Raw genomic sequence first — 112,541 nt, 5'->3', positions numbered from 1 at the left:
CAGTCCTCCAGCACCCAAGCGAGCCGTCCTGCCTGCACATGGGCCTCGACCAAGGGCTTGGGCAGGTAGGCCAGGCCGAAGCCCTGCAACGCGGCATCGAGCATCTGGTAGGAGTTGTTGAACACTAACTGGCCGGCCACCTTCACTTCGATGCTTTGCCCGTCTTTTTGCAGTTCCCACGCCATCAGGGTGTCTTTGGTGGGCAATCGCAAGTTGATGCAATTGTGCAAGGTCAGGTCATGGGGCGTTCGCGGGGCGGGGCGTTCCTGGAGGTAGCGCGGCGCCCCGACGATTGCCAGGGTCTCATCCGGTGCGATGCGCACGGCGATCATGTCCTTTTCCACTTGATCGCCCAGGCGGATGCCGATGTCAAAGCGCTCGGCGACGATATTCGACAGGCCATAATCGTTGATCAGCTCGACATGCAACTCGGGGTGTTCACGCAGCAAGCCTTGCAGTTTTGGCCAGACATACTGGTTCGCGGAATAGTCGGTGGCGGTAATGCGCACCGTGCCCACCGGCTTTTCCCGCAGTTCGGCGACAGCCTGCAGCTCGGCTTCGATTTCTTCCAGCTTAGGGGCGACGGAGTCCAGCAGGCGCTGGCCCGCCTCGGTGGTGGCCACGCTGCGGGTGGTGCGGGTGAGCAGCAGCATGCCAAGCTGGTTTTCCAGCGCTGTCACGGTCCTGCTCAGCGAAGACTGGGAAACCCCCAGTTGTGCCGCAGCCTTGGTGAAGCTGCGTTCACGCGCCACCGTCAGCAGCGCCACCAGGTGGTTAAGATCGGGAGCGGCCATTAATCCACCTGTGCATGAGTGTATCCCTATTTTGCCATCTAGTGCCTTGGCCTCCAACCCACTAAATTGCCGGTGAGGGTATTCAATAGGTGCGACTCACGTGCCCAGCCCCGTACGCAAACGAGTGAATTCAATGACCACGTCAAGCCAGACCATCATCCGCAGTGGCACCAAACCCTCGATCAAGGGGCCGGAAACCTGGTTCACCGGCTCGGTGCGTATCGACAACGCTTTCCAATTGGAGGCGCCGGGCCAGGCAACCGGCGCCATCGTCACCTTCGAACCTGGCGCCCGGACCTTTTGGCATGCGCACCCCCAGGGGCAAGTGTTGGTGGTGCTCACGGGGGTGGGTTGGACCCAATGCGAAGACGGTCCGCGAACTGAAATTCGCGCCGGCGACGTCGTTACGTGCGCCTGCGGCAAACGCCATTGGCACGGCGCGGCCGCCACCACGGCGATGTCGCACTTGGCGGTGACCGAAACCATCGACGGCAAGAACACCGACTGGATGGAACCTGTGACCCAAGAGCAATACTTGGGCGGCCCGCTGGTTACCGAGTGACAGGGGTGGCTACCGCGTCATGGATTGATGAGTGATTGATGATTATTCGTTGAGTCTAATTCAGTAATGCCTACCCGCATCGGCGGTAGAATTGGTAACTGACACTCATCAACGCCCCACCGGCAAGGAACCCTCATGCAGCTCAGCCGCGCGAACCTGGCCGACTTCGTCTATTTCCTGGCGATCGCCCGCCACCAGAGTTTCAGCCGTGCCGGGCAGGAAGTGGGGATCAGCGCCTCCGCCCTGAGCCATGCCATCAAAGGGCTGGAAACGCGGATTGGGGTGCGCCTGCTCAACCGCACCACACGCAGTGTCACGATGACGGCCGCAGGTGAAGAGCTGTGCAAGGTGATCAGCGGCCCGATGCAAAAAATGGATCAGGCGGTGGACCTCCTCAACCGCTTTCGCGACGAGCCGACGGGCCGTATCCGTTTGAATATGCTCAGCGACGCGGCTGACCTGCTGTTGGGCCCCGTGTTACCGGTGTTCAATGATCGCTACCCCGAGATCCAGATCGACCTGACCGCCACCAACCTGATCGTCGATGTGATCGGCGCCGGGCATGATGCCGGGATCCGCTACGGCGGTACCGTACCCGAAGACATGATCGCCCAGCGCCTGTCGCCAGACATTCGTTGGGTGGTCGCAGGCAGCACCGAGTATCTGCAACGCTTTGGCACCCCCCGGCATCCCAGCGACCTGCTCAAGCATCGCTGCCTGCGCATCCGCCTGGGCAACGGTAGCCTGTACGATTGGGAGTTCGAGAAAAACGGCGAGGCGTTGGCGATCGACGTGCCAGGGATGATTACCATCGATGAAACCCGCGCCGGCCTGTCGCTGGTGCGTCACGGCGCGGGGTTGATGTATGCGCCGCAGCCTGCCATGGCGCCGTTGCTTGAGCGTGGCGATGTGGTCACCGTACTGGATGACTGGGCAAGCGTGGCGCCTGGGTTTCACCTGTACTACTCCAGCCATCGCCAGTTGCCCATGGGGCTGCGCTTGTTGATCGACCTGATCCGCGAACTGCAGCCATTGGGGCCGATGGACCACGTGCCGATTATGCCGGCCTGAACAGACGCCCCCGACGCTTGGCTTTCGTAGAAAACCAACCTGTCGCAGTGAGCCTGACTCATCAATCCTTTCGCACGCGCTCCTCGACCCGTGCAGAGCGCGTTTGCCCAAGCATTCATGAGTGCTGCTCATGAGGCTATGTGAATTTCACCTACTTATCGCTTGTATAGGTTATCGATACATTACTAGAGGCCCCTTCCAACGTAGACCACGGCAAAGGTGAAACCTGATGACCGAGAACCAGCCACCAGACACGGCGCAAGGCCTGACACCCGCCGTGGAGGCAGGCGTTGCGCCTTCACGCCGGCACTTTCTAAAGTGTGGCGTTTCGGGGATCGCCGCCGCCACCGTGGCCACCTGGCTTCCGGCAAGCGCGGTGGCGGCCCAGGCACCTGCGCCGGTGATCGAAGACAAGGGTGCCCCCAAGGCGGGCGAGCGACGTATGCAACTGACGGTCAATGGCCAATTGCATACCCTCAACGTGCCGGCCAACGCGATACTCCTGGACGTGTTGCGAGATCGCCTGCAGTTGACGGGTACCAAGAAGGGCTGCGACCACGGTCAGTGCGGTGCCTGCACGCTGCTGGTCAACGGCGTGGCAATCAATTCCTGCCTGTCGATCGCCCTGCAGCATGAGGGTGACGAGATCACCACGATCGAAGGCCTCTCCCATGGCGACGACCTTCACCCCCTCCAAGAGGCCTTCTGGAACCACGACGCCTACCAATGCGGCTACTGCACGTCGGGCCAGATAATGAGCGCACTGGCTATTTTGAATGATCCCAACGTCGGCACCGATGACGCCAGTGTCAAGGAAGCCATGAGTGGCAATATTTGCCGCTGCGGTGCGTACAAGAACATCCTCGCGGCGATTCAGTCGGCACGGGGCAACATGGGAGGGGCCGCCTGATGCGTACGTTCGACTATGCCCGCGTACAATCGCCCGCTCAAGCCGTCGGCAGCCACGGCGCGCCGGGCCAGCCGGCCTACCTGGCCGGCGGCACGACGTTGCTCGACCTGGTAAAGCTGGACGTCATGCAACCTGACCGCCTGGTGGACATCAATCACCTGGCCTTAAAGCAGGTGGAGCCGTTAGCGGATGGCCGGGTGCGCATCGGGGCGCTGGTCAGCAACACTGACCTGGCACGCCACCCACTGATTCGCCAACACTACGCGGTGCTGTCCCAAGCCATCCTGGCAGGCGCCTCGACCCAGCTGCGCAATAAGGCTACGACCGGTGGCAATATCATGCAGCGCGTGCGCTGCAACTACTTTCGCGATGGCGTTTCACCGTGCAACAAGCGCCAGCCGGGCTCGGGCTGCGCCGCCATTGGCGGGCACAACCGCAGCGTCCATGCCGTGTTGGGCACCAGCGAGCATTGCATCGCCACACACCCGTCCGACATGTGCGTGGCGATGCTCGCCATCGGCGCCCAGGTGACGGTGCAGGGCCCGCAGGGGATTGGCGAGATCCCTTTCGCCGATTTTCACCTGCTGCCCGGCAACACCCCTTGGCTTGAGCATGCCCTCAAGCCTCATGAGCTCATTACTCACGTCACCTTGGATGCGCCGCTGGCCAATAGCCGTTCGGCCTATTTGAAGCTGCGTGACCGCGACTCGTATCAATTCGCCCTGGCGTCGAGTGCCGTGATCGTGGTGATGGACGGCCAGCGCGTGAAGGATGCGCGGGTTGCCATGGGCGGCGTGGGTACCAAGCCTTGGCGAGCCCTGGAAGCGGAGCGTGCCTTGATCGGCCAGCAAGCCGGCATCGAGCTGTTTACCCAGGCCGGGGAGCGCGCGATGCAAGGCGCCCGCGCATACGAGCACAACGCGTTCAAGATCCCGCTCGGCCAACAGGTCGTGACTCGCAACCTTCGTGATCTGACAGCCTAGGAGTGAAAGCGGATGAGCCCCCCTATTATCGGTACGCCTACCCGACGCATTGACGGCCGGCTGAAAGTCACCGGCGCGGCGCGTTATGCCGCTGACCATCCGCTGCCGGACCTGGCGTATGCCTATGGGGTCTACAGCACGATCGCCAATGGCCGCATCGTCGCTATCGATGACCGGCAAGCGCGCGCCATGCCCGGTGTCGTTGCGGTGCTGCACCATGGCAACTTTCCCGACCTGCACCGCACGCCGGACGTGGCCATGACCTTCAAAGACATCCTCAGTGCTGCCAAGGTGGATGAACGCAGGTTGCCGTTTGAAGACGACGTGGTCTCTTACCCAGGCCAATTCGTTGCACTGGTGGTCGCCGATACGTTCGAGCAGGCCCGCGCTGCCGCGCTGTTCGTCCACGTTGAATACGCCCAGGCCCCGGCCATCAAAAGCCTTGCTCAGGCCTTGCGGGAAAACGGCGAGCGTGAAGGGGGGCGCGGGCACAGTCGAGGGGATCCTGAGGCAGCGTGGCAAACAGCCGCGACGACGCTGGACCAGACTTACACCACGCCGGTCGAAACCCATAGCCCGATGGAAATGCACGCCACCACCGCCTATTGGCGAGACGGCAAGCTGTTCGTCTACGAAGGCACCCAGGGCGTGGTCAACCACCGCAACGTATTGGCCAATGTCTTCGACCTGCCGCCCGACCGGGTTGAAGTGCATGCACCCTTCATAGGTTCCGGCTTTGGCAGCAAGCTGTGGCCCTGGCCTCATTCGATAGCCGCCTGCGCGGCGGCCAAGGTGGTGAAGCGCCCCGTGCAACTGATGCTGCCCCGCGCGCAGATGTTTACCACGGCAGGGCATCGCCCGGAAACCTTGCAGCGCATTCGCCTGGCCACCGATGGCGACGGCAAGTTGGTGTCGATCAGGCACGAGTCATTCAATAGCACCTCCACCACCGATGCCTACACCGAAGCGTGCGGCGGGGTTACCCGTAGCCTTTACTCGTGCGCTAACGTGTTGGTGAACCACAAGAACAGCCCGCTCAACCGCGGTACACCCACCTCGATGCGTGCGCCGGGCGCCGCGCCCGGGCTGTTTGCACTGGAGTCGGCCATCGACGAACTGGCGTTGCTGCGCGGCGTTGACCCCTTGGCGTTTCGCAAGATGAACCTGGCCACGCGCGACGAAAGCCTGAACCTTGAATGGTCGAGCAATCACCTGCCCGAAGCCATCGACACGGCCGCCGAACGTTTCGGCTGGCAGGGGCGCAACGCGCAGGTGGGCTCGATGCGTGACGGTGATGAGTTGATTGGCTACGGCATGGGCGCCTGCAACTGGGAGGCTTACCAGGTGCCGACCGACGCACGAGTGATCATTCGCGCCGATGGCAGCGCGTTGGTGCAGTGCGGCCAGCAAGACATCGGCACGGGGACTTACACCGTGGTTGCCCAGGCGGTTGCCCAACTGACGGGCCTGGCGTTCGAGCGCATCGAGGTTGAACTGGGGAGCTCTACGTTCCCGCCCGGCGCCTTGGCCGGTGGTTCCTGGGCCACGGCCAGTATCTTGCCCGCTATTGCCGGTGCGACCCGCGCCGCGCTGACCAAGCTGCGTGAATACGCGGTGATGAGCGGGGGGCTTTTCCCCGGGCACGATGCCCAACGCCTTAGCGTCGACGCTGGCCACCTCATTGCTGGGGACCAGCGGGCAAGTTTCGCCGAAGTACTGCGCCATCAACGCATCGCGCGCGCCGAGGGCACCTTCCAGAGCGAGGCCAAGGGTGGTGATTTTTCTTATCGCTCGTTCGGCGCGCACTTTGTCGAGGTGCGCTGGGATCCGGGCATCTCACGCCTGCGCGTCGCTCGGGTGGTCAGCGCCATCGATGTGGGCAAGGTGGTCAACCCGTTGGCGGCGCGCAACCAGGTCGAAGGGGCGATCGTCATGGGGCTGGGCATGGCGCTGTTCGAGGCCTCGCAGAATGACCCCCACAGCGGGTTGCCGGTTAACAACAACTACGCCGAATACGTGGTGCCCGTGCATGCCGATTTGCCCGATATAGACGTGACCTTGCTCGACTACCCGGACTACAACCTCAGTGAGTTCGGTGCGCGCGGCATAGGCGAGATCGGCGTGACGGGCCTGGCAGCGGCGGTCGCCAATGCGGTTTACCACGCCACCGGTAAACGCGTTCGCAGCTTGCCCATCACCAAGGAAAAGCTGATGGCGGTGTAACGGTTGATGCCGCGCTGCAGTGTGTGCGCCCAACAGAGCATCGAGGCTCTCTTGGGCGCGATCTCTATCAACCTTGCTCGCGTGCAGCAAACACCTCTTTGAGCACGGGCACGGCGGACATCGCCTTCGGCCAGCCCACGTAAAACGCCAGATGGGTGACTACCTCGGCGGCCTGCGCTTGGGTCAGGCCATTGTCCATTGCCCGGTTGAGGTGGAAGGGCAGTTGCGCCGCCTGGCCTTGGGCGATCAGCGCGGCCACCGTCACCAGGCTGCGGTCGCGGGCGCTGAGGTTGCTTTGCCGCCAAAGGTCACCAAACAACAGGTCATTGGTGTAACGGGCCAGCTGCGGTGCGACGCCGCCCACGCCCGCCTCGACGGCGGCCCGGCGTTTGGCTTCACTGTCAGGGTCAAGTGTCAGCGCGGCGCCCGCCGGTGGCGAAATGTGCTCGGCCGGGATATTTCGTTCGCTGAAGACCTGCTTGGCGACACCCGCTGCAGACATCGCGTTTGGCCAGCCAGAGTAAAACGCCAGGTGGGTGATCAGTGCGCTGATTTCGCTGGGCTTGAGGCCATTGTCGAGCCCCAGTTTGAGGTGGCCCGTGAGTTGCGCGATCTGGCCGCTGGCGATCAGCGCGGCCACGGTGATCAGGCTGCGATCACGCGGCACCAGTGCTTCACGTTTCCACACCTCGCCAAACAGCAGTTCGGTGGTGTACTGGTACAGCTGCGGGGTCGCATCCAGCACGTCCGGCGAGGGCGTGGGATCGGGGCGCGGCTGGGCTTGATCGGCATCCACGACGGCGGAGAACAGCAGGGTGGCGAAGGTGGTGGCAGTGAGTAGTTTCATCGAACGCTCCTCATAGGCTTTTGAAGTGCCCACGGGCATGAATTCAAGCCCGTGAGCCGTGCGGTGCAGTCGGTGATCAGGCGCCTTCGGGCGCCGGCAGCGTGCTCATGTCGATCACGAAGCGGTAGCGCACATCGGCGCGCTCCATGCGTTCGAAGGCTTCGTTGATTTGGTCCATGCGGATCATTTCGCAGTCCGGCAGGATGTTTTTCTCGGCGCACAGGTCGAGCATTTCCTGTGTTTCGCGGATCCCGCCAATGGGCGAGCCGGCGATTCGGCGACGGCCGAGTATCATCGGCACGGTGTTCTGTTCTTCCATGGGGCCGACCTGGCCGACCATCACCAGGGTCGCATCGACGTCCAGCAGCGACACGTAGCCATCCAGCTGGTGCTTGACCGGCACGGTATCGATGATCAGATCAAAACTGGACGCCGCAGCCTTCATCGCTTCTGGGTCGTTGGACGGCAGCAAGCGCGCGGCACCCAGGGCCAGGGCGTCCGCTTCCTTGTCACGGCTGCGGCTGATCACGGTCACTTCGGCGCCCATGCCCACGGCAAGCTTTACCGCCATGTGCCCGAGGCCGCCCAGGCCGATCACGCCGACCCGGCTGCCCGCCGCCACGTTCCAGGTGCGCAGGGGTGAATAGGTGGTGATGCCGGCGCACAACAGCGGTGCAACCTTGGCCAGGTCCAGGCTTTGGGGCACGCGCAAGGCGAACTCCTCACGCACCACCAAGTGTTTGGAGTAGCCGCCGAAGGTGTTTTCGCCGCTGACGCGATCCTTGCCGTTGTAGGTATTGGTGTTGCCTTCGCGGCACAGCTGTTCTTCGCCCTTGCGGCATTGGTCGCAGCGCATGCACGCATCCACCATGCAGCCCACGGCCACGGCGTCGCCAATGCGGTACTGGGTCACGTCAGGCCCGACGGCCGTCACTCGCCCGACGATCTCGTGCCCAGGCATGGCCGGGTAGACCGTCCAGCCCCAATCGTTGCGGGCGGTGTGCAGGTCGGAGTGGCAGACACCGCAATACAGCACCTCCATGGCGATGTCATTGGCGCGCAGCGCGCGGCGATCGAAGCGCAGCGGGGCCAATGGGCTTTGCGGGGTCTTGGCGGCGTAACCGATGGTCTTCATTGCTTACCTCGAAATTTAGAGCCGGTGGTTGATCGGTTCATGGTAAGCAACCGAGCCCCATTGATTAATAGCCATAACCTGAATGCAGCCATGAGCAACGCTCAGGAGTGGCGTGCCGGTGGCAAAACCGAGTTGACGTTTGTACATGGTTCGTCTGGTTCGCAAAGTTGTTGATGACAGTTACACTCTAAATTCTTGTGCTAGCTTCAACAATTAGCGCTTTATTTCATGGGTAGTTGAGGGGTATTCACTAATGATTCGTGCCGGCCTGCCTGAGTTGACTGCTTTCGTGGCCATTGCCGAGCAGCGCAGTTTCAGCGGTGCGGCGAGGTTGCTGGGGGTTTCGCCTTCGGCGCTCAGCCATTCCATGCGCGGCCTGGAAGCGCGCTTGGAGTTACGCCTGTTCAATCGCACCACGCGCTCAGTGGCGCTGACCGAGGCCGGAGAGCAGTTGTTCTTGCGGGTGCAGCCGCTGCTGGGCGATCTGGAATGCGCGGTCAACGATGTTACCTCCGAGCGCAACACGCCCTCCGGCTCGATCCGCCTGAGTGCCTCGGAGTCATCGTTCAAACCGTTGATTCAGCACGTCATGCCAGGGTTCTTGCAGGAGAACCCGCAAATCCACATCGAGTGCATCGCCGATAGCCGCCTGGTTGATATCGTCGCCGATGGGTTCGACGCCGGCATCCGCCTGTTTGACGACGTACCTCGCGACATGATCGCCATTCGCTTCGGCCCCGACGTGCGCTTTGCGGCGGTGGCATCGCCCGCGTACCTGAACCGCCACCCCGCGCCCCAAGCGCCCCATGACCTCAAGGCGCACCGCTGCATTCGGTTTCGCTTCGCCAGCGGCACGCTGTTCCGCTGGGACCTGAGCCACCTGGGCCGCACGGCGAGTATCGATGTGGACGGGCCGATGACGATGGACAACCTCAACTTGATGGCCGAGGCCGCGCTGGCGGGCATCGGGATCGCCTGGCTGCCCGAGTATCAGGTCCTGGAGCATCTGCAAGCCGGGCGCCTGGTGCATCTGCTGCCTGACTGGGGCCCGTACTACCCCGGTGCTTGCCTTTACTACCCGGCCAACCGCCACCCACCCATTGCGTTGCGCATGTTCGCCGAGGCGGTGCGCGAGTGGGCGCGTCAGCAAGCCTAGAGAGCGTCGTCACCGTACCAATATTGGGCGGTGACACCGCCGTCCATGAGAAAGTCACTGCCAGTGATGAAGGTACCTTCAGGCCCCATCAGCAACGCGGCGACCGCAGCCACTTCGTCGGGCGTGCCACCGCGCTTGGCTGCACAGCCCTCGATCATTTTCCGGTAGCCATCGCCGCGCGGCCCGTTGAGTTCATCCCTGGCCAGCGGCGTGAAGATGATGCCCGGGCTGATGGTATTCACCCGCGCCCCGCGTTTACCCCAGCGCACGGCTTGGGCGGCAACGCGCAACGAGTTGCCGCGCTTGGACATCTGGTAGGCATTGAGCGGGTCGGTCACCTGGTCTGGTTGCAGCATGGGCAGTGCCATCAGCTCGTCCACGGGTGTCAACGCCAAGGCCCTGTTCTGTACCTGGGACAGGGCAGGCAGGCGGTGCCCGGATTGCGAGGCGATGACGATGGCCGAGCCACCTTTGGCAATCACCTCGCCGAACTGCTCAAGCACCAGCGCGGTGCCATACAGGTCGACGGCAAGGATGGTGGCGGGCGAGGCCTGGGAGGGCGACACGCCGGCTGCGTGAATGACGCCGGTGATGTCACCCAGCGCGCAGGCTTTGGCCACCAGGGCCTGAACAGAGTCGCGCGAAGAAACATCCACCACGGTCGTGGTCACCTCAAACCCTGCATCGCCGAGCATTTTTGCAGCGGCGTCTGCGGTTTCCTGGCGCAGGTCTGCCAGCACCACGTGTTTGCCCGCGCTGACACGGCGGGCGATGGCCTGGCCAATGGAGCCGGCACCTATCACTACGGTTACATCGGTCATATCGTGTTCCTTTGAAGTGCCTGGGATCGGCACGATCCAAGGCTTTTGAGCCAGCAACCACGCCAGCGCGACCTGGGCAAGCGTGGCCGCTTTGCGCTCGGCGACGCGTTTGATGACTTCGACCAGCGCGGCGTTGGCCTTGCGCGCCTCTTGGGTGAACCTGGGTACGGCATTGCGAAAGTCGGTGGAATCAAACGTGGTGTTTGCGTCGATTTTTCCGGTCAGGGAGCCCGCGCAGAACAGCGAATACTCGCTCTGCAAAGCCGTTACGTTCTGCACTGCGGGAGCCCGGCGAATGGTCTGGACGCCTGCTTCAGACAGCCCGAAGTGGCCGACCTTGCCTTCGCCAAATAAGCTTGATCATGTCATGGGTGTCGGCTGCCGGGGCATAGGCTGCGCCCATGCCAATGCGGCCAAGGCCCAACGTGGAAACCTGGAGTTCATTGCCTAGCAGGCAAGTTTTCATAGCGTCGGGCCTGATTTGAAAGGGGATGGACAAGCCAGCGTGACCGGCAATTTACCGAGCGGCAGGGATTGCGACTAGCGGGTTAACCAGGGACGGGCTTGTGAGTTGGATTCATCAATTGTGAATGTGGGAGCGAGCTTGCGCATTTGCTGCAAGGCGCCGTGGGTTGCGGGGGCTTTGGCCACCCCTGCACCCGAGAGCTGCACGGCGACTAAGCGCAACCCCAATTAGACGATAGCGCTTGGACTCAACCTGTACCTTCGATTCGTACTTGACTGGACTGTACAGTACAGTACAGTCTAGTTTGGCTCTCTACTTTACGGAGACCCACCATGACTGCTTCCAGCCCAACCCGTGATGCCCTGTTCGAGCAAGGCTGCGCCACCTTCGACTCATCGCTCGCTATCAGCGCCCAACAGTTCGTCACCCATGTCGAGGCCCTGGCGCCTGGCTTTGGCCGCCTGATCGTCGAAATGGAATTCGGTGATATCTACAGCCGCCCAGGCCTGGACCTGAAGACGCGAGAGTTGGTCATCATTGCTTCCTGTGCGGCACTGGGCAGCACGGGCTTTGGTGCGGTAAAAATGCACGTACCTGCTGCGCTTCGCCATGGCGCCACACGCGCTGAAATCGTCGAAAGCCTGGTGCAGGTCGCCATGGCCGCAGGCCTGCCGACATCCCTGGGTGCCCTGCAGGCCGCGAAAGAAGCCTTCGATGAGCTCGACGCTGCCCAAGCGGCGCAGTGAGTCGCCACCATGACAGCTTCGATTGCCATGGCAGACGTGAAACGGGGCACGCTAACGCTGTTTGCCGTGGCGTGCGGTGTGATGGTGGCCAATATTTACCTGTGCCAGCCGCTACTGGCCGAGCTTGCACGAGCGCTGGGGGTCAGTGCCGATCGTGCCGCTCTGGTCGCCGTGGCCACGCAGGTGGGCTACACGCTGGGCATCCTCTTCGTGGTCCCGCTGGCCGATAGCAGCGACCCGGTAAAGCTGGTGCGCTGGATGATGAGCTTGACCATCGTTGGCTTGCTCGGGGCCTGTGTGGCGCCCAATTTGGCTGCACTGATGGTGGCCAGCGTCTGCATCGCCGCGACGTGCGTGGTTGCTCAGGTGCTGATCCCGCTGGCCACCACGCTGGCGGGCCCCCAGTACCGCGGGCGAATTGTCAGCAAGCTCAGTACCGGGCTGATCATGGGCATCCTGTTGTCCAGGACCTTCTCTGGCCTGTCGGCCCAATACCTGGGGTCGTGGCGTGTGCCGTTTGCGCTGGAGGCTTTGCTGGTGGCGGCACTGCTGTGGGTGCTACCGCGCTACCTGCCCAAGCGGCCGGCAGGGAAGGGCATTGGCTACTGGCCGTTGCTCAAGTCGCTGCCGCCGTTGCTACGACACCGTGAGCTGCAGGTGTCGATGATGCTCAGTTTCTGCACCTTCGCAGGGTTCTCGGCCATCTGGGCAACGTTGGCGTTTCACCTGTCGAGCTCGGCGTTTCATCTGGGCCCCGCGGCAGCAGGCCTGTTTGGGCTGTGGGGCGCGCCCGGTGCACTGTTGGCGCCCTATGCGGGCAGGCTGGTAGACCGCCGGGGAGCCGATGCGGTGAACCTGGTGTCGCTGCTGGCGCTGATAGTGTGCTTCGGGCTAGCCCTGAGCCTGGGGGCGACCTCGCTGATCGCGTTGGTGATCGCCATCAACCTGCTGGATTTTGGTCAGCAAAGCGGCCAGGTGGCCAATCAGGCCCGCCTGTTCGGGCTCAGTGCGCAGATTCGTGGCCGCCTCAACACGCTCTACATGGTGGTCACATTCGCCGGCGGTGCCACGGGCGCGTTCATCGGCGCCAAGCTCTGGACGCTGGCGGGATGGGCCGGGGTCTGTTGGTTTCTGGCGTGGGTGGTCGGCATTGCGGCACTGATTCTGACGATATCGCACCTCACACAGCGGGACAGTAAAGCCGAATCGGCCCGCTGATCTTAGTTGGCCGCAAGCAGGATCAACAGCGCCTGAATCTTGCTCATCGCCGGCAACAGGTCCGTGGCGATCCGCTGCGCTTTGGGCGTAGGGGCCACACCACGGGCCTTGCGAATGAACAGCGGGTCATCGAAGCATTTGCGCAGGCGCACCAGCGATGCACTGACCGCCGGTTGGCCTAGTGCCAGATGCCGCGCTGCCCGCGAAATACTCATCTCCCGATAGATCACCAGAAAGACAATCATCAGGTTCAAGTCGACGCGGGCGAAGTGTTGCTCGTCAATGGTCACGATGGGGCCTCACAGTGCATATTTGTTGAAGAAACTGTTGAAGTGAATCTTCGTCACCGTACGGCTGGTCAACAGTTCGATAAACGACTTCAGCGACGGGTCCTCAAAGTGCATCTCCATGGCGCGGCGGCTTGTCCAGTGGCTGGACACCACCCATACATTCACGTCCAGGCAGCAGCGCGCTACCAGGTAATTGAGGCAGCCCTGCACCGGGCCAATCGCCTTGACGATGTCCAGCAACTGTTGGCCCAGCACCTCGATATGCCCGTGGGCGGCGCGGATATGCAGCGTGTTGATGGCTTCTATAAACATGGGTTACTCCCTCGCTTGGGGCAAAAGTAAGACGGCCGTCCATGGCTCCATTCAGCTTATGGGTCTTTTTTTGCCAGCAAAGGCTGTTGCCAGCCACCGCCCAAGGCCTTGTACAACTGCACCTGGCTGTTGAGTTGTTGAAGGTGATCGGTCAGCAACTGCTGGCGCGCGGTCAGCAACTGGCGCTGGGCATCGAGCAAGGTCAGGTAGTTGTCGACACCCTCCTCATAACGCTGCTTGGCCATGTCGAAGTACTCCTGGTCTGACTGCACCAGGTCGCGCTGGGATTGCAACTGGCCCTGGTAGGTACCGAGCGCCGCCAGCCCGTCGCTGACCTCGCGAAAGCCCGTCTGGATAGCTTTCTCGTAGCGGGCCACACCGATGTCTTTCTGCAGCTTGGCGTAGTCCAGGTTTGCCCGCAGGTGCCCGCCATTGAAGATCGGCAGGCTGATTTGAGGGGCGAAGCTCCAGTTGCCCGAGCCCCCATTGAACAGCCCACTCAGTTGGCTGCTGGCGGTGCCGGCGCTGGCCGTCAGGCTGATGCTGGGGAAGAACGCGGCGCGTGCTGCGCCGATGTTGGCATTGGCGGCCAGCAACGCGTGTTCGGCCTGGCGGATGTCGGGCCGTTGTTCCAGCAGCTGCGAGGGTAGGCCACTGGGGATGTCGGCAAGGCAGTCGTGACCCAGCGGCGCATCGCTGGCCATTCCTTGTGGCAATGCCGCACCCAGCAGTAATTGCAGCGCATTGGCGTCTTGGGCGACTTGGCGGGTGTACAAGTACATCTGGGCACGCGCGCTGTCGACCAAGGTACTGGCCTGCCGCACGTCCAGCGCCGACGAAGTACCGGCCTGGTTGCTGGCGGTGATCAGGCGCAGGCTGTTGTCGTAGCTTTCCAGGGTGTCCTGGGTCACCTTCAACAGCTGCTGGTCGGTGCGCCACGTGAAGTAGGCACTGGCAACGTCGCTGATCAGGCTGATCTGTACACTGCGCTGCGCCTCTTCGGTGGCCAGGTAGTTTTCCAGGGCTTGGCGTTCCAGGCTGCGAATTCGGCCGAACACATCCAGTTCGTAGGCGCTGATGCCCACGTCCAACCCGTATTGGCTGTCGATACCCGCCCTGCCAGTGGTGCGCAGGTCCGCCGGCAAGCGCTGGCGGCTGGTGGTTGAGTCGATGCCCAGGGCGGGGAACAGGTCCGCGCGCTGAATGCGATATTGCGCGCGATAGGCTTGCACGTTGAGGGCCGCCACGCGCAGGTCGCGGTTGTTGTTCAGCGACAGGTCGATCAACTGGCGCAGCAGCGGGTCCTGATAGAACGCCTGCCAACCGGGGACGGCTTGGCCGGGCGTGGTCGGGCCTTGGGTGTAGGCCTGGCCCTGTGGCCAGGCATCGGGGACCGGTGCCGTCGGCCGCGCATAGTCGGGGATCAGGCTGCACGCTTGCAAACTGGTTGCCAGGGCGACCGCCACGGTGAGGTGTTTGAGTGTCATGCCTGAGCTCCTTCAGCGGCCACTTCTTTGCGTTTGCGGGTGAACAGTTTCATAACGACCACATAGAACAAAGGTACGAAGAAGATCGCCAGGAAGGTCGCCGCCAGGGTACCGCCGACAACGCCGGTACCGATCGAGTGCTGGCTGCCACTGCCGGGGCCGTGGGCTCGGGCCAAGGGCAGCACGCCCATGACGAAGGCGATCGAGGTCATGATGATGGGCCGCAGGCGCAGCCTTGCCGCCTCGGTGGCCGCCTGGACCAGGGTGCGGCCCTGTTTCTCATACAGGTCTTTGGCGAACTCGATGATCAGGATGGCGTTTTTCGCCGCCAGGCCCATGGTGGTCAGCATCCCCACCTGGAAGAACACATCGTTGGACAGCCCGCGCATCAAGGTCGCGGCCACCGCGCCCAACACGCCCAAAGGCACGACCAGCATGACCGATACCGGTACCGTCCAGCTCTCGTAAAGCGCGGCCAGGCACAGGAACACAATGATCAGCGACAGTGCGTACAGGGCAGGGGCCTGGGAGCCAGCCTGACGTTCTTCATAGGACAGGCCGGTGTAGGCCATGCCGATGCCGGCGGGCATTTGTTGCATGATGCGCTCCACCGACTGCATCGCAGCCCCAGTGCTATAACCGGGTGCCGGTTGGCCCAGGATTTCTACCGAAGAAATACCGTTGAAGCGTTCCAGTTTTGGCGAGCCGTAGATCCAGTGGCCGCTCGCGAAGGCTGAGAACGGCACCATCTTGCCGGCGGCGTTGCGCACGTACCATTTGGCAAAGTCTTCAGGGGACAGCCGCGAATCCTGGTTGCCCTGCACGTAGACTTTCTTCACGCGGTCACGGTCGATGAAGTCGTTGACGTAGGCCGAACCCCAGGCAACCGACATGGTGTTGTCGATATCGGCGATCGAGACTTGCAACGCGCGGGCCTTTTCCTTGTCGATTTGTACCTTGTATTGCGCTTCGTCATTCAAGCCGTTGGGACGGGTCAGGGCCAGTACCGGGTCTTGTGCCGCCAAGGCCAGGAACTTGTCGCGGGCCGCCATCAGGCCGTCGTGGCCCACGCCACCATTGTCCTGCAGGAAAAAGTCGAAGCCGGTGGCGTTACCCATTTCCAGAATCGCCGGCGGCACCACGGCGAGGACATTGGCCTCCTTGATCTGCGAGAACCTGGCCTGTGCACGTTTTGCCACCTCGAACACCGACTGGGACGCGTTGGTGCGCTCGGTGAACGGCTTCATGTTGACGAACACCAGGCCCGCGCTCTGGCCGCGGCCGGCAAAGCTGAAACCGTTGATGGCAAACACTGAGTCAACGCTGTCGCTTTCGTCCTTGGTCAGGTAATCCTTCACTTGGGTCAGTACCGCTTCGTTGCGTTCGGCGCTGGCGTTTTGCGGCATCTGTACCTGGACAATGAACATGCCCTGGTCCTCTTCCGGCAGGAACGCGCTGGGCACCTTGGTGAACAGCAGTGCCACGATGCCCAGCAGGATCAGATACACCAGCATGAAGCGCCCGCGCCCCTTGAGGATGCGCGTTACGCCGCCTTCATAGCGTGCGGTGTTGCGCTCGAACATCCGGTTGAACCAGCCCAAGAAGCCTTTCTTCGCGTGGGCCTGCGGGCTGTGGGGCTTGAGCAGGGTGGCGCACAGGGCCGGGGTGAATACCAGGGCGATCAGCACCGAGAAGCCCATGGCCGCGATGATGGTGATGGCGAACTGGCGATAGATGATGCCCGCCGAACCACCGAAGAAGGCCATGGGCAGGAACACCGCCGAGATCACCAGGCCGATGCCCACCAGGGCACCGGAAATCTGCTCCATGGATTTACGCGTGGCGTCCTTGGGTGACAGATGCTCTTGGGCCATCAACCGCTCGACGTTCTCCACCACCACGATGGCATCGTCCACCAACAGCCCGATGGCAAGGACCATGGCAAACATGGTCATCACGTTGATGGTGAAACCGCAGGCGAACAACACGCCAAACGTTGCCAGCAATACCACCGGTACCGCCAGTGCCGGAATCAGCGTAGCCCTGAAGTTCTGCAGGAACAGGTACATCACCAGGAACACCAGGATGATGGCTTCGAACAGGGTGTGCACCACCGAATGAATCGAGGCGGCCACCACGGGCGAGGTGTCGTACGGGTAGATCACCTCCACGCCTTTGGGCAGGAAAGGTTTGATCTTGTCGACGGTTTCATGGACCCGGGCCACCGTGTCCAACACGTTCTCGCCGGGCGCCAGGCGCAGGGCGATACCCGCGGAAGGGTGACCGTTGTACTTGTTGAAGATCGAGTAGTTTTCGCTGCCCAGGCTGACTTCGGCAATGTCGCTGAGGCGAATCTGCGAGCCATCGGGGTTGACCTTGACCAGGATCTTGCGAAATTCCTCGGGGGAGTGCATGCGCACGTCACCGATCACCGTCGCGCTCAGTTGCACGCCGCGCTTGGCCGGCAGGCCGCCGATCAGGCCGGAAGACACCTGGACGTTCTCGGCCTCGATGGCCGCCGTCACGTCAGCAGGCACCAACTGGTAGCTATTGAGCTTGGCCGGGTCCAGCCAGATGCGCATGGAGTTCTGCGTGCCCAGCTGCAGGAAGTCGCCTACGCCTTTGGTCCGCGAGATGGGGTCCTGCATGCTCGACTGGATAATGTTGCCCAAGTCAAAACCGTTGAGGCGGCCATCCGTGGAGATCAGGCCCACGATCAACATGAAGTTGATCTGGTACTTCACCACGCGGATACCCTGGCGCTGAACCTCTTCAGGCAGCATGGGGGTGGCCAGTTGCAGTTTGTTTTGCACCTGTACCTGGGCGATGTCGGGATTAGTGCCCTGATCGAAGGTCACGATGATCTGCATGCTGCCATCGGTGTTGCTGTTGGAGGTGATGTAGCGCAACCCCTCCATGCCATTGAGCTGTTGCTCGATGACTTGCACCACAGTGTCTTGCACGGTTTGCGCAGAAGCGCCGGGGTAGGTGACGCTGATCTGCACCGCAGGTGGCGCGATATTGGGGTATTGGTTGATCGGCAGCGAGCGAATGGCCAACGCGCCGCCAAGCATGATCACCAAGGCGATCACCCAGGCGAAGATGGGCCGGTCGATAAAGAAGCGGGACATGCTGGAATATCCTTAGTTGGCGGCGGCGGTGAACGCGGTGACCAGGGCGGCATTAGTCGCCTGGCTAGGTTTGACCTTGCTGCCGTCGTGTAGCGACTGGATGCCCTGGGTAACCACCTGATCCCCGGGTTCGACGCCGGTGCCTATCAGGAAAGCGTTGCCTACCGTGCGCAGGGTTTGCAGCTCGCGCAGCTCGACGCTCTGGTCGGGCTTGACCACCCAGGCCGTGGCTTTGCCACGGCTATCAAAAACGATCGCGCTCTGTGGGACCAGTTTGGCGCTCTGGGCCACGCCCTCTTGCAGTTGCGCGTGCACGAACATGCCGGGCAGCAGCTTGCGGCCCGGGTTCGGGAACTCGGCGCGCAGGGTGACGGAGCCGGTCCCTTCGTCGACGCTGACTTCCGAAAACTTCAACGTACCGGGCAGGGGGTAGGCGCTGCCGTCATCCAGTGTCAGGGTGACCTGGGCCTGGTTTTTGCCGGTGCTTTGCAGGCTGCCGGACTCAAGTGCTCGTTGCAGGGCCAGGATGCGAGTGATGGGTTGGGTCACGTCGACATAAATGGGGTCCAGTTGGTTAACGGTGGCCAGTTCCTGAGCCTGGCCGTTGGTCACCAGTGCACCTTCGGTGACTGCCGAGCGGCCGATACGGCCGGTGATCGGCGACAGCACGTGGGTGTACTGCACGTTGATCCGGGCCACTTCCACCGACGCCTGGGCCTGCTTGTAGGCGGCTTGCGCATCGTCGTATTGCTGGCGGCTGACGGCATTGGTCCTGAGCAGGCGCTCGTAGCGCTCGGCCAGGTTTTGCGCGCTGGTGAGGTTTGCCTGCGCGCGGTTGAGCTCGGCTTTGTAGGTGGCTGGGTCGATTTGGTAAAGCTGATCGCCCTTTTTGACCTCACTGCCTTCACTGAACAGACGTTGCTGGACGATACCGTTTACTTGGGGGCGCACCTCGGCCACGCGGTAGGCGGAAGTTCGGCCTGGCAGGTCGTTGGTCAGGGTCAAGGGTTGGGCCTTGACCGTGTAGACACCCACGTTGATGACGGGAGGTGTGGCTGCGACGGGCTCGTTTTTCTGGCAGCCCGCCAATAGCAGGGCGGTGAAAGGCAGGATGTGTAGCGCACGTGAAGGCCGGAAGCTGTTCACTGGTATCTCCAAACAAGGGCTTGTGTATCAAAGACTTGGAATCCATTTCCGGGGCATCCGGCGAATTCAGGTCGGCAGACCGGTGTCAGGGCGCAAGGGCCTTGGACATTAGGTTTCGAATTTTTATAGATCCTAACATCCCATGTTTGCATGGTCGATGAGAAATGTTCTTAAATATGCTCTTCCACGGTGTGGTCAGTCGTCGCAGGCCGCCTTTCGCACCGCCAGATAGGCGCTTCAAGACCCAGAGAGAATGTTTGAAATGGCTAGACGATCCGCTGAAGACACCGCGATCACCCGGCAAAATGTGCTGGATGCGGCGCTGTCGGTATTTGCCGAGTCGGGGTGCTCCGGGGCAACGCTGGAAATGATTGCGTGCCGGGCCGGGGTCAGTCGCGGCGCGGTGTATTGGCACTTCAAAGGGCGAGCGGCGTTGCTTGCAGAACTGCTGGAGGCCCAGCGCTTGCCGATGGAGGTATTTGAGTCCGAAGGGCTTGACCTGGGGCTGGCAATTGATCGGCTGCAGGTCGCGGTGCAGGCAACCCTTCGCGACCCTGATGCACGGCGGCTGTGCGAATTGCTGTTACACAAGAGCGAACGCACCCAAGAGGGTTGCCTGGTGTCATTGCGCCTGGAAAAAGTCCAGGTCAGGTTCGGCCGGCAGGTGGAAAACATGTTGCTGCTGGCCGCGGAGCGCGGGCAGCTTGTAGCGGGTATCGAAATACCCGCAACGCTTCACTTTCTCAAAATCAGCTTCATGGGCCTGATGTTTGAATGCCTGCGGGCGCCTGCCAAGCACAAGCAGCACCTGGAAGCCACCATGGACTGGTTGCGGACCACCCTGGTCGCAAAGGCTGGCGCTGGCGTGTAGGCCGCGGCCAGAGCGCCGTGTAAGGCACTTGCTCAGGCTTGTGGGTAATCGGCAATACGGTCCGGGTGCTGCCTGACGCTGTCGATCAACTGGGCGGTTGCCTGCGAGGCGGCCTCGAAGGATTCCACCGCGCAGTAGCGCACGCCAAACCCTCGGGAGCGTTTGGCCATGTCGTCAAAGTGGGCGGCACGTACTTCGCCAGACGGCACCACGGCGACCATGGCGGCGCAACGGCCGGCCAGCAACGCGCGTTTTTTCTTGAACCATACGCCACGGGTACGAAAATCCTCGGCAGTCTCGTTCAGGGCGTCAGGCTCGAACGCCACGACAAACAGCCGGCCACTGTCGAGCAAGGCATCCATCTCGCGGTTCCATAACTCGGCATAGCCGGGTGGGCAGCGCGCAGAGATCAGCGCAACGAACGGGAAGTCAGACACGTCATGCAGGTAGTAATCCACAAAATCTCCTAGAAGCTTCGGCTTCGACAAGGCGACGATGGATAGATCCTAACATCCCATATTTAAATCTGTCGATGAGAAATATTCTCAGTTGACCGATGCCGAGTTTCAGCGGCGATAAAACCCCAGGAAGATCGCGACCGCCTGTTGCACCACTTGCTCGGCTTTGGCAGGGGTGAGGGCGGTGCTGTCGCCCATCACGCGCACCCAGAGCACGGTTTCGTCGATCATGCCCAGAAACTGCTGGGCGGCAAGGTCGGGATCGGTAATGGCCAAAGTGCCGCGGCGGCCCAGTTCGGCGATGTAATTGCGCACGGCGCTCACGGCGGGCGTCTTGCCCACTTCAAAGAAGCGCCGGGTGAGCGCTGGGAAGCGGGGCCCTTCGGCAATCACCATGCGCAAAAAATCCACGGCCAAGGGCGGCGACCAGAACTCGGCTACGCCACGGCCAATCTTCAGCAAGCCGGCTTGCGGGTCTGCCAGGGCGGATTCGTCGCTGGCAATCTCCATGACCGGAAAGGCCCGCCACATGCGTTCGGCGACCGCGCCGAACAATGACTCCTTGCCCTCTGGAAAGCGGTTGTACAGGGTTTGCCTGGCCACCCCGGCAGCCTTGGCAATCAACTCCATGCTGCTGCCTTCGAAGCCGTGCTGGATGAACATACGCCCAGCGGCGGCCAGAATAGCGTCCTGCTTGGAGGGGCTATTGCCAGGCGAAAGCAGTTCATCGAACAGCGACGGTGCGGCGGTGGGCATAGGCGAATGAAGACTCTGGGAGGGTGATGGACTCAAGGGTCTATTTTCTCTGATTATGGGCCTCTTTACCATTGCTACCCTGTAGAGGAGGGAGACTTGGCGGTTTTATACCTTTAAGAATCAATCTCATTGCGTCGACAAACATGGGATGTTAGGATCGTCCCATGTCGTCACCACCGTGCGGTCAACCTTCATGCAATTGATCAATGTTTCGCCCCCCTCGCAGCGCTCCTGCGTCGCTTCGACCATCGATGCCACTCGTGCGCAAATCAGCGACCGTAGTTGGAAAAGCGGTGACCGCCTGCCCAGTGAAAGTGCGTTGGTGGAGCAGTTCGGCGGCGCGCGCTACACCGTGCGCGACGCGCTCCGCTTCCTGGTCAATTGGCGATGAAGTGGGGGCGGCCAGCGCGGCCCACGCGATGCTGCCGCCGATGATCGACAGCCTTTCACGCCTGCAGCTGCAACGCAGCAGGGCGTCCTCTCACCCTGCCACTTTGTGGGTATGAACATGAGCCGAGTGATTTTCTCCATCAACCAGTGTTCCCCGGTCGAACAACGCCTGCTGCGCGCCTTGCGAGCGATGAACTGGAACGACAATTGGCCGGCGCAGGCCGGATTTTTTCTTGAGGAGATGGGCTTCGGCTCCTCTCAGGTGTTCGCCTTCAACAGCCTGATAGAAACCATCATGCAAGCCGACCCTGGCTTTGATCTGCTCGGCCCGCTGTCACCCTTCGTGTCGCGCGACGAACTGAATCTGCTGGCCGCGTTGGGCAACGCCTCGCGCAAAGCCAGCAATGCGCTGCCGGATGTCGAGGATGGCTTGCCCGCCGTACTCAAAAGCCTGGTAGACACCTGCGGTACCGCGCTGCGCCGCGCAGGCTTGCCGATGAAAACCCGCGCCACCTTGCAAAATGGCAAGGCGCTGCCGCCCATGACGTCCAAGATCCTGCCATTTCAAGGCGAAAGCTCCATGCGCCGGGTCAAGGTGCTTGCGCTTCATGCGCCCACGCCGCGCGTACGCCGCATCGTGTTGGGAGGCTACTCGTTGAAAAGCTTTGCGGTGGATCTGCCAGCCCAGTGGATCAAGGTGTTTTTGCCAGGCCCAACGGAGCAGCAGATTGGCCGGGCATTCACGATTCGTGATTTTGATACGGTCAAGAAAGAGCTGACCTTTGATATTGCCCTGCATGAAGGTGGCCCGATGTCTGACTGGGCGCTACGGGCACAGGTGGGCGATGAGCTACAGATCGCCGGGCCGCGCGGCGGCTTCAAGGGCGTGGACGAAAAATCGTGGCTGCTGCTGGCCTGTGACGACACCGGCTTGCCGGCGATCGCCGCGATTGTCTGCCAACTGCCGGCGCACTTGCAGGTGCAGGTGTTCATTGAAGTGGCGGACGAGACCGAACGGCAGTTCCTGGCCGTGCAACCCCGGGTGAAGGTGCGCTGGATTTACCGCAACGGTTCGGCCGACCAACCTGCCGAGACGTTGGCCGAAGTGCTGCGCTACAGCCCGTTGCCGGTACGCAGCGGCGACGCCTGGATTGCCGCCGAAGCCAGCACCATTCGCGCCATCCGCACCCAACTGCTGCGTGATCGCGGGTTTGAGTTGGGCCGGGTGCACGCTGCTGGCTATTGGAAGCGGGGTGAGCAAGACCACCGCGACCTGGCGGCCGGCTAACCCTTTTACTTCACCCCTTCACGGAACCTACACATGGATAACCGGTGCACGACCATCGGCGGACTTTCGTTCGCGCTCGTTCTGGGTTCACCCTTGGCGTTGGCCGAACAAGGCGGCAGCAGCACGGCGCCGGCGACATTGGTGCTTGAGGACGTGCAGATCCAGGGCTCTGCGCAAACACCGACGTCCACGGTGGACGGGGTGGTGGCCACGCGCTCTGCAACCGGTAGCAAGACCGATACCGATATGGCCAAGGTACCCCAGAGTATTTCGGTGGTGGGCCGCACGCAGATGGACCAGCAAAATGCGCAGACCGTTGCCCAGGCGCTGAAATACACCCCGGGGGTGTTCGCCGACGCGCGGGCCGACGGGTTGTTCGATGGCTTGTTTATCCGCGGCTTCGGTGGTTTTGGCGGCCTGGCCAATTTTTCCAAACTGCTCGACGGTTTGCCGCTGCAATCGGGGCAATACCTGGCGACACCGGCAGTCGACGCCTACCTGTTGGAGCGCGTCGACGTGCTCAAGGGCCCGGCGTCGGTACTGTATGGCCAGGCCAGCCCCGGCGGGGTGGTCAACATGGTCAGCAAGCGCCCCACCGACACCCCCCTGCATGAAGTCCAGGTACAGGCCGGTAGCCGTGGCGAAAAACAGGTGGCGGCGGACTTCTCCGGTCCGCTGGACGAGGAGGGCGTGTGGAGCTACCGCCTGACCGGCATGAGCCGGCGCGCCGACACGCAGATCGACCACACCGAAGAGCAGCGCGTGGCGATCGCCCCGAGCCTGACCTGGCGGCCGAATGACGACACCTCTTTAACCCTGCTGGCCAGCTATCAAAAGGACCCCTCCAGTTACTACACCGGTTGGGTACCGGCCCAGGGTTCGGTGCTGGGCAGTTCAAGCGGCAAGATATCCCGGCACTTCAACCCCGGCGAACCCTCGGTGGACGCCTATGATCGCGAACAGACCCTGTTCGGCTACCAGTTCGAGCATCGCTTCAACGACACCTGGACGTTTCGCCAGAACACTCGTTACATGGACCTGAACGCTGAATACAAAGGGTACATGGTCAACTACACCAACCCATATTCGGCAACCACCGGCGAGCTCAATCGCCTGGCCGACCACAGCATCGAGAAACAGCAAAGTTTTAGTGTCGATAACCAGTTGCAGAGCCAGTTCGCGACCGGCGCACTGCAACACACCTTGCTGCTGGGCCTTGAATACGACGAGGCCAAGTCAAGCATGCGCTTTGGCCGCTCGTATGACGTGGCAGGCATCAACTACCTGAGCCCGGTGTACGCCAGCAGCCCCGGCCTGCCGGCCCTGAGCAGCCATACCGTGCAAAAGCCCCAGCAAACCGGGCTGTACCTGCAGGACCAGATGGAATTAGGTAAATGGACCTTCCTGGCTGGGCTGCGACAGGATTGGGCCAAGACCCGCACCGAAGACAAGGTGGCTGGCAGCCACGGCTCGCAGAAGGATCAAGACCTGACGGGCCGGCTGGGCGTGGTATATGCGTTCGACAACGGCCTGTCGCCTTACGCCAGTTACTCAACCTCTTTCGAGCCGGTGGTGGGCACCGATGCTCAGGGCCAGGCGTTCAAGCCCACCAAAGGCGAGCAGTACGAAGTGGGTGTGAAGTACCAGCCGGTTGGTTGGGACAGTTTCATTACGCTGTCGGCGTTCCAGATCAAGCAAAAGGATGTGCGTACCACCGACCCGGACAATGCTTTTTACTACGTGCAAACCGGTGAAGTGCGCATACGCGGTGCGGAGCTTGAAGGGCACGCCAACCTGACGGAGCAGTTGAGCCTGGTCGCTGGGTATTCGGTACTCGACCCTGAGGTGACCAAGGACACTACCAAGGCCAATGAAGGCAATCGGCCGGTGTCGGTGCCGCTCAGCCAGGCTTCAGCCTGGTTGGACTACGCCTTTGGCGGGGCGCTGGACGGTGTCAGCGCAGGCATCGGTGTGCGGCACATCGGCAAGTCCTACGGCGACACCAGCAATGACCTGTCGGTGGACGCCTACACCTTGGTCGACGCTGCGCTGCGCTACGACCTGCAGAAAGCCGCGCCGGTGCTCAGGGGCTGGTCGGTAGCCGTCAACGTCGACAACCTCAACGATAAACATTACGTGGCCTCGTGCTTCTCGGCAGGCGGCTGTTTTTATGGTCAGGAGCGCACCGCCGTGGCGAGTCTCAAGTATGCCTGGTGAGCGCATGTTAACGACCCCGGGTGCCGACCCCCATCAAGCGTTGCGCTCGGCCTGGGTGTTGTTTGCCATTGGCGTGCTGTACGTGTCTTTTGGGGTGTGTTTCGGCTTGCTGGAGTACGGCATTCCACCCATCCTCATGTCCCGCGGCGTCGATCTTGCCTCCATGGGCTGGGTGATTGCGCTGTACATTCCGTTCGGGCTGACCTTCCTGTGGGCCCCTGTGATCGACGGCAAACGCCTGCCATGGCTAAGCCAGCGCATCGGCTGGATCGCCGCCTCTCAGTGTGTCAGCTCGCTGTTGCTGCTGGTGGTGGCGTTTGGCGAGGGGCTGCCGGCGATCGGCCTGTTTGCCCTGGGCCTGGCCATCTGCTTTGCCGTGGCGACCATGGACCTGGCCTTGGACGCTTTGGCGGTGGACATCATTGGCGCGCACTTTCGTGCACTGGCTGCCGGCTTGAAAGTCGCCGCGTTGGCACTGGGCGGGTTGATCGGCGGTGGCGTGCTGGTCGCGCGTTTCGACAGCCTGGGCTGGACCGGCACCTTTGTGCTGACCGCCGGTTTACCACTGTTGACGCTGCTCCCGGTGCTGGCCCTGACCCGGGCCGATCACCCTCGGCAGGCCCAATCTCTGCGGCCGAGCATCTGGGTCACCTTGCGCCGGCCGGGAGCCATGCGCCAGATCGCGTTGCTGTCACTGACCACCAGCGCGACCATCTCACTGGTGTATTTCCAGCGTCCGATCCTGGTGCAGATGGGCGTGCCCCTGGCGCAGATCGGCTGGGGCCTGGGCACGCTGGCGCCACTGGTCAATACCGTTGCGGCGGTGCTCACCGCTCCGGCGCTGACACTGATGGCGCCACTCAAGTCGCTGGCCTTGTTGGTGCTGCTGTCAGCCATTGCTGCTGGCGGCACGGTGTTCGGGCTGGCCAAGGGGCTATCCGATGGGGTGATGTTGTGGGCCTTGATACAGGGCGCGGCCAGCAGTGCGCTGTCGGTGATCATCTACAGCCTGATCCTCAAGTGGTCGGCCAGGGAACAGTCGGCCACGGACTACGCGGTGCTGTGCGGCAGCAGCCGAATGCTCACCACCCTGATCCTGATGGCGGTCGCGCCAGCACTGGCGTACTTCAGTTGGGGCGTGTTCTACGCCCTGTGCGTCGTCGTGCTGGCCCTGTTGGCCTTTCTTATCCGCCGCGAAGTACAAGGCCTCGATGAGGCCCTGCCATGAATCCTGAAACCCCTGCGAGTGCTGACCATGAAGATTAAACAAGATGTACTGGCCTTCGACGATGTGTTGCTGGTGCCGGGGTATTCCGATGTGTTGCCCAAGGACGTCGACCTGACCACGCAACTGACTCGCCATATCAGCTTGAACGTGCCCCTGATGGCGGCGGCCATGGACACCGTGACCGAATCGCGCCTGGCCATTGCCCTGGCGCAGGAAGGTGGCATTGGCATCATTCACAAGAACATGACCATTGCCCAACAGGCGTACGAGGTGGTCAAGGTCAAGCGATACGAGTCCGGAATTGTTCGCGACCCCCTGACGGTGGCCGCCGAGCAAAGCATTCGTGCAGTGATGGAGCTTGCCAGGGAGTATCGGATATCCGGTTTCCCCGTGGTGAATGAAGACAATCAACTGGTGGGCATCATCACTAACCGCGACCTGCGGTTTGCCACGCAGATCGACTTGCCAGTGTCCACGCTCATGACCCCCAAGAGCCAGTTGGTCACCGTGCAAGACGGCGCGAACATGGCCCAGGCCAAGGCCTTGATGCACCAGCATCGGTTGGAGCGGGTCTTGGTGGTGGATGCACAGTTCAGACTGACCGGTCTGGTCACCGCCAAAGACATGCACAAGTCCATTGAACACCCTTTGGCGTGCCGCGATAGCATGGGGCGCTTGCGTGTAGGCGCCGCCGTGGGCGTGGGCGCCGAGACCGAGGAGCGTATCGATGCGCTGATCAAGGCTGGTGTGGACGTGCTGGTGGTCGACACGGCCCACGGCCATTCACGCGGGGTGATCGAGCGGGTGCGCTGGATCAAGCAACACTTCCCGCAGGCCCAGGTGATTGCTGGCAACATCGCCACGCCCGAGGCCGCGCTGGCCTTGGTCGAGGCGGGGGCCGATGCGGTGAAGGTAGGCATTGGCCCGGGGTCGATCTGCACCACGCGGGTGGTGACCGGCGTGGGTGTGCTGCAAATCTCGGCCGTGGCCAATATCGCCGAAGTACTGCGCGGCAGCGGCGTGCCGTTGATTGCCGACGGGGGCATTCGTTATTCCGGTGACATTGCCAAGGCCCTCGCAGCCGGTGCCCACACCGTGATGCTGGGAGGCTTGTTTGCCGGCACCGAGGAAGCGCCGGGCGAAACCGAGCTGTTCCAAGGCCGCAGCTACAAGAGCTACCGTGGCATGGGCTCATTGGGTGCCATGCAGCAGGGCTCCAAGGACCGCTACTTCCAAGACAACCAAAGCAGTGACAAGCTGGTGCCAGAAGGCATCGAAGGGCGGGTACCCTACAAGGGGCCGCTGGTGGCGATCGTGCATCAGTTGTTGGGTGGCGTGCGTTCGGCGATGGGCTACACCGGCTGCGCAACGGTCGCGCAGATGCATGACAAGGCAGAGTTCGTGCGCATTACCGGGGCGGGGCTGCAAGAGTCGCATGTGCACGACGTGCAAATCACCAAGGAAGCGCCCAACTACGCAGGTTAATGGCCAGAAAAACCACGGTGTTCTGTTCGCGGATAAATCCGCTCCTACAGGGGTTATGCGATCGTCTGTAGGCGCGGATTCATCCGCGAAGCAGGCGCCATGGAGTATCAGAAGAACCACGGTGTGCTGTTCGCGGATAAATCCGCTCCTACAGGGGTTATGCGATCGTCTGTAGGCGCGGATTCATCCGCGAAGCAGGCGCCATGGAATATCAGAAAAACCACGGCGTGCTGTTCGCGGATAAATCCGCTCCTACAGGGGTTATGCGATCGTCTGTAGGCGCGGATTCATCCGCGAAGCAGGCGCCATGGAGTATCAGAAAAACCACGGCGTGCTGTTCGCGGATAAATCCGCTCCTACAGGGTAACGCCGCCTTTTTACATCTGCGGCCGGGTCGCCGTGTTAGTTACGGCCAAACAGGTTGCGCTGCACCTGCAACAAATGCCCCTCGATCAACTCCCGCCCCAGCCGCTCATCACGATCACGCAAGGCGCTGACAATGGCCCGGTGCTGCTCTTCGTACTGGGTGCGCCGCTCCGGTGTCAGGGAGTTTTTTTTCAACCGGCCCCATTCGCCTTCCTCGCGCACCAGGGTGGTCAACTCCAGAATCTTCAGGAAGAAGCTGTTGTGGGTTGCCTCGGCGAACGCCTGGTGCAAGGCGCCGTCCCAGTGTTCGAAATCCTCGATGGTGGTTGCCGCTTCCGAACGGGTGATGCATTCATCCATGCGCTCGAAGTCCGCCGCCGTGGCGTACCGCACGATCAGGGACGGCATCTGCGTTTCAATCAGTAGCCGCGCCTCCATCAGTTCGGCGGGGCTGGTCTGGATTTTCGACGGCGCAGGCGGTTGGACGGCTGGGATCAAGCTGCCAATGTTGTCGGACACAAAAGTGCCACTGCCGACAGTCTGGGTAATCAGGCCCATTTCCTTGAGGTTGGACAGTACCCTGCGCACCGAACCGCGCGAGGCCTGGAAGGATTCGCTCAACTCCCGTTCGGCGGGCAGCTTGTGGCCCGCCGCAAGCCGGCCACTTTCGATCTCTTCCACCAGGTATTTGGCCAGGCTGCGCGCGCCATCGGCACGTACGGACTTTTGGGCCACCATCTCGCTCAACGTAAGGACCTTCGCTTTGTAGGGTTAAACAACGTCATGGGGTGGAAGATATACCAATTGGTCTTACGTTGCAAAAAAGTGGTTGCAATGGTTCTTTTATGGTCCTATATTCGGCTTCAGTTGAACCAAAGTTAGACCTTAAGAGGACCAATAACAATGAAATTCGCAACCATCGAAAACACTGCCGGTGAACTGTCCGTGGTACTCGTGAACAGTGAAACCGAACGATTTTGGCCGGTTTCCGAGCTGATCTCCGGCTTCAAGGGTGACATGAACCAATTGGTTCTTGAATGGGCAACCCTGAAGTCCGACCTGGTACCGCACGGTGAAGGGACCGCCCTGGAAAGCGTGACCCTCAAGGCCCCGATCCTGCCACGCCGCAACCTGTTCTGTGTGGGCAAGAACTACCATGAACACGCTGCCGAGTTCAGCAAGTCTGGTTTCGACCACAGTGCCAAGGAAGGCGAGATCGCCCCTGAGTTTCCAGTGGTGTTCACCAAGACCCCAGACACCGTGATCGCCACCAACGACAAAATCCCGCGCCACGCCGATGTGACCAGCCAGCTGGACTATGAAGCAGAATTTGCCGTGATCATCGGCAAGGGGGGGCGCGGTATCGCCAAGGCCGATGCCTATGGCCACGTTTTTGGCTACACCATCGTCAACGACATGACGGCCCGTGACCTACAGAAAAACCACCGCCAGTGGTTCCTCGGCAAATCGTTGGATGGCTTCTGCCCGATGGGCCCATGGATTGCCACGGCCGATGAAGTGGACGTGGAAGACGCAACTATCCAGTGCTGGGTCAATGGCGAGCTGCGCCAGAACTCCAACATCGGCCAACTGATTTTCGACATCCCGACCCTGATCGAAACGATCTCGGCTGGTATCGAGCTCAAGCCCGGCGATGTGATCGTGACCGGCACGCCAGTGGGCGTGGGCATCGGCTTTACCCCGCCGCGCTTCCTGCAAAGTGGTGATGTGGTGCGCATCGAAGTCGCCGGCATTGGCGCACTGGAAAACGAGGTGGCCGAGTGACTACGCAGATTCTCAACGGCATCGCCGTCGAGGTCTCGGGGGAGGGTAGCCCGCTCCTGTGTATTCACGGCCTCGGCGGTTCATCAAACACCTGGACACCGGTACTGCCAGCCTTCGAAGGCTTTCAAGTGATCCGTTTCGATTTGCCTGGCAGCGCCCGCTCGCCCTTGGGCAGCACGGCGCTGTCGATCGATGTGTATGTGCAGGCGGTAGAGCAGGTGCTGGAAGCCTTGAATGTCGACCGGGTGCACGTCGTGGCGCATTCGATGGGCACGATCGTGGCGGCGCATTTTGCCGCCAGGCACCCGGACCGGGTCAACAGCCTGGTGCTATTTGGTCCCTTGCAGGCACCCCCCGACGCAGGCCGTGCCGGTATCCAGGCCCGCGCCGAGTCAGCGCTGAGCGGTGGCTTGCCAGCCCTGCAAGAGATCGCCGATGCGATCGTGAAGGGGGCGACCAGCCAGCAGACCAAGGATCAGCAACCGGCCGTACTGGCATTGGTGCGCGAAGCCATCATGCGCCAGACCCCAGAAGGTTATGGCCAGAGTTGCGCGGCACTGGCAAAGGCTCAGCCGGCAGATGCAGGGGCCATTCAAGCGCCGGTATTGCTGGTGACCGGTGACCAGGATGGCGTTGCTCCCGCCGCCAACGTGCAGGCTTACGCCGACCGTCTGGCCGATGCCCGGGTGGTGGTCTTTGAAGGGTGTGGCCACTGGACTACCTTTGAAAAACCCCAGGCGTGCGTAAGCGAGCTGAAGGCTTTTTACAGCGCATTGAAATGACCTTTGTGGCTGGCAGCGTCCTGCCGATGTTGGCCAGCCACTTTTTTATGATTGGAGTGTTTTTCAACTAAACCCAGCACCAAGCCTGTGCCCAGCACCAAGCCTGTGCAACCCAGACAGACTGCGGAGAATACAGATGCATAACAATAAGATTGCATTCACGAACGTCACTATTTTCGATGCCGGCGGCGACAAGCCTTTCAAAGGCAGCGTGCTGGTGGAGAACAACCGCATCACCCGGATCTTGCGCGGCACCGCCAAGCTGCATGACCTGGATGCGCAAACCGTGGACGGCAAAGGCGCGTTCATGATGCCCGGCATGACCGAGGCCCACACGCACTTTTCCTGGAACGACCAACCCTCGCTGTCAGCCATTCAGATGATGCCACCCGAGGAGCATATCCTGTGGTGCGTGGGCGTTGCCAAGCGTTACCTGGACATGGGCTGGACCTCCTGCATCGGCGCCGCTGCCGCCAAGGCGCGGCTGGACGTGGTGTTGCGCAACGCGATCAACGCCGGGCAATTTCCCGGCCCCCGCTACCTGGCCGGTAGCCAGGAAGTCACCACCATCGGCGCGCTGGGCGACAATACCCTGCCGCACCTGCCGTTCCCCGAACTCAACTTTGGCGCCCTGTGCTGTGGCCCCGAAGAGATTCGCAAAACCGTACGCACCTTTATCAAGTACGGCGTGGACCATCTTAAAATCAATCTTTCTGGCGAATACATTGCCGGCATCGCGGCCGAAACCTCGCCCTTCGCGGAGGAGGAGATCGCCATGCTGGTGTCCGAGGCCAAGCGTTTCGGCAAGCGCGTTGCCGCCCATGCGCGGTCGGCCGAGTCGGTCAAACAGTGCGTGCGCTATGGCATTGAAATGATCTACCACGCAAGCTTTGCCGATGAAGAGGCACTGGACATGCTGGAGGCCAACAAGGAGAAGCATTTTGTTGCCCCCGGCCTTGCCTGGCTGATCCGCACCACCTACAACGCCTCTGAATACGGCATTACCCCGCAAATCGCCGAGAAAATGGGCTACAAGCGCGAGCTGGAAGCGGCCTGCGAAACCCTGCAGAAAATGCACAAGCGCGGTATCCGCGTGTTGCCCGGCGGGGACTATGGTTTTGCCTGGATGCCCCACGGCACCAACGCCATGGACCTTGAGTACTTCACCACCTACCTGGGCATGACCAACATGGAAGCGTTGGTGGCGGCAACCCGTTATGGCGGCCAGATCATGCAACAGGGCACGGAGCTGGGGCAAATCAAGGAGGGCTACCTGGCCGACCTGATGCTGGTTACCGGCAACCCACTGGCCGACATCCGCGTATTGCAGGACCCGGACAAGATCGCCCTGGTGATGAAGGACGGGGTCATTCATAAAAGCTCGTTGCAGGTGCAACCGCCACGCGCTGTCATCCATCGCATCCCTGGCCACCACCACAAGGTGGCGCGGGCCGCGCATCACTAAGCATTCAGGGGCGCCGCAAGGCGCCCTTTTTCCAACGATCTGATTCAACCTGCCGCTGACCCAATGTCGGCGGTACGCCCTGCTGTTGCCTGGCGTTTGCGCACCCGCGCAAGCGATGAAAACGTGCGTCTTGATAAAAACAACAAACGAGATATGCCATGAATAAAATGCTGTTGTCCGCCGCTGTCATGAGCAGCGTTGCCACCCCTTGCCTGGCCGATGACTTCAATATCAACGTGGTCAGCGTGATGCACACCAACCAGTCCAAGGCCGACCCGATCCTGGGTACCGGTACCACCGACAAAGACCTGACCACCTACCAGTTCGAGCACTTCAGTACGTTCAAGTACGGTGATATCTACCTGGATGCCGAGCTTTACCAAGGCGACGACGTGGGTGGGGAGGGCGCCGGTTCGTTCGGCTCCAAAACCGATTCGCAAAACCTGCTGGTGGCCAACCCGCGCCTGAGCCTGAGCAAGATGACCGGCAAGTCTTTCGCTTATGGGCCCATCAGCGACGTGTCATTGATCGCCCGTTGGGAACGGGCCAGCTACGCGGACTTCCGGTCGCGCAACTATGGGCTGTCGCTGAACTTCAATGTACCTGGGTTCAACTATTTTGAGTCGGGCTTGCTGCGCCGTAACACCAACTACAACAGCGCCAACTGGTTATGGCGCTCGTACCTGATCTCCAAACCCTGGGAGATCGCTGGCCAGCAGTTCAACTTCACGCTGCTGTCGTTGATCAACGGCACCGACCATAACGGTACCGAATACTTCACTCGGCCCGAAGTGCTGTGGCATGTCGACAAGGCGGGGGCGTTTCAGTTGGGGGTGCGGGTGGAGACGCATCATTATGAGATTCAGGGTGAGCGCTATGAGCGCATCTCCCCGAATATCATTTTCAAGTGGTTTCTTTGAACCATTATTTCCAGAACGTCGCGCCGATGCGGTTCATGAACTTGGCGTTGCCACGGCGTGAGCCCAGCAGTTCATCGAGCTTCTCGATCAGCGGGTTAAGCATGTTGCGCGCTGCCAGCGCAGCGGCTTCTTCATCACCGGCCACAATGGCTTGGACGATGGCCACGTGGTCTTGCAAGCTGGGTTCGGGCAACTCGACGTCGGAGAAAATACTCTTGGTATGGCTGTGGATCGAGGCGTTGAAATAAGCGTACAGGGCCTGCAAAGCGTCGTTGTGCGAGGCCGTGGCGATCGCGACATGGAAGTTGCGATCACGCTCCAGAAAGCCATCCAGGTCACCGTCTACCGAATATTCGCCGCGGTTTACCAGGGCTTTTTCAAGGCGGGTGATGTCTTGGGCGGTGCGCCTGCGCGCGGCAAAGCGCGCCGCTTCGGACTCCAACAGGCACTGCAATTCAATATGATCGCGCAGCCCTGAGCGGTTGAGCTTGTTCACCGTTTCGGCCGGGTCCAGTTCGCGGCGCACGTAGGTGCCGTCACCCTGGCGCACCTCCAGCATGCCGGAGTGGGACAGTACCCGGATGGCTTCACGGATGGTGTTTCGGCCCACTTGGAACTGCTCCACCAGTTCGGCTTCCTTGGGGATGCATTCGCCCACTTTCCACACACGCTTGTCGATCAGGCCGCGAATGGCATCGATGGTCGATTCAACCAGCGAACGGCGCTGGACAGGGGTATTGACCGGGTTTTCCATGGTTCGATTGATTCCTGATAAGCGATAGATCCGCAGATCCCATGTTTGCCAGTATACCCGAGTCGCTCGTCAGCTTCTGCGTGCGGTCAGGCTGACGGCCACCGACTCGGTAAAGCGCAGGGCCAGCAGGCGTTCGACTTTGATGCGGGCAAAGCGGATGGCGTGAAAATCCATCACCTTGTTCAGCAGCTCCTGGGCCAGCCGCTCCAGCAGGGCAAAGCGTTCGTTCTCGACGTGGGGCATCAGCGCATCGACCACGCGCTGGTAGTCCACGGCGGCATCCACATCGTTGTTGGCGATAGCTTGCCCGGCGTCGTACACCAGGCTCAGGCTGATGCGCAGTTCCTGTTTATAACGCATTTCATCTTCATGCACGCCGATGTAGCCGCGCATGCTCAGGTTGTTGATTTCAAGCCTGGCCAGGCTTGAGATGAGTGTTGGCATGGCTTCAGCTCCGACGAATCAATTGGAGGAACTCTTGGCGCACGGTGCTCGATGACCGAAACGAGCCGAGCATCACCGAGGTCATCATCTGCGAGTTCTGTTTCTCGACGCCGCGCATCATCATGCACATGTGCTGGGCTTCGATCACCACGCCCACGCCGGCCGCGCCGGTGACGTCACGAACGGCCTCGGCGATTTGCTGGGTCAGGTTTTCCTGGATCTGCAGGCGGCGGGCATACATGTCGACGATGCGCGCGACTTTGGACAGCCCCAGCACCTTGCCTGTGGGGATGTACGCCACGTGAGCCTTGCCAATGAATGGCAGCAAGTGATGCTCGCACAACGAATACAGCTCAATGTCCCGCACGATAATCATCTCATCGCTGGCGGCGCTGAACAGTGCACCATTGACCAGGGTGTCCAGGTTTTGCTGGTACCCGCGGCACAGGTAGCGCATCGCCTTGGCGGCGCGCTGGGGTGTATCGAGCAATCCTTCGCGGTCCGGGTATTCCCCAAGGGCTTCCAATACCCCTTTAAAGTGGTGGTGCAGAGGATCGTTCACGACGGTTGTCCTGACAGGATGCGAAGGGTTAATAGATCCTAACATCCCATGTTTTATGGTGCAATGAAGGCGCGTCTTGCTTGGCGCCCTAGGCCAGGCGCTGCGTCAGAAAATCCGCCAGGGCACGCACCCGTGCGGGGATGTAGCGGGTAGGGGGGAACACCAGGTAAAACGCGAACTCATCCCCCGAGTCCCATTGCGGGAACAGCGTCACCAGGTCGCCGCGTTCAAGCTCTGGCGTGCCGTAGTAACTGGGTACCTGGATGATGCCCAGGCCTCGGCTGGCGGCGGCGACCAAGGCCAGGCCGTTGTCGCTGCCCAGGCGCCCGCCCGGCAGCAGGTGGTGGCTCAGCGCGCCTTTTTTGAAATGCCACGCTCGGCCTAGCAACGATAAACACTGTTCTGGCTGAAGGGCCCTTGGGTCATTGAGGGGGCCCAGGCGTTCCAATAAGCGAGGGGCAATCAGGGTGCGCCCGGGGAAGGTGATCAAGCGCTTGGCGATCAGGTTCGAATCCACCAGCGGGCCCAGGCGAATGCTAAGGTCCACGCCTTCACTCACCAGGTCGACATTGCGGGCGATCACATTGATGAACAGCTGAATGCGCGGGAAGGCCTCGGCAAATTCGGCCAGCAGGGGCAGCAGCGTGGTTTCGGCAAAATGCCCGGCCAGGCTGACCTTGATGCTGCCTTTGAGCTCGGAACGGCCCAGGCGCACTTCATCGTGAGCCTCCTCCAACCCGTCCAACAAGGCGCGGCATTGCTTGTAGAACTGTTGGCCGGCCTCGTTCAGCACGCACCCCCGCGCGGTGCGCTGCAGCAGTTGCTGTTCCAGGCGGCGTTCCAGCGCTCCCACCTTGCGGCTGGTGTTCGCCACAGAGGTATCGAGCAATTTGGCCGCCGCGCTGAAGCTACCGGTTTGCGCCGTGGCGACAAATTCGGGGATGCCATCAAGTAGGTTTAGCTTTGCCATGGTGTAAGACTGGTTCTCTTTTTAGGGTCTACTTGTGCGATTTAGGTAAGCATACTCTTGTTCCCAGTCAAGCCAAACGCAGTTGTCTGGCCGGGAGAATCGTATGCCATTTGTTATTTATGCCTGTGCACTGTGTGCCTTTGCCCTGGGCCTCAGTGAGTTCGTGGTCATTGGCCTGGCGCCGGTGATGAGCGCGGATTTTTCCGCGAGCGCAGCGCAGGTCGGTCAAACCGTCACCTTGTATGCACTGGGCGTGACCTTGGGCGGGGCCTTCCTGACGGCCTTGAGTGCAGGCCTTTCACGCAAGCACCTGCTGGTCGGTACGCTGTCTGTGTTTGCCATCGCACACGTGGCGATGTACCTGGCGCCTACCCTGCAGGTGGTCAGCTTCGCCCGCTTGATTGCCGGCATGACCCATGGGGTGTTTCTAGCCGTTGCCGCCAGCACTGCGGCGCAATTGGTTGATAGCCGCAAGTCGGGCGGCGCCGTGGCCATGGTGTTCAGCGGGCTGACCATCGCCCTGGTGGCGGGCGTGCCATTGGGTGCCTATCTGGGCGTGCAGGTTGGCTGGCGCCTGGTGCTGCTGGCGGTCGCCGTCGCCGCATTGATTGGCGTGGCCTTGCTGGCCCGCAGCGTGCCTTATGACAAACCCAGCGGGCAGTCGGTGTCGTTGGCAGCCTGGTTGAAGGTGGTCACCCACCGGGCGTTGCTTGGGGTGGTGGGCGTGACGGTACTGACGTACACCGCGGTGTTTACCGTTTACACCTACATCGCAGCCTTCCTGACCCAGGTCACGGGAATGGCCGACGCTTGGGTGAGCATCGCGTTGCTGGTGTTCGGCGCTGCAGCCATTGCAGGCAACCTGCTGGGTGGGGCGCTGCGTGACCGAATCGGCTCGATCTCGGCTTCGCTGTGCGTCGCGCTGGTACTGATCGCAACGCTACTGGCGCTGACCGGCCTGTCACATTCAGCCCTGGCCATGACCGTCATCGTCGCTGCCCTGGGCATCGTCGCCTTCGCCGCCGTGTCGGTGTTCCAGTCACGCATTATCGAGGTCGCGCAGGCCGTGGCCCCCCAAAGTGGTGACATCGCTTCGGGCTTGAATATCGCCGGCTTCAATTTGGGCATTGTGCTGGGCTCGCTGGGGGGTGGCTGGGTCATTGATCACCTGGGCCTGAGCTACCTGGGCATTGTCGCCGCGCTCATCTCGGCAGTGGCGCTAGCGGTGCTGCTGGTGCAGCGCGCAAGCGCCGCCCGTAGCGCCCCGCTGGAAAACGCATAACGGGCCTGGCCCATTCAATCGCAAGTGGAGAAACCTATGACTTACCAAGGCAAAAAAGTTGTGATCCTCGGTGGCGGGTCCGGTATGGGCCTGGCATTGGCGCAAAAGATAGTGAACCTGGGAGGCCACGTGGTGATTGCCGGGCGCAACGAAGCCAAATTGCAGGCCGTGGCCGATCGGCTTGGCGCGGCAGTCAGCGTGGCGGCCTTCGACCTGGGCGATGAAGCCGCGGTGAAGCAGGCCTTCGAGCGCATCGGTGGGTTTGATCACCTGGTCAGCACCGCCGCAGAGCTGACCTTCGCGCCGGTGCTGGAACTGACCACTGCGCAGGTTCAAGCGATGCTGGTGTCGAAATTCTGGGGGCCATTCTATGCCGCCAAATATGCTGCGCCGCACCTGGCGAAAACTGGCTCCATCACGTTTTTCTCGGGCCTTGCAGCTTATCGCCCGGCCCCGGGCGCCTCGATCGTGGCCTCGTTGAACGCCGCGCTGGAAGGCTTTGCCATGACCTTGGCCTTGGAACTGAAGCCGGTGCGGGTGAACGTCGTATCCCCAGGCGTGGTCGATACGCCCACTTGGGCCTTCCTTGGCGCCAGCGATCGGCAGGGCTTGTTCGACAGCGTGGCGGCAGGCTTGCCGGTCGGCCGGGTAGGGCAGGCCGATGAACTGGCCGATGCGGCGTTGGCGATGATGGGCAATGGGTTCATCAACGCTACGGTGCTGCATGTCGATGGGGGCGGGCGGGTGGCCTGAAGGTTCAGTCAGTCGTCCAGGTGTCAGCCTCATACCCCCGCGCTGCGGGCGTGGTTGGCACCCACTTCGAGGTGTATATCGATCAAGGGACGTTCGCCAAAGCGGCGCAGGTTGGCGTGGATGAGTTGGTACGGCGCATCGTAGTGGTACACGTCGCGGTCGTCGGGACTGTTTGCGCCAGGCTGAACGGCGCCGGCGTTAGTGTCGATTCTGCAGCATGCTTTCGATCTGCCCGACCGAGTCCTGCGTGCGCCGCGCGAGGTTGCGCACCTCATCGGCAACCACCGCGAACCCGCGGCCCTGGTCACCGGCGCGGGCGGCTTCGATGGCCGCGTTGAGGGCCAGCAGGTTGGTTTGCTCGGCGACGCTTTTGATCACGCTGGCGACTTGGGCGATGTTGGCGTAGGTTTCCCGCATGCCGGACTGCTCGCGGTCGCGCAGGTCGATGGCGGTGCGTTCGTCGCTGATGTCGCGCACCGCGCCAATCACCCGCACCAGCACACCCTTGTCGTTGTACAGGCAGCGCCCGCGCTCGCGGAACCACAGGTGGCCGCGAGTCTTGTGGCGCATGCGGTACTCGATCATGTAGGGCTCGGGGTTGCCGGCAGTGGTCAGGTGATCGCCCAATGCCTTGAGGGCGCGAGCCTTGTCGTCGGGGTGGATAACGCCCAGGAAGCTGTCCCAGTCGTTGGCGAAATCGGCGGCCGTGTAGCCGATCAAGGTACGGAACTGATCCGACCAGGTGATGACGTTGTCCACGTGATTGGCATCGCCGTGATACACCTGCAAGTCCCAGCAGCCTTCGGTGAGCGTGCGTTGGGTGAGGGCCCAGACGTTCACCTCGGCCTGCATTTGCGCCAGTTGGGCGCCAAGGCCATGGTGCTCATCGGCGCTGCGCCGCAGCTGCTCGTTGAGGGCGGCCAGGTCGTTGTCACGCTGCGCCAATTGCGCCTGTAGCTGCGCAAATTGTTGAGCGCTACAAGGCGGCGGGGGCGTGGCGCGCACGTCGCGCTCAAGTGCCTCCAGCTGGTGCAAACGCTGCGACACTTGCGCCAGCAGGTCGGGTAGCTCAGGGAAAACCTGCAGTTGGCCGCTTTCGACAGGGCCCACGCGCTGACCGGTCAGCAACTGGCGCAGTGCCTGGGCCACAGTGTGTGCCAATGCCGTACGCCCCTTGAACAACCCCATGATCATCTCCTTTGTCTGGACAACGAGGTCAGTCCAGTTCCAGCACCTTGGCCAGCTCGACGTAATCCAGGCTCCACAAGGTGCCGCCGCCCAATTTCTCGTTATGCTGCGAACGGAAGCCTGTCAGTTGCTGGCCACGCTTGCTCAGGGTGCGAGCCATCTCCAGCGGGACGGCGAACGGGTAGGCCTCTTCCGGCACCAGCCAGCCGGGGCAGAACGCCAAGGCCAGGGCCCGACGCGGGCGGTTGGAGATGTTGGCACCGCCGCCATGTACCACCTTGCCGGAATACAGGAACGCGTCGCCTTTTTCCATGACCACCGGGATGGTCGGGGTGTTGTCGATGCGCTCGCGGTCGTTGAAGTCGGGCCAGCTCTGGCTACCCGGGATGATGCGCGTGGCACCCATCTCCTCGGTGTAGTCGGACAGCGCGACCAGGCAGTTGCACATGACCTCCGGGCCCGCTGGGCCGAGGCTGCGGAAGACTGGGTAGTTTTCCAGGTCGCGGTGCAGGTATTGCAGCTTTTCGCCTGGTTGGATCTCGATGATCTGCGCCGCGTTCATCCAGTAGGCGTCGCTGGTTTCCAGCATCATGGTGTCGATGTAAGACAGCAGAATGTCATGGTCCAACATCTCCTCGCGAAAGGTCTTGCTGCGGCGGATCAGTTGGGTCACGCGCTTGGTCTTTTTGCCGGTGAACTCCTGCATCCATTCGGGGCAGGTGCTGTTGCCCGAGGCCCAGTCGGCGACGATGGGGTCCATCTCGGCATTGAAACGCTCGAACTGCGCGCTGAACAGGCCTTTGATGATCACGCCACCGTCTTCGTCGATGATCTGCTTGACGATCGCAGGTGCGGTGCCCGCAGGCACTTCACGCAGTTTAGTCAGGGTATGTTCTTGGGCGTGGGGCTGGGTGGCAAGCATGGGGTTCTCCAGTCGTATGGGACGCTGAGCGACTTGCGCAATGGCACAAGGCATGGACCGATAGTAGGACCGGCAAGGGGCGCCAAACAGGTGGACGGAGGCCATTTATCTACGCTTTGACGGCCAGCGATGCAATTGGCTGGTGCGCACAGAAGTTTGGCCACCGCGAACCTGTCCGCCGTTCCTGCACGCCTGCAACATCTGCTGAAAAAGGACCGGCGTGACGCCCGGTTCGCCCATTGCAGGAGATGCTCATGCGCAGTGATATCAGCTTCAAGACCACCGACGGCCTGACCTTGAAAGGCTGGCTTTACCTGCCAACCGGCGCGGCGGGCCCGTACCCGGCGATTGTCATGGCCCACGGCTTTACCGCAGTCAAGGAGCAGTACCTGGACCGCTATGCCGAGGTGTTCGCGCAGGGCGGCTTTGCGGTGCTGGTGTACGACAACCGCAATTTCGGCGCCAGCGAAGGCCTGCCGCGCCAGGAGGCCGACCCGCAATTGCAGGTGCGTGACTACCGCGACGCAATCACCTACGTCAGCAGCCTGGATAACATCGATGCATCGCGCATCGGCGTGTGGGGCTCCAGCTACAGCGGCGGCCATGTGCTGCAGGTAGCGGCGTTCGATCGCCGGGTCAAGTGCGTGTCGTCCCAGGTGCCGGCCATCAGTGGCTCCAGCGACGTGCGCATGGCCGTGCGCCCCGACCTGATGCCGGGGCTGATCGAAGCGTTCGAGGCCGATCGCGCCGCCCGTTACGCCGGCGAGCAGCCGTTGCTGATGGAGGTGGTGGCCGAAGATCCAAAAGCCGATTGCGCCTTGCCCGGCCAGGACTGCTATGACTTTTTCACCCAGAGCGGCGACACCGTGGCGCCGGCCTGGCGCAATGAAGTGACGCTCAAAAGCATCGAGCTGCTCAACGAGTACGAGCCAGGTTATGCCATCGATCGCATCAGCCCGACGCCATTGCAACTGATCGTTGCTCTCAAAGACACCGTCACGGTGCCGGATGCCGCGCTAAAGGCTTACGAAACGGCCCTGCAGCCCAAGCACCTGGTACTGCTGAACTGCGGGCATTTCGATCCTTACCTGAGCGAATTCAAGGCCTCGAGCGGCGCTGCCGTCGAGTGGTTCAAGCGCCATCTGTAACCCTTTCGTCGTTAACACCCGGCCTGCCCGCTGTACTTAAAACAGCTTCAAGGAATACCACTATGCCCGCTGCAAAATGGCCTGAAAACCACAGTCAATCCAAAGCCCTCTACGACCGCGCCACCAAAGTCATGCCCGGCGGCATCACCCGTATCCTGCCCTGGCAGGAACCGTTCCCGGTGTATGCCGGCAGTGGTTCGGGCGCCTATGTCACCGACGTCGATGGCACGCGCCGACTCGATTTGCTCAACAACTTCGCGTCCTTGATCCACGGCCACGCCCACCCGGCGATCGTTGCGGCGATCCAGGAACAGGTCACCAAGGGCACAGCCTTCACTTTGCCTACCGAGCCCGAAGTTGCCCTGGCCGAAACCGTGTGCGAACGCGCCGAGAGCTTTGAGTGGATTCGTTTCTCCAACTCAGGTTCCGAAGCGGTGATGTGCGCGATCAAGGCCGCGCGGGCCATTACTGGCCGCTCGAAGATCGTCAAATGCGAAGGCGTTTACCACGGCTCGTACGACTACGCCGAAGTGAGCCTGGACTCATCGCCAGAGAACTGGGGCGATGATCCCAAGTCCATCGGCTATTCCAAGGGCGTGCCTGAAGGCGTCAAGAACGACGTGGTGGTAATCCCGTTCAACGATGTCGAGGCGGCCGAGCGCATTATCCTCGCCAACCGCGATGCCATTGCCGCGATCCTGATCGACCCGGCCCCGAGCTACTTTGGTTTCGTCCCGGTCACCGAGGCGTTTATCCAGATGATCCGCCGCGTGTCGACCGAGATTGGCGCGGTGTTTATCCTCGATGAAGTGATCACCTTCCGCGTCCACCGCGGCGGTGCCCAGACCCGTTTCAACATCAAGCCCGACCTGACCGTGCTGGCGAAGATCATCGGCGGTGGTTTCCCGGTAGGCGCCGTGGCCGGCCTGCGCAGGTTCATGCAGGTGTTCGACCACCGCGAAGGCAAGCCGCTGCTGCCGTGGAGCGGGACCTTTACCGCCAACCCGATCACCATGACGGCGGGCAAGGTGTGCCTGGACCTGTACACCCAGGCCGAGTCCGACCGCCTGGACGTGCTGGGTGATCGCCTGCGCGCGGGTGTCACCGAGGCGTTCGCCAAGGCCGGTTTCCCCGGCCAGGTCACCGGCTTTTCGTCGATGTTCATGGTGTTCGGTCACCAGCGCGACATTCGTGACTACCGCAGTGGCTACTCCAACAAAGAGGAGGCCAAGTGGGTAACACGCTTGCAGCGCAACCTGGTGCTGGAGGGCTACCACATTGCCAAGACCGGCAAGGCGTTCTTGTCCACGGTGATGACCCAGGGGGATGTCGATGGCTTCATCGCTGCCACTGAACGCGCTGCGCGTCAGGCCGTGAAAGAAGCTGCCGAGGGCTGATGACTGGGCAATGAAAAAGCGGCGCTGCCATCAGGTAGCGCCGCTTTTTTTTGGATTGAGCCAACCCTGTATTGCACCCGTCAGGCCCGACCCGCGTAGGAGCGGATTCATCCGCGAAGGGCCGCTGCAGTGCATCAGGCATAACGCATCGCGGCTTTCGCGGATAAATCCGCTCCTACGGGGTGTTGCCCGGGGCAGGTAATTGAGAGTCGTGCGCCGTGGGCGCGTTACTGCGCGGTATAGGCGCCGTCCACTGTCAGCAGCGAGCCGGTCATCCACTGGGCGTCCTCGGAGGCCAGGAAGGTCACGGCCTTGGCCACGTCCTGCACGTTACCGATGCGCGGCCAGGGCGTGAGGTTTTCCAGCAGGGTCTTGATCTCGGGGTCGTCCAGCTCCTGGCGCACCATGGCGGTGGCGAGAAAGCCTGGGCACACCGCGTTGACGTTGATCTTGTGCGCGGCAAAGTCCACGGACAGTTGCCGGGTCAGGTTGTTGACCGCGCCCTTGGAGGCGCAATAGGACGCTTCCTGGGCCAGGCCCACCAGGCCACCGATCGAAGAGATATTGACGATCTTGCCGCGGGTGCCGGTCTCGCTGACGTCCTGCTTCATCATCTGGGTGATCGCGAACTTGCAGCCCAGCCAGGTGCCCTTGGTGTTGACGTTCATGGTCAGGTCGTAATCGGCCTCGGTTTCCTCGACGATGGTTTTCAGCTCCACCGCCACGCCGGCGTTGTTGATCATGATGTCCAGGCGGCCGAAGCGTTCGACGGCGGCGGCGACCAGGTCTTGCATATCGTTGTAGCGGGAAACATCGGCCTTGACGAAGATCGCTTCGCCGCCGTTGTCGCGGATCAGTTGATCAGTATCGATGTGCAGGTCGCTCTCGAAGCCTTCCGGGCGGGCTTTGCTTTTCAGGTCGGAGCACACCAGGTGGGCGCCTTCGGCGGCGAGCGCCAGGGCGATGGCGCGGCCATTGCCGGAGCTGGAACCTGTGACAATGGCTATTTTATTGTTGAATCGCATTGGGTCGCCTCCATCGGCAAGCAGGGTTTGAGCAGAGGGATAGGCCCTCGTGCAAAGGTGTCACGCCTGGGAGTCTAAAAAGCCGCAGCAGGCGTTAACAGGTGCGAAACGGCCAGCCGGCACCGAGCATCGAAGACCGACGGCACAGCGAAATTGGCCGCTGGCAACCTGTTGAGCAGGCGTGCCGCGGCGCTAGCCTTCAGGCCAGTTCCGCTCTGTCTTCGAGGCTTTGAAATCATGTCGCATCCTGCAGACCATTCACTCAAACGCGATACCCTGGATACCAAGGACTTGGTGCTGTTGGTACTGGCCGCCGTCGCGCCCATGGGCATCGTGGTGTCGCTGACCACACTGTCCATCGCCCTGGGCACCGGCGCCGGCACACCCGGTACCTATATCGTCGCGGCGTTGATCTTTTCGGTGTTCGCCGTGGGCTATTTAAAGATGAGCCAGCGCATCACCAACGCCGGAGCGTTCTACGCCTATATCAGCGCCGGCTTCGGCGAGCGGGCAGGGCGTATCGCTGCCTGGCTGGCGGTGATGACCTACAACGCGATTACCATCGGCACCTTTGGCAGCCTGTCGTTTTTCAGCAGCCTGGTGCTCAAGGAACTGACCGGCATTGACATAGGCTGGCAGTGGTTCGGCGTGTTGTGGCTGGCCGCAACCTTGGTACTCGGCTACCGGGATGTCGGCGCCAGCGCCAAGGTGCTGGCCATCGCCCTGTTGCTGGAGGTGATCAGCCTGTTCGCCTTCGACCTGGCGGTGCTGTGGGACAAGGGCTTTCACGGGTTCTCGCTGGAGGTGTTCAATCCCTCGCTGGTGCTGGGCAGTGGCGCGGGCTTGAGCCTGATTCTGGGGCTGGGGTCGTTCATTGGCTTTGAGGCGACGGTGATTTATGGTGAAGAAGCCCGCGACGCCCGGCGCACAGTGTCGCGCGCGACCTATATCGCCATTGCCCTGATTGCAGTGTTTTACCTGACCACTACGTGGGCGATGGTCTCGGCGGTGGGTGTCGAACAGGCCAAGGCCACAGCGGCCGGCGATCCGGCGTCATTCCTGTTCATCATCAACACCCAGTACGTCGGTACCTTAGCCACGCAGATCATGCAGGTGCTGGTGATCACCAGCCTGTTCGCCGGCTTTTTGGCCCTGCACATGAGCGCGGCGCGCTATCATTTTTCGCTGGCGCGCAGCGGCATCCTGCCGGCATGGATGGGCAAGACCCACCCCAAATATCACTCGCCGTTCAACGGTACGGTGGTGCAGTTGGCGTTGGTGGCCGGGGTAACGCTGTGCTTTGTCGCCGCAGGCCAGCATCCGTATTTGCAGATGGGCGTGGCGCTGTTCGGCATGGGCGTGCTGGGCATCGTGCTGCTGCAGTGCCTGACCAGCTTTGCGGTATTTCGTTATTTCAGCCGCGAGCGCCTTGGTGAATCGCTATGGAGCACGGCGGTCGCGCCCTTGTTGGGCGGGGTAAGCATGCTGGTGGCGTTCTTGCTGATGATCGACAACTACGCGGTGATGACTGGCAGTGACCAGTGGTGGGTCAACCATTTGCCGCTGGTGTTCCTGCTGGCACCGGTGCTGGGGTTGATCGGATCGGTAGCGGTAAGCCAAGCGCAGATCGCCCAGCCCTGATCGCATGGGATGTTTGAGGCGAGGGTGCAAGCATCCTCGCCACAAGGTGGTTTATCAGATCGAGGTAGGAGGGACGTTGCGTTCAGCGCGAAAGTTTGACTCGATCGGTGATGAACTGCGCCGCTTCGGCCAGCAATCGGCGCCCGGTTTCGATCTTGCCGGCGCTGGTCAGCACGCCATGGGCATGGCGGGGTAGATGATGATGCACCACCGCCGTACCCGCACTGGCCGCCGCGCCAGCATAGGCAATCCCCTCATCCGCCAGCGGATCATGCCCCACCGTCAGGATGAACAGATCCGGTTGCACCCGGCCCTCGCTATGCAGCAACGGTGACAGCCGCGCATCGCTTGGGTCCTGGCCCGTTGGCACATACTGCTCGCGAAACCAATGCATCGATTTTGCCGTTAACGGGAACCCCTGGGTGACCCGCTGGTACGAGGCGTGGCTGGCAGTCAGGTCGGTGACGGGGTAGAGCAAAACCTGCGCCTTGAACGCGACGCCCTCGACCTGATAAGCCGGATGGTTGGCCAGCACCGTGGCCATGTTGCCGCCAGCGCTGTCGCCGGCCACCACCGCGTTGCCCAGGTCCAGCCGCAGCTGGCTGGCGTTGTCGCGTACGAACCGCAGCGCCGCCAGGCAATCGTCCAACGGCACCGGAAAGCGATGCTCCGGTGCCAGGCGATAATCCACCGCCACCACGCTGGCACCAGACTGGTTGGCCAGGCTGCGGCAGAGGCTGTCGTGGCTGTCCAGGTTGCCGATCACCCAGCCGCCACCGTGGATGAAAAGCACCCAGGGGGTTACCGCTTCGCCAGCGCTACCGGCCGGGCGATACAGACGCAGGGCAGCGGTGCCTTGGGCCACCGGATACTCCAGCGTGTGAACCTCGGCGACCGGTTGCCAGGCAACGCCATTGGCGGCGCAGGCCTTGAGGTAGTTAGCCCGGGCCTCGGCCAGCGGCACGTCCTGAAAGGACACCTCGCCGTTGGCGCGAAACGCTCGGACGAGGTCCACCGCGTCGGCGGCGACCTGTTCCAGTGCAATGCCTTGACTCATGAGAGGCCCTCGCTTCAAACGCCCAACAGATGGTAGTCGCTGGCGCGCCAGTCGGTAGCCAGGGCGCGGTATTCGTCCACCGTGCCCGACCAGTTGTTGATGACCTTGCCGGCGGCATTCTTGTACCAGCTGGAGCAATCGGAAGAGAACGCCGAGGACTGCATATTGGTTTGCAGGGCGTCGTTGTAGGCGCCGAAAGCCTCCTCGGTAACGTCCAGGGCCGCGGCCTGAAGGTGTTGCACCGCCTGGATGATGTAGCGCTGCTGGATCTCCAGCATGGTGATGATCGAGTTATGGTTCAGGTTGGTGTTGGGGCCATAGATCATGAACAGGTTGGGGAAACCCGGCACCGTCATGCCCAGGTAGGCTTCGGCGCCGTCCTGCCAGCGCTGGTGCAGGGTTTGGCCGTTACGCCCGATCACTTGTAAGTCGCCCTGGAATGCCTGGCTTTCGAAGCCGGTGCCAAAGATCACCACGTCGAACTCATGCAGGGTGCCGTTCTTGTCGACGATGCCCTGTGGCACGAAGTGATCCACCGCGACAGTCTCCAGGCTGACGTTGCTGCGCATCAACGCCGGGTAGTAGTCGTCGGAGCGCAGGATGCGCTTGCAGGCGAACTCGTAGTCGGGGGTAAGCTTGGCGCGCAACTCGGCGTCCGGTACTTGAGCGGCGAGGTGACCGCTGGCCATCTTGATGCCTTCCTGCTGTGCCTCGGTGCCGTGGCGGGTGCGGGCAAAACCGTTCTCGCGAAACGCGTGCAGTTCGCGGCGGCTTTCGTGGAACAGTTCGGGTTTGGCGCTGTAGGCGTCGAGCTGCGCTGGCGTGAAGACAATCTGGTTGCGCGGCATGATCCAGTTGGCGCTGCGCTGGAACACGGTCAGGTGTTTAGCCTCCTTGGCCACTTCCGGCACATACTGCACGGCGCTGGCGGCAGCGCCGATGCTGGCGACTTTCTTGCCAGCCAGGTGTGCATCGGCCGGCCACTGCGCCGAGTGAAAGTATTGCCCGGCGAAGTTGCCCAGGCCTTTGAAGGCGGGGATGGCCGGCTTGTTCAATTGGCCCCAGGCAGGCACGAAAAACCGCCCCTGCAGGTGCGAGCCATCGGCCAGCAGGAACCCCCAGCGCTGGGCGTTTTCATCCCAGCGTGCCTCGCTCAGCTCGCTGTCGAGCTTCACGTGTGGCAGCACGTCATAGTGCGCGGCCAAGGTGTCCATGTAACGCAGCAGTTCCTGGCGGTCGGCGTACATTTTGCTGACCCGCAGGTGCGGGAAGAAGCTGTAGCAGTACAGGTGGGATTCGGTGTCGCAAGCCGCTCCCGGGTAGGCGTTGTCGCGCCAGACGCCGCCGATGCGGTTGCCACGTTCCAGCACGATGAAGTTGTCGATGCCCTGCATTTTCAGTTGCGCGGCCATGCCCAGGCCGCCGAAGCCGGCACCCAGGATAACAATGTCGTAGGTCGATTGTGCTGCGTTCAACATGGGCTTTTTCCTTGTTCTTGTACGCTGGGAGAAGGCGAGGCGCCGGTTTAAAAAGCTTTTTTGTAGAGCGCCAAAGCGTCCGCTTCGCGCAGCTCCACCGGGTTGTTCTGCAGCAGGCGCTCCTGCTTCATGGCGTCGTGGGCCAACAGCGCGAGGCTGTCTTCGCGCACCTTCACATCGCGCAGGCGCCGTGGCGCACCGGAGCGGTTCATCAGGTCGTCCATGAATTCCACGAAACGGGTGGCGCGCGAGGTGACCGTGGCGTTGCTTGGGCCCAACAGCACGTCGGCGAGCTCGGCATACAAGGGCGCGGCCGCACTCAGGTTGAAGCGCAACACCGGGCCCAACATCAGGGCATTGGAGAGGCCATGGGGGATGTGGTAATGGCCGCCCAAGGGGTAGGCCAGCGCATGCACCGCAGCCACCGGGGCATTGGCGAACGCTTGTCCGGCCAGGGTGGCCCCCAGCAGCATGGCCTCGCGTGCCAGGCGGTTGTTGCCGTCTTCGCAGGCGGCGATCAGGTTGCCGGCCAACAGGCGCAGTGCTTCGCGTGCCAGGGCATCGGAAATCGGGTTCTTGCGGTGGCGGCTGGTGTAGGCCTCGATGGCGTGAACCATGGCGTCGATGCCGGTGGCTGCTGTAATCAGCGGCGGCAGGCCAACGGTCAGTTCAGCATCGAGGATGACTTTGTCGGCGTACAGTTGCTGGGCCACGACACCCATCTTGGTGGTTTCGCCGGTGGTCAGGATGGTGATGTTGGTGACCTCCGAACCGGTGCCGGCGGTGGTCGGGATTTGCACCAGGGGCAAGCGGCTGCCCCTGACCTTGCCGATGCCGTAGAGGTCGGCCAACGGCTGGTTGGACGGGATCATCACGGCGGCGAGCTTGGCGATGTCCAGGGACGAACCGCCGCCCAGGCCCAGCACCAGGTCCACCTTGGCGGCGCGCGCCTGGCCGACGCAGTCGTGCAGCACCGACTCGGGCGGGTCGGCGACCACATCGTCGAACACGCTGATAGTGAAGCCTGCCTGTTGCAAAGAGGCTTTGGCGGCGTCCAGCAGGCCGTTGGTGTGCAGGAACTTGTCGGTGACGATCAGCAGGTTGCGTGACTCGGTCCAGGCGCCGAGGATCTCGCCGAGGCGCCGTGCGGCACCCCATTCGGCGACGATGGAGGCGACGGTGTCGAAGGTGAATGGCTTGAAAATACTCATGGGCTTGGTTCCATTGCGGACAGGTGAAAAGGTGATGAGCGCATCACACCGAATAACGCGACAAGGTCTCGCCGCCGTCGATGCGTATCAGGTCGCCATGGATATAGCTGGAGCGTTCGGACGCCAGGAACACCGCAAGGTCGGCCACGTCATCGATTTCGCCCCAGCGCTTGAGCGGAATGGTTTCGGCAAAATCATCGACATACCCCGGTTGCTCCATCAGCGCGCGGGTGAGGGCGGTTTTCGCGTAGGTCGGGCAGATGCCGTTGACGCGGATGCCCTGGTGGCCGTATTCGATGGCCAGGCAGCGGGTCATGTTGGCCTGGGCGGCCTTGGAAATGTTGTACACCGACTGCCACGGATGCCCGCCCAACCCGGCGGTGGACACCAGGTTGATGATGTTGCCGCCGCCGCCTTGAGCGAGGAACGCCGTCACTGCCGCCTGGGCGCCAAAGAAGGTGCCCTTGACGTTGACGTTCAGGCACAGGTCGAGTTCTTGCTCGCTGAATTCATGAATCAACTTGCCGTCGCGGTACACGCCAGCGTTGTTGATCATCACATCGATGCGCCCGAATTTGTCGGTTGCTGCCTGCACCAAGGTGGTCAGGTCATCGCGACGGGTCACATCGCACTGTTGATAGATGGCCTGCCCGCCGCGCTGGTTGATCAGTTGGCAGGTGGTCAGTTCAGGCTGCTCGTCGAAGCCCTTGGGGCTGGCGGCCTCGCTGATGTCGCCAATCACCAGGTGGGCACCTTCCTGGGCGAGCTTTACGGCAATGCCGCGCCCAAGGCCGGTGCTTGCGCCTGTGATCACCACGACTTTGCCTGACAGTTTCATGTCCATCGATGTGTTCCTTATTGGGAGTGATGCTGGATAGGGCAGGGGGCTTGGCAAGCCTCAGCCCACTGCTGCCATGCTCTGTTCAGCCCAGGTGGCCGATGCGTGCAGTGGCTGGCCGTGGGTGCTTTTGCCATGGCCCAGGCGCAAGGCATATTTACCGCCGTTGTTGAGCACGCGATATTCGCGCGGCGAGCGCCCGGTCCAGCGCTTGAAGGCGTGACGGAAGTTGGCCGCGTCGCTGTAGTTCAGCTGTTCGGAGATGGCCTCGGTGGTCATCGGGGTGTTGAGCAGGTAACGAATGGCCAGCTTCTTGCGCACTTCCACCAGCAACGCGTTGTACGAAGTGCCCAACGCATCAAGACGTCGGCGCAGGGTGCGCGGCGACAGGTGCAGCCGATCGGCGATATCCGACAGCGAGGCGATGCAGTGGCCAGAGCCCAGCAGCAGGTTCTGCACTTGGTAGCTGAGGTCGTACTTCTGAATCACTTCGCGCATCTGCGCCTGGCAGGTGGCCTTGCAACTGGCATGGGTGATGCTGTTGGCCTGGGCCAGCTTGGCATCCAGCCACTGCCCGGCGAAGCGGATGGCGGTGCGCGGGCAGTTGAAGCGCACGTCGATGCCCAGGCTTTCGCGTACGCGGGCTTGCTCATCGGCCGGGGCATCGATGACCAGCTCGATGCCGTCGCACGAGAAGCCAAGGCCCAGGATGTCCTGCAGCAGGGTGATCAGCTTGGAGATTTCCAGGTAGTACCAGAAGCCTTCCTGGTTAGTGTTCAGGCCATAATGGTCGCTAAGCTCCAGACAGGCGCTGGCGTCATCGTCATTGATGTGCACCCCGAGCTTGAAGTTCATCAGCAGCCCGAACTGAGCCGCGACGGTCAAGGCTTCGCGCAGGGTGGCGCTGCTGAGCAGGGCGAAACCGACGATGCCGTAGGAAGTCAGGTGCATGCGCTTGCCCACCTCCAGGCCCAGCAGCGGATTGTTGCAACTGCGATGCAAGGCGCTATGAATCAGCGCGTGCTGATTGAGCGAGATTCTGCCGTGGGGGTTGTGCAGGTCCGCGGGGGTCAACCCCCCGGCCGCCAGGCATTGGCCCAACTGCAACTCATTGCAGCCGCTGACGTGCGCGGCGGCGAGGATTTCCGCCATGGAGAAAATCTTGTCGTCGCACGTTACTGGTGTGGTGTCGATCAGTCCCATCATGCAGCCCTCACAGCGATAATCACGCAAGTGGATCGCGCAGCGAGGCGCAATCGAAAGGAGACATCCGCGTCGAATGTTTTTCGAATTAAAAGCATTCCGAATTCAACGCATTGGCTTGGGCAGGCCGGGGAATAACGCTTACAGGAAGAACGGTGGTGTTACGGCGGGTCTTCGACCTCATTTCTTATCTCCTGACCTATCGGGACCGGCATGCGGCGCCCTGTTTTTTGTTGGTCTATCAGGTAGGTATTGCAATGACACACAAGACTTTGCAGAGCGCGAAGCGATCAACTAGGTCGTGTGACCGATTAAATACGGTCGAGTGACCTAGGTCAAGTGACGGATGTATGCGTCCGACAAAAAAACTCACTGCTTGCGAGTGAGTTTTATTGATGCAAAGTGGGGGGTAGGGGGGTAGCAGGCAGGGAACGGCAGGGTAGAGCGGTCGCGCTGATTTAACCGCAGATGCCCGCGGGCTGGTGTTCCAGGGTCGCGCCACAGTCGCTGCCCAGATAGGTCAGCGAGGCACCGAGGCTGCGGCACAACGGCTTGAGGCGTTCGTACACGCGTCGTGGGCCGGCGCACACCAGTTCGCAGTCGCTTTGGCCAATGCTGTCGGCCCGGCCGTTCAGGCTGATCTCCAGGTAGTCGATGTGCTCGCTACGCGCCCATTCGCCCATGGAGCGTGCCGAGGAGGCCGGGCGGGTCTGGGTGGTGTTGAAACTGATCAGCGCCTTGCCATGCAGGCCGAAGGTGGTCTCCGGGCTGCACAGCCGCGCGTTCATCAGCAACTGGTCGGGGAAGCAGGTGATGACCACATCGCTGCTGTCGACCGCCTGTTCCAGGTTACGCAGCAACGTGAAGCCTTCGCAGGGGGCAACCAGGGTGTTGCGCAAGGGGTCCAGCCCGGCCACCGCGAAGCCCTGGCGCGCCAATGCGCGGGCAATGCTGCTGCCAAAGGGGTCGAGGCCGATGATGGCGACGCGCTGAGGGTAAAGCGGGCGGGCTGCAGGGGTCATGATGTGCGCTCTCTGGCTGGACGTTGTTCAGGGTTGCATGGCTTTGTAGACGGCGGCGATGTCTTGGTCGCCCATGCCGGCGGCTTGGGCCAGGCGGCAGTAGGCCAGATAGGCATCGGTGCTGGCGTGGGGCACCTTGGCGCTGACCAAGGCATCGAGCACCACCTCTTGGCCGGCGACGTGGACATCCACCGAGGCCTGTTCGCCGCCGTATTGGCCGGTGGTGATGCGCTGGGCGGCGGTATCGATGCCATCCACCAGCATGTCGGTCATGATCGATGACAGCGCCTTGAAGGCGTCCACCGATACGCCGGCGCTTGCAGCCAGTACCGCGCCTTCGAGCCAGGCGGCGAAGGCGCCGAAATAGAAAGCGTAAAGCGCCAGGTAGGTCGGGGTACAGGCTTGCGGGTCGGCGCCCAGGTAGCGTGGATTGCCTGCCAGGATCTTCAGGGTCTGCTCGTGCAGCTCCCAGGCTTGCGGGCTGCCGGAATACAGGATGGCGGTATGGGCCGCGCCAATGTCCTTGGGATAGCAGAGGATGCCGCCATCCAGATACTGCGCGTTGTGTTCGTCGGCCCAGCGTGCAAGGCGTTCGACATCGGCAACGGTGCCGGTGCTCATGTTGACCAGCGTCTTGCCGCCCAGGTCGAAGGTCGGCCCGAGGCGCTGCAGTACGGCTTCGGATGCAGCCTTGTCGATCATGCAGATGATGATCAGATCGCTGGCCAGCAGTGCCGATTGGACATCTGCCGCCAGGCTCGCACCGGCTTGCACCAAGGGCGCCGCGCGTTCGGCGCTGCGGTTCCACACGGTGACCGCGCAGCCTGCTAGCAACAGCGTCTGGGCAAGCACGCCGCCCATGGCACCGAGGCCCAGGACGCTGACGGATGGATTGGCTAGGGACATGGACATTCCTCTGCGAGTAAGTGGCGGCGGCCTAGGGGCCGGCCGCCGGGTGGCAGCTCGGATCAAGCCGTGGCGGGTGTGTCATAGTCAACCGCGGTACCCAACCAGCCGTCCCAGCGCTTGGTCCAGTACAGGTTGTGCAGTTGGGTAGTCAGTTCACCTGGGCCAGCCTTGCCGCCCAGCACGCGTTCGTCGACGCTGTTGATTGGCATCACGCCACCGGCGGTGGAGGTCAAGAACGCCTCGTCGGCGTTAAGCAGTTGCTCGACGTGCACGCGTTCCACGTGCAGTGGCAGGCCCAGTTCGTCGGCCAGTTCCAGGGTGGTCTTGCGGGTGATGCCCTCCAGGCACCCGGAGTCGGGGGTGTACAGCGCGCCATCCTTGATCAGGAAGATGTTCGAGCCCGGGGCTTCGGTGAGGTAGCCATCGGCATCACACAACACCGACCACTCTTTGTGCGCCGCCTGGGCTTCGAACAGGGACAACTTGAGGTCCATCCAGTGGAAGTTCTTGGCGGTAGGGTCCACAGCCTTGGGTGGGATACGAATGAACAACTTGCTGACCAGCACGTCCAGGCCACGGGCGCGTTGTTCGTCATCGCTGATGAACACGTAAGGCACCACGAAGGCGTAGAAGCGGTTTTCATAGGCCGCAGGGTTGATGCGGTCTTTGCCATCGGGCATGAAACCACGGGTCACGGCCCACCAGACATAGGCTTCCTTGGTGCCCGCCTGCTTGATCAGGTTTTCGAGGATTTCGACGGTTTGTGCCTGGGTGTAGGGGTTGGTCAGCTGGAACTTGCGGCAGGCGCTTTCGAAACGCGCCAGGTGGTCTTCGAGGCGAAACAGGTAGCCCTTGCTGACGCTGACCACGTCGTAGCAGGCATCGGCCTGGGTGAAGCCCAGGTCCGACATCGGGATGGCAGCGTTGTCGATGTCCACGTACGTGCCGTGGATGAAAGCCGAGCCGTGACCGTATTGGGGCTCGTGTGCCAACCGGACGTGCGCCGGGTCGTTCAACATGATGTGGTCTGCTTTGATGATGGTCATCGCTCGCTCTCGCTTAATGGATGAAATGAAAGCCTTGGGCGTTGCGCCCGGCCCTGATGGCTGTGGCCCTATGTTAGGGGCGCCGCAGCAGCCGCCAACAGGTGAGCAAGGGCCAACTTTGCAAGGTAGTGAGGCCAGCTTGCCGTTAGCGGCGACGAGGGCGCGGGTGTCCCGCCAGGGTCATTTTCTTGGCCGCTAATCACCTTTTTTGCGCACCGCAGCATGCCTAGAGTCTTGGCTGGCCGGCGCACTGGCGCCGACGCCTACCACTTGAAGGGAAATGCGCCATGAAACAGTTAAACGTGACGTTCATCGGGCTTGGGCAAATGGGCGTGGCGCTGGTACCGCCTTTTATCGACGCAGGCCATAAGGTGACGGTGTGGAACCGCTCGATCGCCAAGGCCGAACCGTTGGTGGCCCTGGGGGCGGTGGCGCAGGCCAGTTTTGTCGAGGCGCTCAAGGCCTCCCAGCTGATCATCGTGTGCCTGTCCGATTACACCAGCAGCAATGCCTTGTTTCTGCAGGACGACATCGCGCCCTTGCTCAACGGCAAGACCCTGGTGCAATTCACCACCGGCGATGCTAGGCAGGCACTGGCCGGTGCACAGTGGGCGGCGGAAATCGGCCTGCATTATCTGGACGGTGCCATCATGGATTACCCCACCAAGGTCGGCACGCCGGACTGCATGCTGCTGGTCTCGGGCCCCAAGGCCACTTGGGACAATTGCTCGGACGAGATGATGCTGCTGGGCGGGCGGATGACCTACGTCGGCGAGAACCCAGGCGCCTCCAACGTGCTCGACGGCACGCTGCTGACCATGTACTACGGCAATACGTTCGCCCTGATGCAAAGCGCGGCGATGCTCCAGGCCGAGCACCTCGACATCAAGGATTTCGCTACCGCCCTGCAAGCGTTCAAACCGGTGATCGAAAGCGCCTGGGCGCGCACCATCAAGGCCATCGACAGTCAGGACTATTCCGGCAACGAAGCCTCGATCCACGTTCACTCGTTAGGTGTCCAGTCACTGGTCGACCGGGCGAAGAACGTGGGTGTCGAACATAGCCTGTTGAAGTTGTTTTCGGGCTACGTAGACCAGGCGGTGAGCAAGGGTCACGAAGCGGACGAATTGCCGGCCGCTTACGAAGCCTTTCGTCCGCGTTAGTCGTCCGCGCCGCGCAAAGATGGCCTCCAATCACCTGTTGGCCATGCGCGGCGCAGGCATAATCTGCCCATGGACAGTCACCGCCGCGCGACGTGACTGTCTGCAAAACAATCATGAGTCCATGGAAATCCTGCCCTTTCCAGTTTCAGGAGTACCGTAATGCGTGATGCATCCTGCGTTCATTTACTGGGCGATCATTCGTTCTTGATAGACGAATCCATTGGCGATCTCGATCTTGATCTGGTGAAGAGCCTGGTGGCGCTGCAGTCCGCTGAAAACCTCGTCGACGAGACCAGTCAGCCAGTGGGTTCAATTCTCGTCACGGCGGCCGGCTGGTTCATCTTCGGCTTGGCGCTGTGGGCTCTGGTGGGCTTCTACGTCTGATGACACCCCCCATCACTTCATCGGCATTATCCCAAGCCTCACGCTGGACGGCGTCCTGGCGGGCGGCAATGCAATCATTGAACGATCCACTGGTCGCCTATCCCTATGCAGTGCCGCGGCTCGATGGGCTGACCTTGCGCCAGTCGGTGAGACTGCGCAGCTGCGGCAGCGCCATGCGCGTGTGGCTGTCAAATCAATATGGCTTGCGGCCGATCCATATCGGCGCCGCGCATATGGCCCCGGCAGGTGCGTGACCGCGCCAGAGGTTATGGCCTGAAGGTGTACGCGGGCACCTTGACGCCTACCGGCGGAACGACTGGGTTGTTCGATTATTTCTCGGCGAGCGGTGAGTCCCATCGGCAAGCCGTCAACCACTGGTTGCGAAATGGCGCGGGCCTGGATGGCATCGCTGATTTCGATGCGGCGTTGAGTGACCCAACCGAGCCGACCAGGCTGGATGCCAGATTCGATAGCGGTGACCACCTGCATCTCAACGACTGCGGTTACAAGGTCATGGCGGATACGGTGGTCGCCATGTTCCAGCGCTGAAGATGGCTGCATCGATGCAGCCTGGCAAAGGCCTCGATCAACCGTCCAAGCCTTTGCTTTTGTTATCGGAGCTGCGGCGTCAGCATGCTGAAAATTGACCACGGCGCACCTGTTTGCCTGGCATGACTTGCTCATAATCGACCCAGGTTTTTTCAACGATTTAGAAGGATGTGGACATGAGTCATTCGGATACAGAGGTGAGCGCCGTCACCGCTCGTGAGGCCCTTGCAGGGCGCTTGCCTGTTCAGGGGGGCGATCGTCTCTATAAAGGATTCGGCTCATTGGTCGCGGCATGCGTCGCCATCGGCGCGGCCAGTTTCAATTACCTTTTCGGCGCCTCCATTGCTTATATCGGCAATACCAGCATCGGCATCGTTGGCTATCTGATCGGTTTGATCGTTGGGCTGGCGCCGGTGTACCTGGCTTCAGGGCTGATCAGCTACCGCCTGGGGGTCGATCCGGTGGATGCGTCCAAAAGCTCGATGGGTACCCGCGGCTCGTCGCTGCTGCTGGCGTTGATCCTGGTCACCACCCTGGGCTGGGCGTTTGTGCTGATCGCCATGACCGGGCAGGCCGCTGGCCGGCTGCAGCAAATCCTGTTCAACCCCGGTGGCGAGATCGATAACGGCTTTGTTGCCGCGGTTTCAGTGTCGATGCTTTTGCTGGTCTGGGTACTGCTGAAGAAAGGCCCGGCGATGATCGCCTTGCTGACGCGCTTTACCTCGCCGGCGATTCTGATCATCGCCTGCGTGCTGCTGTATCTGATTACCCGTGACGTCAGCCTTACTACGCTGCTGCATACCAACGTGGATCCCAAGCAAGCCTATGCCACCGATCCATTGCTGCAGTTGGCCTACGGTGTCGAGTTCGGGGCGTCCAACGCGCTGACCAGCGTGCCGTTCTTCGGCGGTATTGCGCGGCTGATCCACAAGCGCAAGCACCTGATTACCCCCTCGCTGGTCGGTGCCGGTGTCATCGGTGCCGGATTTACTTCGGCGGTCGGCGCCCTGGCGGCGATTGCCACCGGCTCCACCGAGCCGGCCGAATGGGTCGTCAAGACCGCCGGTAACGGGCTGGGCACGGTCATCGTCTCCTTGTTGCTGCTGGCTAACCTGGGCACTTTACTCAGCTTCTTCTACTTTGCCGGGGTGTCGGTACAGCAGGTGCGTTTCTTTGCCAAGATGCGCTGGGATCTGATCGTCGCCATCTTGTTGCTGCCAGGCCTGGTGGTTGCGTTCAACACGCAATGGCTGATCGGTCATGTGATGAACTGGCTGGCCTACAACAGCGCCATGTTCGTCGGTATCGCCGCGGTGATGCTCACCGATTACGTCCTGCTGCGTCGCCAAGTGGTGTTACCGGCGCATCTGTTCGTCAAAGATCAGCAGAGTGCCTACTGGTTCTGGGGCGGGGTCAATTGGGTGGCCATGCTGATCATCGTGCTGGGTGTGGTGGTCTACCTGATGCTGTTCGATCCGTTGTCCCTGCAGGTCGGGCCGACGTTCCGGTATGTGGGTGCTTCCATTCCGACGTTGGTGATCTGTATCGCTGCTTACTACCTGTTGATGCGCCTGGTGATCGCCACGAGCTATCGCGGTGGCTATCGCAACGTCAGGCAGTTGGCCGAGAAGAAGGTGAGGGTAGGGCTGTAAGCCGCGGTTGCTCAGCGTTGCAAACGACAAAGGCGTTCATATGAACGCCTTTGTCGTTGATGCGCCGACGGTGGCGGCGCTGTGGCGGAGTTGATCAGGCGTGGGCGTGAATCCGCGTAGCGGTATTGGTGCCAGGCAGGGTGAAGGCCGGCGGCATGCTCCAGTCGATCTCGCGGTTCTGCGAGCGGAAGGCGCGTGGCGCGGTACCGGTCCAGCGCTTGAAGGCGTGGCGAAAGTTGGCGGCGTCACTGTAGCTGAGCTTCTCGGAAATCGCCTCGGTGGTCAGGGGTGTATCGAGCAGGTAGCGGATGGCGAGTTTCTTGCGCACATCTTCAAGGATCAGGTTGTAGGAGCTGCCCACGGCTTCGAGCTTGCGCCGCAGGGTGCGCGGCGACAGGTGCAGGCGCGAGGCGACTTCGGGCAGCGGCGGGATGCGGCTTGGCGAGGCCAGGAGCATCTTCTGGATCTGGTAGCAGAGGTCGTAGCGCTGGCTGAGTCCACGCAACTGTGCGCTGCACAGCGCCTTGCACGACTGGTGGGTCATGGCGTGGGATTGCGGCAAAGGCTGATCGACATAGTGGCTGCTGAAACTGATGCAGTTGGCCACGCAGTTGACCTGCACCGGGACGCCCAAGGCCTGGGAAATGCCCTGCGCATCGACTGCCTCGGCATTGAGGTTGAGGCGCAACGCCTGAGCCTTGAAACCATGCCCAAGCATATCGCCGAGCAGGGTGAGGATCTTCGTGGTCTCCAGCAGGGTCGAGAAGTATTTCTCGGTCCCCAGCAAGGCGAAGTTTTCGCGCAGGTACAGATGCGCGACCTCGCCATCCACTTCCAGGTGCAGCTGGTGCTTGAGGTTGGCCAGCAGCCCGAAGTGATTGGCGATGTCCAGGGCTTCGCGCAACGAGGCGCTGCTGAGCAGGGTAAGGCCGAGCATGCCGTAGGCGGTCAGATGCATCTGTTGCCCCACCCGCAAGGCCAGCAACGGTTCCTGGCGATCATGGCAGCAGCTTGTCAGGGCGCCCAGCCATTGGCTCAGGGACAGGCGTGTGGCGGGGTCGTCGACCGCTTCGGCGTGCAGGCCGTTGAGTGCAAGCACCGACATAAGGGCCGCGCGCCCGTCGCTGTGCCGGGCCAACAGCGCCTGCAATTCGACGGTAGAGAAGACGCGGTCTTCAGGAGTGATGGGTGAAGCTTGCACTGACACCATTGTAGGGCCCTCATCGGCTAGCCAAGTCGTTCCAGGACGGCGCGCGACGGCGGCGCCGGGGTGGGACATTGCAGGTAACGTGGTCTTGGCAGGCCGGGGATCATCGAGGTGGTGCAAGTGCAGCACGGCAAGTGGGTGGTTGTCGCTGCGCCTGAATTCGTAGCGATCAGGTCGTGCGACCTATAAAACACGGTCGATTGACCTAAGTCAACTTTTTCAGCGCCCGTATGTCGTGCCGGTCGCGGATAGATACGTCCGTATATCCGCCGGTGTTTCGCCGCCGCTTGCACAACTATATGCTCAGCGGGAGGGATTGCCGGGCAGGACAATCGATCCCCCAAAATGACCCTTCGGCACCTGTTTGGCCAACGCGCCGGGCCCTACTTTTAGCACCCACGAGGTTCCCGTTTTGGGGCCGAGTCATCCGCTTTATGCGCACGCTAGCTCCTTGCATCGCGTGGGCATTTACCTCTCAGGGCCAACAGAAGGGCTATCCGGTGAGTACGACAAACAATCTCTCCAATCTCCACCCAGACGGTGTGCCGAGGATGGCCACTGAAAACATCAGCCAGGTATTCACCCCCGGCGCCGGTGCGCCCTTGGATGGCCATCGCGCGGTCGAACTGGTCAATGCCGGTCTCGAAGGCGACATGGGGCTGTTCCGGCTGATGGGGGCGGTACTGGCCTTCGCGGCGCCGTTGGTGACCGTGGCTGGCTACATTTCCATCATCGTCATGTTCGGCGGCATCGGTGCTCCGGCGGTCTACCTCTCCGGGCTAGTGCTGGTAGGGATCTTTGCGGCCGGCTTTACCGCCATGAGTCGCTTCCTGCCCAACCCGGGCGCGTACTATGCCTACATCACCGCTGGCCTTGGCCGGGTAGCAGGGCTGGGCTCGGCGTTCCTCGCGGTGTTCACCTACCTGATGATGTCGGCCTGCACCTACACCTTCTTTGGCATTTCGGCCTCGACCCTGGTGGCGAGCACCTTGGGTGGCCCGGTGATCGAGTGGTACTGGTACGCCATTGTCATCTGGGCGGTCGTCGGCTACTGCGGTTATCTGAAACTCGAAGTGTCGTCGCACCTGCTGGTGGTGGCGATGGTCATCGAGTTGGCGGTGATCTCGGTGTTCGACATCGCCGTGCTGATCAACGGCGGGCCGGAAGGGCGCTCCATGGAGCCGTTCACCTGGCACGCACTGACCGGCGGCCAGTTCGGCCTGGCCATGTTGTTCGCCGTGCTGTGCTTCAACGGCTTTGAAGCCACCGCGGTGTTCCGGGAAGAAACCAAGAACCCCGAGCGCACCATCCCGCGGGCCACGGGCCTGGTGGTGGCGTTGATCGGCTTGTTCTTCGCGGGGTCTGCCTGGGTGATGGTGACGGCCTATGGCGTGAGCCATGCGGCTGAAGTGGCCACCAACAACACCGTCGGCATGTTCCCGGATGCCATGGGCAAGTACGTGGGCCAGTTTGGCGTGAACCTGGCGGCGGTGCTGGTGGTGACGTCGATCTTCGCCGGCTTGCTGTGCATGCAGAACATCATGTCACGCTACCTGTACTCGCTGGGCATGGACGGCGCGCTGCCCAAGCTGTTGGCCAAAGTGCACCCGCGCAACAAATCGCCGTACATGGGCTCCCTGGTTGCCACCCTGATCGTCGCCTTGCTGGAAGTGCCGTTCATTTTCAACGGTGCCGATCCTGCCACCCTCTACGCGCATCAATCCGGCGTGGGCGCCTATGGCTACCTGACCTTGATGCTAATCACCAGCGTGTCGATCGCCGTGTACTTCCTGCGTAAACCTGCGCCGGTGAAAGTCTCGCGGCTGCGCACCTTCGTCGCGCCGGTTGGCGCCGCGCTGGGCCTGGGCTACGTGTTCTACCTTGCCGTGACCAACTTCGAAACCTTGGTCGGTGTCACGGGCAGCGACGCGGTGGCACTGCAATGGGCCATCTGGGCGGTACCGGTCATTGGCATGCTGCTGGCGCTGTACCTGCGGGCCGCCAAGCCGGATTCCTACCGCCGTATCGGTCGCCAGGACCTGTAGAGCCTGGGCATCGGCAGACCAGGCCGGCCGCTCTAGTTAATAGGTCGGTTGACCTTGGTTTGCCCAGTTCAGTACACTCCAAGCATATCCGGGCGGCTAACCGGCACGATGCCCATAGCCGCAGGGTTGCGCCCACCGCTCTGCGGCAGGCATTCTGTGTTACCGGCTATTGCTATGGAGCATGTCAATGTTGAGTGAAGTTTCGCGAGCCGAGTCGCTGTTCGAGCGTACTGCCAGCCCCCGCGAGAAAAAACGCGTGCAGCGCATCGAGGATATTATCGATACCGCCGCCCTGATTTTCGTACGCGATGGCTATGCGCAGTTCTCCGCACGCCGGGTTGCCAGCGAAATGGGCATCAGCCTGAGCAACCTCCAACATTACTGCGGCACCACTGAGAATCTCTTGCTGTCGATGATCCGCGCCAAGATCGAAGTCTTCGTGACCCAGTTCGTCGCCATCGCCAGTGACACCTCGCGCAGCCCCGAGGAGCGCCTGGTAGATGTAATCGAGCAGGACATGGAAGCTGCGCGTGATCCGTGGATCGCTTCGTTTTCCTTCCAGAGCTGGGCCCTGGCTGAACACGATCAAGCGATTGGCGAGCACCTGACCGTCATTTACGAGACGTTTTGCCGAGTGATGGCGCAGTTGATCCTGGAGGTTAATCCGCAACTGAGCGCGTCCCGCGCAGAGGTCTTCGCCGTGCTGATCGCGTCGCAGATCGAAGGGCTGTTGTTCTACCACAAACACACCAATGCCCTGAAACAAAACTGGAAAGAGACCGTCGACACCACCTTGGCCATGTGGCTGATGATGATTCGCGCCGGCTAAGCGAACCCTCTCGGCCATCACTCCCCGCTTTTAGGTCACTGCTCACCTGTTGGTACCGCCGGCCCAGGCTTTATGCTCAAGGCCGAATCGGACTTGCGGGTGTGCACCATGGCTACCTCTGACCACTACATCGATCGCCTGGCAACCTTGCATTTCATTGCCTTGGTCAATGCCTTCGTCGCCGAGTCGGGGCATGCGACCGAGCCCCTCTTGCAGGGCACCCAGTTGGTGGCCGATGACCTGCGCGCTGGCGACAAATTGATCTCGGTGGAACAGGAATGCGTGATCTTGCGCAACGCCCAGCGCCTGACCCAGGCCCAGCACCTGGGATTGGAGTTGGGGCATCGTTGCCGCCTGGCCGCCTATGGCGTGTTTGGCTTCACCTTGTTGTCCAGCCGCGACCTGCGTTCGGCCCTGGAGCTGTTTTTCGAATACCCCTTGCCGTTGGGCACCGGCTTCGAACTGCGCCTGGTGCAGGAGCAGGGCACGGCCTGGCTGAACGTCGACGCGACGTTCGATATCGAAGACCAATTGCGCTGGCTGGCCATCGAGTTCTCGCTGACGGCGCTGCAGAGCGTGATGGCCGACCTGCTATACCAGCCGCTGCCGCTGACGGCGATCAATATCGGCTTTGCCTGCGAACCTGAGTGCGAGGCTTACCGGCAGTACTTCGACTGCCCGGTGACGTTCGACGTTACCCGACCAACCAGCCTGTCATTCGATGCTGCGTGGCTGGAGCAGCCCTTGCCGTGTGCCAACCCCACGGCCCACAGTGAAATGAAAGCCCACTGCTCGGTGCTCAAGTCCCACCTGGAAAGCCCGCGCGATTTTCTTGCCAGCGTGAAATCGGCCATCTGCGCAGGCTTCGATACCTCGCCGTCGCTGAGCAATGTCGCCACCACCATGGCCTGTTCCAGCAAGACCTTGCAACGCCACTTGCGCGCAGCCGGCACCAGCTTCAACGAATTGCTGTGCGAGGCGCGTTATCAACGCGCGCAGGAGTTGCTGTCGCGGCAGATACCGGTCGCCAGGATTGCCGAGAACCTTGGTTTCAGCGAGGCCGCGGCCTTTCGCCGGGCGTTCCAGCGCTGGAGTGGATGCACCCCTTCGCAATACCGATTGCAGGTCAAGCACTGAGTCGGCGGTGTCTTCGACGATCCCCCTTTTTGACCTGTTTGCGCCTTCAGCCCAATGCCCCCAGCCCCGACAATCGGTTTCAAGCGGCCAGCATCGGTCGCGGTTCCGATCACGCTAATGGGGGAGAGCAGTCATGAAGTTTTCAGCAGGTTGTATCGCGGCCGGAGTAGGGGCGCTGTACGCGAGTTCGAGTTTTGCGCTCGACAGTTTCCAGATCGGTGATGTACTGGTCGAACCCAGCGTTACGGTGGGCGCAGCCTACCTCTACGATAAGCATCAGGCCTTTGGCGGGCGCACCAGTTACATCGGTTTGCCCGTGGATCGTTCCTCCAGTCGCTTCGAAGGCTTTGTGCTCCCGGGCCTCAAGATCACCGGCCCGCAAACCGCTTACGGCAGTTTCTTTGGCGGCGTCTCGGCAGTCGGCGCCATGACCCGCGGTGGCAGCGACGCGGCCGGCCTGACCCGTGACGATCCGGAGCGCGTGAGCCTGGAAACAGCCTTCGCCGGCTGGAAGAGCGGTGACGTGTTCTCAGGCCTGGGCAAGGACGCAATCACCTTGAGCGCTGGCAAGCAGACCTTCATGGTCGGCGATGGTTTTCTGGTGGGCGACGGCCATGCCGACCAGGGCAAGGACGCCGCCGCCTGGATCGGGCCGCGTACCGCGTTCAGCAATACCCTGATCGCCCAGCTCAACACCGGCAAGGTGCACGCCGACCTGTTCGACCTGCGCGCCAACGCCAACACGGACTACTTCGACTACCACGAGCACCTGCGCCTGCGCGGTGCCAACCTTGAGTGGCGCGACACCTTGGGCACGCTGGGGGCCACCTATCTGCACACTGTGGACGCCGACAACGCCGCGCGCGATGGCCTGAATGTGTATGACCTGCGCGCCAAGGGCACGCCGTTCACCGCAGTGCCACAGCTTGGCCTGGCCGGTGAATACGTCTGGGAAAAAGGCGGCGAGACCAGCAAGTCCGGCCAAGGCTGGTATGCCCAGGCCAGCTACGCGTTCAGCAACCTGCCTTGGACCCCGACCCTGACCTACCGCCGCACTCAGTACAGTGATGACTACGATCCGCTGACCTACGGTTACGGCGGTCAATACGGTGACTGGTACCAGGGCGAAATCGTCGGCGAATACATGCTGTTCAACAGCAACGTGGATATCGACATGCTCAAGCTGGCGGTGGCCCCACGCCAGGATTTGACCGTTGGCCTGATGGGCTACAAGTTCCAGTTCGACACGAAGCCGGACGGCATTACCAGCCGCGATTTCGCTAAGGAAATCGACCTGTACGCCAACTGGTCGGTCACCCCGGCGCTCACCCTGAGCGCCGTGTATGGCCTGGCTACGGCGGGTGATGGGGCCAAGCAGGCGTTCGGTGACAACGCCCGCTCCAACTTGTTCGAGACGCTGGTGACCTGGACCTTCTGATCCGGCGGCTGGCGGCTGCAACGGCCACGGCAGGCACCTGCCGGCGTGGCCGTTATTCACCTGTTAATGTCTGGCGCCAACCTGTCACCCCCGTGGGCGCCATCCTATATTCGCTCGACGAAACACTTCACGTGCGCGCCGCCCAGCGTTGCGCGGTTAACCGATCCGCAAGGAATTCATCATGTCCAAGGCTTCCCTCGTTACTCTGCCAGGCAATGCGTCCGTCGAGCAGGTGGTTGAAATCATCGAGCGCGATGGCGGCGTCATCATTGCCGACTTCCTGACCGGCAGCGCCTTCCAGGAGCTCAAGCAGCAAATCGACGCGGCCCTGGACACCTCCACCTTCGGCCACGAAAACTTCTTCGTCGGCACCTCCACCCGCCGCGCCAGCCGCCTGTTCGCACGGGCCAGCCGCATGGTCGACGTGGTCCTGCACCCGTTGTACCTGGGGGCGGCGCGCAAAATCCTGCAAAAGCCGGTGTCGGTGTGGTTCGGCCACGAGCGCACCACCGTCACCCCGCAAATCCAGATCGGCATGACCCAGGCCATCGAGATTCATCCAGGCCAGGGCAAGCAGCCCTTGCACCGTGACGACACCAGTTTCTTGTGGCGCCACCCACAGTATGGCCGCGAGGCGCGTTTGCAGATCATGCTGGCGATGACCGAGTTCAGCGAAAAAACCGGTGCGACCAAGGTCATCCCGGGCAGCCACAAGTGGGATGACGAGCGTCGCCCCGAGCCTGAAGAAACCGTGGACGCCGAGATGGCGGTAGGCTCGGCCCTGCTGTTCATCGGCTCCACCTACCACGGTGGCGGTACCAACAGCAGTGACGTCGCGCGTGTGGGCCTGACCATGGGCATTGACCTGGGCTGCGTTCGCCAGGAAGAGAACCAGTACTTGTCGGTACCCTTCGACGTCCTCAAGGGCATGCCCGAAGAGGTGCAGCGCCTGTTGGGCTGGGACGCTGGCGAGAACTTCATGGGCTGGGTCGAGCATGGCGGCAAGATGGTCAGCCCGATCATCCACTTGCAAGCCGAAGACGTCGTGCGCTCCCTCGGCCTGGTGGGTGGTATGCACTAAGGTTTTGCGGCCCGATCGAAGGCAGCCTGAAGGTTGCCTTTTTTTGTGCCCGGGAGAAGTTGGCAGGCGTAAAAAAGGCGCCACGAGGGCGCCTGGAGCAATCACCTGAACCAAGGGCTTAGCCAGGTGAGCCAGGCAGGCGAGTGGAGCGTTGGTAAGGCGCTGCGCCTGCTGGCATCGACGGTAATCGATAGGGGCTATTCTAGTGGCGGGCGCTCGCGGGCACAGGTGCGTGGCGGCCAATAAAATGGGGGCGACGTCCAAAAAGCCAGGGTGCGATCCTGCTCAGCGCAACAGCACTTTCAGCTCGGCATCCACCTGTTGCAGCCAGTGGGCGTCGGCACCGAACAACCCCAAGTGGCCGAACGGGCTGTCGATGGCTTTGCAGGTCGCGCCCGCGATTAACCGTGCTTCCGCCTGGCACGCCGACGGCGGAAAATACTGGTCCTGGGTGATGGGCAGCACGACCGTCCTGGCGGTGATGCGCCCCAGTGCAGCCTGCAGATTACCCGCCGTGACATGGCTGACATCCGCACCCCGCCATTTCTCCAACATGCTAATCAACGCGTTCGGGTCCATGGGCGCGAAGTAGGGTGTCATGAAGCCTTCCACGAAGCCGGCCACGCTGTCGAAGCCCAAGGCCTTGTAGTGCTGGCCCTCGAAAAACTCCGGGCTCAAGCCATGCAGCGTCATTAACCGCGCGTGCTGTTCAAGACCCGCGCTGACGGCGGTGGAGCTCGCATAGCCGCCGCCGTTGAACTGCGGGTCCGCTCGCAAACCGTGGACGATCGCGTCGCTGATCACTTGATTGACCGCACTTGTTCGGGCAGTGCCAGCGATGGCCGCCAGGCGCTGCACCATCGACGGATAGCGCACCGCCCATTCGTAGGCTTGTTGTGCGCCCATCGAGCCGCCCATGACCAGTGCCAACTGGGTCAATCCGAAGTGTTCGGTCACCAGGCGATGCTGCGCGCTGACGTCATCGGCGATGGCGATTTTCGGAAAGTGCCCGCGTGCTTGTGGGCCCTGGGTGTTGTGCGGCGAGCTGGAGAGGCCGTTGCCGAGCTGATTGACGACGATGATGAAGTACTTGTCAGGATCGATGGCGCGCCCGGCGCCGATAAACACGTCCTGGATGATCTTGCTGGTGCCTGAATACCAGGTGGGGATCAGGATCGCGTTGTCTTTTGCGGCATTGAGCTGGCCAAAGGTGGCCACGGCCAGTTGGCAGCGGTGCAAGGTTTTGCCCGAGGCCAGTGGCAGTTCACCGATGTCCATGAGCTCATAGGGGCCGTGGATTTCCTGATTGTAATAGGCATGCGAAGTCATGGCTTTACCTGCTGCTACGGAAAAGCGCCGGCACCAGGCCGGCGTGCCGATCAGTTGATGCGAAAGTCCGCATAGGCCTGCGCGGCCACGGCGTCACAATGCTCGCGGTAGACATTGACGCCTCCCGCATAGGCCAGCAGGCGCTTGGGCTTGCCGTCGACATTGGCGCCGGTGTACCAAGAGCGGGTCTTGGCCAGCAGTGAGGTCGAGGCGGCTTCGTCGTGGTGCGCCACCCAGTGGTCCTGCTGCTCCAGCGTCGGCTCGATGGTGTTGCGCTGGTTGTTTTCCAGGAACTGAATGCAATCGGTTATCCATTCCACCTGATGCTGCAGGCAGGTCGGCGCATTGCACAGCGCGGCGCCGGGCGACAACGGCGCTGCGGTGAGGAACAGGTTGGGGAACTTGTGCACCATCAGGCCCAGGGTGGTGCGCAGGTCCTGAGCCCACTCGTCGCGCAGCAACTGCTTGGCGCGGCCGCGGATGTCGATCTGCGTCAGCGCGCCGGTGGAGGCGTCGAAGCCGGTGGCCAGGATCAATACGTCCAGTTCGTGAATGTTGCCATCGGCGGTTTGTACGCCATTTTCGACGATACGTTCGATGGGTGCCGCCTTGATGTCGACGATGCTTACATTCGGCCGCAGGAACGTCTCCAGGTAGCCTGTGTCCAGAGGCACTCGGCGGGTACCGAAGCCGTAATCGGTAGGCACCAGTTGCTTGATCAGGGCGGGATCCTTGATGCGCTCGGCCATCTTCTGCCGAACAAACGCGGACACCTCCTTGTTCACGCCCTCGTCGGTAAAAATTTCGCCATAGGAGCCGGCCCACAGCGCCAGCGAACCATCGTCCCAGAGCATCTCGAGGATCTCCCGGCGATCTTGCGGCGAGGCATCGTGATAGCTGCCGTAGGTGAAGTCGAAATCAAAGCCTACAAAGCTGTTGCGCACCTGTTGCTTGATCTCGTGGAAGCGGCTCTTGAGTGTCGCCCGATCGGCATCGGTGTAGCGTTGGTTGCGCATCGGGATGGTGTAGGGCGCGGTGCGTTGGAACACGGTCAGCGCTTGCACCTGCGGGGCGATGGTCTGGATCACTTGGATACCGGTGGCGCCAGTGCCCACGACGCCAACGCGTTTACCGGTGAAGTCCACCGGCTGCTTGGGCCAGCGCGCGGTGTGGTAGACCTCGCCCTTGAACGAGTCTTCGCCTTCGAACAGGTTCTTAAGCGGCGTCGACAGTGTGCCCGCGCAGGAGATCAGGTACTTGGCGTCGAGGGTGATGCCCTTGTCGGTCCGCACTTGCCAGCGCTCCCGGTGTTCATCGAAATCACAGGACAGCACGCGGGTGGAAAACTGGATGTCCTTGCGCAAGGCAAAGCGATCGGCAACGAAGTTCAGGTACTGCTCGGTCTCAGGTTGCGCCGGGAAGCGCTCACTCCAGTTCCAGGCATTGTTGAGCTCTTCGCTGAACCAGTATTGGTAAACGTGGCTGGGGGAATCGACCCGTGCGCCGGGGTAGCGGTTCCAGTACCAGGTACCGCCGACACCGGTGCCGGCATCGATGGCCAGAACGTTGAGCCCGGCTTCACGCAGACGGTAAAGCTGATACAGGCCGCCGATACCGGCGCCGATGATGACGGCGTCGTAGCGCTGGATATTCTGTGCAGCGGCGGGGCGGGGCGTTGATGCGGTGGTGTTCATGTAGCCTCCAAATCTTATTTTTATAGAGAGCGAAGCGTCAGCAACGGCCTGGCAATGCAGGCACCACTGAGGGGTCTTTGGTTACGCTATAGAACAGGGCAGGGGCGGTCTTGAAGGCGCCGGTGGGGTTTTTTGAATAATCGGGTGAGGCGCGCTCAGGCCCAATCGTTCGCCAGGCCATCATCGATGTCACCCGTGCGGCGGCGCAGTTGCCCAGGCGTAACCCCAAGCGTTGCCTTGAGCAGGCGGGTCATGTGCGCCTGGTCGCTGAACCCGCATTGCGCCGCGATGTCTGTCAGCGCCAGCGCGGGTTGAGCCAGCAGTGCCTGGGCGCGCTTGATCCGCGCACCCACGATGTACTGGTGCACCGGGCTGCCGGTTGCCGCTTTGAACGCCCTGGAAAACGCCCAGCTGCCCATGCCCGCCTGCTCGGCAAGGCACGCCACCGACAAGGCATCGTGCAGGTGCTCCTGGACAAACGCCTGCAGCGCGCGCAGGCGTGGGCCATCGAGCTTGGGGCGCAGGGCGTCTTCGCGGTAGTGGAGGCTTGAGTAGCGGCGCAACAAATGCACCGCCATCTGGGTGGCCAGCGCTTGGGCATACAGGGTGCCACCCAGCCCTGGCGATGCCGCTTCGGCGGTGATCGCCTTGGCCAGGCTCGCCAGCAATGGATCAGTGGTCACCAGCACGTCGTGCAAGGTGACGCTGGCCACGCTTCGGCCGGCGATGTCTTCGGCCACCTGGGTCAGCAGCGGTTGGCTGAGGTAGATATGCGAGACATCCAGCGTGTCGGCCCAGCGCCAGTGCGATTGCTGGGCAATCGACAGCAGCGACACGTCGCCTTGCGCGTAGCGCTCGCGCACCCAGTGGCTGCCCGTGCGGCGCTGCAATTGGACCGCGTGCGAGCATTGCAGCATGATCGCGAAGTGGTCCACGGGCGGCACCACCACATCGACCGCGCGCAACCGATACGAGCGCTGGATAACCCCTTGCCAGCCCAGGTTGTCGCTGCTGCCCAGGGTTTCGCCGGGCACCCACTGAGGGATCTGGTAAGGCGTGATCGAGTCGGTCATGGCAGGGATCCAGGCGGTCGGAACGCAGTATCGGGTGATGCTTGGGTTGTACATCCATCGCGTGCGCACTGAACAGGTGCGCGCCGGCCATCACGGCAGCGCGCCCCAACCTAACCACCTCGCAGGTTGCCGATTACGGCTAAGGGGATGCCCGCTGCGCTTGTATAACGCGTCAGGACTGGTGAACGTCCTGGAGAGAACCGATGCACGGCACAACAGCCCACGATCGCGTTGATATGAGCTTTGAAACAAGCGACGGCCTGACCTTGCGGGGGTGGCTGTACACGCCGCCGGGTGGCGGACCGCACCCGGCCATTGTCCTGGCCCACGGTTTTACCGCAGTCAAGGAGCAATACCTTGACCGCTATGGCGAGGCGTTCTGCCAGGCAGGCTTTGCCGCACTGGTGTTTGATAATCGCAACTTCGGTGCCAGCGAGGGCCAGCCCCGGCAAGAGGCCGATCCGGTGTTGCAGGTTCGCGACTACCGCGATGCCATTACCTATGCCAGCGCCCTGGCAACCATCGACGGCCAGCGTATCGGCGTGTGGGGGTCCAGTTACAGTGGCGGCCACGTGCTGCAGGTGGCCGCGTTTGATCGGCGGGTCAAATGCGTGGTGGCCCAGGTGCCCGACATCAGCGGCTCGATGGACGTGCGGCTGGCGATTCGCCCCGACCTGCTGCCGGGCTTGTTCGCAGCCTTTGCAGAGGACCGCCAGTCACGTTACCTGGGCAAACCGCCGATGATGCTGGACGTGGTGAACTCGGATCCGGCCAGCGATTGCGCACTGCCGGGCCAGGACGCCCATGATTTTTTCGCCCACAGTGGGCGTACCCTGGCACCCGCGTGGTGCAACCAGGTGACGCTCAAAAGCATCGAGATGCTCAATGAGTACGAGCCTGGGCGTGACATCGAGCGAATCAGCCCCACGCCACTGCTGATGATCGTGGCCAGGCAGGACACCCTGACAGTGACTGACCTGGCGTTAAAAGCCTACGAACAAGCATTGCAGCCCAAGGCGCTGGTGTTGCTGGAGGGCGGGCATTTCGACCCCTACCTCAGGTATTTCGACCCATCCAGCCAGGCGGCGGTGGAGTGGTTCCTCAAGCACCTGTAGGCGTTGTCACCTCTCAAGCCTCTGGACCTCATGGCCCCAGGGCTTTTGCCGTTTGCACCGGGTCGTGGCGGTCGGCAGCCACGCTGCGGTTTGCTACCATCGGGCCATTGAGCAACCAACCTGAGGAAGGCAACCCACGTGTGCGACGTCACTAGTGCCCCGGGCCCCTTCAGCCGCGCAGGCAAGCGGGCCAAGCGTGTCGAGCAAATCAATGAAGCCGCCGCACGGGTGTTCATTCGTGACGGCCATGGGCAGTTCTCCGCCAGGAAAGTGGCCAAGGAGTTGGGCATCAGCCTGAACAACCTGCAGCACTACTGTGGCAATACGCAAAACCTGTGCCTGCAAATGATCACGGCCAGGCTGGCGTATTTTGTCCAGGGCGTGGACCGGCTGGTGGCGGATGCCTCGCCCGCCACGCCGCTGGAGCGCTTGGCGGTGGCCATTCGGGAAAACTCCGCCGCCACCCTGGATGCCGACACGGCCAGGTTCTTTTTCCAGGTGGGGGCGCTGGCCAGCTACGATCCTGCCATCAAGGCGCAGATGGCGCGCCAGTACGACAGTTTTCTGGAAGGGATCTGCCAGTTGGTGGCGGACATCGACCCACAACTGCCAGCCGAGACCGTGCGTACGTACGCCGCGCTGATTGCCACGCAGATCGACGGCAATTTCTTCTATCAGGACCAGCTCCAAGCCGGTACCGGGCAGCGGGAGCGACTGGTGGAGGCGGCCATCAACCTGTGGGCGAATGTCCTGGCACCTCGCGTGTAGCCGCAGCCTGGCGGCAGCGGCCACACGGCATTCAGGTTATAGGCCGACCTTCATGCAGCCAGGCTGGGGTTGTAGGTCCAGGGTAGGGCGGCTGGAAAGGGCAGTGCCGCGGGTGTAGCTGCCTTTGCCCAGCGGGACGATCACCAGGCGTACGCCCAGGTAGTACGCAAGCCCGGACAGTGCGATCACCGGGATGGACGCGCCCAGGTAGCGGAACCAGCCGCTCATGGCCACCGTCACCGGGTCGTACATCATCAGGTAACCCCCCACGGCCACGATGCTGATGGCCACCGCCAGCCAGTTCACCCCGCCCCAGTAGGCGTAATGGCTGTTGCGCGTGGCGAACAGGCTGGGCGCATCCAGTTGCTCGCGGCGCAGGATGAAGTAGTCCACCAGGGTGATCCCCGAAATGCCCACGAACATCACGCCGTTGTAACTCAACCAGCTCATCACCTTGGACAGCAGCCACTCGGTTTCGAAGGCGAAATACACCCCGGGCAGCAGCAACAGCGCCAGCAACAGCTCCCAGCGCAGCCTGGCGAAGAACTTGACCTGCTGAATCGAGACCCCCGCCAGGTACATCATCACCACCATGGTGGCGATGTTGGCCGTGAGCACGATACTCATCACGATGGAGCCGAAGACCGGGCCGCCCACGGCAATCATCCACACGGTGGGGTCATAGGTACCGGCGCTGATCGCCGCCAGCGCCGCTACGGTGGACACCACTGCCGCGCCGAGGATGCCGACCCCAATGATCGACGGGCCCATGACGTGGTGCTTGTGCTTGACCAGGCGCGTCAGGCCGCCCATCACCGGCCACCAGGTCATGGCGTTGGACACCCCGAATTCCACGGCCAGGGCCAGCCCTTGCACGGGGTCGTGGGACAGCATCTGGTCGGGCGGCAACTGGTTCTGCCACAGGTTCTGCAGGCCGAACTTGTGCACCAGAATGCCCAGCATCACCACGGTGATCAACATGTGCAACGGGCCGATGTAGCCGTTCAGGCGCTCGAAGAACTGGGGGCCCTTACAGGTAATCAGCCAGACGATGAACAACGCCAGCAGCGCCACGCCAATGACCAAGTGCTCGTGGGAGTCGCCCGTGACCTGGGTGCCCGTGACCGTCGCGGCTACGTTGGCCGCGCCGCGCGCCGTCAGCGCTTCCACTACATAAGACCAGCCGATCAACGTGGCCAGCAGGCCGAACAACGGGATGACGATGCCGCGATAACCAAACGACGCCTTGGCCGTGTCGATTGGGTCGGTGCCGTATTTGAAGCTGGGTACCCCGGAGGCCAGCGATACCAGCGCCATGCCGATGATCAGGCCGATCACGTAGCCCATCACGCCCAGGCGCCAATCGCCCACGAACGGCAAGTAGCTGCCGATCAGGAACGCCCAGGTGGCGGCGCTGAAGGCGCAGCAGGTCCAGAGGAATGAGCCATAGGTCTTGTAGACGCGATTGCCGCTAAGCACGGGCAAGCGCCCGGCCAGGGCTTGCTGTTCGACGTTGTGCGTGCTCATGACGAGGCTCCTATCGCCAGCAGCGTGCCAATCCACAGTGCGGCACCCAGGATGATCCACAAAGAAGCCTCGCGGATCAGCGGCGTGGCGCTGCCCCAGCAGTCGGAGCCGGTGTGTTCGGGCCCCTGCATGGCTTCCAGTTGTTTCAACAGATCCGTGTTCAAGCTTGCGCTTGTGCTAATCATTCCCGTGCTGTGTTCAGTATCGGCTCTACTCATGTCGGTACTCTCGGGACGAGGTCTTGCGATGACGTCCGCTTTGGCTGTTAGGAAATTATTATGGCAGCGGGTACAGGTCTTGCCGGGCGCGTTGTTGTGGTGCTGCATGCGGTCAGCCCGCTGTGCGCCCTGTGTTGAGCCTACGCCTGCACCTCAATTGGCTCGTATCCGTTTTCGGCAAATTGGCGGGCAGCAGGGTGTGTCGTTTGTTCCCGCGCGGTCGGGCACATATGGGTATAAAAGCACCAAGTTGGGTCTAGTGACCCATAGTGGCGTCAGTGCTAGGCAGCTATACCCGGAAACTGCAGGGCGCGGGCTGCCGTGCGGCCCCTCTAACCCGGGCCTTGGCCAGGGCAAGGCAGCTGCCGGCGGCATTCCGGCATGGAGGTTGCTCATTCCCAGGGTTACCCGTGAATCCGAGACGCCACCATGCCCCTGCAGCCCGCCCTGCCCGACACCCAGTTTCACTTCCTGGAATCCCACGATGCGTTCGAACACGCTGGCGGCCTGGACGAGTGGGACGACAACCGCTACCACCAGTTGGAAAAACGTGCGCGGTTTCACGGGGCCATCGCCAGCCATTCCATTGCCGGGAAGTTGAAAGTGACCCGCGAGACCATGGACAGCCCCTGCGTGGAGCAGATCTGCCATGTGCCCCTGGACTCTATCGTTATCGTCAATGTGCGGTCCGCGGCGGACGTGCTGCTCAATGGCCGCTACGTCAATGGCAATACGTTCCATATCTCCTGCGGGCGGGCCTTTCATGCCCTGGCAAAGGCGCCCATCGAGGCGCTGATGCTGACGGTCAGCAAGGCCGACTTCCTGGAACGTTTCGCCATCGACAACCTGAAGGCCATCGAGTCAAAACCGTTCGAACGCTTTATCCAGCCCGGGCGGGAAACCCGGATTGATTTCGAGCGCAACCTCAAGTCCCATCTGGGCGATGTGCAGGCGGGCCTGGGGCAGGGTGGGCTGAGCCCCAGCCTTGATCGGGTGATGGGGTGTGTGCAAGAGATCCTTGATGGGGAGGCCGATTCGTCCCGCCTGGTCGTGCCGCCGTCCACCCGTACCTACATTGTGGAGAAAAGCTGCGAGTTTTTTGCCCAGCATGTGCAGGATGAGCAGTTCGGTGTGCTGGACCTGTGCAACCACTTGCGCATCAGCCGCCGCACGCTGCAATACAGTTTTGAAAGCGTGTTGGGGATGTCCCCGCTCAATTACCTGCGCTCAGTGCGCCTGAACACGGCGCGCAAGTTGTTGGTGCGCTCGCCGTCCGAAACCATCCAGGGCGCGGCCCTGGACGCAGGCTTCAGCCACCTGGGGCGTTTCTCCCGGTATTACCAGGACTTCTTCGGCGAGCTTCCGTCCCAGACGGTCAGCCGACTGGGCGGGCAGCGCCGGCATCATTGAGGTGATGCCGGCGCCTTGAGCGTTCAGGCCTTGGCCACCAGGTACTGGGCATTGAAGCCCAAGCTACCGTGGCCCGCGTCTTGGGCGATCTTCAGGTCGTCGGCCAGCGCCGCGATGTGGCTGGCCCTCAGCCCGCTGGCCTGCAGGGCGTCACGCCATTGCACCACCGCATCCAGGTACACGTCTACCGTGGCCTGGATGGTGCTGAAGTCGTTGGCTTGGATTTCCTTGATGCTTTTTTGCACCTTGTAGCGCAACAGGTCGAGCATCTTGTCGGCGAATTCGGACAACTGGCCGGCGCTGACCCCTTGGGTTCTGGCGTACGCAGCCGCTTCCAGGAACCCCGCCAATCCCACAGCATAAAAACTGCCCGTCATGGCCGCATCGACTATCGGCGGCACGCTGAGGTTCTCACCTGTGTACAGGGTCCCCTCAGGCGCCATGGGTTTTACGGTGTCGGCGATGGCGTCCCACACCGCCGGGGCGCAAGCGTACTGGATGGCGGTATAGGGGCCGCCGATAAGGTCGGGGTAGGAGGAAATCGCGGCATTGATAAAGCACCCGCCATTGCCTTCCACCAGGCGCCGAAAACGCTCGCCGTCCTCGGGCATGGAGGTGCTCAGGTTGGCCAGGAAGCGACCGTGCAGATTCAAGTCTTGCAGATGGCGTTCAAGCAGCGAGGCGCCGCCAGCGGCGCTGCTGATGATCATGATGGTCAATTCGCTGGCCTGTACGGCGTCCACGAAAGAGTGGGCCAGGCGCGCGCCTTTTTCCACCAGGGGCCGCGCGGCCTCGGGTCGACCATCCCATACCGTGACCTGGCGACCCGCGGCCAGCAGCGTGCGTGCCAATCCGGAACCCATCAGGCCTGTGCCGATGATTGTGATTGTCTTGACCATGTTCTACGTCCTCGAAATAGGCGAGGCAGGCTCGCCGGGTTGGATACCGACATGAAGCTATGCGTGGCCAGGGTTTTGAACTAGCCAATATCGGCAATCACGACTCAAGCCCTCGCAGTGCGCAGGCATTGCCGAATCTGGCTAGGGGCACGTGGGCTGCAGCGCTACCTTCAGGTCGTCGAAACCCAGCCACCGTGAGGCCTGAAATGACCCTGATCAAAAAACCACAAGACGCTTATGTGCAGGTTGACCAAGTCGCCTGGCAGGCCTTTCCTGCCGAGTTCCATACCGGTGGGGTGAAGTGGAAGCTGCTCCACGTTTCCCCGGAAATGGGCATTTGGACCGTGCTGTTTTATTGCCCGAACGGGTCGATCCTGCTGCCGCACATTCATCACGGCCCGGCCGAGGGGTATGTATTCGACGGGATCCTGGAGCTGCGCGGCGGTCCGGAAAACGGCGGTGCCTTGTGTATCCAGCACGGCTTCCTTTACGAGGCCACGGGCGCCGACCACGAACAGACCAAGATGCTCGCCGACACCACCTTCATTTTGCAGATGGTCGGGCCCATTACCTGGCGCACCGAAGACGGGCGTGACATCAACCAAACCTGGGAAACCGCACAAGCCCTGTGGGATCAGCAAACGGCGGCCTGAAGCGCTTGGCCACCCTTGTTCAATTGCGGAGCGCACCTGATGAGTATTTTGTTTGTATTGACTTCCCACTCCCAGTTCGGTGACACGGGCAGGCGCACCGGGCTGTGGCTGGAAGAGTTTCTGGCGCCGTATTACCGCTTCATCGATGAAGGCTTCGCTGTGTGCCTGGCTTCGCCCAAGGGCGGCCCGGTGCCGGTGGACGCTTTGTCGGTCGAGGCGCTGAAAGACAGCCCGCTGTACCAGCGCTACGTGGCCGATGGGGTGCTCAAGGCGCGCCTTGAGGGCACGGCCGTGCTGGCCTCCATCGTCGAATCACAGGTCAGCGCGCTGATCTACCCCGGTGGCCATGGCCCGCTGTGGGATCTGCGTGAAAACGCCCACTCGGTCGCCTTGATCGAGCGCGCCGTGGCCACGGGCAAACCGGTTGCCACGCTCTGCCATGCCGGGTGCGCGCTGCTTGAGGCGCGCAAGGGTAATGGCCAGCCGCTGGTGCAGGGCGTGCAGGTCACCGCGTTCAGCGACAGCGAGGAGGCGGCCGTGGGGCTGGAAAAGGACGTGCCCTATCTGGTTGAGCGTGAACTGAAGGCGCTGGGCGCCCTGTACGCCAAAGCCGGCGATTGGGAACACCACGTGGTGGTGTCCGGGTTGCTGGTAACCGGACAGAACCCGGCCTCTTCGGTTGGGGTCGCTGACGCGGTGATCGAGCTGCTCAAAGGCTGAACACTCCCTTTCTGACTTTAAGGACACCCGCCATGGGCTTTGTTAAAACACCTGAAGAACTGCAGGACATCCAACGCATTCTCGCCGAAGGGCGCTGCACCATCGAGGCTGTTTCCATCGAGTTTGAAACAACCTTCGAATTTTTGCGCGCGGTGTTGCCGCCCTGTTTCGATTTGCCTGAGCAGCCCATCGCCATTGCCAGCGTGTCGCGCTGGCAGAGCGAGCTGTGCGGTGAATTCGACTGCGGGATCATTTCCCTGAAATGCCGCTACCAGGAACTGGAAGGCACCACCATGCTGGTGCTGATCGTTAGCGGCGACATGCCGGTGACTATTGGCCGGGAAATGTGGGGCGAGGCGAAAAAAACCGGTACCGCGCAGGTATACCTGGACGGCCACCAAGCCTATGGATTCTGCGAGCGCAATGGCGCGCGCCTGATCGAGATAGAGGCCGAGTTCGGCGCCGACCTGGGGCCGGCCAGCAATCAAGCCTGGGACTTCGAAATCAAGGCGGTGCCGCATTCCAGCGGTTACGGGTTGCAGCACGATCCGATTCTGAACTGCATGAGAAACCAGGAGAACCTGCGCGTGAGGCGCCTGGGCACGGGCACGCTGAAACTCAACGGCACCGCCCTGGACCCGCTGCACACCATCCCGGTGGTGTCCGTGGGCGCGGCGTACTACAGCGAAGGCGAGTCCAGCTGGACGGTGCCACGCCTGGCGGTATTGCCGGACCGCGACGCGTACCTGCCATTCGTGTACGGGCAAAAGTTCGATGACTTCCGCCTGTTCAGGAAGCCGGCGCGTTTCCAGGAAAACCAGCGTTGAATTAACTGTGTTGAATCACCATTGTGCTCAAGCAGCGTTGAACGCGGCATGAGGTTGAGCACAGTGTTTTAGGCGCCCGCAAGGGCGCTTTTTTTTCGTCTGTCGCCAAACCAGTCTTTTTTGGAGCGCCCGTGAAGGAGCCTTGTACCCCACGTCGCGGGCGCTCGATGATCTTGCGGGCGCGGTTGGCACCCACGTCGAGGTGGGCATCAACCAGCCAATACTCAGTGCTTGTCCACGGCGTCTTTGACCTTGCCCACTACCTGTTGAGCCTCGCCTTTCTTTTCTTGTACAACCCCTTTCACCTGAAGCTCTTCGTTGCCCGTCGCTTTACCGACGGCCTGCTTTACGTTACCGATGGCTTCGTTGGCAAGGCCTTTGATTTTGTCTGATGTGCCGCTCATGGTAGTGCTCCCCGTAGGATAGGTGTCCGGTCTGGACATCCTTGTGACCTGTGCCTCTGAGCCAAGGTTCATTTCTTTGTGGCGGCGAGTGCCGTCACTTTTTTGCGCCGCACTAACGATAGATGTCAGCGTTCAAGGCCCATTCAAGCTACTATCGAAAAAGCTGTACAAAAGCTGTACGAGCGTAGGTCATGGGATTCGAAACGATGGATAAAGAACCGACCGACCGCCCCCCTTCAGAACCTCAGTCCCGAGCCGAAAAGATCGTCGAGTTTCGCCGGCAGAAAACCTTGCTCAAGACCGGCGCACTGCAGGACGCCATTTTCAACAGTGCGTATTTTTCCAGCATCGCCACGGATGAAAAGGGCGTTATCCAGATTTTCAACGTGGGCGCCGAGCGCATGCTCGGTTACCAGGCCGAGGATGTGGTCAACCGGATTACCCCAGCCGATATCTCCGACCCCAAAGAGCTGATCACCCGCGCCGCTGCCTTGAGCCTGGAGCTGGACACACCCATCACGCCGGGCTTCGAGGCGTTGGTGTTCAAGGCGTCGCGGGGCATCGAAGACATTTACGAGCTGACCTACATCCGCAAGGACGGCAGCCGACTGTCGGCCATGGTCTCGGTGACCTCGTTGCGTGACAGCGCCGAAACCATCATCGGCTATTTGTTGATAGGTACCGATAACACCGCGCGCAAACAGGAGGAGGCGACCCAGGCATTGCTTGACCAGCGGTTGCGCGACCAGCAGTTCTATACCCGCTCCTTGATCGAGTCGAACATCGACGCACTGATGATGACCGACCCCCAAGGCATCATCTCTGACGTCAACCAGCAGATGATGGCGTTGACCGGGCGCACGCGCGACGAGTTGATCGGCGCGCCGTGCAAGAACTTCTTCACCGATCCGGCACGCGCTGACGCTGCCATCAAACGGGTGCTCAGTGAACACAAGGTCAGTGATTATGAGCTGACCGTACGGGCCTATAACGGCGCTGAAACCGTTGTGTCGTACAACGCGGCCACCTTCCATGACCGTGATCGCAAGTTACAGGGCGTGTTTGCCGCGGCCAGGGATGTGACGGAGCGCAAGCGCTTCGAGCGCACCCTGGAGGAGAAAAACGTCGAGCTTGAGCATGCCAGCCTGATGAAGTCGGAGTTCCTGGCCACCATGTCACATGAACTGCGAACGCCGCTCAACGCCGTGATCGGTTTTTCCGAGGCGCTCAAGGATGGGATGGTAGGGGACATGACCGATACCCAGCGCGAGTACATCACAGACATCTTCAACAGTGGCCAACACTTGTTGTCGCTGATCAATGACATCCTCGACCTGTCCAAGGTCGAGGCTGGGATGATGGCGCTGGAGTTGGAGCCCGTTGAACTGCAATCGTTGCTCAGCAATAGCCTGCTGATCGTTCGCGAAAAAGCGGCCCTGCAGCGCATCCAGCTCAAGCTGGTGATGGATGCCGACCTGGGGGTACTTGAGCTGGACTTGCGCAAGACCAAGCAGATTGTTTACAACCTGCTCGCCAATGCCGTGAAGTTCAGCGAGCAAGGCGGGTCGGTGACGCTGGCAGTACGTCAGGTCCCGCGTGGGCAGGTTGGCCTGATTGAAGGTGATTGGCCGATCTACGGCTTTGCGCTAACCGACAGTGACTGCCCGCAATTTCTGGAAGTGAGTGTCAGCGATACTGGGATCGGCATTGCGGTGGACAGCATGAAAAAGCTGTTCAAGGCGTTCAGCCAGATCGATAGTAGCCTGGCGCGCAAATTCGAAGGCACGGGCCTGGGCCTGGCCATGGTCAAGCAATTGGCTGAGCTGCAAGGTGGCAGCGTGGCCGTGGCCAGCCGTGAGGGGGCCGGGGCGTGTTTCGTGGCGTGGCTGCCCATTCGTCGTTCAACCGTTGCGGAGGCGCCGTGGCTAATATCCTGATTGTTGAAGATAACGCCGCCAATATGCGCCTGGCGTGTCTGTTACTGACCACTGTCGGCCATAACGTGCTCTGTGCCCGGGATGCCGAAACAGGCTTGACCTTGGCACGTGAGCGCAAGCCTGAATTGATCTTGATGGATATTCAACTGCCCGGCATGGACGGGTTGGCTGCCACCTCTATTTTGAAGCAGGACGCGCAAACGGCCGCCATACCGGTCATTGCACTGACCGCCATGGCCATGAAGGAAGACGAGGAAAAAACTCGCCTCGCCGGGTGTAACGCCTACATCGTCAAACCCCTGCGCTACAAAGAGCTTTACCGGGTGATCGATACCCTGCTGGAAAACCCTCCGCCCCCACAGCCTCTGGTCTGAGCGCCCGCCATGCCTATTACGCCTGCCACGCTATTGATCGTCGACGACGAACCTACGGTTCGCAAATTATTGGAAGTGCTGTTGCAAAACCAAGGCTACCGAACGTTGGTCGCAGGCTCCGGGGAGCAGGCGCTCGCGCTGGTAGAGCAGCAGCCGCCGGACTTGATTCTGCTCGACATCATGATGCCGGGCATGGACGGCTATGAAGTGGCGCGCCAACTGAAGGCCAACGGCGAGACGTCAAATATCCCGATCATCATGCTCTCGGCCCTTGGCGATCACGGCGCACGCCTCTCGGGGTTGGAAGCGGGGGCTGAGGATTTTCTCAGCAAACCGGTCGAGAGTGGCGAGTTGTGGCTCCGGGTGCGAAACCTGTTAAGGCTCAAGGCCTTTGGCGATTACCTCAAAAGCCACAGCCTGATGCTTGAAGAGCAACTGCAACAGCGCACCATCGACCTGGAGCGTTTTCGCTCGGCCATGGATGCCTCAGGCGATGCCATATTCCTGATCAACCGCAGTACGATGCAACTGATCGAGTTCAACCGTCGCGCGTGCCAAGTGCTGGGTTACACCGCCGACGAATTACTGCGTATTACCCCCGCCCAATTAAGTGATGCCTCCAGCGAGCAGCTTGAGCAACTGTATGACCAGATCATCGCGGGCAGTGGCCCAAGCGAGCCCGAGGAAACCAGGTTGCACTGCAAGGGCGGCGCCCATATCCCGGTGGAGATCCACCGCCAGGCGTACAAAAGTGCAGAGGACTGGATCATCGTCGGTATCGCCCACGATATCAGCCAGCGTAAAGAAGCCGACCAGCGCATGCTCAAGATGGCTCACTACGACACCTTGACCGGGCTGCCTAACCGCGATCTTTTTTTCACGACTTTGCACATGGGGCTCACCCAGGCTGCGCTCAGCCATTGGCAATTGGCGGTGGTGACGGTCGATCTGGATAACTTCAAGCACATCAACCAAACCTTGGGGCACCTGCAGGGCGACCAGGTCCTGGCAGAGGTTGCGCGGCGCTTGTCTGACTGCCTGAACGCCAGCGACACGCTTGGGCGCATGGACGGCGACGAGTTTGCAATGATCCTGATCATTCGCCAAGGGCAGGCTGGCCCCCAGCAGATGGTCGAACGCATCCGCGAGGCATTGCGCGCGCCGTTTCCTTTGGCAGGCCAGGCCACGGCCATGACCGCCAGCATCGGTATAGCCCTTTACCCCGAGGATGGGACGCAGGGCACCGAGTTGATCCGACACGCCAACACTGCCATGAACCGAGCCAAGAAGTTGGGCGGCGATGCCTATGGTTTCTATACCGCGCAAATCAACGTCGAAGCGCTGGCGCGGCTGGGCATCGAGACCGCATTGCGCGAAGCCGTCGAACAGCAGGCCTTCGAACTGTTTTACCAACCCAAAGTGTGGGTGGCTGACGGTGCTGTCTGTGGCCTGGAGGCGCTGCTGCGCTGGCGTCGGGCAGGGCAGCCGGACATCTCGCCCGCGGTGTTTGTGCCGATCCTGGAAAGGCTCGGCCTGCTGGCGCAAGTGGGCAAATGGGTGATCTGGCAGGTGTGTCGGCAAATGGCCTTGTGGCGCCAAGCGGGGTTGGCGCCCTTGCAAGTGGCGGTGAACGTTTCCGGCGACCAGATCACCGAAGGCCATTTGATCGCGGGTATCGAGCAGGCGCTGCGCGAGCATCAAATAGAGGCCAAGTGGCTCGAAGTCGAACTCACGGAAAGCTCCCTGATGGAAAATACCGCGCATACGATCGCAAGCTTACAGGCGCTTCAGCAATTGGGGGTCAGGATATCCATTGACGATTTCGGCACCGGCTACTCAAGCCTTGCGTACCTGCGCCGTTTTCCCATCAACAAGCTGAAGATCGACATCGCGTTTATTCGTGAGGTGACCAGTAACCCACAAGACGCTGCCATCGCCCGCACCATTATTGAGTTGGCACATAGCCTTAAGTTGCAGGTGATTGCCGAAGGCGTCGAGACTCAGGCGCAGTGGGAGTTTCTGGCAGCGAACGGCTGCGACCAGGCCCAGGGGTACCTGTTCAGCAAGCCGTTGCCGGTCGATGAAGTGGAGCAGTATCTGTGTGACGGACAGGGGCGGCGCTGAGCCGGCTAGGAGTAGCCAGTGACACCGCATGCCAACCGACTGAGTACGGGCGGGGCGTCAGCGGCTGCGCTTCAGAAGTCCAAGGTTATGCCGGTGTACAACGCGCGGCCGTCGCCAGGTGAGTGCAGCGATGCCAACGCACCGTCAGGGTCTTACCAGACGTATTCGTAGTACCGATTGGCCAGGTTCTTGACTTGCACGTCCAGGCTTAGGTGCTCGCTGAGAGCGTAGGTAGCGCCAAGATTCATTAGCACATAACCGCCATAGGTGCCCTCGGTATTGTTTTTCTCAAGGTAGTAATCGGATTGGCCATTCATCCAGGCGGTGAGTTGCAGCTTGGGTGTCAGCTGGTAGGTGGTGCCAGCGCTGTAGACATGGTTGGGCACGTGATCGATTTCATTGCCCTGGCTGTCGGGGTAGGTGGCGCCGGCCTTGAGGATTTTCAAGTACTGCCAGGAGTAGGCCAGCCACGCTTCGCTCAACTCGCTTGGGTGCAGATTGACTTGCAGGTCGTAACCCCACGCCGCGTTTGGCCGACGTTGTCTGAGGCACCACTGGGGTCGTTCAGCCGGCGGCTGACCTCGCCAGAGGCCTCTTGTTGGTAGGCCAAGCGCCCATCGACCCAGTCGGTCGGGGTGAATTTCACCCCGGTTTCCCAGCCTTGGTTGATGGACGGTTCCAGGTCATTGGTTTGTGGCGGGACTTTGTAGCTGGACGAGCCGGTGCCCACTTGGAAGGTCCGCCCCCAGTTGGCGTACCCGCACCTGATCAACCCGCTGGTGTGGGAGCATTTTCTTGAGAGGCTGCAGGCAGTACGGTCAGGATCAATCTTGAGGGGTGTTTTGCATTGAGGTGCAGGATGTTCAGGGCGATGCGCGGCCGTTCGCCCTTGCCTTCGGGTTCACCACTGTTGGGGTTCACGTCAAAGCGTGGGAAGTTGCTGCTGGCGATGTCCAGGCGGATGCGGTGGCCGCGTTTGAAGCGATTGCAGGTGGCGAACGGTTCGATCACAACCTTGAACGGCTCGCCCACGGCGATGAGCTGGGGGTGCTCCCAAGAGTGGCGATAGCGGCAACGCAGGATGCCGTCGGTGATGTTCATCGCGTACCCCTTGGGGTAGTCGCGGCTGGGCGGGTACACATCCACCAGTTTGGCCGTGAAGTCGGTGTCGGGTGCGCTGCTTTGCACCCACAGCTCGATGCGTAGGGGCCCGGCGACGATCAGGTCCTGCTCCAGGGGCGGGGTTTCGAAGCTCAGCACGTCGCTGCGTTGGCACAGGGGCGTGTTGTCGCCGCGCGTGCCGAAAAAATCGGGGCTTTCGACCTGGTCAAAAGCCCCGCCCACAAACACCGGGGCCCCTGACGTCAAGGCGCCACCTACCGTGGGTACGGGGTTGGCCGGGTCGCTGTAGTAACTCAAGGTGGGCTCGGGTGCCGCCGCCGCATGGCTTGCCAGGCCGCCTTGCGCCGTGAGGTACAAGGGGTGTTCGTGGCTGCCCGGCAGCGGCCAATGCTGGGCGTTCAGCCATTGGCCCCCGTGCTCCAGCCGGCCGGCTGGGTTCTTTTGGCCGATGCCTCCGCCCATCAGAAATACGTCGACCTGATGGGGCGCGCCTGCGATGTCGTCACCAGGTTGTAGCCAGCGTTGCAGCCAGTCCAGGCGGCAGCTCAGCCAGTCTTTATCGAGGTTGCCGTCAAAGTTGGCCGCCTGGCCGAATTCGGCATTGCCGCTGTGGCTGATATTACGGTCACCGTGCAGCCAGGGGCCCATGATCAACCGCTGGGGCGATTGCTTGGTACGGGTGAAGGCGTTGAAGTTGTCCAGCGTGCTGCTGACATAGGCGTCATACCAACTGGACATGAACAGCACCGGTATGTCGGGGATCTGGTCGTAATAGCCCTCTGCATAGATGCCCAGCTGCTTCCAGTAGTCGTCAAACTGGCCGTGTGACCATTGTTCGAACAGATAGTCCTCGTACTCAGGTACGTGGCGCAGCGGCGAGTAACCCGGGCGCCATGGCATGCGGGCAAACCAGGAGCGTATGTCTTCGCGGTCTAGCGCCTCGCGCAGCAAAGGGTCGGCTTGTACGGCGGCGCTTTCACGCGCTTGCTTGTAGGCCCAGGTGGCTTGTTTGAGCTCGAAGGCGCCGCCTTGGCGAATGCCGCACTGGAAGGCGTTGGCGAAGCCGCCGGAGTCCAGCACCATGGTCGCCAGGCCCGGCGGGTTCAGGCAGGCCATGGCCAGTTGGGTATGGGCGGCGTAAGACAGCCCCATGCTGCCAATGCGGCCGTTGCACCAGGGTTGTTCGACGATCCAGGCCAGGGTGTCATAGCCATCCTGGCCTTCGTTGACGTATTTGGTGAATACCCCTTGGGAGGCATAGCGGCCGCGACAGTCCTGAAAGATCGCGACGAAACCGCGCTGGGTCAACGCCGCCGCCATTTGCTCGCGCGTGAGGTGCTGGCCGTCCAGGCGCTTTTCCGAACGCGAGGGTTTGGCCTTGTCATACGGCGTGCGCTCTATCACCACAGGCCAGGGGCCCGTCCCTTGGGGCAGGTAGATGTCCGTGGCCAGGTGCACGCCGTCGCGCAGGCCAATCATTTTGTTGCGCAAAACGGTCATGTGTTCAAATTCGGGGGTGAAGGGCATCGTCATGTCTGTGCCTTGGCAAAAATAGGGATCAGTAACCGCTGAGCACGGCGAAGGCGAGCAAGGCCAGCGCCACGGCCATGCAGGTCAGAAACAGCGGCAGCACGAATTTCGCCCACTGCCCCCACCCAACGTTTGCGGCGGCCAACAGCACCAGTAAGCCGCTGGAGGTGGGGGTGATCATGTTGGTCAGGCCATTGCCCAGCAAAAAGGCATACACCGTGCTTTGTGGGCTGACCCCGGCCAGTTGGCCCAGCGGCCCGAAGATCGGCATGGTCACGGCGGCCTGGCCGCTGGTGGAGGGGATCACCAAGTCCAGGCTCATTTGGGCGAAGAACATGCCGAAGGCGGCGGGCAACTGGCCGTGCTGGCCAATGGCGTGGGAAAGGCCGTTGACCAGGGTGTCCAGCACCTGGCCTGTGGCGAGGATCGATTCCACAGCCGTGGCCAGCGCAATCAACACACCGGCCATCAGCATCTTGTTCATGCCCTCCACGAACGTGCTGGCGGTGGTGCTTGGGCGCATGCCGGCGATGGCGGCGAACACCATGGTGAGCGCGAGGTAGTAGGCCGACAATTCCGGGTATTTCCAGTGCCATTGGTTGGAGGCATAGACCAGAAAACCGATTCCCAGGCCCAAGGCAACCAGGCTCAGCGTGTGCCGTATCGATAGCTTGGCGCCGGCATGGGAGAAGGTGGCGCTGGTGTCGAAGCCGCTGCGGCGGATGTAGTAAAGGATGTAAGCCGCGGCCAGGGGGACGAACGTGAAGTAGGCAACCACGCGCATGCTCAGGCCACTGAACACCGGCAGGCCCACCAACGGCTGCGCCACCGACAAGGCAATGGGGTTGGAAATCGAGCCCATGTAGCCAGTTTTGACCGACAGCGCGACGATGGCCAGGCCTACGATGCTGGGCAGGCCCAGGCGGTTGGCCATGGCCACCATCACCGGTACGAACATGATGTATTCCTTGGCTAGCCCCATGAACGTGCTGCCTGCCGAGAGCACCAGCATTAAGGTGGGCACCAGGATGTAGACATTGCCACGGGTGGCGCCCAGCAAGCGGTCGAGCCCGGCGTCTACAGTGCCGGCCTTGTTCAGTACCGCGAACATGCCGCCAATGAACAGCACCATGAAAATCAGCCCCGAGCGCTTTTCAATAGCCAGGGGGATGGCCATGAAAGTTTCGGCCAGCGACACCGGTTGGGCGATGGCACTGTTGGCAGGGCGGGGCGCCAAGGTAAACAACTGGCTCAGGGAGCTGTTTTTTTCCAGTACCTGGTAGGTGCCTGGGATTACCCGGATATCTTCGCGTTGGAACTGGCCGGAGCGCACTCCGTAAGTCAGTGCCATTGCCAGGAATATAATACTCAACAGGATGATCGCCGGGTTGAGCTGGGCGTTCTTGCGGGGCGGTTGGGTCGTTGTCTCGCTTGGCGCGCAGGCGAGGGGGGTGGGCTTGGGGCAATGGTTCATGAGGGTCACCGTGCGCAAACTCGAGGCATGCAACGTTGCATAGGAATCAGGGCAGCGGCGCCCTGGGTAACGGCAGAATGCTCAAGGGGTAAACGGGTGCATCGCAGGGTGTCGCTGCCTAAGTGAGAAACGCTGGACATCGTGCGCTGTTGGAAAGGTGACATAGCGGTGTGCTCATATTGTTTTTTTACGTAGCCGAACGCTACAAATTCACAGTAGGGCAAATATTTAAACCTTACAACGATATGACAAACACGGATAAAGCTATGCGCTTTAGGGGGGTTAAAGGTTGTTTTTTGCATAGGTCAATGTGTGTTCATCATAACGTTGATGATATGAAATCAATTCGATAGGGTCTGCGCCAAGCGGCCTTGCACCTTGATTCGACAGGCGCCGCACAATAAAAAATATTGCCGCATTGCAAACGCTGCCAGCCAAAAAATATAACATTGCCGAGGGTTTCTAGATGCGTGCGTTCATGACGACAGGTGGGCTGTTGTGTGCAGGATTGTTGGCGCCTTGCGCCACCGAGGTGCGAGCCGATGGGTTTCTGGAATCTTCCACGGGCACCTTGGCCTTGCGCAATTATTATTTCAACCACGATAACCGCAGTGCCGGCAATGATCGGGTGGAATGGGCCCAAGGCATGCTTCTGGACCTGCGCTCGGGCTATACCCAAGGCAGTGTCGGCTTTGGCCTGGACGCGCTGGGCCTGCTGGGCCTCAAGCTTGACTCAACCCCGGCAAAAGCGGGCACGGGCCTGTTGCCAGTGCACGACGATGGCCATGCGGCCAATGACTTCTCAAGCCTGGGCCTGACCGCCAAGGTACGCTTTGCTGGCGTGGTGTTGAAAACCGGGACCCTGTTGCCCAAAATACCGGTGGTCAGTTACAACGATGGCCGTTTGTTGCCGCAGACTTACCAGGGCACGCAGTTCGAGTACACCGGTGTTTCCAATCTGTACCTGCTGGGCGGGCGATTGGACCAATCGAAACTGCGAAACTCCAGTGATAATGTCGATTTGATTCCCACCGGCTATAAAGGGGCGGAACATGGCGACTTTTATTTTGCCGGCGGCACCTACACGCTGAACAAGCAACTGGCCTTCACGTATTACTACGGCGAATTGGAAAACTTCTACCGGCAGCATTTTGCAGGGGCCGTTCATAAAACGGCCGTCGGCCCCGGGCAACTGACTACCGACCTGCGTTATTTCAACAGCGCGGGCGCCGGGGCCGCTTACAATGGTGCCGCCGATGCCGATATGTTCAGCGGCTTGCTGAGTTATCGCCTGGGAGGCAATACGTTTGCAGGCGGTTATCAGCAAGTGTCCGGTGATTCGGCATTGCCGTATTTAAATGGCGGCGCCACGTCTTCGTTCACAAGCCCTGGGGTCAGCAAGTTTATCCTGCAAGACGAAAAGACCTGGATGCTGCGCTACGACTATGACTTCGCCGCCTTGGCGGTGCCGGGCCTGGCGTTCATGGTGCGCTATTACAAAGGCTTTGATGCCCACTATCGCGGCTTGCCGGCCGATGAGCATGAACTGGACACCAGCCTCAAATACGTTATCCAAGGCGGAACGTTCAAAGGCCTGGGCGCCGAGTTTCGCAACACCGCCTACCGGTCCAACGTGTTGACCAGTTGGGACTATAACCGCCTGTACCTGACCTATGACATCAAGCTGTGGTGAAGCCTGATGTTGTCGGACGTGCTGGACTCGGCTGCCCCGGTTGGCAGACACTTGCGCCGATCTAGGCATCGGCCTGAACGCGGCAGTTACACTTGCGGCAGGCTGGCTGGGTGCGTGGCAATGTTCGCTTGGAGTCCTATCGTGAATCTCAAACAGCTCGAGGCCTTTAAGGCGATCATGTCCACGGGGTCGACCATTGATGCGGCCACTCGCATGGGGCTTTCCCAACCAGCCATCAGTCGTCTGCTTGGGCAACTGGAAGAGTCACTGGGTTTTGCGTTGTTCTTGCGCCGCAAGGGCCGGTTGGCCGCGACACCGGAAGCCGAGGCGTTTTTACCGGAAGTCTCGGGGCTGGTGGACAACATGCAACGGGTTCAGCGCATGGCCAATGACTTGCGCCTGGGGCATTCGCGTCGGCAGTTGTTGAGGGTGGCGGTGCCTACCAGCATGACGCAGCACTTGTTGCCCCGTGTCGTCTCTGAGTTCATGAGGGGCCGTGAAGACCTGGTCATTGAAGTACTGACCGGGTCTTACGACACGCTTGAGCGCGCCGTGCTGGACCGCAGCGCTGACTTCGCCTTTGTCAGGTTGCCAACGGAAATGCCGGGGTTTGAAGTGCTACCGGTGTTGAAAGCCAAAGGGGTGTGTGTTCTCCCGCAAGGCCATGCACTTGCTGCCAAGCCTGTGATCAACGCCCGTGACCTGCGCGATGTGCCCCTGGTGCTTTTGGGCCGCCAGCGCAATCTGCGTACGGAAATGGACCAGATGTTCAGGGACGCTCACATTATCCCCAACGTGCGCATGGAAGTGCATTCGGTCAGCGCCGCCTGTGCGTTCGTTGCCGAGGGCATGGGCGTGTCCATTATCAACGAGCTTTTGGCCAACGACTTTGCAAGCCTGCCCGTGGTCACGCGACCTTTCCTGCCCGTGCTGTCGTATTCGTTCGGCCTGGTGCTGCGTGATGACATCCCGCGTACGCCAGTGGCCGACGAGTTCATGGCCCTGTTCACCGACAGTCTATTGGCCGCAATGCCCCAGGTGCCTGAATGAATGCCTCGATAATCGTGCTGTACACCTCCAGCTGCGTCATGGGCGCGCTGATTCCTGGGCCGACCTCGCTGTTGGCCATGTCCAATGGGGCGTCGGGCAACGTGCGCAAGGTGGCCATCGGCATGGTCGGTGCCGCGCTGTCCGACATTCTGGTGATCGCGGCCGTTGGCATTGGGCTGGGTGCCATGCTGATGGCCTCGCAGGTGTTGTTCGCGGCCCTGAAATGGCTTGGCGTGTGTTACCTAGCCTGGCTTGGAGTTCAGCTATGGCGCAGCCACCCCCAGGCATTGGCCGAGTCGACCGTGGACACCAGCGCCGGGCACCTCCAAGTGTTTTGGCGCAGTTTTTCCGTGGCCATGACAAACCCGAAGGTGCTGCTGTTTTTCACCGCGTTTTTACCCCAGTTCATCGACCCCACCGAGCCGGCCTTGGCGCAATACGCGGTATTGGCAGTTATCTCGGCGTGCGTGGACTGCGTGGTCATGGCGCTGTATGCCGCCGGGGGCATTCACTTGGCAAAAGTGCTGACGCAGACCGGCATGCGGCGATTGAATCAATGCTGCGGCGTGGTGATGCTTTCGCTGGCCGGATTTTTGGCGTTGCACCGTCGCAGTTGATCGCACACTGGGCGAGGGTCGCGATAGCGGGGGTTACCAAAAATGCTCTCGCCTCATCTCTGTGGTGATGTGTTCCAGCTTAATCTCGCTGACCGGTTTTTTAACATTCACGGGCAAGATGTGGTTGTTCAGCGCTCCGTTAAACCCCGAGATGGATTTGGTCACCAGTTAGGCAGACTTCAATGCCAACCATTGCTCGGCCACGTACGCGAACGTGCGCTCTTCATTGAGCAGCTGTGCCTCGATCTTGGCGGTCTTGGCCTTGAGCGCAGCGGTGTGGTTAGCCACGTCGCGGCGTGCGCCGCGGGCAATGTCGCGAGCCTCCTTGAGGCCAATATCGGGGTAAGCGCCGATGGAGAAGCGATTTTCCTTCCCATGCAGCCGATACTTCAATCGCCAAACCTTGGAAGGGGATTTGCCGACCTTGCTCGACGGCCTTACCTCCAAGTAGAGGCCAGGAACTTCGCCATCGGCGTGTGTACCGGGTTCGGTCAGTGAGCGGTTCATGGTATCGCTGAGTTTTCGTTTGAAAACAACCGCATTATCTGAAGGCATCGGTGGGGGCATCCTTTTGAAGGAACCGAAATTTGCCCCCAATTATGCCCCCGTGAGTCGTGGATTCGGTTTCAAACGTGCAATCCCTCACCCATTTGCGCAACTTACGCTTTGGGCTCGTCCCAGTCGCTACGCGTCGCAGCAGTCAGCGCATCCCAGTCATCAGGAGGGTTGCCGCGGCCCAGTATCTTCTCGAATACGGCGTATGGATCGGATTTGCTGCCTGCGGACCGTAGGGTATTTTCATCGTTGACCCATGCATAAACGATGACCTTGGATCTTGAGTCGTAGCGAAAGAACAGCCGAAAGCGCCTGCCGATTTTTGCGCGGCGCCAATGTCTGTAGGCGGTGCCCAGCGTGTTGCCTTGGCGGAATTCATCACGGCCTGGGTCGGCAGGCACAGCCTCCATGATCAGATGGCTCAACGCCCGAAACAGCTTGACGTTGGCGTTGCTCTCAAAACCTTGCGGATCGTTCTGCTCGGCTCGGGCGGCGGCTTCTTGCAATTTTCGTAGCTGTAAAGTCACACCTTCATGGAACAACAGTGTCCAGCCATGTCGCAGCATCAGATCGCGACCTCACCATCTATATCTTCGTCCAGGTTTACGGAGTGGTTTGCGTTAGCGAGCATGGTTTGCGCCAAGTCCTCCGGCAGGGTGGTGAGGTTGCGTCCGCTTCGGATATCAGCCTCTAGCAAACCTAGGAACGCACCGATGGCAGGGTCTTCGTGAGTGGTTTCTACGCGGCTGACCACGATTTCACCCTCGCGTACGTCGAATGCAATCTTGCCACCTGTGTCAATGCCCAGTAGCTGGCGAACGGATTTGGGCAGTGTGACTTGCCCCTTCGAGGTCAACGTGGCGATTTCGTGGATGGCAGGCATGAGTGTTCTCCCGGGTATGCTGAGTGGATGGTAAGGAATAATCCTTACTCGGTCAATCTCGGTTCTACGCTAATCAAGCATAAGCAGGGGGAAGGCTCAGAAGCTTGCCAGGAAAAGCTACTTCGGGACACGACCCGAAACCACTCATAAACCGTAGACCAAGGGCCGTACCGCTCAGGCATATTTCGCCAAACCGCAGTTGAACCGTGTTCCCAGCCACAGCGGAGCAGGACCGCGCGGCTGCTCTGATGGCACTTTTGAATCAGGTAGCCCTGTGCCATATCGCGTCCTTTAATCGTTCTCTCCGGGGACGCTGGCCGCCGGAATCCAGTACAAGGACTGGCCTATGAACCAAGCCGTGAGTGAACCGCCGATTGCCCCGCAATTGCCATTGGACGTGGAGGGCATCGCTGTCGCCTCTGCGAGCCTCTACAATTTGTTCAACGGCAAGCGCATCCCCTGCAGCGACGGTGGGGTCATCTTTGGCCGGCTGCATCTGCCGGAGTATCAGCGGCCCTACCGCTGGAGTGAGGAGCAGTTGAAGCGGCTGCTCGACGATTTGCGCAGCTTCGTGGATCGCGCTTGTAGGCGATTGACCTATAAGCCTTCAGAATTTCCGCGCACTTGTAGTGAAACTTGGAAGGAACCAGCGGCGCGTCCAGGCTTAGCGCGTCTTTGCCGGCAACAAACTTGGCAAATCCATCGTCACGGGGCTGGCCGCCCGCCACCCTCCCAGTCCTGCCCTTTCAACTCCTTAGCGCCGCTTGGCCCATATTTCGGGCTGAGGCCGTCCTCTGGATCTAGGTTCGGCTTCAGAAGCCGCACCGTGATTGAGTTGACGCCAATCCTGCTCATTACTACCCCTTAGCAAATGACCAATTCAGCTATATTTGGATCCGATTATTGCTTGCGATGATATCAAATTGCAATGAGTGCCGATATTCTGGTAGCTAGACCGCAATGACTAGGCTCTGTACGAAAAAAGATGTCGTAAACACCGCCGGCAGCAGGCCAATGTGAGCATTGCTGCATAACTTGTTGCGCGCTTGCAGTAGGGAGCCGCCAGGCTGCGGTGCTCCTTCAGCCAGCCAAACAGGTGCTCGAGGACATTCCGCTCTCGGTACTTGGGCTTGTCGAAGAGGCGCGTGGGATAAGGCTAAAGTTTTATCCATCTACTGGTGATGGAGCCGCGTCATAACAAACTGTCCCTAGGTACTTGGTCTAGGACCTGGATGCAGTAGGCAGGTACAGGACAGGAAGGTGACCTGGTGTGGGCAGCTATTACCTGAGCGGGATAGGGGAGGCGCTGGTGGAGGATGTCGCGCATACGATTTCTGTTTGTAAGCGTTCGGCAAAGTCACCTTCCGGGCTCCAGCATTAAAGCCGATGGTGCCCGCGCATTAAGTGAACACCATGGCCTTCGGCGGTGGAGTCGGGAAGGTGTGGTCGCTGTCCCCTTACAGATGGACCTTAGACTGGGGGTATCATTTTCAAACCATCCAAAGCATGCCCTCAGATGTGCCCCAATGTAGCAATCCACTGGAAGTGATTAGACCTCTATGGTGTGTGGAAAGGCAGAAATGATCAGCCGAACAGCCTGCCAGACGACGCCTAAAGACTATCCGGATCGCCAAAAAACATCTGTATCCGCGACCTCAACCACCGCTCCCCCGGGTCATTATCCTGCGACCCACGCCACGCCATGTGCAGCTCGAACCCCTGGATCTCGATCGGCAGGTCCTCCGCCCGCACCCCACCCGCCGCCGTCAACGCGTCCGCCGTGTAATCGGGCACGGTGGCGACGATGTCGGTTCCCGACAGCAAGGTGCTCAACCCGTTGAACTGCGGCACGGCCAATACCACGTGGCGCTTGCGCTCGAGTTTTTCGAGCTCGGTGTCGATGAACCCGCTCAGGTCGCCGGCGAATGACACCAGGGCGTGGGGGCGGGCGCAGAAGTCGTCCAGGCTCAGGGCCCCGGGCACGGTGTCGGCGCGCAGCAGTTTGGGGCGGCTGCGGCGCAGTACCTTGCGCTTGGCGTTGGCCGGCAGTTCGCTGGTGTAGCTGACCGCGATGGAGATTTCGCCCGAGGCCAGCAACGGCGGGGCGAGGATGTAGTTGACCCGGCGGATCACCAGCACGATGCCGGGGGCTTCGGCGCGCAGGCGCTTGAGCAGTTGTGGCAGCAGGGCGAATTCGACGTCGTCGCTCAGGCCGATGCGAAACACCGCGGTGCTGGTGGCGGGGTCGAAATCGGCGGCGCGGCTCACGGCGGTGGAGATGGAGTCCAGTGCCGGGGACAGCAGCGCGAAGATTTCCACGGCTCGCGCCGAAGGCTCCATGCTGCGCCCAGTGCGCACGAACAGGGGGTCGTCGAACAGGCTGCGCAGGCGTGAAAGGGCCGCGCTGATGGCCGGCTGGCCAAGGAACAGCTTTTCGGCGGCGCGGGTCACGCTGCGCTCATGCATCAGGGTTTCGAACACGATCAGCAGGTTCAGGTCGACGCGGCGCAGGTCGTTGCGGTTCATCGGGTTCGCTTCACAGAAAGGTGAACAAAAGGGCCAAGGCGTGAATCTTACGGTGAAAGGCTGGTAACCTGCACCGGTAAATTATGTTTTGCCTGCCGTGGGCAAGTCAGCGCTCTCGAATCAATGGCAGGCATGTTGACTATTAACAGCCACGGATAGTGTTCGGACGATAGTCCCTATAGAGTTCATGGCAATAGAGGTTCTAAAGGCGAGGTTTGCGATGTCCCGCATGATCCGTTTCCACAAATTCGGTGGTGCCGAGGTGCTCAAGCTTGAAGAGTACACCGCACGCCAGCCAGGCCCTGGCGAAGTGCAAGTGCGCGTCGAAGCGATCGGTATCAGCTGGTATGACGTGCTCTGGCGGCAGAACCTGGCCCCCTCGCATGCCCACCTGCCGGCCGGTATCGGCCACGAGATGGCGGGTGTGGTGGCAGCTGTCGGCGAGGGTGTCGACGACCTGGCGGTGGGCGACAAGGTCGCCAGCTTCCCGGCCGAAAGCCCCAACGACTACCCGGTGTACGGCGACCTGATCGTGTTGCCGCGGTTGGCGGTAACCCGTTACCCGGACATTCTGACCCCGGTCGAAGCGGCCGTGCACTACACGCCGTATCTGATCGCCTCGTTCGCCTACAGCGAACTGGCGCGGGCCAAACCTGGCCAGACCGTGTTGGTGACCGACGCCAGCCACTGTGCAGGGCCGGCCTTCGTGCAACTGGGCAAGGCCCTGGGGCTCAAAGTGTTCGCGGCCACCAAGAGTGAGGATGAGCGTGACAATTTGCGCGACCTGGGTGCGGAAAAAGTCATCGTCACCGACGAGCAGGACTTGCTGATGCAGGTCAACAAGTACACCGACAACCGTGGCGTCGACATGGTCATGGACGGCCTGGGCGGGCCCCAGATGTCGTTGTTGGGCGATGCCCTGGCACCGCGCGGCAGTTTGATCCTGTACGGCCTGCAAGGCGGCAACCAAACGCCATTCCCGGCCTGTGCGGCGTTCCAGAAGAACATCCAGTTCTTCGTGCACTGCCTGGGCAATTTCACCGGCAAGCCGGAGTTGGGCATCACCCAGGACCAGGCCGCCTTGCAGCGGGCCCTGCGCGAGATCAACCAGTTCACCAGCGACCGGGTGATTGCGCCGAACATCATCAAGACCTTCGCCTTCGAAGACTTCGTCGAAGCGCACCGCTACATGGACAATTGCCCATGCGGTGGCCGGATCGCCCTGCAACTGTAAGCGTGCAGGCAGGCGCACATGTTCATGCAACGATGGACATGTGCGGGGCGGGTAAGAAGTTTCCTGCAAATTCTTCCGAAGTTTCCTAGTTATATTTCCTCTTCCAGACAGTGACAGATTGATACGCTCAATCTGTACTTGCGCGTGGGCGTCTTTTAATTGGGCGGCCAGAAAAATCGTTTAATCTGAACGGGTGTCCTGTGCGTCTCTGTATCTTTTATTGACTGGCCTGACCTCGATAAGATGCCCTCGACAATCACCGGCGAGAGCGGCGCACCGCAGGCTGTGGCGCTTGGAGCGGAGTGTGCGGCGGTGTTCGCTTTTGTGTCCTGAACTTCGTGTAGGAAGTTGTCGGAAGTTTCCTAGGACACTCATAAAGGATAAGACGGGTCAGGCATGACAATCAGTGAAACTCACCAACAGGCCATGAATAATATCTACCACCAGGTGCTGGAAAAACTGTTGGCCCATTGTTCCCACGCGCAACGCGCGGCGGTGCAGTTGCTGATTCAGCGCCTAACGGTCGCCGCCGGCGGGCAGCGCGGGTTGGCGGGGCTGCGGGTGTTTCTGGCCCATGGCGGCGGCAAGACCAGTTCCCTGGCGCTGGCATTGCTACGTGCCGCGCAACTGAGCATTGCGCGCCGCCAGGGCAGCACCTTTATGCTGCGGGTGGCCACCTGCAGGCATGCAGGCTTGGGTGCGGCGGTTTACGACAACATCCAGCGCGGTTATTCGGCGATGTTTTTGCAGGACGACCCGCGGGTCGAACTGCTGGTGGTGGACGATCATCAGGTACGGCCCTTCGATCACCTGCAGCCGATGGACGCGGCCACCGGCCAGCGCAACCGTGACGACCTGTTGATGGCCGGGCACTTGACCGCCGGCGATGCCCGGGCCAGCTTCTGCAATGGCTGCTACCTGCGCCTGGCGGATTTCTACCCGCGGGCGATGGCATTCCAGGGTGGCGTAAACGCCTGGGTCACCAGCGATTCGCCGCGTGAGCAGCGCCGTTACCTGGGCTGGGCCTTGCGTGCGGCGGGGCAGGCCGGGCTCGCCCAGTGTGCACGCCCGCGCAGTTTGCCCACGGTGCCCTGGCAACAGCTTGCCCGCTTGGGCGACGCCTACGACCGCGCCCTTTATGGCGCGGCGCCATTGGCACCGCGCCCGGCAATGCCTAAGTTGGCGAAGGCGCCGGTGACCGTCGCGGTGCATGACCTGGTGGGTGATCAACTGGAGGACGGCTGGCGCCTGTTGGTGAGCTTCCTGGGCTTTCGATTCAGTGAACTGGCTTTCGGTTTCAGCGAGACCGACTGCGCCAACCCCTTGCTGATGGCACACCTGCGTGGCTTGCGGGCGCAGTACCTGGAGCAGCGCCCCTATGCCGAGGGCGTGGCGCAGTACCTGGAATTGGCGACCACCCTGATGCGCCGCAAGCACATCCCCGCGCACTTGATCGAGTTGGCCCTGGGCGCCTACGACACCCGCGCCAAGCTGTCGCAGCGCCGCGCGCTGGCGCAGCAACACGGCCGGGATGGCTTCGGCCTGGATGACACGCAATGGGTGTGCCTGCTGTTTTCACCGTTCACCGCGCAGGGCGCGGCGCTGGCAGCCTTTGTGCAGCGCTGCCATCCGCGCTTGCAAGACGCCCTGCCGTATTTCCACGACGCGCTGCGCGGCCGGCCAGTGGCCGGGAAGTGGGTGCGTTGGCTGGTCAACACCAGCGGGTTGCCCATGGGCCTGCTGCAACGCCTGTACCGTCAGCCGCGGGTCGATTTTGCCGACCCTCGCAGCCTGATCGCCCGGGTGCGGGCCAGTGACCCGGACAAGGTTTGGGTCACGCAGGGTGATGCGCCGCGCGTATTGATGACGGGGCGTTGATGGACCGCCGACCTGCCCGCGGTTACGCCTACCAGGCGGTGTACCGCTATCTGTTGTCGCTGATCGACGCGGTGGAGCCGGGCGCCACCCTCAAGCTGCCGTCGCTGCGCGCCTTGGCCCGCGACCTCGAAGTCTCCATCATCACGGTGCAGTCAGCCTACGGCTTGCTGGAGAACGAAGGGCGGGTGTTCTGCGTGGCCAAGTCGGGCTATTTCACCCGTGCGCAATCCAGCCAGCCGTGTTCCAGCGAGAAGGGCGACTTGTACCAGCGGGTGGCCTTCAACGCGATCCGCGCCGACCTGCGCATGCTCGGTCGGGGCCAACCGTTCGCGACCTTGAGCCAGGCGTTGTTGCGCCAGGAATTGCAACTGTGGCGCCAGTACCCGCGCGTGCCGGAGGCGCCTGCCCAGCCCTGTGGCGAGCTTGAGTTGCGGCGCCTGTTGGCGGCGCGCTACACCCGGTCCACCGAGCAGTGCTGGAGCGCCGAACAGGTGTATATCGCGGTCGATCGGCGGGCCCTGCTGGAGCTGTTGATCGAGGCCACGGGCCTGGGTGGCGGCAGCGTGCTGGTCACCTCGCCGGCCTGCCCACAGGCCCTGCAGGTACTGCAGCACGCCGGGCTGCGCCTGGTCGAGTTGCCCCTGTGTGCCGTGGGGCGCGTGGACCAGGACCGGCTGGCGCAGATCCTGGCGCAGGGCGAGGTGCGCATGATGATGGTCGATTCGGCGTTCAACGTGCCCCAGGGCACCTTGATGCCGGACCTGGACAAGCATTGCATCGTCAGTCTGTTGGACAGCCACGGGGTGTGGTTGCTGGAAAACGACAGCCACGGCGAGTTGTGCTTCCAGGCCTGCACGCGGTTTCGTGACCTGGCCAACCCGGATCGGCTGCTGGTGCTGTCCTCGTTCGAGCACACCCTGGGCGGCGATGCGCCCTTTGCGTACCTGCTGTCGCGGCATTTTGGCGCGGACTTGCGTGCCGCCTTCGTACGGCGCGGGTTCCAGGTGCCGCTGCTGCGCCAGCGGGCGATTGCGCGGCTGTATGCCGCAGGCGTGGTGGACGAGCACCTGATGCGTTTGCGCGCCTCGCTCAGCCTGCGTCTTGAGCAACTGAGCGCACGGGTCAAGCGGCTGTTGGGCGAGCAGGTCTGGGTCGACCGGCCTGCCGGTGGCGCCGCCCTGTGGCTCAGGGCACGGCAACCGACCGACATGGGCCGGGTGTTCGAGCGCTTGCTGGCCCAGCGCATTGTCATCGAGCCGGGCGAAATGTTCAGCGTGGGCGGCTTGCATCGCCACTGCCTGCAACTGCGTTGTGGCGGCCAGGATGACCCACCGCCCGACGCGGTGCTGTTGGCCTTGGGCAAGGCCTTGAGCCAGGCTGCCCGGCCGCTCAAGGCCGAGCCGTGACGATCAAGGTGCCGACCATCTGCGGGTGCAACGTGCAAAAATACTCATAGCGCCCCGGTGTGTCGAAGGTGTGGGTGAAACGGTCCTGGGTGTCCAGGGCGGCCGAACGGAAGTGCTTGTTGGTGTCCACCAGCGTATGGGGGATCTGGTCATCGTTGACCCACGTCACCTGGGTGCCGGCGCTGATGGTCAACTGCGCCGGGCTGAACATGAAGTCGCGGATATCGACCTGCACCGCGTCGGCGGCGCTGGCGCCATGGGCCATCGTCAAGCCGGCCAGCAAGGCCCATGCCTGGCCGTTCATGCGTTCACCGGGTCGGCCAGGGTGGTGTTGATCAGCGCCAGTGGGTGGTTGCCCTGGGTCGCCCTGACGTCGGTGATGCCCAGGTAGTTGCGCAACTGGTCGGCCGGCACGCTCAACGGGCCCGGCGCGGCGGCGGCCCCGGGCGCCGGTTGCGGGTAGGCGGTACCCCGGGCGGTGTGGAAGGTGATGTTGCCTTCCACTTTCTGGATCACCTGGTGAATGTGCCCGTTGAGCACGGTCACCGAACCGTAGTCGCGTAGCAGCGCCAGTGCCTGGTCGCCGTCCTCGGTACCCCAGCCCCAGGGTTGGTAGATCGTCCAGAGCGGGATATGCGCAAACACCACCACCGGGGTGCTGCGCGACACCGCGCGCAGGTCGTCGGCCAGCCATTTGAGCTGGTCGCTGCCCAGGCTGGCTTCATGGCCGGCCTGGAAGTTGAACACATTGACCAGCGCCACGAAGTGCACCCCATGGTCATCGAAGCTGTACCAGCCATTGCCCTGGGTGCCCTTGCCATAGCGTTGCAAATACAACTGGCCGCCGCCGGCATCCAGGGTATCGTGTTCGCCGGGTACGTAGTGCACGCGGGCGGGCAGGCCCTTGAGCGTCTGCTCGGCCAGGTCGAACTCGTCGGCCCGGGACAGGTGGCTGATGTCACCGGTATGCAGGATCAACGCCGGTGGGCGGGGCAGGGCGATGACCTTGTCGATGGCCAGTTGCAGGGTCTTGAGGGGTTCTGGGTTGGCCTCCTTGTTGAAGCCGATGTGCGAGTCGCTGATTTGCACGAAATGAAAGTCACTGGCCAGCGCGGTAGGGTCCGACAGGCTACCGTTGTCATCCAGGGCGAACGCTTTGGGTACCCCGCCGGCCAGGGCCCAGATCACCCCCGCGCCGGCCCAGGCCGAACATTTGAGCAGGGTTCTGCGGGTGGGGTCTTGCAGGCTGTCGTGGCGGCGCGTGTTCATGGCGGTTCCTCATGGCTGGCGGTTGCCGGGGTGCGGCTGAATAAACTGCCCGGCGCGCGGTTTTATTCCCCCAGTGCTGGAATAAAAGTCGGCCGATGGCAGTTATTCAGGTGTCAGAAGGGCGAGGGCCGCGATGAATCGATTCGAGGCGCTGTTTGCACCGCACATGAACGCCGCCTATAACCTGGCACGGTGGCTGACGGGCAACGACAGCGCGGCCCACGACGTGGTGCAGGAAAGCGCCTACCGCGCCTGCAAATACCTGGACCGCTTTGACGGCAGCAACCCGCGTGCCTGGTTTTTGGCCATCGTGCGCAACGAAAGCCACACCTGGTTGAAGGCGGCCATGGCCTGGCGCTGGATGCCCCTGGACGAGCAAGAGGTTGCCGACCACGGCGAGTCCCCGGAAGGCCTGGCCATCGACGCCGAGGATTGCGCCCATGTGCAAGCGGCCTTGCAGGCGCTGGCCCCCGGTTTTCGCGAGGTGATCGTGTTGAAAGACCTGCAGGGCTTGAGCTACCAGGACATCGCCCGGGTGATCGATGTGCCGTTGGGCACGGTCATGTCGCGCTTGTCGCGGGCACGTGGGCAATTGCGCGAACAATTGCTGAGGCGGCGCGGCCATGCATGAACTGGACTGCAAACAGTGCCGGGCGCTGCTCGATGGCTACCTGGACCAAGCGTTGAGCGCCAGCCAAGTGGCCGAGGTCGATGGCCACCTGCTGTATTGCGCCGAGTGCGCGCAGCACCTTCAGGCCGCGCGCAGCCTGATTGCCGCCGTAAAAGCCCATGCCCCTTACTATCCGGCACCTGCCGACCTGCAGGGCCTGCTCGCCCGGCAAACACCTGCCGCGTGGCGCCGTTGGTGGGCGCCTGCCGCCAGCGGGGTGGCCTTGGCCGTGGCGCTTGTGCTGTTTATCGCCACGCCCGTGGCGCCGCCGGCGTGGCAGGAGGAAGCGGTGTCCAGCCACGTACGTTCGTTGATGGCCGAGCATTTGAACGACGTGGCCTCTGCCGATCGCCATACGGTCAAGCCCTGGTTCACCGGCAAACTGGACTTCGCCCCACCGGTGCATGACTTCAGCGACCAGGGCTTCGTGTTGCTGGGCGGTCGGTTGGACTACCTGCGCCAGCGCAGCGCGGCGGCGTTGACCTACCGGCATGACCGCCACGTGATCAACCTGTTCATTCAGCCCACCGATGAACCGGACAGCCCGCCGCAGGCCTTCAGCGTGCGCGGGTTCAACGTGTTGGCGTGGCAGCATCAGCACCTGCGCTTTGTCGCGGTATCGGATGTGGACGCGGGCCAATTGCAGGCGCTGGGGCTGCTGGTGCAGGCGACACCCTGATCACGCAGGTGCCTTCTATCCATAAGCAGTTGCCTTGGGTGCCGGTCTGTATGTATAAACAGTGTTTGTTCGCGCTTGGCTCCCGGCACCGTGACTGTTTCCCCTTTGGATGATCCGTTCTATTACCTGGTCAACTTCCAGCGCGTGCTCGACTGGCTGAGCCTGCGCTACAGCGATGTGCTGGACGCCGAGGAGCAGCGTTTCATCGCCCGTTTCGCCCAGGTGCCACGGCCCGCCCAGGCGTTGCTGGTGCGCTTGGTGATGCGCAAGGGGCCGTTGTTCCGCGCCAGCAAGCTGGTCTATGACGAAATCGGCGCCACGGCGCTTGCGGTGCAGCCGCTGCTTGATGAAGGCTGGGTGAACGCGCAGGCGCCGCTGGCCTTGGCCGAGCTGTTCGAGGTGCTGCAAAAGCCCGAAATCATCACCACGTTCAAACCCTGGATCCGCCGCGCATCGGCGCGCAAGGACGAGCTGCTGGCGCAAATCGCCGAGCACGCGCCCCCGGCCCAGGCGTTTGGCTTGTGGTGCCCGCACCTTGACGACCAGGTGTACGCCTTGCCCGTGCGGCCCCTGTGCGAGCGCTTGCGCCTGCTGTTTTTTGGCAACCTGCACCAGGGCTGGACCGACTTCGTGTTGGCGGACCTGGGCATCTTTCGTTATGAAACGGTGGACATGCCGCTGGCGTCCCGCGGCTTGCAAAACCGCGCCGATGTGGAGCTGGGCCTGCAGTTGCACCATTGCCGCGAAGCCCTGGAAGCAGGCGCTGAGTTGATGCCCTTGCTGGCCCAACTGCGCGGCCTGGCCAGCGATAACCCGTGGTTGCGCAGCCGTCGCGACAAGCTGCTGTTTAGCCTGGCCTACCAATGCGAACGCCAAGGCCTGCTGCTAGAGGCGTTGGCGATTTATTCCGAATGCGCCTACCCCGGCAGCCGGGCCCGGCAGATCCGCGTGCTGGAGCGCCTGGAGCGCTTCGAGCAGGCCCACGCGCTGGCGCTGTTGGCCGAACAGGCCCCCGAAAGCGCGGCGGAAGCCCAGCACTTACCCCGGGTGATACCGCGCTTGCGTCGGCAACTGGGGCTGCCGGCGACTGCTCGGTCTAAAAAGCCGGTGGTGCTCTCGTTGCATGTGGAGCTGGCGCCGGGCGAGGTGCCCATGGGCGTCGAGTTCGCCGTGCAGGCCCACCTGCACGAACACGACGGGCCGGTGTACTACGTCGAAAACAGCCTGCTCAACTCGTTGTTCGGCCTGCTCTGCTGGCCGGCGATCTTCGCGGCCCTGCCGGGGGCGTTCTTCCACCCGTTCCAAAGCGGCCCGGCCGACCTCATGCAGCCGGACTTCCACACCCGCCGCGCCGATTTGTTCGGCCAATGCCTGGCAGAGTTGAGCGATGAGCGCTACAAGGCGACCATCCGCACCCGCTACCACAGCAAATTCGGCGTGCAGTCGCCTTTCGTGTTCTGGGGCGCGCTGAGCGAGGAATTGCTGGCGGTGGCGCTCGACTGCCTGCCCGCCGAGCACCTGCGCCGCTGCTTCGAGCGCCTGCTGGAAGACGTCAAGGCCAACCGCAGTGGTATGCCTGACCTGATCCAGTTCTGGCCGCAGGAAAAACGTTACCGCATGATCGAGGTCAAGGGCCCGGGCGATCGCCTGCAGGACAACCAATTGCGCTGGCTGGATTTTTGCGCGCAGCACCAGATGCCGGTCCAGGTGTGCTACGTGCAATGGGCAGCGAGCGCCCCGTGAGTTACCAGATCGCGGTGCGCGCGCTGTGCGAGTTCACCGCCAAGGTCGGTGACCTGGACCTGCGCTTCACGCCGTCACCCAGCGCCCAGGAAGGCATCGCCGGGCACCGCCGGGTGACCAGTGGGCGCGGCGCCGGATACCGCAGTGAAGTGGCCTTGAGCGGTGAGTACCTGGAGCTGGCGGTGCGCGGCCGGGCCGACGGCTACGACCCGTTGCGCAACCGCCTGGAAGAGATCAAGACCTACCGTGGCGAGCTGGCCCGCCAGCCGGCCAACCATCGGCAACTGCACTGGGCCCAGGCACGGGTGTACGGCTGGTTGCTCTGCCAGCAGGAGGCCCTGGCCGACGTCAACCTGGCGCTGGTGTACCTGGACGTCGACAGCGACCGCCAGACCTTGATCGAAGAACACTGGACGGCAGCCGACCTGCAGGTATTTTTCTACGGCCAGTGCCGCTTGTTTTTGGACTGGGCGCGCAGCGAAATGGCCCGTACGGCCTTGCGCGACAGTGGCCTGGGCAGCTTGAAGTTTCCGTTCGAGGGTTTTCGTAGCGGCCAGCGTGAGTTGGCCGAAACCGTGTACAAGGCAGTCAGCACCGGGCGTTGCCTGATGGCCCAGGCCACCACCGGCATCGGCAAGACACTGGGTACGCTGTTCCCGCTGCTCAAGGCGCTGGTGCCGCAGCAACTGGACAAAATCTACTTCCTGACCGCCAAGACCCCGGGCCGCCAACTGGCCCTGGACGCCTTGCAGCACGTGCAGCGCAGTGCGCCCGACCTCAAGTTGCGCAGCCTGGAACTGGTGGCCCGGGACAAGGCCTGCGAACACCCAGACAAGGCCTGCCATGGTGAGAGCTGCCCGTTGGCCCGGGGCTTTTACGATCGTCTGCCGGCCGCCCGGGCTGCAGCCGCGCAGGTCGCCGTGCTGCACCAGCAGGCCCTGCGCGAGGTCGCCCTGGCCCATGATGTGTGCCCGTACTACCTGAGCCAGGAAATGGCCCGCTGGGTGGACGTGGTGATCGGCGACTACAACTATTATTTCGACCTCAGTGCCTTGCTGATGGGCTTGGCCCAGGCCAACCAGTGGCGCCTGGCCTTGCTGGTGGACGAGGCGCACAACCTGGTGGAACGCACCCGCCAGATGTACAGCGCAAGCCTGGACCAGCAACGCCTGCACGCCTTGCGCCGCAACCCGCCGGCCAGCCTGAAGCCGGCCTTGCAGCGCCTGAACCGCGAATGGAACGCGCTGTACAAGGACCAGGTGGCGGCGTACCAGGCCTACGACAGCCCCACCGACAAATTTACCCTGTGCCTGATGCGCTGCGTGTCACTGATCGGCGACCTGATGAACGAGCAGCCCGAGGGCCTTGACCGCGAACTGCTGGACTTCTATTTCGACGCACTGCACTTTGGCCGCGTGGCCGAGCTGTTTGGCGAGCACTACGTGTTCGACATCCAGCTTCGCGAGGGCCGCGGGGCGCGCAAAAGCGCATTGTTGTGCCTGCGCAACGTGGTGCCGGCCTCGTTGAGTGGGCCGCGGATTGCGGCCGCGCGCAGCAGCGTGTTGTTTTCCGCCACCCTGAGCCCACGGCACTATTTCGCCGACCTGTTGGGCATGCCCGCCAATACCGCGTGGGTCGACGTGCAGTCGCCGTTCAGTGCCGAGCAACTGGAGGTGCGCATCGAGCAGCGCATTTCCACGCGTTACCAGCATCGGGGCGCCTCCCTTGAGCCAATTGCCGCGTTGATTGCACGGCAGTTCAACCAGCGGCCGGGCAACTACCTGGCGTTTTTCAGCAGTTTCGACTACTTGCAACAGGTGGTCGAAGTGATGCAACAGCGCTACCCCGAGGTACCGCTGTGGGTGCAATCGCGCGGCATGGACGAGAGCCGGCGGCGTGACTTTCTCATGCAATTCACCGAGCACAGCCAGGGGGTGGGCTTCGCGGTGTTGGGCGGGGCGTTTGGCGAAGGCATCGACTTGCCGGGTGCGCGGTTGATCGGCGCATTTATCGCGACCCTGGGCCTGGCCCAGTTGAACCCGGTGAACGAGCAACTCAAGCAGCGCATGGGTGAAATATTTGGCGCCGGCTACGATTACACCTACCTGTACCCCGGCTTGCAGAAAGTGGTGCAGGCAGCAGGAAGGGTGATCCGCAGCGTCGACGATCGCGGCGTGGTGGTGCTGATCGATGATCGGTTTGGCGAGAGCCGGGTGCAGCAGCTTTTTCCCAAGTGGTGGCGCTGGTAAGGGCTGTGATGTTATGTCAGGTACAAATCACGTTAATTTGACTGGCGAGGGATACAACCCCTGCCGCGCCGGTCCAACACTCAGTAAACTGCTCGGCAGTGTTCCAACCCCCATTTTCGAGGTAATGCATGAAGCTCAGTCCCTTGGCAGGTAAACCGGCTCCGGCCAGCGTGCTGGTCGATATCCCTCGACTGGTCAGCGAGTACTACACCCGCCAGCCCGACGCCGCCATCGCCACCCAACGCGTGGCCTTCGGCACGTCGGGGCACCGGGGCAGCTCGTTCGACGCAAGCTTCAACGAATGGCACGTCCTGGCCATCAGCCAGGCCATCGTGTTGTACCGCGCTGCCCAAGGCATCGACGGCCCGCTGTTCGTCGGCATCGACACCCACGCGCTGTCCACCCCGGCCGGCGTCAGCGCCCTGGAAGTGTTCGCCGCCAATGGCGTGAACGTGATGATCGCCGAAAATGACGAGTACACGCCCACCCCGGCAGTGTCCCACGCCATCTTGTGCTACAACCGCGGGCGCACCTCGGGCCTGGCCGACGGCGTGGTGATTACGCCCTCGCACAACCCGCCGCAAAGCGGTGGCTTCAAATACAACCCGCCCAACGGTGGCCCGGCCGACAGCCACGTGACCAAGTGGATCGAGGCCAAGGCCAACGAACTGCTGGGCGAGCGCCTCAAGGGCGTCAAGCGCATCAGCTACGAGCAGGCGCTCAAGGCACCCACCACGCACCGCCATGACTACCTGAACACCTACGTGGCCGACCTGGGCAACGTGATCGACCTTGTGGCCATCCGTGATTCGGGCCTGCGCCTGGGCGTCGACCCGCTGGGCGGTGCAGGGGTCAACTACTGGTCGGCCATCGCCGAGCACTACAAGCTGAACCTGGACGTGGTCAACACCAGTGTCGACCCGACCTTCCGCTTCATGTGCGTGGACTGGGACGGGCAGATCCGCATGGACCCGTCCTCGCCGTATGCCATGCAAGGCCTGATCGGCCTCAAGGACCGCTTTGACGTGGCTTTCGCCTGCGACCCGGACCACGATCGCCACGGCATCGTCACCCCCACCGGCGGCCTGTTGGCGCCGAACAACTACCTGGCGGTGGCCATCGACTACCTGTTCCAGAACCGCCCGCAGTGGCGTGCCGATGCCGCGGTCGGCAAGACCGTGGTCAGCAGCGGCCTGATCGACCGCGTCACCGCGCGCCTGGGCCGGCGCCTGTATGAGGTGCCGGTGGGCTTCAAGTACTTCGCCGACGGCCTGTTCGATGGCTCGCTGGGCTTTGGCGGCGAAGAGAGCGCCGGGGCCTCGTTCCTGCGGCGCGATGGCAGTGTCTGGGCCACCGATAAAGACGGCTTGATCCCGTCCTTGCTGGCGGCGGAAATCACCGCGCGCACTGGCCGTGATCCGAGCCAGGCCTACAACGAACTCACGGCGGCCCTGGGCGAACCCTTCGCCACCCGCGTCGAGGCAAAGGCCAACCCGCAGCAGAAGGCCGCGCTGGGCAAGCTGTCGCCCCAACAGGTCACCTCCACTGAGCTTGCCGGTGAGAAAATCGAACAGATCCTCAGCCATGCGCCGGGCAACGACCAGGCGATCGGCGGGCTCAAGGTGATGACGGCCAATGGCTGGTTTGCCGCGCGGCCGTCGGGCACCGAAGACATCTACAAGATCTACGCCGAAAGCTTCATTGACGAAGGGCACTTGCAGCGCCTGGTGGCGGAGGCGCAAGTGCTGGTCGACGCCGCCATTTCGTAAGCGGCCCGCCAGCTCGCGGCGCCACCAGTGGGCGCCGTTGGCGTTGCTTCAATCAGACTTGAACAACGCCAGCATCACCCCTCGCAACCAGCGGTTGCCACTGTCCAGGTGGTAACGCGCATGCCAGTGCTGCTTCACCGAAAATCCCTCGATGGCCACCGGGCAGTCATGCACGGCCAGGTGGTGCATGGCCGCCAGGGTTTCGCCGATGTGGCGGGGCAGGGTGGCGATCAGGTCGGTGGTGCCGATGATCGCCCCCAGGCCCAGGAAGCCGGGTAACTCAAGGATGATCCGTCGCTCCACGGCCATGCGCGCCAAGCCCGCTTCCAAAAGCTTCTGGCCGGTGCCGGCGCTGACCAGCACATGCCCTTCGGCGCAGTAGGTCTGAACGCTCAGCGCCGCGCCGATGCGCGGGTGGGTGGCGCTGCTCAGGCACACCCAGTCCTGCGGGAACAGCACCTGCTGGTACATCCCGGCGCCCAGCCAGGGCACGAACCCCACGGCCAGGTCCGCTTCGCCGGATTCCAGCGCCCGTTCGCTATTGCCGTCGATGCGTGCAGCCTCCAGGCGGATGCCGGGGGCCTGCTTGCGTAAATGCTCGAGCAACTGCGGCAGCAGGGTGATGTGGCTGGCGTCACTGACGCACAGGCGAAAGCGTCGCTGCGCCGTGGCCGGCACAAAGTCACTCTCCCAGGCCGTGAGCCGGCGCAACGACTCCAGCACTTCCCGACACGGGCCGATCAAGGCATCGGCCTGTGGCGTGGGCGCCATGCCGGTGGGCGTGCGCACGAACAGCGGGTCATGCAGTTGCTCGCGCAGGCGGCCCAGCCAAATGCTGATGGTCGGCTGGCTCTGGCCAAGCTGCTCGGCGGCGCGGGTCACGCTGCGGGTGTTGTAGAGCACGTCGAACAGCTGCAGCAATTTCGGTTCGGGCAGGTGGGTCGCATTTAGCATTATTGTAAATTTCAATGGGCTTATTGAGTTCATTGTATAGCTCAACAACGTCCAGATACTTAAGGTGGCAAAAAAAACAGGAGGCCGTTTCGTGAAAATCTGCATTCTTGGCGCTGGTGCACTGGGGTGCGCCATCGGCGCCACACTCAGCGAGGCAGGGCACGACACCTGGCTGTTGAACCGCAACGCCACACACGTCGAGGCGATCAATCGCGACGGGCTCAAGGTGCACGACGAGCGCGGTGAGCGCGCCGTGAAGGTCAAGGCCAGTACCACGGCGGATGAGGTCGGCGCGGTCGACCTGGTGGTCGTGCTGGTCAAGTCCTTCCACACCGCCCAAGCCATGGCCGGCGCGATGGCCCTGGTGGGCCCGCAGACCCTGGTGCTGTCCCTGCAGAACGGCCTGGGCCACGAAGACATCCTGGCTGACGCCGTGGGCCGTTCGCGGGTGTTGGCCGGCAAGACCTATGTGGGCGGCGTGTTGCTGGAACCGGGCAGCATCCGCGCCGGGGTCGCCGGCAAGCACACTTACATCGGCGAGCTGGACGGCATGCTCAGCCCCCGCGTGCAAGAGATTGCCGACGCCTTCAACGGCGCCGGGCTGGCCACCACGGTCAGCGACAACATCCTGGGCACCATGTGGGACAAGTTGCTGATCAATGTCGCCACCGGGGCGCTCACCGGCATCACCATGCTCACCTATGGCCAGTTGTACAGCGAGCCGCTGCTCAAGGCCACGGCGCTGGCCGCCGTGGCCGAAGCCATCGCCGTGGCTATCGCGGCCGGGGTGCAACTGAGCCTGACCAACCCGGGCGCGGCCTGGAACATGGCCAGCGAGGGCCTGCCGGCCTCGTTCAAGACCTCCATGCTGCAAAGCCTGGAAAAAGGCTCGATCACCGAAATTGATTTCATCAACGGCTCCGTCGTGCGCTGGGGCCAGCGCCACGGCGTGCCCACCCCGGTCAATGCAACGCTGGTGGCCTGCATGAAAGGCATCGAGCGGGCCATGGCCGACCACCAACAAGAGGAAGCCAAATCGTGAGCATCCCCAAAGCCTACGTGGAACACGTCGCCGTCTGGGTCAAAGACATCCATTGGCACATCCGCTTTTTCCACGATGTGTTCGGCATGACCCTGCGCGAAGTGCAGGGCACCGTCGAGCAGCCCATCCAGTACTGGACCCTGGGCGGCATGCAGTTCATCAGCGCACCTGAGTTTGCCGGGCCGGAAGGGCGCCTGGGGCACTTGGGGGTGATGTGCGAAGACATGGAATACGCCTTGAGCGCGGCCTGGAAATTCGACGTGACTGAAATGCCCCAAGGCCGCAACTGGCTGCGTTTGCCCGATGGGCTGGCAGTGGAATTCATTCAAGCCTCGCCCGTGGCCTGCGTTGCCCAGGCCCTGGCCATCAACCCGCGTTCGTGAGCTGCCAACCATGACCATCATTGAGAAATACTGGGACGATGCCCGCGAAGGCGATGAGTGCATCAGCCCCGCGTACACCGTCACCAAGGCGCGCATCCTGGCCTACGCCGACCTGACCGGCGACCACACCCCGGTGCACGTCGACGAAGCCTATGCCAACGCCAGCCACTTTGGCTGCCTGGTGGCCCACGGGCTGTTCGGCCAGAGCATCGCCGACGGCTTGAAGACCCAAAGCGACTATCGCTTTTTGCCGGGCATGTCGCTGGGCTGGACCTGGGACTTTTTGCTACCGATCAAGGTGGATGACGTGCTGCACGTGAAGTTTCGCGTGGGCAGCATGCGCGCCAGCAACAGCAAGCCTGACTGGGGCATCGTCGTGCTGCCCTCCGAATTGATCAACCAGAAAGGCGAGGTCGTGCAACGCGGCGAACACCGTCTGATGGTCCCACGCAGACCACAACCATGAGCCAGCCATTGCCCCTCAAGGGGTTGCGCGTGATCGACTACAGCCACTTCCTGGCCGGGCCCTACGTGGGCCGCTGCCTGGCAGCCCTGGGCGCCGAAGTGATCAAGGTTGAACGCCCAGGCACCGGCGACGCCGGTCGCCAGCACGCCTTTACCCTGGATGACCACCAAAGTGGTTACTTCCTGCAGCTGAACATGGGCAAGCAGGGCGTCAGCGTCAACATGAAAGACCCGCGTGGCAAAGCGTTCATGCAGAAGCTGTGTGACTCGGCCGATGTGTTCATCGAAAACTACCGGCCTGGCGCCCTGGAAAAACTCGGCCTGGGCTACGCCGAGCTGTCGGCGCGCAACCCCAAGCTGGTCTATTGCTCGATCTCGGCCTACGGCCACACCGGCCCGGATGCCCACCGCGCCGGGTTCGGCCTGATCGCCGAGGCCAAGAGCGGCATCATGCAGATGGTCGGGACCCCGGGGGAGGCGCCGCCGCTGTTGCGTATTTCCCTGGGCGACATGTACACCGGCATCCACGCCGTGGCGGCGATCAACGCGGCCCTGCTGGGCCGGGTCAACAGTGGCCGCGGCCAGCACATCGACATGTCGCTGTACGACACCCTGTTTTCGATGCACGAGTACGCCGTGCAGTGCTACACCCTGTCGGGTGGCACCGTGGTGCCGGAGCAGACCGGCCATGACATGCCCACCTCGACGCTGTACGGGGTGTTCCGCGCCGCTGATGGGGACCTGGTGATTGCCGCCCAGGTCGACGATGCCTGGAAGCGTTTTGCGGTGATGCTGGAAGCCAACGGGGCGCCGCCAGGCTTTGGCTCGGATGCGCGATTCCATAGCCTGAACGGGCGCAACAGTCATCGGCTGGAAATCCTTGAAGTGGTCAAGCGCTGGGTCGCGGCCAACCCGGTGGCGCGCATCCTGTCGCTGCTCGATGAGATCGACGTGCCCAGCGCCAAGGTCCAGCGCATCGACGAAGTGCTGGGCGACCCGCAGATCAAGGCCCGCGGCATGGTGGTGGAACAGGAGCACCCACGCTACGGCACCTTGCGCATGCCCAACCTGCCATTTCGTTTTTCCGACTGCGACACCACTATCCACCAAGTGGCGCCGGACCTGGGTGAGCACAACGCCCAAGTGGCTGCTGCGCTGGGCTTCAGCGCCGAGGAAATCGCCCAGATGCAGGCCGATGGCGTGCTGTTCACCCAGGAGGCTGCACAATGACAGACCGTTATGCAGTGATCGGCCGGCCGATCAACCACACCAAGTCGCCGCTGATTCATGGCCTGTTTGCTGAGGTGACTGATCAGGACCTCGCCTACAGCGCCATTGAAGGCTCGCTGGACGATTTTGCCGGCGACGTACGCAGGTTTCGCGACAGCGGCGCGCGTGGCATGAACATCACCGCGCCGTTCAAGTTGCAAGCGTTCGAGCTGGCTGAAGCGCGCAGTGAGCGGGCTACCCTGGCCAAGGCGAGCAATGCGCTGAAGTTCGAGAACGGCAAGATCTACGCCGAGAACTTCGACGGCATCGGCCTGCTACGCGACATCGAGCACAACCTCAAGCAGCCCCTGGCCGGGCGCCGGGTGCTGGTACTCGGCGCGGGCGGGGCGGTGCGCGGGGCTGCCTTGCCGTTCTTGCAGGCAGCGCCGTCGCGGCTGGTGATCGTCAACCGTGACGTGGGCAAAGCCCAAACCCTGGTCGCTGAATTGAACAACCCGCTGCTCGAGGTGTGCAGCTATGAGGCGTTGGCGGGGCAGGTGTTCGATGTGGTGATCAACGCCACGTCGGCGAGCCTGACCGGGGAGCTGCCGCCGATCGATGCGGCGCTGTTTGGCCAGGTGCAGTTGGCCTATGAACTGGCCTATGGCAAGGGCCTTACACCGTTCTTGCGCCTGGCGCAAAGCGCCGGCGTGCCGCTGCTGGCCGATGGCGTCGGCATGCTGGTGGAGCAAGCGGCCGAAGCCTTCGCTTGGTGGCGCGGCGTGCGCCCCGAAACCCGCCCGGTCATCGACCGCCTGACCATCCCGTTGGTGTAACGCTGATGAAGATCCTGATGCTGCACGGTATCAACCACAACATGTTCGGCAAGCGCGACCCGGCGCAATACGGCACCACTACCCTGGCCGAGATCGACGCGAGCCTGCGCACCCTGGGCGAGGAATTGGGGGCGAGCATCGACAGCTTCCAAACCAACTGCGAAGGGGCGATGTGCGAGCGCATCCACCAGGGCTTTTTCGACGAGGTGGACGCGGTACTGATCAACGCCGGTGCCTGGACGCACTACAGCTACGGCATTCGTGATGCCTTGGCGATCCTTACGGTGCCGGTGGTGGAGATCCACATGTCGAACATTCATGCCCGCGAAGCGTTTCGGCACCATTCGGTGTTTGGCGAAATCGTCAGCGGGCAGATTTGCGGGTTTGGCGCCGACAGCTATCTGTTGGGCTTGAGGGCGGCGGTGAGCGCCGCAAAACGCTCCGCCTGATGCTGCGTAGGAGCGGATTCATCCGCGAAGGCCGCTCTCACGGTATGCCTGGCACAACGCGGCGGTCTTTTCGCGGATAAATCCGCTCCTACAAGCGCACCTCACCCCCGTAGGAGCGGATTCATCCGCGAAGGCCGCAT

At 61.9% G+C, this 112,541-nt stretch carries 103 protein-coding genes and 6 pseudogenes (1 of these 109 cut by a window edge); 60 read left to right on the top strand and 49 right to left on the bottom strand.

Features of this window, described 5'->3' with window-relative positions; genetic code table 11:
- A protein-coding gene (locus tag L9B60_RS29450) for a LysR family transcriptional regulator (protein ID WP_249674678.1) crosses the window boundary here: on the bottom strand, window positions 1-794 show its 5' portion. Its footprint begins 103 nt before the window's first position; 794 of the gene's 897 nt are visible here — the first part of the coding sequence; the start codon lies at window positions 792-794; its stop codon lies off the left edge, out of view.
- Window positions 795-927: 133 nt separating this feature from the next.
- Here L9B60_RS29450 and L9B60_RS29445 point away from each other — a divergent pair, with 133 nt between their 5' ends.
- The 5 genes from L9B60_RS29445 (at window position 928) to L9B60_RS29425 (ending at window position 6,543) form a co-directional block, all read left to right on the top strand.
- Window positions 928-1,356: a (R)-mandelonitrile lyase gene (locus L9B60_RS29445; protein WP_249674677.1), complete on the top strand. Its 429-nt coding sequence runs from the start codon at window positions 928-930 to the stop codon at window positions 1,354-1,356.
- Between the two features lie 135 nt (window positions 1,357-1,491).
- Window positions 1,492-2,427, top strand: a complete 936-nt coding sequence (locus L9B60_RS29440; protein WP_249674676.1) for a LysR family transcriptional regulator — start codon at window positions 1,492-1,494, stop codon at window positions 2,425-2,427.
- A gap of 229 nt (window positions 2,428-2,656) precedes the next feature.
- Complete coding sequence (locus L9B60_RS29435; protein ID WP_249674675.1) at window positions 2,657-3,337, top strand: (2Fe-2S)-binding protein; 681 nt, start codon at window positions 2,657-2,659, stop codon at window positions 3,335-3,337.
- The gene (locus L9B60_RS29430) at window positions 3,337-4,320 is read left to right on the top strand and encodes an FAD binding domain-containing protein (protein WP_249674674.1); all 984 of its coding nucleotides are present in this window, start codon (window positions 3,337-3,339) and stop codon (window positions 4,318-4,320) included. Before L9B60_RS29435 ends, L9B60_RS29430 begins: the two co-directional genes overlap by 1 nt.
- Window positions 4,321-4,332: 12 nt before the next feature.
- On the top strand, window positions 4,333-6,543 hold the full coding sequence (locus L9B60_RS29425) for a xanthine dehydrogenase family protein molybdopterin-binding subunit (protein ID WP_249674673.1): 2,211 nt from the start codon (window positions 4,333-4,335) through the stop codon (window positions 6,541-6,543).
- A 67-nt stretch (window positions 6,544-6,610) separates the two neighbouring features.
- Here L9B60_RS29425 and L9B60_RS29420 read toward each other — a convergent pair whose 3' ends face one another.
- Together L9B60_RS29420 and L9B60_RS29415 are read right to left on the bottom strand one after the other, a co-directional pair.
- Window positions 6,611-7,390, bottom strand: a complete 780-nt coding sequence (locus L9B60_RS29420; RefSeq protein ID WP_249674672.1) for a carboxymuconolactone decarboxylase family protein — start codon at window positions 7,388-7,390, stop codon at window positions 6,611-6,613.
- Window positions 7,391-7,466: 76 nt separating this feature from the next.
- The gene (locus tag L9B60_RS29415; RefSeq protein WP_249674671.1) at window positions 7,467-8,525 is read right to left on the bottom strand and encodes an NAD(P)-dependent alcohol dehydrogenase; all 1,059 of its coding nucleotides are present in this window, start codon (window positions 8,523-8,525) and stop codon (window positions 7,467-7,469) included.
- A 253-nt stretch (window positions 8,526-8,778) separates the two neighbouring features.
- On the opposite strand from L9B60_RS29415, the gene L9B60_RS29410 reads away from it, so the two are divergent.
- Window positions 8,779-9,681: a LysR family transcriptional regulator gene (locus L9B60_RS29410; protein WP_249674669.1), complete on the top strand. Its 903-nt coding sequence runs from the start codon at window positions 8,779-8,781 to the stop codon at window positions 9,679-9,681.
- On the opposite strand, the gene L9B60_RS29405 is transcribed toward L9B60_RS29410, so the two are convergent.
- Window positions 9,678-10,502, bottom strand: a complete 825-nt coding sequence (locus L9B60_RS29405) for an SDR family oxidoreductase (RefSeq protein WP_249680220.1) — start codon at window positions 10,500-10,502, stop codon at window positions 9,678-9,680. The genes L9B60_RS29410 and L9B60_RS29405 overlap by 4 nt on opposite strands.
- Window positions 10,494-10,856: pseudogene (locus tag L9B60_RS29400) on the bottom strand (aldo/keto reductase); the annotation flags it as partial. The pseudogene L9B60_RS29400 and the gene L9B60_RS29405, both read right to left, overlap by 9 nt.
- A gap of 444 nt (window positions 10,857-11,300) precedes the next feature.
- Between L9B60_RS29400 and L9B60_RS29395 the strand changes: the two are divergent.
- Together L9B60_RS29395 and L9B60_RS29390 are read left to right on the top strand one after the other, a co-directional pair.
- Window positions 11,301-11,714, top strand: a complete 414-nt coding sequence (locus tag L9B60_RS29395) for a carboxymuconolactone decarboxylase family protein (RefSeq protein ID WP_249674668.1) — start codon at window positions 11,301-11,303, stop codon at window positions 11,712-11,714.
- 9 nt (window positions 11,715-11,723) lie between these two features.
- A complete protein-coding gene (locus tag L9B60_RS29390; protein WP_249674667.1) occupies window positions 11,724-12,932 on the top strand; it encodes an MFS transporter in 1,209 nt (402 codons plus the stop codon).
- 2 nt (window positions 12,933-12,934) lie between these two features.
- Here the strand turns inward: L9B60_RS29390 and L9B60_RS29385 are convergent, their stop codons facing one another.
- Genes L9B60_RS29385 through L9B60_RS29365 form a run of 5 tightly spaced genes read right to left on the bottom strand, consistent with a single transcriptional unit; the run spans window position 12,935 to window position 19,304 of the window.
- Entirely contained in the window at window positions 12,935-13,222 is a 288-nt protein-coding gene (locus tag L9B60_RS29385) for a LysR family transcriptional regulator (RefSeq protein WP_249674666.1), read from the bottom strand.
- Window positions 13,223-13,231: 9 nt separating this feature from the next.
- Entirely contained in the window at window positions 13,232-13,534 is a 303-nt protein-coding gene (locus tag L9B60_RS29380) for a putative quinol monooxygenase (protein WP_249674665.1), read from the bottom strand.
- Between the two features lie 56 nt (window positions 13,535-13,590).
- The gene (locus L9B60_RS29375) at window positions 13,591-15,021 is read right to left on the bottom strand and encodes an efflux transporter outer membrane subunit (protein ID WP_249674664.1); all 1,431 of its coding nucleotides are present in this window, start codon (window positions 15,019-15,021) and stop codon (window positions 13,591-13,593) included.
- The gene (locus tag L9B60_RS29370) at window positions 15,018-18,152 is read right to left on the bottom strand and encodes an efflux RND transporter permease subunit (protein ID WP_249674663.1); all 3,135 of its coding nucleotides are present in this window, start codon (window positions 18,150-18,152) and stop codon (window positions 15,018-15,020) included. The genes L9B60_RS29375 and L9B60_RS29370 overlap by 4 nt, the downstream gene beginning before the upstream one ends.
- Before the next feature lie 12 nt (window positions 18,153-18,164).
- Window positions 18,165-19,304, bottom strand: coding sequence for an efflux RND transporter periplasmic adaptor subunit (locus tag L9B60_RS29365; RefSeq protein ID WP_438866163.1), 1,140 nt, complete (start codon window positions 19,302-19,304; stop codon window positions 18,165-18,167).
- Window positions 19,305-19,560: 256 nt separating this feature from the next.
- Here L9B60_RS29365 and L9B60_RS29360 point away from each other — a divergent pair, with 256 nt between their 5' ends.
- Window positions 19,561-20,169: a TetR family transcriptional regulator gene (locus L9B60_RS29360; protein WP_249674661.1), complete on the top strand. Its 609-nt coding sequence runs from the start codon at window positions 19,561-19,563 to the stop codon at window positions 20,167-20,169.
- A 32-nt stretch (window positions 20,170-20,201) separates the two neighbouring features.
- Here L9B60_RS29360 and L9B60_RS29355 read toward each other — a convergent pair whose 3' ends face one another.
- Window positions 20,202-20,627 (bottom strand): hypothetical protein, encoded by a 426-nt coding sequence (locus tag L9B60_RS29355; protein WP_249674659.1) that lies wholly within the window; start codon window positions 20,625-20,627, stop codon window positions 20,202-20,204.
- A gap of 108 nt (window positions 20,628-20,735) precedes the next feature.
- Window positions 20,736-21,383 (bottom strand): TetR/AcrR family transcriptional regulator, encoded by a 648-nt coding sequence (locus L9B60_RS29350; RefSeq protein WP_249674658.1) that lies wholly within the window; start codon window positions 21,381-21,383, stop codon window positions 20,736-20,738.
- A 193-nt stretch (window positions 21,384-21,576) separates the two neighbouring features.
- Here L9B60_RS29350 and L9B60_RS30530 point away from each other — a divergent pair, with 193 nt between their 5' ends.
- The 5 genes from L9B60_RS30530 (at window position 21,577) to guaB (ending at window position 27,991) form a co-directional block, all read left to right on the top strand.
- Window positions 21,577-21,774, top strand: a complete 198-nt coding sequence (locus tag L9B60_RS30530; RefSeq protein WP_283780546.1) for a GntR family transcriptional regulator — start codon at window positions 21,577-21,579, stop codon at window positions 21,772-21,774.
- 117 nt (window positions 21,775-21,891) lie between these two features.
- Window positions 21,892-23,061, top strand: coding sequence for a siderophore-interacting protein (locus tag L9B60_RS29340; RefSeq protein ID WP_249674657.1), 1,170 nt, complete (start codon window positions 21,892-21,894; stop codon window positions 23,059-23,061).
- A gap of 33 nt (window positions 23,062-23,094) precedes the next feature.
- Entirely contained in the window at window positions 23,095-25,278 is a 2,184-nt protein-coding gene (locus L9B60_RS29335; RefSeq protein ID WP_249674655.1) for a TonB-dependent siderophore receptor, read from the top strand.
- Between the two features lie 4 nt (window positions 25,279-25,282).
- On the top strand, window positions 25,283-26,506 hold the full coding sequence (locus L9B60_RS29330; RefSeq protein WP_249674654.1) for an MFS transporter: 1,224 nt from the start codon (window positions 25,283-25,285) through the stop codon (window positions 26,504-26,506).
- Between the two features lie 27 nt (window positions 26,507-26,533).
- A complete protein-coding gene (gene guaB, locus L9B60_RS29325; RefSeq protein WP_249674653.1) occupies window positions 26,534-27,991 on the top strand; it encodes an IMP dehydrogenase in 1,458 nt (485 codons plus the stop codon).
- Between the two features lie 402 nt (window positions 27,992-28,393).
- Here guaB and L9B60_RS29320 read toward each other — a convergent pair whose 3' ends face one another.
- Window positions 28,394-29,095: a FadR/GntR family transcriptional regulator gene (locus L9B60_RS29320; RefSeq protein WP_249680218.1), complete on the bottom strand. Its 702-nt coding sequence runs from the start codon at window positions 29,093-29,095 to the stop codon at window positions 28,394-28,396.
- A gap of 165 nt (window positions 29,096-29,260) precedes the next feature.
- Here L9B60_RS29320 and L9B60_RS29315 point away from each other — a divergent pair, with 165 nt between their 5' ends.
- The 4 genes from L9B60_RS29315 to L9B60_RS29300 all read left to right on the top strand — a co-directional run bounded on the left by L9B60_RS29315 (window position 29,261) and on the right by L9B60_RS29300 (window position 33,309).
- Window positions 29,261-30,142 carry a fumarylacetoacetate hydrolase family protein gene (locus tag L9B60_RS29315; RefSeq protein ID WP_249674652.1) on the top strand — a complete coding sequence of 294 codons (882 nt, stop codon included), beginning with the start codon at window positions 29,261-29,263 and terminating at the stop codon, window positions 30,140-30,142.
- Window positions 30,139-30,924, top strand: coding sequence for an alpha/beta fold hydrolase (locus L9B60_RS29310; protein WP_249674650.1), 786 nt, complete (start codon window positions 30,139-30,141; stop codon window positions 30,922-30,924). Before L9B60_RS29315 ends, L9B60_RS29310 begins: the two co-directional genes overlap by 4 nt.
- Before the next feature lie 136 nt (window positions 30,925-31,060).
- On the top strand, window positions 31,061-32,389 hold the full coding sequence (locus tag L9B60_RS29305; protein ID WP_249674649.1) for a metal-dependent hydrolase family protein: 1,329 nt from the start codon (window positions 31,061-31,063) through the stop codon (window positions 32,387-32,389).
- Between the two features lie 158 nt (window positions 32,390-32,547).
- Window positions 32,548-33,309 (top strand): hypothetical protein, encoded by a 762-nt coding sequence (locus L9B60_RS29300; RefSeq protein WP_249674645.1) that lies wholly within the window; start codon window positions 32,548-32,550, stop codon window positions 33,307-33,309.
- Window positions 33,310-33,313: 4 nt separating this feature from the next.
- Here the strand turns inward: L9B60_RS29300 and L9B60_RS29295 are convergent, their stop codons facing one another.
- The 4 genes from L9B60_RS29295 to L9B60_RS29280 all read right to left on the bottom strand — a co-directional run bounded on the left by L9B60_RS29295 (window position 33,314) and on the right by L9B60_RS29280 (window position 36,039).
- Complete coding sequence (locus L9B60_RS29295) at window positions 33,314-34,063, bottom strand: FadR/GntR family transcriptional regulator (RefSeq protein WP_249674644.1); 750 nt, start codon at window positions 34,061-34,063, stop codon at window positions 33,314-33,316.
- Window positions 34,064-34,132: 69 nt separating this feature from the next.
- On the bottom strand, window positions 34,133-34,507 hold the full coding sequence (locus L9B60_RS29290) for a FolB domain-containing protein (RefSeq protein ID WP_249674643.1): 375 nt from the start codon (window positions 34,505-34,507) through the stop codon (window positions 34,133-34,135).
- 4 nt (window positions 34,508-34,511) lie between these two features.
- Window positions 34,512-35,057, bottom strand: a complete 546-nt coding sequence (gene folE / locus L9B60_RS29285) for a GTP cyclohydrolase I FolE (RefSeq protein WP_438866162.1) — start codon at window positions 35,055-35,057, stop codon at window positions 34,512-34,514.
- Between the two features lie 100 nt (window positions 35,058-35,157).
- Window positions 35,158-36,039 (bottom strand): LysR family transcriptional regulator, encoded by an 882-nt coding sequence (locus L9B60_RS29280; RefSeq protein ID WP_249674640.1) that lies wholly within the window; start codon window positions 36,037-36,039, stop codon window positions 35,158-35,160.
- A 103-nt stretch (window positions 36,040-36,142) separates the two neighbouring features.
- Between L9B60_RS29280 and L9B60_RS29275 the strand changes: the two genes are divergently transcribed.
- Entirely contained in the window at window positions 36,143-37,321 is a 1,179-nt protein-coding gene (locus L9B60_RS29275) for an MFS transporter (protein WP_249674639.1), read from the top strand.
- A 36-nt stretch (window positions 37,322-37,357) separates the two neighbouring features.
- Window positions 37,358-38,074, top strand: a complete 717-nt coding sequence (locus tag L9B60_RS29270; RefSeq protein ID WP_249674637.1) for an SDR family oxidoreductase — start codon at window positions 37,358-37,360, stop codon at window positions 38,072-38,074.
- A gap of 29 nt (window positions 38,075-38,103) precedes the next feature.
- Here L9B60_RS29270 and L9B60_RS30525 read toward each other — a convergent pair whose 3' ends face one another.
- The 4 genes and pseudogenes from L9B60_RS30525 to L9B60_RS29255 all read right to left on the bottom strand — a co-directional run bounded on the left by L9B60_RS30525 (window position 38,104) and on the right by L9B60_RS29255 (window position 40,184).
- Complete coding sequence (locus L9B60_RS30525) at window positions 38,104-38,226, bottom strand: hypothetical protein (RefSeq protein WP_283780545.1); 123 nt, start codon at window positions 38,224-38,226, stop codon at window positions 38,104-38,106.
- A 58-nt stretch (window positions 38,227-38,284) separates the two neighbouring features.
- Window positions 38,285-38,533, bottom strand: a pseudogene (locus L9B60_RS30520) (methyl-accepting chemotaxis protein); the annotation flags it as partial.
- Window positions 38,534-38,926: pseudogene (locus L9B60_RS29260) on the bottom strand (PAS domain-containing protein); the annotation flags it as partial. It abuts the pseudogene before it with no gap.
- A 364-nt stretch (window positions 38,927-39,290) separates the two neighbouring features.
- Window positions 39,291-40,184 (bottom strand): phytanoyl-CoA dioxygenase family protein, encoded by an 894-nt coding sequence (locus L9B60_RS29255; RefSeq protein ID WP_249674636.1) that lies wholly within the window; start codon window positions 40,182-40,184, stop codon window positions 39,291-39,293.
- Window positions 40,185-40,438: 254 nt separating this feature from the next.
- Here L9B60_RS29255 and L9B60_RS29250 point away from each other — a divergent pair, with 254 nt between their 5' ends.
- Window positions 40,439-41,332: an alpha/beta hydrolase gene (locus tag L9B60_RS29250; protein ID WP_249674635.1), complete on the top strand. Its 894-nt coding sequence runs from the start codon at window positions 40,439-40,441 to the stop codon at window positions 41,330-41,332.
- A gap of 62 nt (window positions 41,333-41,394) precedes the next feature.
- Complete coding sequence (locus L9B60_RS29245) at window positions 41,395-42,729, top strand: aspartate aminotransferase family protein (protein ID WP_249674633.1); 1,335 nt, start codon at window positions 41,395-41,397, stop codon at window positions 42,727-42,729.
- 227 nt (window positions 42,730-42,956) lie between these two features.
- On the opposite strand, the gene L9B60_RS29240 is transcribed toward L9B60_RS29245, so the two are convergent.
- Window positions 42,957-43,754, bottom strand: coding sequence for an SDR family NAD(P)-dependent oxidoreductase (locus L9B60_RS29240; RefSeq protein ID WP_249674632.1), 798 nt, complete (start codon window positions 43,752-43,754; stop codon window positions 42,957-42,959).
- Between the two features lie 237 nt (window positions 43,755-43,991).
- Here L9B60_RS29240 and L9B60_RS29235 point away from each other — a divergent pair, with 237 nt between their 5' ends.
- The gene (locus L9B60_RS29235) at window positions 43,992-45,395 is read left to right on the top strand and encodes an APC family permease (protein WP_249674631.1); all 1,404 of its coding nucleotides are present in this window, start codon (window positions 43,992-43,994) and stop codon (window positions 45,393-45,395) included.
- An 82-nt stretch (window positions 45,396-45,477) separates the two neighbouring features.
- Here the strand turns inward: L9B60_RS29235 and L9B60_RS29230 are convergent, their stop codons facing one another.
- The 8 genes from L9B60_RS29230 to L9B60_RS29195 all read right to left on the bottom strand — a co-directional run bounded on the left by L9B60_RS29230 (window position 45,478) and on the right by L9B60_RS29195 (window position 54,159).
- Window positions 45,478-46,452 carry an alpha/beta hydrolase gene (locus tag L9B60_RS29230; RefSeq protein ID WP_249674630.1) on the bottom strand — a complete coding sequence of 325 codons (975 nt, stop codon included), beginning with the start codon at window positions 46,450-46,452 and terminating at the stop codon, window positions 45,478-45,480.
- A gap of 14 nt (window positions 46,453-46,466) precedes the next feature.
- Complete coding sequence (locus L9B60_RS29225) at window positions 46,467-47,930, bottom strand: flavin-containing monooxygenase (RefSeq protein WP_249674629.1); 1,464 nt, start codon at window positions 47,928-47,930, stop codon at window positions 46,467-46,469.
- 47 nt (window positions 47,931-47,977) lie between these two features.
- Entirely contained in the window at window positions 47,978-49,141 is a 1,164-nt protein-coding gene (locus L9B60_RS29220) for an iron-containing alcohol dehydrogenase (RefSeq protein ID WP_249674627.1), read from the bottom strand.
- Between the two features lie 43 nt (window positions 49,142-49,184).
- Window positions 49,185-49,985, bottom strand: coding sequence for an SDR family NAD(P)-dependent oxidoreductase (locus tag L9B60_RS29215; protein ID WP_249674626.1), 801 nt, complete (start codon window positions 49,983-49,985; stop codon window positions 49,185-49,187).
- A gap of 54 nt (window positions 49,986-50,039) precedes the next feature.
- Window positions 50,040-51,185: an AraC family transcriptional regulator gene (locus L9B60_RS29210; RefSeq protein ID WP_249674625.1), complete on the bottom strand. Its 1,146-nt coding sequence runs from the start codon at window positions 51,183-51,185 to the stop codon at window positions 50,040-50,042.
- Between the two features lie 455 nt (window positions 51,186-51,640).
- Entirely contained in the window at window positions 51,641-52,204 is a 564-nt protein-coding gene (locus tag L9B60_RS29205) for an NAD(P)-binding domain-containing protein (RefSeq protein WP_249674624.1), read from the bottom strand.
- Between the two features lie 27 nt (window positions 52,205-52,231).
- Window positions 52,232-53,110: an NAD(P)-dependent oxidoreductase gene (locus tag L9B60_RS29200; RefSeq protein WP_249674623.1), complete on the bottom strand. Its 879-nt coding sequence runs from the start codon at window positions 53,108-53,110 to the stop codon at window positions 52,232-52,234.
- Between the two features lie 62 nt (window positions 53,111-53,172).
- Window positions 53,173-54,159: an aminotransferase class IV gene (locus L9B60_RS29195; RefSeq protein WP_249674621.1), complete on the bottom strand. Its 987-nt coding sequence runs from the start codon at window positions 54,157-54,159 to the stop codon at window positions 53,173-53,175.
- A 287-nt stretch (window positions 54,160-54,446) separates the two neighbouring features.
- Here L9B60_RS29195 and L9B60_RS29190 point away from each other — a divergent pair, with 287 nt between their 5' ends.
- The 5 genes from L9B60_RS29190 to L9B60_RS29170 all read left to right on the top strand — a co-directional run bounded on the left by L9B60_RS29190 (window position 54,447) and on the right by L9B60_RS29170 (window position 57,907).
- Window positions 54,447-55,322, top strand: coding sequence for an NAD(P)-dependent oxidoreductase (locus L9B60_RS29190; protein ID WP_249674620.1), 876 nt, complete (start codon window positions 54,447-54,449; stop codon window positions 55,320-55,322).
- A 159-nt stretch (window positions 55,323-55,481) separates the two neighbouring features.
- The gene (locus L9B60_RS29185) at window positions 55,482-55,706 is read left to right on the top strand and encodes a hypothetical protein (RefSeq protein ID WP_249674618.1); all 225 of its coding nucleotides are present in this window, start codon (window positions 55,482-55,484) and stop codon (window positions 55,704-55,706) included.
- A gap of 68 nt (window positions 55,707-55,774) precedes the next feature.
- Complete coding sequence (locus tag L9B60_RS29180; RefSeq protein WP_249674617.1) at window positions 55,775-55,960, top strand: hypothetical protein; 186 nt, start codon at window positions 55,775-55,777, stop codon at window positions 55,958-55,960.
- Window positions 55,953-56,255, top strand: a complete 303-nt coding sequence (locus L9B60_RS29175; RefSeq protein ID WP_249674615.1) for an SGNH/GDSL hydrolase family protein — start codon at window positions 55,953-55,955, stop codon at window positions 56,253-56,255. The genes L9B60_RS29180 and L9B60_RS29175 overlap by 8 nt, the downstream gene beginning before the upstream one ends.
- Before the next feature lie 281 nt (window positions 56,256-56,536).
- Window positions 56,537-57,907, top strand: a complete 1,371-nt coding sequence (locus L9B60_RS29170) for a cytosine permease (protein ID WP_249674614.1) — start codon at window positions 56,537-56,539, stop codon at window positions 57,905-57,907.
- Window positions 57,908-58,001: 94 nt separating this feature from the next.
- On the opposite strand, the gene L9B60_RS29165 is transcribed toward L9B60_RS29170, so the two are convergent.
- Window positions 58,002-59,117: an AraC family transcriptional regulator gene (locus L9B60_RS29165; protein ID WP_249674612.1), complete on the bottom strand. Its 1,116-nt coding sequence runs from the start codon at window positions 59,115-59,117 to the stop codon at window positions 58,002-58,004.
- A 548-nt stretch (window positions 59,118-59,665) separates the two neighbouring features.
- Here L9B60_RS29165 and L9B60_RS29160 point away from each other — a divergent pair.
- From L9B60_RS29160 to L9B60_RS29140, 5 genes are all read left to right on the top strand, one after another.
- Window positions 59,666-61,159: an APC family permease gene (locus L9B60_RS29160; RefSeq protein WP_249674610.1), complete on the top strand. Its 1,494-nt coding sequence runs from the start codon at window positions 59,666-59,668 to the stop codon at window positions 61,157-61,159.
- A gap of 187 nt (window positions 61,160-61,346) precedes the next feature.
- Window positions 61,347-61,988 (top strand): TetR/AcrR family transcriptional regulator, encoded by a 642-nt coding sequence (locus L9B60_RS29155; RefSeq protein ID WP_249674609.1) that lies wholly within the window; start codon window positions 61,347-61,349, stop codon window positions 61,986-61,988.
- A gap of 108 nt (window positions 61,989-62,096) precedes the next feature.
- A complete protein-coding gene (locus L9B60_RS29150) occupies window positions 62,097-63,125 on the top strand; it encodes an AraC family transcriptional regulator (RefSeq protein WP_249674608.1) in 1,029 nt (342 codons plus the stop codon).
- 133 nt (window positions 63,126-63,258) lie between these two features.
- On the top strand, window positions 63,259-64,563 hold the full coding sequence (locus L9B60_RS29145) for an alginate export family protein (RefSeq protein ID WP_249674607.1): 1,305 nt from the start codon (window positions 63,259-63,261) through the stop codon (window positions 64,561-64,563).
- A 181-nt stretch (window positions 64,564-64,744) separates the two neighbouring features.
- The gene (locus L9B60_RS29140; protein ID WP_249674605.1) at window positions 64,745-65,644 is read left to right on the top strand and encodes a phytanoyl-CoA dioxygenase family protein; all 900 of its coding nucleotides are present in this window, start codon (window positions 64,745-64,747) and stop codon (window positions 65,642-65,644) included.
- A 285-nt stretch (window positions 65,645-65,929) separates the two neighbouring features.
- On the opposite strand, the gene L9B60_RS29135 is transcribed toward L9B60_RS29140, so the two are convergent.
- The 3 genes from L9B60_RS29135 to L9B60_RS29125 form a co-directional block, all read right to left on the bottom strand.
- The gene (locus L9B60_RS29135; protein WP_249674604.1) at window positions 65,930-66,973 is read right to left on the bottom strand and encodes an alpha/beta fold hydrolase; all 1,044 of its coding nucleotides are present in this window, start codon (window positions 66,971-66,973) and stop codon (window positions 65,930-65,932) included.
- Between the two features lie 50 nt (window positions 66,974-67,023).
- Entirely contained in the window at window positions 67,024-68,667 is a 1,644-nt protein-coding gene (locus tag L9B60_RS29130) for a flavin-containing monooxygenase (protein ID WP_249674602.1), read from the bottom strand.
- A gap of 155 nt (window positions 68,668-68,822) precedes the next feature.
- Window positions 68,823-69,740 carry a helix-turn-helix domain-containing protein gene (locus L9B60_RS29125; protein WP_249674601.1) on the bottom strand — a complete coding sequence of 306 codons (918 nt, stop codon included), beginning with the start codon at window positions 69,738-69,740 and terminating at the stop codon, window positions 68,823-68,825.
- 236 nt (window positions 69,741-69,976) lie between these two features.
- On the opposite strand from L9B60_RS29125, the gene L9B60_RS29120 reads away from it, so the two are divergent.
- Together L9B60_RS29120 and L9B60_RS29115 are read left to right on the top strand one after the other, a co-directional pair.
- Entirely contained in the window at window positions 69,977-70,855 is an 879-nt protein-coding gene (locus tag L9B60_RS29120) for an alpha/beta hydrolase (RefSeq protein ID WP_249674599.1), read from the top strand.
- A 138-nt stretch (window positions 70,856-70,993) separates the two neighbouring features.
- Window positions 70,994-71,623, top strand: coding sequence for a TetR/AcrR family transcriptional regulator (locus L9B60_RS29115; RefSeq protein ID WP_249674598.1), 630 nt, complete (start codon window positions 70,994-70,996; stop codon window positions 71,621-71,623).
- A 36-nt stretch (window positions 71,624-71,659) separates the two neighbouring features.
- Here the strand turns inward: L9B60_RS29115 and L9B60_RS29110 are convergent, their stop codons facing one another.
- Both L9B60_RS29110 and L9B60_RS29105 read right to left on the bottom strand, forming a co-directional pair.
- Window positions 71,660-73,150, bottom strand: a complete 1,491-nt coding sequence (locus L9B60_RS29110) for a cytosine permease (RefSeq protein ID WP_249674596.1) — start codon at window positions 73,148-73,150, stop codon at window positions 71,660-71,662.
- Window positions 73,147-73,314, bottom strand: coding sequence for a hypothetical protein (locus L9B60_RS29105; protein WP_249674594.1), 168 nt, complete (start codon window positions 73,312-73,314; stop codon window positions 73,147-73,149). Before L9B60_RS29105 ends, L9B60_RS29110 begins: the two co-directional genes overlap by 4 nt.
- Before the next feature lie 483 nt (window positions 73,315-73,797).
- Here L9B60_RS29105 and L9B60_RS29100 point away from each other — a divergent pair, with 483 nt between their 5' ends.
- The gene (locus L9B60_RS29100; RefSeq protein WP_249674591.1) at window positions 73,798-74,778 is read left to right on the top strand and encodes a helix-turn-helix domain-containing protein; all 981 of its coding nucleotides are present in this window, start codon (window positions 73,798-73,800) and stop codon (window positions 74,776-74,778) included.
- A 23-nt stretch (window positions 74,779-74,801) separates the two neighbouring features.
- Here the strand turns inward: L9B60_RS29100 and L9B60_RS29095 are convergent, their stop codons facing one another.
- Window positions 74,802-75,677 carry an NAD(P)-binding domain-containing protein gene (locus tag L9B60_RS29095; protein ID WP_249674589.1) on the bottom strand — a complete coding sequence of 292 codons (876 nt, stop codon included), beginning with the start codon at window positions 75,675-75,677 and terminating at the stop codon, window positions 74,802-74,804.
- A gap of 206 nt (window positions 75,678-75,883) precedes the next feature.
- On the opposite strand from L9B60_RS29095, the gene L9B60_RS29090 reads away from it, so the two are divergent.
- From L9B60_RS29090 to L9B60_RS29080, 3 genes are read left to right on the top strand one after another with little or no spacing between them, the layout of a single operon-like run.
- Window positions 75,884-76,330: a cupin domain-containing protein gene (locus L9B60_RS29090; RefSeq protein ID WP_249674588.1), complete on the top strand. Its 447-nt coding sequence runs from the start codon at window positions 75,884-75,886 to the stop codon at window positions 76,328-76,330.
- 39 nt (window positions 76,331-76,369) lie between these two features.
- Window positions 76,370-77,050, top strand: coding sequence for a type 1 glutamine amidotransferase domain-containing protein (locus L9B60_RS29085; protein WP_249674586.1), 681 nt, complete (start codon window positions 76,370-76,372; stop codon window positions 77,048-77,050).
- 32 nt (window positions 77,051-77,082) lie between these two features.
- The gene (locus tag L9B60_RS29080; protein ID WP_249674584.1) at window positions 77,083-77,877 is read left to right on the top strand and encodes an acetoacetate decarboxylase family protein; all 795 of its coding nucleotides are present in this window, start codon (window positions 77,083-77,085) and stop codon (window positions 77,875-77,877) included.
- A gap of 224 nt (window positions 77,878-78,101) precedes the next feature.
- On the opposite strand, the gene L9B60_RS29075 is transcribed toward L9B60_RS29080, so the two are convergent.
- The gene (locus L9B60_RS29075) at window positions 78,102-78,281 is read right to left on the bottom strand and encodes a CsbD family protein (RefSeq protein ID WP_249674583.1); all 180 of its coding nucleotides are present in this window, start codon (window positions 78,279-78,281) and stop codon (window positions 78,102-78,104) included.
- Between the two features lie 206 nt (window positions 78,282-78,487).
- Here L9B60_RS29075 and L9B60_RS29070 point away from each other — a divergent pair, with 206 nt between their 5' ends.
- Genes L9B60_RS29070 through L9B60_RS29060 form a run of 3 tightly spaced genes read left to right on the top strand, consistent with a single transcriptional unit; the run spans window position 78,488 to window position 82,716 of the window.
- Window positions 78,488-80,218, top strand: coding sequence for a PAS domain-containing sensor histidine kinase (locus L9B60_RS29070; RefSeq protein WP_249674581.1), 1,731 nt, complete (start codon window positions 78,488-78,490; stop codon window positions 80,216-80,218).
- On the top strand, window positions 80,203-80,592 hold the full coding sequence (locus L9B60_RS29065) for a response regulator (RefSeq protein ID WP_249674579.1): 390 nt from the start codon (window positions 80,203-80,205) through the stop codon (window positions 80,590-80,592). The genes L9B60_RS29070 and L9B60_RS29065 overlap by 16 nt, the downstream gene beginning before the upstream one ends.
- A gap of 9 nt (window positions 80,593-80,601) precedes the next feature.
- Entirely contained in the window at window positions 80,602-82,716 is a 2,115-nt protein-coding gene (locus L9B60_RS29060; protein ID WP_249674578.1) for a putative bifunctional diguanylate cyclase/phosphodiesterase, read from the top strand.
- A 71-nt stretch (window positions 82,717-82,787) separates the two neighbouring features.
- Here the strand turns inward: L9B60_RS29060 and L9B60_RS29055 are convergent.
- From L9B60_RS29055 to L9B60_RS29045, 3 genes and pseudogenes are all read right to left on the bottom strand, one after another.
- Window positions 82,788-83,473 (bottom strand): annotated as a pseudogene (locus L9B60_RS29055) (TonB-dependent receptor domain-containing protein); the annotation flags it as partial.
- A gap of 11 nt (window positions 83,474-83,484) precedes the next feature.
- Complete coding sequence (locus tag L9B60_RS29050; RefSeq protein ID WP_249680215.1) at window positions 83,485-85,338, bottom strand: CocE/NonD family hydrolase; 1,854 nt, start codon at window positions 85,336-85,338, stop codon at window positions 83,485-83,487.
- Window positions 85,339-85,396: 58 nt separating this feature from the next.
- Window positions 85,397-86,842, bottom strand: a complete 1,446-nt coding sequence (locus tag L9B60_RS29045; RefSeq protein ID WP_249674576.1) for a YfcC family protein — start codon at window positions 86,840-86,842, stop codon at window positions 85,397-85,399.
- 466 nt (window positions 86,843-87,308) lie between these two features.
- On the opposite strand from L9B60_RS29045, the gene L9B60_RS29040 reads away from it, so the two are divergent.
- From L9B60_RS29040 to L9B60_RS29030, 3 genes are all read left to right on the top strand, one after another.
- Window positions 87,309-88,535 (top strand): OprD family outer membrane porin, encoded by a 1,227-nt coding sequence (locus L9B60_RS29040; RefSeq protein WP_249674574.1) that lies wholly within the window; start codon window positions 87,309-87,311, stop codon window positions 88,533-88,535.
- A 141-nt stretch (window positions 88,536-88,676) separates the two neighbouring features.
- A complete protein-coding gene (locus tag L9B60_RS29035; RefSeq protein ID WP_249674573.1) occupies window positions 88,677-89,585 on the top strand; it encodes a LysR family transcriptional regulator in 909 nt (302 codons plus the stop codon).
- Complete coding sequence (locus L9B60_RS29030) at window positions 89,582-90,202, top strand: LysE family translocator (RefSeq protein ID WP_249674571.1); 621 nt, start codon at window positions 89,582-89,584, stop codon at window positions 90,200-90,202. The genes L9B60_RS29035 and L9B60_RS29030 overlap by 4 nt, the downstream gene beginning before the upstream one ends.
- Before the next feature lie 51 nt (window positions 90,203-90,253).
- On the opposite strand, the pseudogene L9B60_RS29025 reads toward L9B60_RS29030, so the two are convergent.
- The 3 genes and pseudogenes from L9B60_RS29025 to L9B60_RS29015 all read right to left on the bottom strand — a co-directional run.
- Window positions 90,254-90,757 (bottom strand): annotated as a pseudogene (locus L9B60_RS29025) (integrase arm-type DNA-binding domain-containing protein); the annotation flags it as partial.
- 104 nt (window positions 90,758-90,861) lie between these two features.
- Complete coding sequence (locus L9B60_RS29020) at window positions 90,862-91,323, bottom strand: type II toxin-antitoxin system YhaV family toxin (RefSeq protein WP_249674570.1); 462 nt, start codon at window positions 91,321-91,323, stop codon at window positions 90,862-90,864.
- Complete coding sequence (locus tag L9B60_RS29015; protein WP_249674568.1) at window positions 91,323-91,640, bottom strand: type II toxin-antitoxin system PrlF family antitoxin; 318 nt, start codon at window positions 91,638-91,640, stop codon at window positions 91,323-91,325. The genes L9B60_RS29020 and L9B60_RS29015 overlap by 1 nt, the downstream gene beginning before the upstream one ends.
- Before the next feature lie 346 nt (window positions 91,641-91,986).
- Here L9B60_RS29015 and L9B60_RS29010 point away from each other — a divergent pair, with 346 nt between their 5' ends.
- Window positions 91,987-92,508, top strand: a complete 522-nt coding sequence (locus L9B60_RS29010) for a DUF262 domain-containing protein (protein ID WP_249674567.1) — start codon at window positions 91,987-91,989, stop codon at window positions 92,506-92,508.
- Between the two features lie 96 nt (window positions 92,509-92,604).
- Here the strand turns inward: L9B60_RS29010 and L9B60_RS29005 are convergent.
- Window positions 92,605-92,784 (bottom strand): annotated as a pseudogene (locus L9B60_RS29005) (IS5/IS1182 family transposase); the annotation flags it as partial.
- 467 nt (window positions 92,785-93,251) lie between these two features.
- A complete protein-coding gene (locus L9B60_RS29000) occupies window positions 93,252-94,166 on the bottom strand; it encodes a LysR family transcriptional regulator (RefSeq protein WP_249674565.1) in 915 nt (304 codons plus the stop codon).
- Between the two features lie 220 nt (window positions 94,167-94,386).
- Here L9B60_RS29000 and L9B60_RS28995 point away from each other — a divergent pair, with 220 nt between their 5' ends.
- The 3 genes from L9B60_RS28995 to L9B60_RS28985 all read left to right on the top strand — a co-directional run bounded on the left by L9B60_RS28995 (window position 94,387) and on the right by L9B60_RS28985 (window position 98,684).
- Window positions 94,387-95,400, top strand: coding sequence for a zinc-dependent alcohol dehydrogenase family protein (locus tag L9B60_RS28995; protein WP_249674564.1), 1,014 nt, complete (start codon window positions 94,387-94,389; stop codon window positions 95,398-95,400).
- Window positions 95,401-95,796: 396 nt separating this feature from the next.
- The gene (locus L9B60_RS28990; protein WP_249674563.1) at window positions 95,797-97,278 is read left to right on the top strand and encodes a hypothetical protein; all 1,482 of its coding nucleotides are present in this window, start codon (window positions 95,797-95,799) and stop codon (window positions 97,276-97,278) included.
- Window positions 97,278-98,684, top strand: a complete 1,407-nt coding sequence (locus L9B60_RS28985; RefSeq protein ID WP_249674561.1) for an aminotransferase-like domain-containing protein — start codon at window positions 97,278-97,280, stop codon at window positions 98,682-98,684. The genes L9B60_RS28990 and L9B60_RS28985 overlap by 1 nt, the downstream gene beginning before the upstream one ends.
- On the opposite strand, the gene L9B60_RS28980 is transcribed toward L9B60_RS28985, so the two are convergent.
- Window positions 98,668-98,988, bottom strand: a complete 321-nt coding sequence (locus L9B60_RS28980) for a cupredoxin domain-containing protein (protein ID WP_283780544.1) — start codon at window positions 98,986-98,988, stop codon at window positions 98,668-98,670. The two genes, L9B60_RS28985 and L9B60_RS28980, sit on opposite strands and share 17 nt — an antisense overlap.
- Window positions 98,985-99,953: a metallophosphoesterase family protein gene (locus L9B60_RS28975; RefSeq protein ID WP_249674560.1), complete on the bottom strand. Its 969-nt coding sequence runs from the start codon at window positions 99,951-99,953 to the stop codon at window positions 98,985-98,987. Before L9B60_RS28975 ends, L9B60_RS28980 begins: the two co-directional genes overlap by 4 nt.
- 133 nt (window positions 99,954-100,086) lie before the next feature.
- On the opposite strand from L9B60_RS28975, the gene L9B60_RS28970 reads away from it, so the two are divergent.
- From L9B60_RS28970 to pgm, 5 genes are all read left to right on the top strand, one after another.
- Window positions 100,087-100,584 (top strand): sigma-70 family RNA polymerase sigma factor, encoded by a 498-nt coding sequence (locus tag L9B60_RS28970; protein WP_249674558.1) that lies wholly within the window; start codon window positions 100,087-100,089, stop codon window positions 100,582-100,584.
- On the top strand, window positions 100,577-101,302 hold the full coding sequence (locus L9B60_RS28965; protein ID WP_249674556.1) for an anti-sigma factor family protein: 726 nt from the start codon (window positions 100,577-100,579) through the stop codon (window positions 101,300-101,302). The genes L9B60_RS28970 and L9B60_RS28965 overlap by 8 nt, the downstream gene beginning before the upstream one ends.
- 90 nt (window positions 101,303-101,392) lie before the next feature.
- Window positions 101,393-103,045 carry a VRR-NUC domain-containing protein gene (locus tag L9B60_RS28960; RefSeq protein WP_249674554.1) on the top strand — a complete coding sequence of 551 codons (1,653 nt, stop codon included), beginning with the start codon at window positions 101,393-101,395 and terminating at the stop codon, window positions 103,043-103,045.
- The gene (locus tag L9B60_RS28955; protein ID WP_249674553.1) at window positions 103,042-105,294 is read left to right on the top strand and encodes an ATP-dependent DNA helicase; all 2,253 of its coding nucleotides are present in this window, start codon (window positions 103,042-103,044) and stop codon (window positions 105,292-105,294) included. The genes L9B60_RS28960 and L9B60_RS28955 overlap by 4 nt, the downstream gene beginning before the upstream one ends.
- Before the next feature lie 128 nt (window positions 105,295-105,422).
- Complete coding sequence (gene pgm / locus L9B60_RS28950; RefSeq protein WP_249674552.1) at window positions 105,423-107,063, top strand: phosphoglucomutase (alpha-D-glucose-1,6-bisphosphate-dependent); 1,641 nt, start codon at window positions 105,423-105,425, stop codon at window positions 107,061-107,063.
- A 48-nt stretch (window positions 107,064-107,111) separates the two neighbouring features.
- Here the strand turns inward: pgm and L9B60_RS28945 are convergent, their stop codons facing one another.
- Window positions 107,112-108,017 (bottom strand): LysR family transcriptional regulator, encoded by a 906-nt coding sequence (locus L9B60_RS28945; protein ID WP_249674550.1) that lies wholly within the window; start codon window positions 108,015-108,017, stop codon window positions 107,112-107,114.
- A gap of 91 nt (window positions 108,018-108,108) precedes the next feature.
- On the opposite strand from L9B60_RS28945, the gene L9B60_RS28940 reads away from it, so the two are divergent.
- The 6 genes from L9B60_RS28940 to aroQ are packed head-to-tail and all read left to right on the top strand — an operon-like array spanning window position 108,109 to window position 112,401.
- Entirely contained in the window at window positions 108,109-109,059 is a 951-nt protein-coding gene (locus tag L9B60_RS28940; RefSeq protein WP_249674549.1) for a ketopantoate reductase family protein, read from the top strand.
- Complete coding sequence (locus L9B60_RS28935) at window positions 109,056-109,442, top strand: VOC family protein (protein ID WP_249674547.1); 387 nt, start codon at window positions 109,056-109,058, stop codon at window positions 109,440-109,442. Before L9B60_RS28940 ends, L9B60_RS28935 begins: the two co-directional genes overlap by 4 nt.
- Before the next feature lie 10 nt (window positions 109,443-109,452).
- Complete coding sequence (locus L9B60_RS28930) at window positions 109,453-109,908, top strand: MaoC family dehydratase (protein ID WP_249674545.1); 456 nt, start codon at window positions 109,453-109,455, stop codon at window positions 109,906-109,908.
- Window positions 109,905-111,137: a CaiB/BaiF CoA transferase family protein gene (locus tag L9B60_RS28925; protein ID WP_249674543.1), complete on the top strand. Its 1,233-nt coding sequence runs from the start codon at window positions 109,905-109,907 to the stop codon at window positions 111,135-111,137. Before L9B60_RS28930 ends, L9B60_RS28925 begins: the two co-directional genes overlap by 4 nt.
- Window positions 111,134-111,952, top strand: a complete 819-nt coding sequence (gene aroE, locus L9B60_RS28920; RefSeq protein ID WP_249674542.1) for a shikimate dehydrogenase — start codon at window positions 111,134-111,136, stop codon at window positions 111,950-111,952. Before L9B60_RS28925 ends, aroE begins: the two co-directional genes overlap by 4 nt.
- A gap of 5 nt (window positions 111,953-111,957) precedes the next feature.
- Complete coding sequence (gene aroQ / locus L9B60_RS28915; RefSeq protein ID WP_249674540.1) at window positions 111,958-112,401, top strand: type II 3-dehydroquinate dehydratase; 444 nt, start codon at window positions 111,958-111,960, stop codon at window positions 112,399-112,401.
- Window positions 112,402-112,541: the final 140 nt, after the last annotated feature.

The organism is Pseudomonas abieticivorans, assembly GCF_023509015.1.
Classification (GTDB): domain Bacteria; phylum Pseudomonadota; class Gammaproteobacteria; order Pseudomonadales; family Pseudomonadaceae; genus Aquipseudomonas; species Aquipseudomonas abieticivorans.
This window is presented reverse-complemented; position numbering and strand designations above follow the sequence as displayed.

Excerpts from the sequence above, each read along its gene's own strand:
- L9B60_RS29080 (WP_249674584.1), top strand. The coding sequence starts at position 77,083 with ATGGGCTTTGTTAAAACACCTGAAGAACTGCAGGACATCCAACGCATT.
- L9B60_RS29380 (WP_249674665.1), bottom strand. The coding sequence starts at position 13,534 with ATGTTTATAGAAGCCATCAACACGCTGCATATCCGCGCCGCCCACGGG.
- L9B60_RS29340 (WP_249674657.1), top strand. The coding sequence starts at position 21,892 with ATGAGCCGAGTGATTTTCTCCATCAACCAGTGTTCCCCGGTCGAACAA.
- L9B60_RS29275 (WP_249674639.1), top strand. The coding sequence starts at position 36,143 with ATGCCATTTGTTATTTATGCCTGTGCACTGTGTGCCTTTGCCCTGGGC.
- L9B60_RS29000 (WP_249674565.1), bottom strand. The coding sequence starts at position 94,166 with ATGAACCGCAACGACCTGCGCCGCGTCGACCTGAACCTGCTGATCGTG.
- L9B60_RS29350 (WP_249674658.1), bottom strand. The coding sequence starts at position 21,383 with ATGCCCACCGCCGCACCGTCGCTGTTCGATGAACTGCTTTCGCCTGGC.
- L9B60_RS28945 (WP_249674550.1), bottom strand. The coding sequence starts at position 108,017 with ATGCTAAATGCGACCCACCTGCCCGAACCGAAATTGCTGCAGCTGTTC.
- L9B60_RS29240 (WP_249674632.1), bottom strand. The coding sequence starts at position 43,754 with ATGCGATTCAACAATAAAATAGCCATTGTCACAGGTTCCAGCTCCGGC.
- pgm (WP_249674552.1), top strand. The coding sequence starts at position 105,423 with ATGAAGCTCAGTCCCTTGGCAGGTAAACCGGCTCCGGCCAGCGTGCTG.
- L9B60_RS29430 (WP_249674674.1), top strand. The coding sequence starts at position 3,337 with ATGCGTACGTTCGACTATGCCCGCGTACAATCGCCCGCTCAAGCCGTC.
- L9B60_RS29095 (WP_249674589.1), bottom strand. The coding sequence starts at position 75,677 with ATGGTCAAGACAATCACAATCATCGGCACAGGCCTGATGGGTTCCGGA.
- L9B60_RS29360 (WP_249674661.1), top strand. The coding sequence starts at position 19,561 with ATGGCTAGACGATCCGCTGAAGACACCGCGATCACCCGGCAAAATGTG.
- L9B60_RS29425 (WP_249674673.1), top strand. The coding sequence starts at position 4,333 with ATGAGCCCCCCTATTATCGGTACGCCTACCCGACGCATTGACGGCCGG.
- L9B60_RS29410 (WP_249674669.1), top strand. The coding sequence starts at position 8,779 with ATGATTCGTGCCGGCCTGCCTGAGTTGACTGCTTTCGTGGCCATTGCC.
- L9B60_RS29150 (WP_249674608.1), top strand. The coding sequence starts at position 62,097 with ATGGCTACCTCTGACCACTACATCGATCGCCTGGCAACCTTGCATTTC.
- guaB (WP_249674653.1), top strand. The coding sequence starts at position 26,534 with ATGAAGATTAAACAAGATGTACTGGCCTTCGACGATGTGTTGCTGGTG.
- L9B60_RS28980 (WP_283780544.1), bottom strand. The coding sequence starts at position 98,988 with ATGAACGGCCAGGCATGGGCCTTGCTGGCCGGCTTGACGATGGCCCAT.
- L9B60_RS29330 (WP_249674654.1), top strand. The coding sequence starts at position 25,283 with ATGTTAACGACCCCGGGTGCCGACCCCCATCAAGCGTTGCGCTCGGCC.
- L9B60_RS29180 (WP_249674617.1), top strand. The coding sequence starts at position 55,775 with ATGCAATCATTGAACGATCCACTGGTCGCCTATCCCTATGCAGTGCCG.
- L9B60_RS29030 (WP_249674571.1), top strand. The coding sequence starts at position 89,582 with ATGAATGCCTCGATAATCGTGCTGTACACCTCCAGCTGCGTCATGGGC.
- L9B60_RS29045 (WP_249674576.1), bottom strand. The coding sequence starts at position 86,842 with ATGAACCATTGCCCCAAGCCCACCCCCCTCGCCTGCGCGCCAAGCGAG.
- L9B60_RS29255 (WP_249674636.1), bottom strand. The coding sequence starts at position 40,184 with ATGCTTGCCACCCAGCCCCACGCCCAAGAACATACCCTGACTAAACTG.
- L9B60_RS29230 (WP_249674630.1), bottom strand. The coding sequence starts at position 46,452 with ATGAGTCAAGGCATTGCACTGGAACAGGTCGCCGCCGACGCGGTGGAC.
- L9B60_RS29225 (WP_249674629.1), bottom strand. The coding sequence starts at position 47,930 with ATGTTGAACGCAGCACAATCGACCTACGACATTGTTATCCTGGGTGCC.
- L9B60_RS29165 (WP_249674612.1), bottom strand. The coding sequence starts at position 59,117 with ATGGTGTCAGTGCAAGCTTCACCCATCACTCCTGAAGACCGCGTCTTC.
- L9B60_RS29220 (WP_249674627.1), bottom strand. The coding sequence starts at position 49,141 with ATGAGTATTTTCAAGCCATTCACCTTCGACACCGTCGCCTCCATCGTC.
- L9B60_RS29110 (WP_249674596.1), bottom strand. The coding sequence starts at position 73,150 with ATGAGCACGCACAACGTCGAACAGCAAGCCCTGGCCGGGCGCTTGCCC.
- L9B60_RS29120 (WP_249674599.1), top strand. The coding sequence starts at position 69,977 with ATGAGCTTTGAAACAAGCGACGGCCTGACCTTGCGGGGGTGGCTGTAC.
- L9B60_RS29370 (WP_249674663.1), bottom strand. The coding sequence starts at position 18,152 with ATGTCCCGCTTCTTTATCGACCGGCCCATCTTCGCCTGGGTGATCGCC.
- L9B60_RS29300 (WP_249674645.1), top strand. The coding sequence starts at position 32,548 with ATGAATAAAATGCTGTTGTCCGCCGCTGTCATGAGCAGCGTTGCCACC.
- L9B60_RS29235 (WP_249674631.1), top strand. The coding sequence starts at position 43,992 with ATGTCGCATCCTGCAGACCATTCACTCAAACGCGATACCCTGGATACC.
- L9B60_RS29250 (WP_249674635.1), top strand. The coding sequence starts at position 40,439 with ATGCGCAGTGATATCAGCTTCAAGACCACCGACGGCCTGACCTTGAAA.
- L9B60_RS29125 (WP_249674601.1), bottom strand. The coding sequence starts at position 69,740 with ATGACCGACTCGATCACGCCTTACCAGATCCCTCAGTGGGTGCCCGGC.
- L9B60_RS29445 (WP_249674677.1), top strand. The coding sequence starts at position 928 with ATGACCACGTCAAGCCAGACCATCATCCGCAGTGGCACCAAACCCTCG.
- L9B60_RS29320 (WP_249680218.1), bottom strand. The coding sequence starts at position 29,095 with ATGGTGGCCCAAAAGTCCGTACGTGCCGATGGCGCGCGCAGCCTGGCC.
- L9B60_RS29040 (WP_249674574.1), top strand. The coding sequence starts at position 87,309 with ATGCGTGCGTTCATGACGACAGGTGGGCTGTTGTGTGCAGGATTGTTG.
- L9B60_RS29185 (WP_249674618.1), top strand. The coding sequence starts at position 55,482 with ATGCGTGATGCATCCTGCGTTCATTTACTGGGCGATCATTCGTTCTTG.
- L9B60_RS28930 (WP_249674545.1), top strand. The coding sequence starts at position 109,453 with ATGACCATCATTGAGAAATACTGGGACGATGCCCGCGAAGGCGATGAG.
- L9B60_RS29015 (WP_249674568.1), bottom strand. The coding sequence starts at position 91,640 with ATGCCTGCCATCCACGAAATCGCCACGTTGACCTCGAAGGGGCAAGTC.
- L9B60_RS29160 (WP_249674610.1), top strand. The coding sequence starts at position 59,666 with ATGGCCACTGAAAACATCAGCCAGGTATTCACCCCCGGCGCCGGTGCG.
- L9B60_RS29335 (WP_249674655.1), top strand. The coding sequence starts at position 23,095 with ATGGATAACCGGTGCACGACCATCGGCGGACTTTCGTTCGCGCTCGTT.
- L9B60_RS29190 (WP_249674620.1), top strand. The coding sequence starts at position 54,447 with ATGAAACAGTTAAACGTGACGTTCATCGGGCTTGGGCAAATGGGCGTG.
- L9B60_RS29205 (WP_249674624.1), bottom strand. The coding sequence starts at position 52,204 with ATGACCCCTGCAGCCCGCCCGCTTTACCCTCAGCGCGTCGCCATCATC.
- L9B60_RS29280 (WP_249674640.1), bottom strand. The coding sequence starts at position 36,039 with ATGGCAAAGCTAAACCTACTTGATGGCATCCCCGAATTTGTCGCCACG.
- L9B60_RS29085 (WP_249674586.1), top strand. The coding sequence starts at position 76,370 with ATGAGTATTTTGTTTGTATTGACTTCCCACTCCCAGTTCGGTGACACG.
- L9B60_RS29075 (WP_249674583.1), bottom strand. The coding sequence starts at position 78,281 with ATGAGCGGCACATCAGACAAAATCAAAGGCCTTGCCAACGAAGCCATC.
- L9B60_RS29245 (WP_249674633.1), top strand. The coding sequence starts at position 41,395 with ATGCCCGCTGCAAAATGGCCTGAAAACCACAGTCAATCCAAAGCCCTC.
- L9B60_RS29155 (WP_249674609.1), top strand. The coding sequence starts at position 61,347 with ATGTTGAGTGAAGTTTCGCGAGCCGAGTCGCTGTTCGAGCGTACTGCC.
- L9B60_RS29440 (WP_249674676.1), top strand. The coding sequence starts at position 1,492 with ATGCAGCTCAGCCGCGCGAACCTGGCCGACTTCGTCTATTTCCTGGCG.
- L9B60_RS28990 (WP_249674563.1), top strand. The coding sequence starts at position 95,797 with ATGACAATCAGTGAAACTCACCAACAGGCCATGAATAATATCTACCAC.
- L9B60_RS29195 (WP_249674621.1), bottom strand. The coding sequence starts at position 54,159 with ATGACCATCATCAAAGCAGACCACATCATGTTGAACGACCCGGCGCAC.
- L9B60_RS29060 (WP_249674578.1), top strand. The coding sequence starts at position 80,602 with ATGCCTATTACGCCTGCCACGCTATTGATCGTCGACGACGAACCTACG.
- L9B60_RS29010 (WP_249674567.1), top strand. The coding sequence starts at position 91,987 with ATGAACCAAGCCGTGAGTGAACCGCCGATTGCCCCGCAATTGCCATTG.
- L9B60_RS28970 (WP_249674558.1), top strand. The coding sequence starts at position 100,087 with ATGAATCGATTCGAGGCGCTGTTTGCACCGCACATGAACGCCGCCTAT.
- L9B60_RS29375 (WP_249674664.1), bottom strand. The coding sequence starts at position 15,021 with ATGACACTCAAACACCTCACCGTGGCGGTCGCCCTGGCAACCAGTTTG.
- L9B60_RS29215 (WP_249674626.1), bottom strand. The coding sequence starts at position 49,985 with ATGGACATGAAACTGTCAGGCAAAGTCGTGGTGATCACAGGCGCAAGC.
- L9B60_RS29420 (WP_249674672.1), bottom strand. The coding sequence starts at position 7,390 with ATGAAACTACTCACTGCCACCACCTTCGCCACCCTGCTGTTCTCCGCC.
- L9B60_RS28975 (WP_249674560.1), bottom strand. The coding sequence starts at position 99,953 with ATGAACACGCGCCGCCACGACAGCCTGCAAGACCCCACCCGCAGAACC.
- L9B60_RS29395 (WP_249674668.1), top strand. The coding sequence starts at position 11,301 with ATGACTGCTTCCAGCCCAACCCGTGATGCCCTGTTCGAGCAAGGCTGC.
- L9B60_RS29090 (WP_249674588.1), top strand. The coding sequence starts at position 75,884 with ATGACCCTGATCAAAAAACCACAAGACGCTTATGTGCAGGTTGACCAA.
- L9B60_RS29270 (WP_249674637.1), top strand. The coding sequence starts at position 37,358 with ATGACTTACCAAGGCAAAAAAGTTGTGATCCTCGGTGGCGGGTCCGGT.
- L9B60_RS29315 (WP_249674652.1), top strand. The coding sequence starts at position 29,261 with ATGAAATTCGCAACCATCGAAAACACTGCCGGTGAACTGTCCGTGGTA.
- aroQ (WP_249674540.1), top strand. The coding sequence starts at position 111,958 with ATGAAGATCCTGATGCTGCACGGTATCAACCACAACATGTTCGGCAAG.
- L9B60_RS30530 (WP_283780546.1), top strand. The coding sequence starts at position 21,577 with ATGCAATTGATCAATGTTTCGCCCCCCTCGCAGCGCTCCTGCGTCGCT.
- L9B60_RS29415 (WP_249674671.1), bottom strand. The coding sequence starts at position 8,525 with ATGAAGACCATCGGTTACGCCGCCAAGACCCCGCAAAGCCCATTGGCC.
- L9B60_RS29100 (WP_249674591.1), top strand. The coding sequence starts at position 73,798 with ATGCCCCTGCAGCCCGCCCTGCCCGACACCCAGTTTCACTTCCTGGAA.
- L9B60_RS29405 (WP_249680220.1), bottom strand. The coding sequence starts at position 10,502 with ATGACCGATGTAACCGTAGTGATAGGTGCCGGCTCCATTGGCCAGGCC.
- L9B60_RS29145 (WP_249674607.1), top strand. The coding sequence starts at position 63,259 with ATGAAGTTTTCAGCAGGTTGTATCGCGGCCGGAGTAGGGGCGCTGTAC.
- L9B60_RS29135 (WP_249674604.1), bottom strand. The coding sequence starts at position 66,973 with ATGACTTCGCATGCCTATTACAATCAGGAAATCCACGGCCCCTATGAG.
- L9B60_RS29070 (WP_249674581.1), top strand. The coding sequence starts at position 78,488 with ATGGATAAAGAACCGACCGACCGCCCCCCTTCAGAACCTCAGTCCCGA.
- L9B60_RS29130 (WP_249674602.1), bottom strand. The coding sequence starts at position 68,667 with ATGAACACCACCGCATCAACGCCCCGCCCCGCCGCTGCACAGAATATC.
- L9B60_RS28985 (WP_249674561.1), top strand. The coding sequence starts at position 97,278 with ATGGACCGCCGACCTGCCCGCGGTTACGCCTACCAGGCGGTGTACCGC.
- L9B60_RS29435 (WP_249674675.1), top strand. The coding sequence starts at position 2,657 with ATGACCGAGAACCAGCCACCAGACACGGCGCAAGGCCTGACACCCGCC.
- L9B60_RS29020 (WP_249674570.1), bottom strand. The coding sequence starts at position 91,323 with ATGCTGCGACATGGCTGGACACTGTTGTTCCATGAAGGTGTGACTTTA.
- L9B60_RS28995 (WP_249674564.1), top strand. The coding sequence starts at position 94,387 with ATGTCCCGCATGATCCGTTTCCACAAATTCGGTGGTGCCGAGGTGCTC.
- L9B60_RS29210 (WP_249674625.1), bottom strand. The coding sequence starts at position 51,185 with ATGATGGGACTGATCGACACCACACCAGTAACGTGCGACGACAAGATT.
- L9B60_RS29390 (WP_249674667.1), top strand. The coding sequence starts at position 11,724 with ATGACAGCTTCGATTGCCATGGCAGACGTGAAACGGGGCACGCTAACG.
- L9B60_RS29050 (WP_249680215.1), bottom strand. The coding sequence starts at position 85,338 with ATGACCGTTTTGCGCAACAAAATGATTGGCCTGCGCGACGGCGTGCAC.
- L9B60_RS29140 (WP_249674605.1), top strand. The coding sequence starts at position 64,745 with ATGTCCAAGGCTTCCCTCGTTACTCTGCCAGGCAATGCGTCCGTCGAG.
- L9B60_RS29290 (WP_249674643.1), bottom strand. The coding sequence starts at position 34,507 with ATGCCAACACTCATCTCAAGCCTGGCCAGGCTTGAAATCAACAACCTG.
- L9B60_RS28925 (WP_249674543.1), top strand. The coding sequence starts at position 109,905 with ATGAGCCAGCCATTGCCCCTCAAGGGGTTGCGCGTGATCGACTACAGC.
- L9B60_RS29295 (WP_249674644.1), bottom strand. The coding sequence starts at position 34,063 with ATGGAAAACCCGGTCAATACCCCTGTCCAGCGCCGTTCGCTGGTTGAA.
- aroE (WP_249674542.1), top strand. The coding sequence starts at position 111,134 with ATGACAGACCGTTATGCAGTGATCGGCCGGCCGATCAACCACACCAAG.
- L9B60_RS29200 (WP_249674623.1), bottom strand. The coding sequence starts at position 53,110 with ATGTCCCTAGCCAATCCATCCGTCAGCGTCCTGGGCCTCGGTGCCATG.
- L9B60_RS29305 (WP_249674649.1), top strand. The coding sequence starts at position 31,061 with ATGCATAACAATAAGATTGCATTCACGAACGTCACTATTTTCGATGCC.
- L9B60_RS28965 (WP_249674556.1), top strand. The coding sequence starts at position 100,577 with ATGCATGAACTGGACTGCAAACAGTGCCGGGCGCTGCTCGATGGCTAC.